The organism is Burkholderia sp. RF7-non_BP4 (assembly GCF_001521935.1).
In the GTDB taxonomy this organism is placed as follows: domain Bacteria; phylum Pseudomonadota; class Gammaproteobacteria; order Burkholderiales; family Burkholderiaceae; genus Burkholderia; species Burkholderia diffusa.
Genome location: NZ_LOTA01000010.1, coordinates 455,739 through 569,677, shown reverse-complemented (window position 1 = coordinate 569,677; position 113,939 = coordinate 455,739). Strand labels below are relative to the sequence as shown.

The 113,939-nt window shown below is 68.1% G+C and carries 98 protein-coding genes and 4 pseudogenes (2 of these 102 cut by a window edge); 53 read left to right on the top strand and 49 right to left on the bottom strand.

Translation table 11 applies throughout. The annotated features are described in order from the left end of the window. The 5 genes and pseudogenes from WS49_RS06305 to WS49_RS06285 all read left to right on the top strand — a co-directional run. A protein-coding gene (locus WS49_RS06305) for an efflux transporter outer membrane subunit (RefSeq protein WP_059525730.1) crosses the window boundary here: on the top strand, positions 1 to 1,318 show its 3' portion. The gene continues 149 nt to the left of window position 1, outside the view; 1,318 of the gene's 1,467 nt are visible here — the last part of the coding sequence; the start codon falls outside the window, past its left edge; its stop codon occupies positions 1,316 to 1,318. A 127-nt stretch (positions 1,319 to 1,445) separates the two neighbouring features. Then, on the top strand, positions 1,446 to 2,780 hold the full coding sequence (locus tag WS49_RS06300) for a paraquat-inducible protein A (RefSeq protein ID WP_059525459.1): 1,335 nt from the start codon (positions 1,446 to 1,448) through the stop codon (positions 2,778 to 2,780). Between the two features lie 39 nt (positions 2,781 to 2,819). Then, positions 2,820 to 4,414: pseudogene (locus tag WS49_RS06295) on the top strand (PqiB family protein). A gap of 26 nt (positions 4,415 to 4,440) precedes the next feature. Beyond that, positions 4,441 to 5,046, top strand: a complete 606-nt coding sequence (locus tag WS49_RS06290; protein WP_257127652.1) for a PqiC family protein — start codon at positions 4,441 to 4,443, stop codon at positions 5,044 to 5,046. Then, positions 5,015 to 5,599, top strand: a complete 585-nt coding sequence (locus tag WS49_RS06285; protein WP_257127651.1) for a TetR/AcrR family transcriptional regulator — start codon at positions 5,015 to 5,017, stop codon at positions 5,597 to 5,599. Before WS49_RS06290 ends, WS49_RS06285 begins: the two co-directional genes overlap by 32 nt. 144 nt (positions 5,600 to 5,743) lie before the next feature. Here WS49_RS06285 and WS49_RS06280 read toward each other — a convergent pair whose 3' ends face one another. Continuing rightward, a complete protein-coding gene (locus WS49_RS06280; protein ID WP_059525455.1) occupies positions 5,744 to 6,493 on the bottom strand; it encodes a TetR/AcrR family transcriptional regulator in 750 nt (249 codons plus the stop codon). Between the two features lie 136 nt (positions 6,494 to 6,629). Between WS49_RS06280 and WS49_RS33210 the strand changes: the two genes are divergently transcribed. From WS49_RS33210 to WS49_RS36340, 8 genes and pseudogenes are all read left to right on the top strand, one after another. Continuing rightward, positions 6,630 to 7,016 carry a hypothetical protein gene (locus tag WS49_RS33210; RefSeq protein ID WP_257127650.1) on the top strand — a complete coding sequence of 129 codons (387 nt, stop codon included), beginning with the start codon at positions 6,630 to 6,632 and terminating at the stop codon, positions 7,014 to 7,016. Positions 7,017 to 7,028: 12 nt separating this feature from the next. Next, a complete protein-coding gene (locus tag WS49_RS06270) occupies positions 7,029 to 8,099 on the top strand; it encodes a VOC family protein (RefSeq protein WP_059525451.1) in 1,071 nt (356 codons plus the stop codon). A gap of 37 nt (positions 8,100 to 8,136) precedes the next feature. Further along, positions 8,137 to 9,093, top strand: coding sequence for a fumarylacetoacetate hydrolase family protein (locus WS49_RS06265; RefSeq protein ID WP_059525449.1), 957 nt, complete (start codon positions 8,137 to 8,139; stop codon positions 9,091 to 9,093). Beyond that, positions 9,090 to 11,084 carry an acyl-CoA synthetase gene (locus WS49_RS06260; RefSeq protein WP_059525447.1) on the top strand — a complete coding sequence of 665 codons (1,995 nt, stop codon included), beginning with the start codon at positions 9,090 to 9,092 and terminating at the stop codon, positions 11,082 to 11,084. Before WS49_RS06265 ends, WS49_RS06260 begins: the two co-directional genes overlap by 4 nt. A 115-nt stretch (positions 11,085 to 11,199) precedes the next feature. Next, positions 11,200 to 11,937 carry an OmpW/AlkL family protein gene (locus WS49_RS06255; protein ID WP_059525727.1) on the top strand — a complete coding sequence of 246 codons (738 nt, stop codon included), beginning with the start codon at positions 11,200 to 11,202 and terminating at the stop codon, positions 11,935 to 11,937. 55 nt (positions 11,938 to 11,992) lie between these two features. Then, entirely contained in the window at positions 11,993 to 14,971 is a 2,979-nt protein-coding gene (locus WS49_RS06250) for a molybdopterin-dependent oxidoreductase (protein ID WP_059525445.1), read from the top strand. 10 nt (positions 14,972 to 14,981) lie between these two features. Further along, the gene (locus WS49_RS06245) at positions 14,982 to 15,851 is read left to right on the top strand and encodes a 4Fe-4S dicluster domain-containing protein (RefSeq protein WP_059525443.1); all 870 of its coding nucleotides are present in this window, start codon (positions 14,982 to 14,984) and stop codon (positions 15,849 to 15,851) included. Positions 15,852 to 15,927: 76 nt separating this feature from the next. Then, a pseudogene (locus WS49_RS36340) lies at positions 15,928 to 16,020 on the top strand (cation transporter); the annotation flags it as partial. A 17-nt stretch (positions 16,021 to 16,037) separates the two neighbouring features. On the opposite strand, the gene WS49_RS06240 reads toward WS49_RS36340, so the two are convergent. Continuing rightward, entirely contained in the window at positions 16,038 to 17,228 is a 1,191-nt protein-coding gene (locus tag WS49_RS06240) for a helix-turn-helix transcriptional regulator (protein WP_059525725.1), read from the bottom strand. 281 nt (positions 17,229 to 17,509) lie between these two features. Between WS49_RS06240 and WS49_RS06235 the strand changes: the two genes are divergently transcribed. The 5 genes from WS49_RS06235 (at position 17,510) to WS49_RS06215 (ending at position 22,834) form a co-directional block, all read left to right on the top strand. Continuing rightward, positions 17,510 to 18,448, top strand: a complete 939-nt coding sequence (locus WS49_RS06235) for an alpha/beta hydrolase (RefSeq protein ID WP_059525441.1) — start codon at positions 17,510 to 17,512, stop codon at positions 18,446 to 18,448. Beyond that, entirely contained in the window at positions 18,445 to 19,569 is a 1,125-nt protein-coding gene (ribBA, locus tag WS49_RS06230; protein ID WP_059525439.1) for a bifunctional 3,4-dihydroxy-2-butanone-4-phosphate synthase/GTP cyclohydrolase II, read from the top strand. Before WS49_RS06235 ends, ribBA begins: the two co-directional genes overlap by 4 nt. 165 nt (positions 19,570 to 19,734) lie before the next feature. Next, positions 19,735 to 20,157 carry a helix-turn-helix domain-containing protein gene (locus tag WS49_RS06225; protein WP_059525438.1) on the top strand — a complete coding sequence of 141 codons (423 nt, stop codon included), beginning with the start codon at positions 19,735 to 19,737 and terminating at the stop codon, positions 20,155 to 20,157. Between the two features lie 2 nt (positions 20,158 to 20,159). After that, positions 20,160 to 21,494, top strand: a complete 1,335-nt coding sequence (locus WS49_RS06220; protein WP_059525723.1) for a type II toxin-antitoxin system HipA family toxin — start codon at positions 20,160 to 20,162, stop codon at positions 21,492 to 21,494. Between the two features lie 104 nt (positions 21,495 to 21,598). Continuing rightward, positions 21,599 to 22,834, top strand: coding sequence for an NADH:flavin oxidoreductase (locus tag WS49_RS06215; protein WP_059525436.1), 1,236 nt, complete (start codon positions 21,599 to 21,601; stop codon positions 22,832 to 22,834). A 46-nt stretch (positions 22,835 to 22,880) separates the two neighbouring features. Here the strand turns inward: WS49_RS06215 and WS49_RS06210 are convergent, their stop codons facing one another. Continuing rightward, positions 22,881 to 24,008 (bottom strand): 4-hydroxyphenylpyruvate dioxygenase family protein, encoded by a 1,128-nt coding sequence (locus WS49_RS06210; RefSeq protein ID WP_059525434.1) that lies wholly within the window; start codon positions 24,006 to 24,008, stop codon positions 22,881 to 22,883. Positions 24,009 to 24,365: 357 nt separating this feature from the next. Between WS49_RS06210 and shiA the strand changes: the two genes are divergently transcribed. The 3 genes from shiA (at position 24,366) to WS49_RS06195 (ending at position 28,205) form a co-directional block, all read left to right on the top strand. Continuing rightward, positions 24,366 to 25,673, top strand: a complete 1,308-nt coding sequence (gene shiA, locus WS49_RS06205; protein ID WP_059525432.1) for a shikimate transporter — start codon at positions 24,366 to 24,368, stop codon at positions 25,671 to 25,673. 210 nt (positions 25,674 to 25,883) lie between these two features. Then, entirely contained in the window at positions 25,884 to 27,185 is a 1,302-nt protein-coding gene (locus tag WS49_RS06200) for a UDP-N-acetylglucosamine 1-carboxyvinyltransferase (RefSeq protein ID WP_059525430.1), read from the top strand. Positions 27,186 to 27,434: 249 nt separating this feature from the next. Continuing rightward, a complete protein-coding gene (locus tag WS49_RS06195; RefSeq protein ID WP_059525428.1) occupies positions 27,435 to 28,205 on the top strand; it encodes an IclR family transcriptional regulator domain-containing protein in 771 nt (256 codons plus the stop codon). 39 nt (positions 28,206 to 28,244) lie between these two features. Here WS49_RS06195 and WS49_RS06190 read toward each other — a convergent pair whose 3' ends face one another. The 5 genes from WS49_RS06190 to WS49_RS06170 all read right to left on the bottom strand — a co-directional run bounded on the left by WS49_RS06190 (position 28,245) and on the right by WS49_RS06170 (position 34,333). Next, positions 28,245 to 30,545 carry an ATP-dependent DNA helicase gene (locus tag WS49_RS06190; protein ID WP_059525425.1) on the bottom strand — a complete coding sequence of 767 codons (2,301 nt, stop codon included), beginning with the start codon at positions 30,543 to 30,545 and terminating at the stop codon, positions 28,245 to 28,247. Continuing rightward, complete coding sequence (locus WS49_RS06185; protein WP_059525423.1) at positions 30,542 to 32,236, bottom strand: VRR-NUC domain-containing protein; 1,695 nt, start codon at positions 32,234 to 32,236, stop codon at positions 30,542 to 30,544. Before WS49_RS06185 ends, WS49_RS06190 begins: the two co-directional genes overlap by 4 nt. A 100-nt stretch (positions 32,237 to 32,336) precedes the next feature. Further along, the gene (locus WS49_RS06180; RefSeq protein WP_059525721.1) at positions 32,337 to 33,215 is read right to left on the bottom strand and encodes a MipA/OmpV family protein; all 879 of its coding nucleotides are present in this window, start codon (positions 33,213 to 33,215) and stop codon (positions 32,337 to 32,339) included. Between the two features lie 206 nt (positions 33,216 to 33,421). Beyond that, a complete protein-coding gene (locus WS49_RS06175) occupies positions 33,422 to 33,733 on the bottom strand; it encodes a hypothetical protein (protein ID WP_044843100.1) in 312 nt (103 codons plus the stop codon). A gap of 300 nt (positions 33,734 to 34,033) precedes the next feature. Next, complete coding sequence (locus WS49_RS06170) at positions 34,034 to 34,333, bottom strand: hypothetical protein (protein ID WP_059525422.1); 300 nt, start codon at positions 34,331 to 34,333, stop codon at positions 34,034 to 34,036. A gap of 141 nt (positions 34,334 to 34,474) precedes the next feature. Between WS49_RS06170 and WS49_RS06165 the strand changes: the two genes are divergently transcribed. The 3 genes from WS49_RS06165 to WS49_RS06155 all read left to right on the top strand — a co-directional run bounded on the left by WS49_RS06165 (position 34,475) and on the right by WS49_RS06155 (position 36,062). Next, positions 34,475 to 34,723, top strand: a complete 249-nt coding sequence (locus WS49_RS06165; RefSeq protein ID WP_059525420.1) for a hypothetical protein — start codon at positions 34,475 to 34,477, stop codon at positions 34,721 to 34,723. A gap of 340 nt (positions 34,724 to 35,063) precedes the next feature. Further along, on the top strand, positions 35,064 to 35,495 hold the full coding sequence (locus tag WS49_RS06160; protein WP_059525418.1) for a CBS domain-containing protein: 432 nt from the start codon (positions 35,064 to 35,066) through the stop codon (positions 35,493 to 35,495). A 66-nt stretch (positions 35,496 to 35,561) separates the two neighbouring features. Beyond that, entirely contained in the window at positions 35,562 to 36,062 is a 501-nt protein-coding gene (locus WS49_RS06155) for a PRC-barrel domain-containing protein (protein WP_059525415.1), read from the top strand. Positions 36,063 to 36,069: 7 nt separating this feature from the next. Here WS49_RS06155 and WS49_RS06150 read toward each other — a convergent pair whose 3' ends face one another. Further along, on the bottom strand, positions 36,070 to 36,699 hold the full coding sequence (locus tag WS49_RS06150; RefSeq protein ID WP_059525719.1) for a DUF4142 domain-containing protein: 630 nt from the start codon (positions 36,697 to 36,699) through the stop codon (positions 36,070 to 36,072). Between the two features lie 100 nt (positions 36,700 to 36,799). Further along, positions 36,800 to 38,770 (bottom strand): hybrid sensor histidine kinase/response regulator, encoded by a 1,971-nt coding sequence (locus tag WS49_RS06145; protein ID WP_059525413.1) that lies wholly within the window; start codon positions 38,768 to 38,770, stop codon positions 36,800 to 36,802. A gap of 330 nt (positions 38,771 to 39,100) precedes the next feature. Here WS49_RS06145 and WS49_RS06140 point away from each other — a divergent pair, with 330 nt between their 5' ends. Then, positions 39,101 to 40,138, top strand: a complete 1,038-nt coding sequence (locus tag WS49_RS06140; protein ID WP_059525412.1) for a sigma-54 interaction domain-containing protein — start codon at positions 39,101 to 39,103, stop codon at positions 40,136 to 40,138. Between the two features lie 54 nt (positions 40,139 to 40,192). On the opposite strand, the gene WS49_RS06135 is transcribed toward WS49_RS06140, so the two are convergent. Both WS49_RS06135 and WS49_RS06130 read right to left on the bottom strand, forming a co-directional pair. Then, the gene (locus WS49_RS06135) at positions 40,193 to 41,992 is read right to left on the bottom strand and encodes a methyl-accepting chemotaxis protein (protein WP_059525410.1); all 1,800 of its coding nucleotides are present in this window, start codon (positions 41,990 to 41,992) and stop codon (positions 40,193 to 40,195) included. A gap of 219 nt (positions 41,993 to 42,211) precedes the next feature. Next, complete coding sequence (locus tag WS49_RS06130) at positions 42,212 to 42,466, bottom strand: DUF3562 domain-containing protein (protein ID WP_059525407.1); 255 nt, start codon at positions 42,464 to 42,466, stop codon at positions 42,212 to 42,214. 562 nt (positions 42,467 to 43,028) lie between these two features. Here WS49_RS06130 and WS49_RS06125 point away from each other — a divergent pair. Next, on the top strand, positions 43,029 to 43,439 hold the full coding sequence (locus tag WS49_RS06125) for a hypothetical protein (protein ID WP_059525405.1): 411 nt from the start codon (positions 43,029 to 43,031) through the stop codon (positions 43,437 to 43,439). 486 nt (positions 43,440 to 43,925) lie between these two features. On the opposite strand, the gene WS49_RS06120 is transcribed toward WS49_RS06125, so the two are convergent. From WS49_RS06120 to WS49_RS06100, 5 genes are all read right to left on the bottom strand, one after another. Next, positions 43,926 to 44,861: a universal stress protein gene (locus WS49_RS06120; protein ID WP_059525404.1), complete on the bottom strand. Its 936-nt coding sequence runs from the start codon at positions 44,859 to 44,861 to the stop codon at positions 43,926 to 43,928. A 230-nt stretch (positions 44,862 to 45,091) separates the two neighbouring features. Then, complete coding sequence (locus tag WS49_RS06115) at positions 45,092 to 46,474, bottom strand: amino acid permease (RefSeq protein WP_059525402.1); 1,383 nt, start codon at positions 46,472 to 46,474, stop codon at positions 45,092 to 45,094. Positions 46,475 to 46,914: 440 nt separating this feature from the next. Continuing rightward, positions 46,915 to 47,940, bottom strand: coding sequence for a DedA family protein/thiosulfate sulfurtransferase GlpE (locus WS49_RS06110; RefSeq protein WP_059525400.1), 1,026 nt, complete (start codon positions 47,938 to 47,940; stop codon positions 46,915 to 46,917). Between the two features lie 166 nt (positions 47,941 to 48,106). Then, the gene (locus WS49_RS06105; RefSeq protein ID WP_059525716.1) at positions 48,107 to 48,613 is read right to left on the bottom strand and encodes a cupin domain-containing protein; all 507 of its coding nucleotides are present in this window, start codon (positions 48,611 to 48,613) and stop codon (positions 48,107 to 48,109) included. A 356-nt stretch (positions 48,614 to 48,969) separates the two neighbouring features. Beyond that, on the bottom strand, positions 48,970 to 49,440 hold the full coding sequence (locus WS49_RS06100) for a universal stress protein (protein WP_059525714.1): 471 nt from the start codon (positions 49,438 to 49,440) through the stop codon (positions 48,970 to 48,972). Between the two features lie 319 nt (positions 49,441 to 49,759). On the opposite strand from WS49_RS06100, the gene WS49_RS06095 reads away from it, so the two are divergent. Continuing rightward, positions 49,760 to 51,871, top strand: a complete 2,112-nt coding sequence (locus WS49_RS06095) for a PAS domain S-box protein (RefSeq protein ID WP_059525398.1) — start codon at positions 49,760 to 49,762, stop codon at positions 51,869 to 51,871. Continuing rightward, positions 51,868 to 52,515: a response regulator gene (locus WS49_RS06090; protein ID WP_059467935.1), complete on the top strand. Its 648-nt coding sequence runs from the start codon at positions 51,868 to 51,870 to the stop codon at positions 52,513 to 52,515. The genes WS49_RS06095 and WS49_RS06090 overlap by 4 nt, the downstream gene beginning before the upstream one ends. A 51-nt stretch (positions 52,516 to 52,566) precedes the next feature. Here WS49_RS06090 and WS49_RS06085 read toward each other — a convergent pair whose 3' ends face one another. The 7 genes from WS49_RS06085 to WS49_RS06055 form a co-directional block, all read right to left on the bottom strand. After that, a complete protein-coding gene (locus tag WS49_RS06085) occupies positions 52,567 to 52,971 on the bottom strand; it encodes a lysozyme inhibitor LprI family protein (protein WP_059525396.1) in 405 nt (134 codons plus the stop codon). 271 nt (positions 52,972 to 53,242) lie between these two features. Then, a complete protein-coding gene (locus WS49_RS06080) occupies positions 53,243 to 53,572 on the bottom strand; it encodes a DUF4148 domain-containing protein (protein WP_059525394.1) in 330 nt (109 codons plus the stop codon). A 226-nt stretch (positions 53,573 to 53,798) separates the two neighbouring features. Beyond that, entirely contained in the window at positions 53,799 to 54,674 is an 876-nt protein-coding gene (locus WS49_RS06075; RefSeq protein ID WP_059525392.1) for a PilZ domain-containing protein, read from the bottom strand. Positions 54,675 to 54,752: 78 nt separating this feature from the next. After that, positions 54,753 to 57,317: a penicillin-binding protein 1A gene (locus WS49_RS06070; RefSeq protein ID WP_179949245.1), complete on the bottom strand. Its 2,565-nt coding sequence runs from the start codon at positions 57,315 to 57,317 to the stop codon at positions 54,753 to 54,755. 198 nt (positions 57,318 to 57,515) lie between these two features. Continuing rightward, the gene (lhpH, locus tag WS49_RS06065; protein ID WP_059525383.1) at positions 57,516 to 58,523 is read right to left on the bottom strand and encodes a trans-3-hydroxy-L-proline dehydratase; all 1,008 of its coding nucleotides are present in this window, start codon (positions 58,521 to 58,523) and stop codon (positions 57,516 to 57,518) included. A gap of 55 nt (positions 58,524 to 58,578) precedes the next feature. Further along, on the bottom strand, positions 58,579 to 59,700 hold the full coding sequence (locus tag WS49_RS06060; RefSeq protein ID WP_059525381.1) for a branched-chain amino acid ABC transporter substrate-binding protein: 1,122 nt from the start codon (positions 59,698 to 59,700) through the stop codon (positions 58,579 to 58,581). Between the two features lie 122 nt (positions 59,701 to 59,822). After that, positions 59,823 to 60,560 (bottom strand): FadR/GntR family transcriptional regulator, encoded by a 738-nt coding sequence (locus WS49_RS06055; RefSeq protein ID WP_059525379.1) that lies wholly within the window; start codon positions 60,558 to 60,560, stop codon positions 59,823 to 59,825. Positions 60,561 to 60,826: 266 nt separating this feature from the next. Between WS49_RS06055 and lhpI the strand changes: the two genes are divergently transcribed. From lhpI to WS49_RS06040, 3 genes are all read left to right on the top strand, one after another. Beyond that, a complete protein-coding gene (lhpI, locus tag WS49_RS06050; RefSeq protein ID WP_059525712.1) occupies positions 60,827 to 61,762 on the top strand; it encodes a bifunctional Delta(1)-pyrroline-2-carboxylate/Delta(1)-piperideine-2-carboxylate reductase in 936 nt (311 codons plus the stop codon). A 183-nt stretch (positions 61,763 to 61,945) separates the two neighbouring features. After that, complete coding sequence (locus WS49_RS06045) at positions 61,946 to 62,353, top strand: response regulator transcription factor (protein WP_059525377.1); 408 nt, start codon at positions 61,946 to 61,948, stop codon at positions 62,351 to 62,353. 17 nt (positions 62,354 to 62,370) lie between these two features. After that, positions 62,371 to 63,150 (top strand): helix-turn-helix domain-containing protein, encoded by a 780-nt coding sequence (locus tag WS49_RS06040; protein WP_059525375.1) that lies wholly within the window; start codon positions 62,371 to 62,373, stop codon positions 63,148 to 63,150. Positions 63,151 to 63,168: 18 nt separating this feature from the next. Here WS49_RS06040 and WS49_RS06035 read toward each other — a convergent pair whose 3' ends face one another. The 6 genes from WS49_RS06035 to WS49_RS06010 form a co-directional block, all read right to left on the bottom strand. Beyond that, positions 63,169 to 63,522, bottom strand: coding sequence for a hypothetical protein (locus tag WS49_RS06035; protein ID WP_059525373.1), 354 nt, complete (start codon positions 63,520 to 63,522; stop codon positions 63,169 to 63,171). A gap of 170 nt (positions 63,523 to 63,692) precedes the next feature. Beyond that, positions 63,693 to 63,932 carry a hypothetical protein gene (locus WS49_RS06030; RefSeq protein ID WP_059525371.1) on the bottom strand — a complete coding sequence of 80 codons (240 nt, stop codon included), beginning with the start codon at positions 63,930 to 63,932 and terminating at the stop codon, positions 63,693 to 63,695. 16 nt (positions 63,933 to 63,948) lie between these two features. Beyond that, positions 63,949 to 64,239: a DUF1488 domain-containing protein gene (locus WS49_RS06025; RefSeq protein WP_059525369.1), complete on the bottom strand. Its 291-nt coding sequence runs from the start codon at positions 64,237 to 64,239 to the stop codon at positions 63,949 to 63,951. A 115-nt stretch (positions 64,240 to 64,354) separates the two neighbouring features. Next, the gene (locus tag WS49_RS06020) at positions 64,355 to 64,753 is read right to left on the bottom strand and encodes a DUF488 domain-containing protein (protein WP_059525367.1); all 399 of its coding nucleotides are present in this window, start codon (positions 64,751 to 64,753) and stop codon (positions 64,355 to 64,357) included. Between the two features lie 130 nt (positions 64,754 to 64,883). Then, positions 64,884 to 66,086: an amino acid aminotransferase gene (locus tag WS49_RS06015; protein ID WP_059525365.1), complete on the bottom strand. Its 1,203-nt coding sequence runs from the start codon at positions 66,084 to 66,086 to the stop codon at positions 64,884 to 64,886. 43 nt (positions 66,087 to 66,129) lie between these two features. Beyond that, positions 66,130 to 67,515, bottom strand: coding sequence for an amino acid permease (locus tag WS49_RS06010; RefSeq protein WP_059525363.1), 1,386 nt, complete (start codon positions 67,513 to 67,515; stop codon positions 66,130 to 66,132). Between the two features lie 320 nt (positions 67,516 to 67,835). Here WS49_RS06010 and WS49_RS06005 point away from each other — a divergent pair, with 320 nt between their 5' ends. Next, entirely contained in the window at positions 67,836 to 68,309 is a 474-nt protein-coding gene (locus tag WS49_RS06005; protein ID WP_006479071.1) for an Lrp/AsnC family transcriptional regulator, read from the top strand. Positions 68,310 to 68,357: 48 nt separating this feature from the next. Here WS49_RS06005 and WS49_RS06000 read toward each other — a convergent pair whose 3' ends face one another. Beyond that, a complete protein-coding gene (locus WS49_RS06000) occupies positions 68,358 to 69,269 on the bottom strand; it encodes an EamA family transporter (protein WP_059525361.1) in 912 nt (303 codons plus the stop codon). A 347-nt stretch (positions 69,270 to 69,616) separates the two neighbouring features. Between WS49_RS06000 and WS49_RS05995 the strand changes: the two genes are divergently transcribed. Together WS49_RS05995 and WS49_RS05990 are read left to right on the top strand one after the other, a co-directional pair. Further along, complete coding sequence (locus tag WS49_RS05995; RefSeq protein WP_059525359.1) at positions 69,617 to 71,290, top strand: phospholipase C; 1,674 nt, start codon at positions 69,617 to 69,619, stop codon at positions 71,288 to 71,290. A 101-nt stretch (positions 71,291 to 71,391) separates the two neighbouring features. Further along, positions 71,392 to 72,810 (top strand): cytochrome-c peroxidase, encoded by a 1,419-nt coding sequence (locus tag WS49_RS05990; protein ID WP_059525357.1) that lies wholly within the window; start codon positions 71,392 to 71,394, stop codon positions 72,808 to 72,810. A gap of 24 nt (positions 72,811 to 72,834) precedes the next feature. Here the strand turns inward: WS49_RS05990 and WS49_RS05985 are convergent. The 4 genes and pseudogenes from WS49_RS05985 to WS49_RS05970 form a co-directional block, all read right to left on the bottom strand. Further along, positions 72,835 to 73,005, bottom strand: a pseudogene (locus WS49_RS05985) (SAM-dependent methyltransferase); the annotation flags it as partial. A gap of 43 nt (positions 73,006 to 73,048) precedes the next feature. After that, a complete protein-coding gene (locus WS49_RS05980; protein ID WP_059525353.1) occupies positions 73,049 to 74,383 on the bottom strand; it encodes a chloride channel protein in 1,335 nt (444 codons plus the stop codon). Between the two features lie 178 nt (positions 74,384 to 74,561). Further along, positions 74,562 to 75,803 (bottom strand): cytosine deaminase, encoded by a 1,242-nt coding sequence (gene codA / locus WS49_RS05975; protein ID WP_059525351.1) that lies wholly within the window; start codon positions 75,801 to 75,803, stop codon positions 74,562 to 74,564. Between the two features lie 73 nt (positions 75,804 to 75,876). Beyond that, positions 75,877 to 76,341 (bottom strand): VOC family protein, encoded by a 465-nt coding sequence (locus tag WS49_RS05970; RefSeq protein WP_059525349.1) that lies wholly within the window; start codon positions 76,339 to 76,341, stop codon positions 75,877 to 75,879. A gap of 309 nt (positions 76,342 to 76,650) precedes the next feature. Between WS49_RS05970 and WS49_RS05965 the strand changes: the two genes are divergently transcribed. Continuing rightward, positions 76,651 to 77,793, top strand: a complete 1,143-nt coding sequence (locus WS49_RS05965) for a porin (protein ID WP_059525347.1) — start codon at positions 76,651 to 76,653, stop codon at positions 77,791 to 77,793. A gap of 223 nt (positions 77,794 to 78,016) precedes the next feature. Continuing rightward, on the top strand, positions 78,017 to 78,319 hold the full coding sequence (locus WS49_RS05960; protein ID WP_059525344.1) for a DUF4148 domain-containing protein: 303 nt from the start codon (positions 78,017 to 78,019) through the stop codon (positions 78,317 to 78,319). 153 nt (positions 78,320 to 78,472) lie between these two features. On the opposite strand, the gene WS49_RS05955 is transcribed toward WS49_RS05960, so the two are convergent. Continuing rightward, positions 78,473 to 79,420, bottom strand: a complete 948-nt coding sequence (locus WS49_RS05955) for a LysR family transcriptional regulator (protein ID WP_059525343.1) — start codon at positions 79,418 to 79,420, stop codon at positions 78,473 to 78,475. A 191-nt stretch (positions 79,421 to 79,611) separates the two neighbouring features. On the opposite strand from WS49_RS05955, the gene WS49_RS05950 reads away from it, so the two are divergent. Further along, positions 79,612 to 81,795 carry an FUSC family protein gene (locus WS49_RS05950; RefSeq protein WP_059525341.1) on the top strand — a complete coding sequence of 728 codons (2,184 nt, stop codon included), beginning with the start codon at positions 79,612 to 79,614 and terminating at the stop codon, positions 81,793 to 81,795. Between the two features lie 157 nt (positions 81,796 to 81,952). Beyond that, positions 81,953 to 82,165, top strand: coding sequence for a hypothetical protein (locus WS49_RS05945; protein ID WP_059525339.1), 213 nt, complete (start codon positions 81,953 to 81,955; stop codon positions 82,163 to 82,165). 138 nt (positions 82,166 to 82,303) lie between these two features. On the opposite strand, the gene WS49_RS05940 is transcribed toward WS49_RS05945, so the two are convergent. Together WS49_RS05940 and WS49_RS05935 are read right to left on the bottom strand one after the other, a co-directional pair. Beyond that, positions 82,304 to 83,413: a DmpA family aminopeptidase gene (locus WS49_RS05940; RefSeq protein WP_059525336.1), complete on the bottom strand. Its 1,110-nt coding sequence runs from the start codon at positions 83,411 to 83,413 to the stop codon at positions 82,304 to 82,306. A 43-nt stretch (positions 83,414 to 83,456) separates the two neighbouring features. Next, positions 83,457 to 84,863 carry an APC family permease gene (locus WS49_RS05935; protein WP_059525334.1) on the bottom strand — a complete coding sequence of 469 codons (1,407 nt, stop codon included), beginning with the start codon at positions 84,861 to 84,863 and terminating at the stop codon, positions 83,457 to 83,459. A gap of 132 nt (positions 84,864 to 84,995) precedes the next feature. Here WS49_RS05935 and WS49_RS05930 point away from each other — a divergent pair, with 132 nt between their 5' ends. Then, positions 84,996 to 85,796, top strand: a complete 801-nt coding sequence (locus WS49_RS05930; protein ID WP_059525333.1) for a helix-turn-helix transcriptional regulator — start codon at positions 84,996 to 84,998, stop codon at positions 85,794 to 85,796. Positions 85,797 to 85,812: 16 nt separating this feature from the next. Here the strand turns inward: WS49_RS05930 and WS49_RS05925 are convergent, their stop codons facing one another. Continuing rightward, positions 85,813 to 87,252 carry a cytochrome P450 gene (locus WS49_RS05925; protein ID WP_059525710.1) on the bottom strand — a complete coding sequence of 480 codons (1,440 nt, stop codon included), beginning with the start codon at positions 87,250 to 87,252 and terminating at the stop codon, positions 85,813 to 85,815. An 87-nt stretch (positions 87,253 to 87,339) separates the two neighbouring features. Between WS49_RS05925 and WS49_RS05920 the strand changes: the two genes are divergently transcribed. After that, positions 87,340 to 88,278 (top strand): AraC family transcriptional regulator, encoded by a 939-nt coding sequence (locus WS49_RS05920; RefSeq protein WP_059525331.1) that lies wholly within the window; start codon positions 87,340 to 87,342, stop codon positions 88,276 to 88,278. Between the two features lie 21 nt (positions 88,279 to 88,299). On the opposite strand, the gene WS49_RS05915 is transcribed toward WS49_RS05920, so the two are convergent. Further along, complete coding sequence (locus WS49_RS05915) at positions 88,300 to 88,677, bottom strand: nuclear transport factor 2 family protein (protein WP_059525329.1); 378 nt, start codon at positions 88,675 to 88,677, stop codon at positions 88,300 to 88,302. 355 nt (positions 88,678 to 89,032) lie between these two features. Here WS49_RS05915 and WS49_RS05905 point away from each other — a divergent pair, with 355 nt between their 5' ends. The 3 genes from WS49_RS05905 to WS49_RS05895 all read left to right on the top strand — a co-directional run bounded on the left by WS49_RS05905 (position 89,033) and on the right by WS49_RS05895 (position 91,730). Then, the gene (locus tag WS49_RS05905) at positions 89,033 to 89,917 is read left to right on the top strand and encodes a LysR substrate-binding domain-containing protein (protein ID WP_059525325.1); all 885 of its coding nucleotides are present in this window, start codon (positions 89,033 to 89,035) and stop codon (positions 89,915 to 89,917) included. A 164-nt stretch (positions 89,918 to 90,081) separates the two neighbouring features. Next, complete coding sequence (locus WS49_RS05900; RefSeq protein WP_059525708.1) at positions 90,082 to 91,014, top strand: AEC family transporter; 933 nt, start codon at positions 90,082 to 90,084, stop codon at positions 91,012 to 91,014. 341 nt (positions 91,015 to 91,355) lie between these two features. Further along, a complete protein-coding gene (locus tag WS49_RS05895) occupies positions 91,356 to 91,730 on the top strand; it encodes a COG4315 family predicted lipoprotein (protein ID WP_059468071.1) in 375 nt (124 codons plus the stop codon). Positions 91,731 to 91,862: 132 nt separating this feature from the next. Here WS49_RS05895 and WS49_RS05890 read toward each other — a convergent pair whose 3' ends face one another. Next, positions 91,863 to 93,380 carry a CoA-acylating methylmalonate-semialdehyde dehydrogenase gene (locus tag WS49_RS05890; protein WP_059525323.1) on the bottom strand — a complete coding sequence of 506 codons (1,518 nt, stop codon included), beginning with the start codon at positions 93,378 to 93,380 and terminating at the stop codon, positions 91,863 to 91,865. Between the two features lie 50 nt (positions 93,381 to 93,430). After that, the gene (locus tag WS49_RS05885) at positions 93,431 to 94,789 is read right to left on the bottom strand and encodes an aspartate aminotransferase family protein (protein ID WP_059525321.1); all 1,359 of its coding nucleotides are present in this window, start codon (positions 94,787 to 94,789) and stop codon (positions 93,431 to 93,433) included. Positions 94,790 to 94,894: 105 nt separating this feature from the next. Here WS49_RS05885 and WS49_RS05880 point away from each other — a divergent pair, with 105 nt between their 5' ends. Both WS49_RS05880 and WS49_RS05875 read left to right on the top strand, forming a co-directional pair. Beyond that, positions 94,895 to 95,860, top strand: a complete 966-nt coding sequence (locus tag WS49_RS05880; RefSeq protein WP_059525319.1) for a LysR family transcriptional regulator — start codon at positions 94,895 to 94,897, stop codon at positions 95,858 to 95,860. Positions 95,861 to 95,959: 99 nt separating this feature from the next. Beyond that, positions 95,960 to 96,451 (top strand): 2,4'-dihydroxyacetophenone dioxygenase family protein, encoded by a 492-nt coding sequence (locus WS49_RS05875; protein ID WP_059450233.1) that lies wholly within the window; start codon positions 95,960 to 95,962, stop codon positions 96,449 to 96,451. A 138-nt stretch (positions 96,452 to 96,589) separates the two neighbouring features. Here WS49_RS05875 and WS49_RS05870 read toward each other — a convergent pair. Together WS49_RS05870 and WS49_RS05865 are read right to left on the bottom strand one after the other, a co-directional pair. Further along, positions 96,590 to 97,730, bottom strand: a pseudogene (locus WS49_RS05870) (epoxide hydrolase family protein). A 74-nt stretch (positions 97,731 to 97,804) separates the two neighbouring features. Then, the gene (locus tag WS49_RS05865; protein WP_059525317.1) at positions 97,805 to 98,764 is read right to left on the bottom strand and encodes a GlxA family transcriptional regulator; all 960 of its coding nucleotides are present in this window, start codon (positions 98,762 to 98,764) and stop codon (positions 97,805 to 97,807) included. Positions 98,765 to 98,904: 140 nt separating this feature from the next. On the opposite strand from WS49_RS05865, the gene WS49_RS05860 reads away from it, so the two are divergent. Beyond that, a complete protein-coding gene (locus WS49_RS05860) occupies positions 98,905 to 99,705 on the top strand; it encodes an SDR family NAD(P)-dependent oxidoreductase (RefSeq protein ID WP_059525315.1) in 801 nt (266 codons plus the stop codon). Here the strand turns inward: WS49_RS05860 and WS49_RS05855 are convergent. The 3 genes from WS49_RS05855 to WS49_RS05845 form a co-directional block, all read right to left on the bottom strand. Then, positions 99,702 to 100,106: a hypothetical protein gene (locus tag WS49_RS05855; protein ID WP_059525313.1), complete on the bottom strand. Its 405-nt coding sequence runs from the start codon at positions 100,104 to 100,106 to the stop codon at positions 99,702 to 99,704. The two genes, WS49_RS05860 and WS49_RS05855, sit on opposite strands and share 4 nt — an antisense overlap. Further along, complete coding sequence (locus tag WS49_RS05850; RefSeq protein WP_059525311.1) at positions 100,103 to 101,470, bottom strand: MFS transporter; 1,368 nt, start codon at positions 101,468 to 101,470, stop codon at positions 100,103 to 100,105. The genes WS49_RS05855 and WS49_RS05850 overlap by 4 nt, the downstream gene beginning before the upstream one ends. Positions 101,471 to 101,652: 182 nt before the next feature. Further along, a complete protein-coding gene (locus WS49_RS05845) occupies positions 101,653 to 102,612 on the bottom strand; it encodes an MBL fold metallo-hydrolase (protein ID WP_059525310.1) in 960 nt (319 codons plus the stop codon). 177 nt (positions 102,613 to 102,789) lie between these two features. Between WS49_RS05845 and WS49_RS05840 the strand changes: the two genes are divergently transcribed. Further along, entirely contained in the window at positions 102,790 to 104,442 is a 1,653-nt protein-coding gene (locus WS49_RS05840; protein ID WP_059525308.1) for an IclR family transcriptional regulator, read from the top strand. A gap of 645 nt (positions 104,443 to 105,087) precedes the next feature. Here the strand turns inward: WS49_RS05840 and WS49_RS05835 are convergent. Then, complete coding sequence (locus WS49_RS05835; protein ID WP_059525306.1) at positions 105,088 to 105,570, bottom strand: Lrp/AsnC family transcriptional regulator; 483 nt, start codon at positions 105,568 to 105,570, stop codon at positions 105,088 to 105,090. 285 nt (positions 105,571 to 105,855) lie between these two features. On the opposite strand from WS49_RS05835, the gene WS49_RS05830 reads away from it, so the two are divergent. The 4 genes from WS49_RS05830 to WS49_RS05815 all read left to right on the top strand — a co-directional run bounded on the left by WS49_RS05830 (position 105,856) and on the right by WS49_RS05815 (position 110,388). Then, positions 105,856 to 106,497 (top strand): LysE family translocator, encoded by a 642-nt coding sequence (locus WS49_RS05830; protein WP_059525304.1) that lies wholly within the window; start codon positions 105,856 to 105,858, stop codon positions 106,495 to 106,497. Between the two features lie 124 nt (positions 106,498 to 106,621). Then, positions 106,622 to 107,797 (top strand): voltage-gated potassium channel protein, encoded by a 1,176-nt coding sequence (gene kch / locus WS49_RS05825; RefSeq protein WP_059525302.1) that lies wholly within the window; start codon positions 106,622 to 106,624, stop codon positions 107,795 to 107,797. 37 nt (positions 107,798 to 107,834) lie between these two features. Continuing rightward, positions 107,835 to 108,266, top strand: a complete 432-nt coding sequence (locus WS49_RS05820) for a YqaA family protein (RefSeq protein ID WP_059525300.1) — start codon at positions 107,835 to 107,837, stop codon at positions 108,264 to 108,266. A gap of 139 nt (positions 108,267 to 108,405) precedes the next feature. After that, entirely contained in the window at positions 108,406 to 110,388 is a 1,983-nt protein-coding gene (locus WS49_RS05815) for a methyl-accepting chemotaxis protein (RefSeq protein ID WP_059525298.1), read from the top strand. A gap of 39 nt (positions 110,389 to 110,427) precedes the next feature. Here WS49_RS05815 and WS49_RS05810 read toward each other — a convergent pair whose 3' ends face one another. Continuing rightward, positions 110,428 to 112,080, bottom strand: coding sequence for an acyl-CoA synthetase (locus tag WS49_RS05810; protein ID WP_059525296.1), 1,653 nt, complete (start codon positions 112,078 to 112,080; stop codon positions 110,428 to 110,430). Between the two features lie 168 nt (positions 112,081 to 112,248). Between WS49_RS05810 and WS49_RS05805 the strand changes: the two genes are divergently transcribed. After that, complete coding sequence (locus tag WS49_RS05805; RefSeq protein ID WP_059525294.1) at positions 112,249 to 113,016, top strand: Crp/Fnr family transcriptional regulator; 768 nt, start codon at positions 112,249 to 112,251, stop codon at positions 113,014 to 113,016. A 228-nt stretch (positions 113,017 to 113,244) separates the two neighbouring features. After that, on the top strand, positions 113,245 to 113,939 hold the beginning of the coding sequence (locus tag WS49_RS05800) for an efflux RND transporter permease subunit (RefSeq protein ID WP_059525292.1). Its footprint extends 2,473 nt past the window's final position; only the first 695 of its 3,168 coding nucleotides appear in the window; its start codon is at positions 113,245 to 113,247; its stop codon lies beyond the right edge, outside the window.

Genomic DNA, 113,939 nt, shown 5'->3' with positions numbered 1-113,939 from the left:
GGCCGGCGTCGCGCAGCAATTCGACGTCGGCGCCGCGCCCGTCCCGCAATGGTGGCGCCTGTATCGCTCCAGCGTGCTCGACGCGCTGGTCGATGAAGGCTTGCGCGCGAACCCGACGCTGGCCGCGACGGAAAAGACGCTCGCCGCCGCGCAGGAGGAACTGCGCGCGCAGATCGGCGCGTCGACCCTGCCGTCGATCGACGCGGACGCGCAGGTAGCCCGCACGCGCACGCCGGACATCTCCGGCGCAGGCGCGCAAAGCCTGCGCTACAACGTATTCGTCGGACAACTGCAGGCGCATTACACCTTCGACCTGTTCGGCGCCACGCGATACGCGAACGAAGCGAGCGCCGCACGCGTCGACGTGCGCGGTTGCGAGCTCGAAGCGGCAAGGCGTGCGCTGGCGGCCAACATCGTCGGCACCGCCATCCGCGCCGCGACGCTCGACCGCCAGATCCTGCTGACGGAGCGCCTCGTCGCAGTCGCCGAGGCATCCGCACTCGAAGACCAGCAGCGTTACGCGTTCGGTGCGGTATCCCACGTGCAGGCGCTGGCGTCGACGCAGGGCGCGGCGTCGCTTGCCGCGACGCTGCCGCCGCTGCGCCAGCAACGCGCGAGCGCGGTTCACGCGCTGGCGATCCTGCTGGGCCGCACGCCCGACGCACCGCCGCCGGTCCCGTCCTTCACCGGGCTGACGCTGCCGGAACATGTGCCCGTGGCGGTGCCCTCCGACCTGCTGAAGGCACGTCCGGACATCCGTGCGGCCGCGGCAGCCGTGAAGGCGGCATCGGCGGACGTCGGCGAGGCGACCGCCCAGTTGTTCCCAAGCCTGTCGCTCACCGCGACGATGGGGCGCGGCGGCTTCAGTTGGCCAGCGCTGTTGTCGGGCGCGGGCGGGCTGTGGGCCGTCGGCGCCGGGCTGTCTCAGCCGATCTTCCACGGCGGCGCATTGCTGGCGCACCGGCGGGCGTCGCGCGATGCGTACGACGCCGCAGTGCTGCAGTACAAGGCGGCGGTGCTGTCCGCATTCGGTGACGTCGCGGATTCGCTCGCCGCGCTGGACAACGACGCGCAAGCGCTGGCCGCGAACGAACTCGCGGCGCGCGCCGCAGGCGAGGCGTTCCAGGAAACGACGCAACGCCGCACGCTGGGTGCCGTTCCGATGTCCGCGCAACGATCGAGCGAGCAGACCTATTTGAACGCGGAGCTCGATGCGGTGCGTGCCGCGAGCCGCCGGATGACCGATACGGCGGCGCTGCTGCAGGCAATGGGCGAACTGCCGCCCGGCGCCGGCACGACGGTCGCGGCCCGGCAGTAGCCGTTGCTTGAGTCCGCGGACCGGCCCGCGCCTTCGGGTCGCACCGGTCCGCAATCCCGAAGCCCGATGCCCGGCGCACCGTGCATCGCGCGGTGCCGGCCTTCGTTATCCGCATGATTGATTCCCGATGAAATCCGACAACCTGGTCGCCTGCCACGAATGCGACCTGCTGCTTCAGCGTCCGCCGCGCCTGCGCGCACTGACGGCACACTGCCCGAGATGCCGCGCGCGCGTGAGCGGTGCGGCGCACGGCCGCCGCACCCTCGACCGGATGTGCGCGCTGACAGTTGCCGCGCTGGCGACGTGTTGCATCGCGCAGGCCTTCCCGATCGTCGCGCTCGATGCTGCCGGCATTGCGTCGCACGCGACGCTCGCCGACGCGGTTCGCGCGCTATGGTCGAACGATCAACCGCTGGTGGCTGCGCTCGTGTTCTGCACGACGATGCTGTTTCCGATACTCGAGCTGGCGGCATGGCTGTACCTGCTCGTGCCGTTGCGTGCGGGCCGCGTACCGCGCCAGTTCGCGCCGGTGCTGCGCGCCATTCACCGATTGCGGCCGTGGAGCATGGTCGAGGTGCTGATGCTCGGCGTGCTCATCACGATCGTCAAACTGATGAGCCTCGCACACGTACTTGCCGGGCCTGCGCTATTCGCGTTCGCCGGGCTCACCGTGATGCTCTGCGTGTTGTCGACGATCGAACCGGCCCGACTGTGGGAGGCACGCGACGAACTCGACGCTCTGCAGCCGGGCGACACCGACCATACGAAGCCACCCCGCCCCGACATGACGCGGCATGCGTCGCCCCGGACAACCGAAAGCAGCGGATCGGCGGGCATGACGGCGCGCACCGCGGGATTGATCGCCTGTCACCACTGCGCGCGCGTGCAGCCGGTCCACGCGTGCGGCCAGCGCTGCACGCGCTGCGGTTCGCCGCTGCACGCACGCCGCCCGCGCAGCGCCGCCCGCACCGGCGCGCTCGTCGCCGCCGCCGCCCTGCTTTACATCCCGGCGAACCTGTTGCCGGTCATGCACGCGACCTCGCTCGGCCGAGCCGAGGACGACACGATCCTCGGCGGCGTCGCGTACTTCTGGACGTCCGGCGACTGGCTGCTCGCCGCGATCGTGTTCATCGCGAGTGTGCTCGTGCCGATGCTCAAGCTCGCGATCCTCGCATTTCAGGCGGTCGCCGCCCATCGCGGCGTGCAATGGCGGCCGCTCGAACGAGCGCGGCTGCATCGGCTGGTCGAGCGCGTGGGCCGCTGGTCGATGCTCGACGTATTCGTCGTCGCGCTCACGATCGCACTCGTGCATTTCGGCTCGTTCGCCGACATCACACCCGGCCCCGGCGCGCTCGCGTTCGGCGCCGTGGTCGTGCTGACCATGTGTGCGTCGATGCAGTTCGATCCGCGGCTCATCTGGGACGGTGCGCCGCGCGCGGCCGCCGCCCACCCCCAACCCTGAACCGGCTCAAGCACCCGCTTTCTCGCGAATTCCAACACGATGTTTCCGTTCGATTTTCCTCCCCCTGAGATCCGGCCGCGCAGCCGCTGGATTCCGTCTCTCGTCTGGATCGTGCCGCTCGTGTGCGCGCTGATCGGACTGTCGCTCGTGATCCGGACCGTTGCCGCGACCGGCCCGACGATCACGGTCACGTTCGCCAACGCCGAAGGCCTCGAAGCCGGCAAGACCAAGGTTCGCTACAAGGACGTCGATATCGGCTCCGTCCAGACCATTACGCTCACGCCCGACTTCAAGCGCGTGATCGTCAGCATTCAACTGACACGCGATGCCGCACGCTTCGCGAACCGCGACACGCGCTTCTGGGTCGTCCGACCGCGCGTCGGTGCCACCGGCATTTCCGGCCTCGGCACGCTGCTGTCCGGCGCATTCATCGGAGCGGATCTCGGCCGCTCGCCGCAGAAGCAGACAGATTTCACCGGCCTCGAAACGCCGCCTGCCGTCACCGCGGACCAGCAGGGCCGACGCTATGTGCTGCACGGCGACTCGCTGGGCTCGATCGACATTGGCTCACCGGTGTTCTATCGGCATCTGCAGGTCGGTCAGGTCGTCGGCTTCTCGCTCGACAAGGACGGTACCGGCGTCGACGTGCAGGCGTTCGTGAAGGCGCCCTACGACAAGTACGTCGGCGTCAATACGCGCTGGTGGCACGCAAGCGGCGTGGATCTGCGGCTCGATTCGAGCGGCCTGAAACTCAACACGCAGTCGCTGGCGACGGTGATCGTCGGCGGTCTCGCGTTTCAGTCTCCGCCTGGACAAGCGGACGCGCCGCAGGCCGCCGACAATGCACCGTTCCGGCTCGCCCCGACGAAGCCGACGCGATGCGCGACCCCGACGGCACGCCGCTGATGGTCGTCATGCGCTTCGACCAGTCGCTGCGCGGGCTGTCGGTCGGCGCGCCGGTCGATCTGCGGGGCATCGCGCTCGGTCAGGTCACGAACATCGGCATCGAGTACAACGAGCACTCGCGCAACTTCAGCATGAAGGTCACGATGGCACTGTATCCGTCGCGACTGAGCCGGCACAGCGATACGGCGCTTCCCGCGCCCGATACGGCCGGCGGCCACGAGCTGATCGAGCACCTGGTGGTCCAGGGGCTGCGCGGGCAGTTGCGCACGGGCAGCCTGCTGACCGGTCAGCTCTACGTAGCGCTCGACATGTTCCCGAAGGCGCCGCGCGCGACCGTTGACGCGCGCCGTACGCCGGTCGAGCTACCGACCGTGCCCAATACGCTCGACGAACTGCAGGTGCAGATCGCCGACATCGCACGCAAGCTCGATCAGGTTCCGTTCGACCGGATCGGCAACAATCTGAACGGCGCGCTGGCGCATGCAAACCAGTTGTTCGGCCACCTCGACGAGCAGGTCGTGCCGCAGGCGCGTGACACGCTCGCCGCCGCGCAACGCACATTCAACGCGGCGGAGTCGACGTTGCGGCAGGATTCGCCGATGCAGTCGGACGTGCATGAGGCGATGCAGTCGCTCACGCATACGCTGCAGTCATTGAACGCGCTCGCGGACTATCTGGAACGTCATCCCGAATCGCTGCTGTTCGGTAACAAGGGGGATCACCAATGAAAGCGCGTTCTTTTGATCGGCTTCGCATGTCGGCGCGCATCGCGACGTGCGTCGCACTCGCGGCGCTGAGTTCGTGCGGTTCGCCGCCGGTGCATTTCCATACCCTCGCGGTGGCAGACGATGCGGGTGTCGAGGCCACCGCCGCGCATCCCGCATGGCTGATCGACATTCAGGCCGTGCACGTCGCGGCGCCGGCGGACGGCAACCGGCTCGTCGTGCAGCGCGGCCCCCAGCGGGCCGACATCCTGGAGCAGGAGCGCTGGGCCGCGCCGCTCGGCGACGAGATGCGCGGCGGACTGTCGACACGCATCGCGTCCGCGCTCGGCACGATCGATGTTCACCGCGTCGCCCACCCGGACAGCACGCCCGTCTACCGGGTCGCGGTGGACATGCAGCATGTCGAGTCGTGGCCGGCGTCGCACGTGTTGCTCGATGCCGCCTGGAGCGTGAATTCCGCGGCCGGACAGCCGGCGCTGACGTGCCGCAGCATCGTTCGGGCCGATACGTCGGCGGGCTACGATGCACTCGTCGATGCGTATCGCCGCGCGCTCGATTCGCTCGCGCTCCGGATCGCCGCGGGGATCCGTGCGGAAGTCTCGCATGTTGCGCCGCCTGCCGGATGCCGCACGTGAACACTCGAATTTCCGTCAACATGGACAACGCAGGATGAAACGCACGCGCCTCACTCGCGAGCAACGCAGGCTCGACACCCGCGAACGGCTCATCGCCACCGCTCGCGCACTGTTCATCGCGAAAGGCTTTGCCGATACGAGTGTCGAACATATCGCAGAGGGCGCCGGCTACACGCGCGGCGCGTTCTATGCACACTTCGAACACAAGCGCGAACCGTTGATCGAGATCCTTCGCCGTGACCATGATCGAATGATCAAGAGGCTTCGGCTGGCGGCGCCGGAAGGCGACGGTTACTGCACCGTCGCTGCCGCCGCGGATATCGCCGCCGGCTGGGAATGCTTCCCGCTGTGGGTCGAGGTGTATCTGTACGCCCTGCGCGATGCCGGATTCCGGCAGATCATGGACAGCATGCACGCCGAACGGGTCGCGCCACCGAACGCGGCAAGCGGCGCGGCGGGCCCCTCCGACCGCATGTCATCGTCGGACGAACTGGCGGCGGTGCTCGGCGTCACGCTGTTGCATACAGGCGCCCGGCGCGACGAGCCGACGTAGTACGCCGCGATGTGCATGCCCAGCTGTCCGTCTTCGACACGCGTCGGCTGGACGGTGTCCGACTGGCTAACCGACCCGGTCAGTTGACGGGTACCGCACGCGTACTCGGGGTGGCGTGGGCACCGCCTGCGCCACCCCGTTGCGTCACTCTGCAGTTTCGGCCGCTTCCACGACCGGCAGCGGCCGGCTTGCAATCTTCTCGGCTTCCGCACGCTTGAGCCCCAGCGTATGCAGGAGCATCGCAGCCGTGCGCTCCGGGAAATGCTCTCCGCTGAAGCCGAGTTCCTTGAGAACACCGGCCGCCGGCGCGCCCGGAGCGACGAAATTAAGCTCGGCGGCAATTGCGGTCAGCACCGTACCGCCAACCGAAAGGAAGCCGATGAATGGGTCGGCGACCACGAAGCGCTTCTCGGCGATACCGCGCTCCATGTCCCGCAGCAGGCGTTGACCCAGACCAAGCGTCAGGACGCGCGCCGAAAAGCCCTCGCGTATCAGGAAGTGTCCCCATACCGGCTCACGTCGCGCACGTATCAGCGTATGCCGCACCGAGACGGAAATGATTTCCGCCGGGTCGGACAAGCCGCTGGCCAGGCGATCGAGTGAATCCGCGAACTCCTCGAATACCGATTCCACGAGGGTCGCGTAGATCGCCTCCTTCGATTCGAAGTGGTTGTAGAACGAGCCAAAGCCGACGTCGGCGGCCTCGGTGATTTCATTGATGGCGACGCCTTCCATGCCCTTCTCCGCCATCAGTCTGAGCGCGGCGTCCAACAGGCGGGCGCGGGTCTCCCGCTTGCGGCGCGCGCCACGTGGCTCACGCTCTTCGGCGACCGCTGGACTGGATGCTTCCGGAGCGGAGCGCTTTGAAGTCCGGCGACTCGGTGTATTCGTCATGACGTTTCCGATGCTTGTTCGTGCCCAAGTATAGATTCAAATGTCTACATTGACAAAATTATCATCTATGACTTTAATGTCACCAAAGGTGGCTGACAAACCCTCACGAACCGATCGAACGACGAATGGAGATACGGTGGAGACACAACTGCACACGGGCGCCCGCGCGTCCATTGACAACAACTCGCGCGCCTCAACGGAGCGTGCGCTGCCGTTGACGCTCGGCATACTGATCGCAGGATTCGAGGCAGTCGGCGCCGCAGTGGCCAATCGGCAGCCCCGTCACGAAGTCGACGTCTCGATCGTCGCCCCACGCGCGGTCGCACGCGGCGACGAAGCGCTGCGGACTCCCGGCATCTGCGACGAGGCGCCCCGCCTCCATGCGAAATCGACGATCGACTTCGCCATATTCACGGGCCGGCCAGTCACGCCGTGCCGCGATTCAGTTGCATGCCTGCCGTCGCGCGGCAGGCCCCTCGGTGCGACGGCGTGTGCCTTCGCGAGCGTCATTCGATCTGCCTGATTGTCATCCGCCATGAAACTCACCACGACACAACCGGCTCGCCACCCTCATCCGACAACGAAGGCGTCGGCGCTCGCCTATTTGATCTTCGATCGCCCCGATCTCGGCGAGGCAGAGCATTTTCTCAATGACTTCGGTCTCCGAACGGTTCTGCGGGACGACACGCAATTGCTGCTGCGCGGAACGGGCGACGCACACTTCTGTTATGTCGTTCGCCACGCGCCGAAAGCCCGCTTCGTAGGCTTCGGATTGCGGGTCGACAGTCGTGCCGACCTGGAGGCGCTCGCCAAAGTCCCTGGCGCATCGGAGATCGAGGCGTCGGATTGGCCAGGCGGCGGCCTTCGGGTGCGGCTCGTCGATCCGTCGGGGTTTCGGGTCGATGCGATTGCTGGCCAGACACGGGCCGACACGTTGCCGCATCGTGCTCCGCTCCCATTCAACTCGATCGACGCGCCCGTCCGGATCAACGAGACGCAGCGGCCACCCGCAAACGCACCCGAGATCATTTGTCTTGGGCACGTCGTACTCGAGCTGGCCGACTTCCAGGAAACCTGCGCGTGGTACACGCGACATTTCGGGTTCATCCCCAGCGACGTCCAGGTGCTGCCGGACGGCTCCCCTGCCGTTGCGTTCATGCGGCTCGACCTCGGCGACAGGCCGGCCGATCACCATACGCTCGCGCTCGCCCAAGGGTTCGCGCCGACTTATAGCCATAGCGCGTACGAACTGGTCGACGCCGATGCCGTCGGCATGGGCCAGCGCGTGCTTCGCGACAACGGGTGGGCGCACGCGTGGGGTATTGGCCGGCACATTCTCGGCAGCCAGATCTTCGACTATTGGCAAGACCCATGGGGCGACAAGCACGAACACTATTGCGACGGCGACCTTTTCACGGCCGACGAGCCGACGGGCGTGCATGCGGTCAGCCGCGAAGCGATGGCGCAGTGGGGCCCGACGATGCCGCGCAGCTTCACGAAGCCCCGGTTCACGCCGTCGAGCCTCGCGGCGCTGTTTCGCAACCTGCGCCGCAGTCCCGATCTGACGATCCGCAAGCTGCTGACCCTGGCGAAGCTGTTCGCCTGACCCACATCCGCCTGTTCGACTCACGAGAGACACATTCATGTCACTGCTTGTCCTGCACTTCCGGCATAACGGCCGCGCCCAATGGGGTGTGGTCGCCAACGGCGCCGTCACGCCGATTCCCGGCGATTTCGAAACGACCGCGAGCTTTCTCGCGGCAAATCCGGTCGAGCGACTCATCACGCTCGACGGATCGACTATTCCCGAGTCGGACGTGGAGTGGCTGCCGCCGGTGACCGCCAACCAGCAATTCGTTTGCCAGGGCGCGAACTATCGTCGGCACATGATCGAATCGGGCATGGATCCGGACGCGAAAAAATTCAACATGATCTTCACGAAGGCGACGAGTTGCATCGTCGCTGCCGATTCGCGGGTCGTGAAACCGCGGCACGTCCGGTTTCTCGACTACGAAATTGAGCTCGGCCTCATCCTCAAACGCGACATCACATCTCACCAGCAGATCACGGACGCGAATCTGCACGACTATGTCGCCGGCACCGTGATCGTCAACGACTATTCCGCGCGCGATGTCCAGATCCCGCAAATGCAGTTCTACAAGGGCAAGAGCTTCCGGACGTTTGGCCCGGTCGGCCCCTATCTGTGCCTGCTCGAACGGCGTGACTTCCCGAAGCTGAAGGCGCTCGACCTGACGCTGACCGTCAACGGCGCGGTGCGTCAGCAGGACTCGACATCGAACCTCGTCTATGGCCCGGCGGAAACGTTGACCGAGTTGTCGGGCGTGCACGATCTTCACGCCGGCGACCTGCTCGCGACCGGCACGCCGGCTGGCTGCGCGCTCAGCATCCCATCGCCGCTCAAGCAGCGCGCTGTCGCGCTTTTCCCCGAATCCGTCAAGTGGAAGATGTTCATGAAGGTGCAGGCAGGACGCGCGCAGTATCTGAAAGCCGGAGATATCGTCGAAGCCCGGATCGCGAGCCGCGACGGAACGATCGATCTGGGCGTACAACGTAACGAAATCGTGGACGAAGCAGCATGAACGGCATCGCGACCCGGGACGACGTACTGGCGATCGAAGCGCAGGGCCTTCCGCGCGACCTTCCGACCAGCACGTACGAGATGATCTGCGCCGGTGCGGCCATCGATCCGTCCGCCCCTGCCCTCTCCTTTTTCATGACCGCCGACGCGCACCGCGACGCGGAGTGCTGGACCTATCGCGAGCTGGTGCGTGACATCACGCGCACGGCCAACATGTTCGCGCGCATCGGCGTGAATTCGCAGTCGGTGATCGCCTATTTGTTGCCCAATCTGCCCGAAACGCATTTCGTGATCTGGGGCGGACAGGCGACCGGCATCGTATGCGCGATCAATCCGCTGCTTGAACGCGAAGCGATTGCCAATCTGCTCAAAGCGGCCGGTGCCAGCGTGCTCGTCACGCTCGCGCCGTTTCCCGGGATCGATCTCTGGAAAAAAGTCGCGGATATTCTTCAGGATGTCGAACCGCTGCAGCATCTCGTGCTGGTCAATCTGGCCGATCGCGTGCGGGGCACGGCGCAGTCGGCGGTACGCACGCTCCAGCATGACGCGTGTACGCAGCTATACGGCGATGGCGGTTTGCGCAGCGCCGTGCCTGCACACATCCGGATCCACGACTTCGGTACGGCAATCGCGCGGGAACCCGGCGCAGCGCTCGACAATGCGCGCCGCATTCAACCTGGCGACATGTCCTCTTACTTCTGTACCGGTGGAACCACCGGGTTGCCGAAAATCGCGATGCGCAGTCACGGCAACGAAGTGGCGAACGCATGGAGCGCCGTGCGGTTCTTCGGCGACAGTATCGGCCCCGGCAAAACGACCTTTTGCGGCTTGCCGCTCTTTCACGTCAATGCTGCGATGGTGACCGGCCTGCTGCCTTTCTCGCGCGGCGCCCATGTCGTGCTCGGCACACCGCAGGGTTACCGGGGCGACGGCGTCGTCAAACGTTTCTGGGAAATCGTCGAACATCATCACATCAATTTCTTCAGTGGCGTCCCGACACTTTATGCTTCGCTGCTCGACATTCCTGTCGACGATCATGTTGTCGACTCGCTCGAATACGGCCTGTGCGGTGCCGCGCCGATGCCGGTCGGCGTCTTCAGGGCCTTCCAGGAAAAGACGGGCATCCGGATTCTCGAAGGCTACGGCCTGACCGAAGGAACGTGCGTGAGCAGCGTCAACCCGACGAACGGCGAGCGCCGGCTGGGATCGATCGGGCTGCGCATCCCCTTCCAGGCGATGAAAGCTGTCGTCGTGGACGACGCGGGACGGTATCTGCGTGACTGCGCGGCCAACGAAGAGGGGCTGCTGGTCATCTCCGGGCCGAACGTCTTCACCGGCTACACACATCCTGACCAGAACAAGGCCCTCTGGCTCGATCTCGGCGATGGCAAGCGCTGGCTCAATACCGGCGACCTCGGCCATTGCGACGTCGACGGGTACTTTTGGCTGACCGGCCGCAAGAAGGATTTGATCATCCGCGGCGGACACAATATCGACCCTGCGACGATCGAGGAGCCGCTGCATCGGCACCCGGCGGTCCAGATCGCCGCGGCAATCGGGCGCCCCGATGCGTATGCCGGTGAATTGCCGGTCGCCTACGTTCAACTCAAGCCGGGCATGACCGCTACCGAGCACGATCTGGAGGTGTTCATGCAGCGGGAGATCGCTGAACGCGCCGCCCTGCCCAAGCATGTCCGAATCGTCGAATCGATCCCGCTCACAGGCGTTGGCAAGATATTCAAACCGGAACTCAAGCGCCGCGAGACGGGTGACGCGATACGCGCCGCATTGGACCAAGGCGGAGCCCCAGGCGCATCGGTCGACGTCACGACCAATGAGTCCGGCGGAATGTCGGTCTCGGTCGAGCTGAACGATCCGGCGCACGAGGCCCCGGCACGCTTTGTACTGGGCCGATTTCCGTTTGCGTTCTCGATTTCGATCGCCGCGCGGCCGATACGGTCGGCTGGATCGACAGCGACAGATCTGCGGTGACGCAGGAGCGCCACTAGCCGCGATAACACGAATTCATAAAGCGGCCTGTCATGATCAATCAGTTGTCCAAATTAGTTTTTATTCATGAATCGGATCGAGACAGAGGAGACACATGATGAATTTCAGGCGAATGACGAATTTCGCAGGCGTGGCGGTTTTTGTCTGCACAACTGCACTTGTCGACAATGCGGAGGCACAGACGGCCGGAAGCATCACCACATCGGTTGGATGGCTCCACATATCGCCACAGGGCAACGCAACCCCGCTGACCGTGGAAAGTGTCGGGGGCGTAACGGTGAATCAGCAAATGGCGGGTACCGGGGCGCATGCCAGCTCGACGGATACGATGGGAATCACCACCGAGTACCACGTCACCGACAACATTGGTGTCGCCATGCTGTTTGGACTGCCACTGACAGTCAATCTGGTCGGTGACGGGACGTTGCAGAAGTACGGAACCCTCGGCACGACAAGGCCGATGCCGCCCGCCATCGAACTTCGATATCACCTGTTTTCAGCTGAATCGAAATTCCGTCCGTACGTAGGACTTGGTGTCAACTACACGTGGTTCACCCAGGTTCGGGCGACCAATCGCCAGTTCGTCTCCGACAGCTTCGGGCCGGGCGGCTCAGCGCGCGCGACACTCAGTTCATCGTGGAACCCGGTGTTCGAGCTCGGGGCGAGTTACGCGATGACCAAACACTGGTCGGTCGGTGCTTCCGTCGGCTACATGCCGGTGAAGACCCACCTCACGTTATACGGACAGACCGCGACCGGGACGCAGATCGTTTCCACATCGACGCTCCGACTCAATCCCGTCAACGTGTTCCTGAACGTCGCTTACACGTTCTAGCGGGTGCGCTCCGATGCCAGCGTCCCCGCATGGAAGCAACACTTTGGATCGAACGATGAAACGACAGGCTCTCAAGACCATTCTTTTCGCATTGCCCAAGGTTCTGGACCTGACGGCGCGCCGCTTCCCCGCCTATCGCGATCGCCTCAAGGAGCGCAATCTCGTCGCGTGGATCGGGCTCATGGATCAAAGCATCGGTCGCGCCATCGAGTTCAGGAATGGCCGCATTCGGTCGCGTGCCGGCAAGCATGTGCGGCCCGATGTACGCATGTCCTTCAAGGACGTCGCGACCGCCCTGAAGTTCCTTTCCCCGAACCCGGACCAGGGCGAGATCGTCCACGCCGCCAAGAATTTCAAGGTGGTCACCGAGGGCGAGGACGAACTGCTGGTGTGGCTCATGCAAACCCTGAGCATGATGCGCACCGTCGGCCTGACGATGGGCACGCCCATGCGCGACGGCACGCGGCGCTACACCACCTGTACCAATGGCGGGCCGCTGTTCGTCTATGTCAAGGATGGCCGCATCGTCCGCGTGACCCCCATCGAGCTGGACGACACCGACGCATCAAGCTGGGTAATCGAGGCACGTGGACGACGCTTCAGCCCGCCACGGCGTGGTTTGGTCGCACCCCACGCGTTGACCCTCAAGTCGCTCGTCTACTCGGACAAGCGCATCCTTCACCCGATGAAACGCGTCGACTTCGACCCCGACGGCGAGCGCAATCCGCAGAACCGCGGCAAGTCCGGCTATGTGCGTATCAGCTGGGACGAGGCCCTGGACATCGTCGCCAAGGAAATCAACCGGCAGAAACGTGTTCACGGTCCCGGCTCCATCACGTTCCCGATGTCGTCCCACCATCAGTGGGGTAACGTCGGCTACTACCTCAGCGCGCTGACGCGCTTCGCCAATCTGATCGGCTTCACCCGGGTCGCCGCGAATCCGGACAGTTGGGAAGGCTGGTACTGGGGCGCCATGCATCATTTCGGCAACTCGATGCGCGTCGGCGTGCCCGCCGGCTATGGCGGCCTCGAGGATGGTCTCAAGGAAGCCGAAATGATCGTCTTCTGGTCCTGCGACCCCGAAAGTACCAACGGGGCCTATGCCGGATTCGAAGGAACGCCGCGCCGCCTGTGGGCCAAGGAGCTCGGCATCGAGTTCGTTCACATCGACCCGCACTGCAATCCGACCGCACAGCTGCTGGGCGGCCGCTGGATCCCGATCCGGCCGCAAACCGATGCCGCCCTGGCTACCGCCATCATGTACGTCTGGACCGTGGAGGGCCTGTACGACAAGGATTACGTCGCGACGCGCACGACCGGCTTCGACGATTGGAAAGCCTATCTTCTGGGCGAGACCGACGGTACCCCGAAGACTCCCGAGTGGCAGGAGAGCGAGACCGGCGTGCCGGCCAAGGACGTTCGTGCGCTTGCGCGCCTGTGGGGCAGGAAGAAGGTGCATCTCGCCGTCGGAATGACCGGCGCGGGATTCGGTGGCGCGGGCCGCGGGGCGACCGGGGCGCAATGGGCGCGCTGCATGATCATGATGATGTCCATGCAGGGCTGGGGCAAGCAGGGAGTGAATTTCGGCTGCCTGGAAATCGGTGTCCCGCACGACCTCCAGTTCTACTTCCCCGGCTACGCGGACGGCGGAATTTCAGGCGATCTGGCGTGGACCGCCAATGCGGTGGACAACTACCAGCGCATGCCACACATCCTGACCATGAATCCCGTCAAGCAGATGGTGCCGCGACAGCAGATGCCCGATGCGATTCTCAACGGTCACGCCACCGGTTATCTCTGGGACGGCATGTCCCAGGAAGCCCAGTTCGCGCCATTCACCTACCCGATGCCCGGTTATTCGCCGATACACATGATCTATCGCTACGGCGGATCCGCGTTCAGCACCGTGACGAATGCCGGACGATGGATGGAGGCCTACCGGCACTCGAGCATCGAGTTCGTCGTCAATCAGTCCATCTGGATGGAAGGCGAAGCCCAGTTCGCGGACATCATCCTGCCCGCGTGCACGTCGCTTGAGCGCTGGGACATCGGGGAATGGGCGAATTCGGGTGGCTACGCCCACCAGGGGTATGGCACGGTCAACCATCGCATGCTGACGCTGCAGCACAAATGCATCGAGCCCTTGGGCGAGTCCCGCTCCGACTACGACATTTTCACCGCGATCCTGACTCGGCTGGGTCTGGGTGGCATTTTCACCGAAGGGTGTGGCGATCTCGACTGGGTCAAGCGCGTCTTCGATTCGTCGGACCTGCCCGATCACATTTCGTGGCGCGCATTTTGCCGCAAGGGCTACTTCGTCGTGCCGCCCGAAAAGCCCGAGCTGCGCCATCCCGTCGACATGCGTTGGTTTGCGGAAGGCAGGAAGAAGGACCTGCCGGAACCTCATCCGCTGCCGTCGCAGTTCTCGGAACGGTTCGGCAAGGGCCTGCAGACGCCGAGCGGCAAACTCGAGTTCGTGCCCGAGTTGTTGAAGCGACACACTGCGGACAATCCGGAGCGACCACCGCTCAACCGATATATCCCCTCCTGGGAGGGGCCACGCTCGGACCTGGCCCGGCGTTACCCGCTTCAATTGATCGCCACCCACAGCCGCTACAGCTTTCATACCTATTGTGACGGAAAGAATTCCGCCGTTAATGGCATCGAGGATCATCGCGCGCTGATCGCGGGACACCGATTCTGGCTCCTGAGACTCAATCCGGCTGACGCCGCTGTTCGACGCATTGCCCATCGCGATCTCGTCAAGGTACACAACGACCGCGGCGCTGTGATCTGTGCGGCCGATGTCTCGCCCTTGGTGAACGCCGGAGTGGTGAAATCGTACGAGGCGAGCGCTGAATTTCAGCTGATCGAAATCGATGGCGAGCAAGTCGAGATCGGCGGTTGCATGAACATGCTTACCCCCGACCGGCCGCAGACCTCCGGCACCAGCAGCATGAGCCCGAATTCCTGCCTGGTGCAGGTCGAGAAATGGCGCGGTGCCGAGGCTTTCATGCTCGGTCGCGCAGCGTGAGGAATTTCAAATGAGCAAGTGGAACCTGATTATCAATGTCGGCCGTTGCGAGAACTGCCAGAACTGCGTGATCGCCGCGCGGGACGAGCACGTCGGCAATGACTTCCCCGGTTACGCTGCACCCGCTGCGGCCAGCGCCGAGAGCCCGATCCGCATCCTGCGGCGTGTCCAGGGCGCTTCGCACATGATCGAGACCACTTATCTGCCGGTCATGTGCAACCACTGCGACGACGCGCCCTGCATGCGGGTGGGCGGCAGCGCCATTCGCAAGCGCGCCGATGGCATTGTCATCATCGACCCGGACAAGGCACGAGGCCGAAAAGACATCGTGAAGGCGTGCCCCTACAAGGCGATCGTCTGGAACGAAGAACTGCAACTGCCTCAGATCTGGATCTTCGATGCGCATTTGCTCGACCAGGGGTGGTCCCGTCCGCGTTGCCAGCAGTCGTGCCCCACCGATGTTTTCGAGACGGTCAAGCTCGATGACGCGGCGATGGCCCAAAAGGCCCGGCGCGAGGGACTCAAGGTATTGCGGCCCAACCTGAGCACGAAGCCCCGCGTGTGGTATAGCGGCCTTGAGCGCTGGGAAACGTGCTTCGTCGGCGGAAGTGTCAGTGCTCAGGCAGGGGACGTGGTCGAGTGTGTCGCGGGTGCGGTCGTCGCCTTATATGGGGGCAAACGGCAGGTGGCCGAAACCGTCTCGGACGCCTTCGGCGATTTCCGGTTCGACGGCCTCGCCAAGGGTAGCGGCCTCTACCGAGTCAAGATCCGACATGCCCTCGGCATCGCTTGGCGCGAGTGCGAATTGGGCGAAAGCGCCTACCTGGGCGAGATCAGGCTCAGTCAATCGACAAACGCCGTGGCGGTCGAGTGCTCATGAGCCGAACAAGGCTGACCGCCGTCATCGTGCCGCACATGGCGCGCGAAACCGGCTCGACACGGCTCGAAGCGCGCGGCTGGCCGCGCTCGCGATCGGTGCGATCGTGATCCGGACGGGCGTCGGATGCATCCGGCGCGGTTGCGTGCAATGGCCGGCATTGCCGGCGTGGACGACGTGCCGCTCCGATCAACCGAGCGGCACCACGCTCCCGAGCAGAATCCGCACGAGCGTCGCCTGGCGCGTCACGCCCGTCTTCGAGAAGATCGCGCGCAGGTGCGTGCGTGCCGTGTTCTTGCTGATCCCCGACTCCTCCGCCGCCTCCTCGAGCGTCAGCCCGTTCGTCAGCAGCAGCGCGAGCGACGTCTCGGCCGGCGTCAGGTCGAACAGCTTGCGGATGATTTCCTGCGCGCCCTGCGGCTTGCGGTCGGGGTCGCGCAGGAACAGCGTGACGGCCGGCCGGCGCTTGTTGTCCTCCGACCAGTCGGACAGCAGCACGGTGCGCACCAGCAGCCCGAGACGCGGCTTGTCGAAACTGCGCGTGATCGGCATCGCCTCGACGGTCGCCGCCGCCGTGCCGTGATGTCCCATCACCGCGTGGCGGATCAGCCGCTTGAGCGTGCGGTTCTCCTGCGCATCGGTCGCCTCGATCGTGCCGCGCGCAATCGTCAGACCGTTGTTCTGCTTCAGGATCTCGTCGGCGACGCTGTTCATGTCGATGATCGTGCCGTTCTCGTCGAGCGTGATCGTGCCGATCTGCATCCGGTTGATGGCGTTCGCGTAGATCGACCGCTCGACCTCGGCCGTGTCGAGCCGCGAATGGAGCTCGACCGCGCGCTTCAGATGCGGCAGCAGCAGCGCGCAGATCGCCTTGTCGCGCGCGGAAAACTGCTTCGACGCATGGTTGCGGCATACGCGGAACCGGCACTCGACGCCCGACGGCGTGCGCAGGTCCGCGCCGAGGATGTAGCGCACGTCCTGCGGCTTCAGGAACTGCTTGTACAGCTCGCTCGACAGCCAGCCCGTGTCGCCGAACACGTCGTCGACCGTGACCACGCGATCGGCCGGCAGGCCGACGAACGGGTCGAGCGAATAGTAGTAGTTGTTGTACGACGCCTCGCCGTCACCCGGCACGACCGGGCCGTACTCCGACGCGTGCACGGACAGCGGCGCGCGGCGGTCGCTCGCGGCCGCGCGCAGGATCAGCGTCACGTAGTTGGCCTGCAGCAACCGGCGAACCAGCTCGAGCGCCCCCGCCCACGGCGGCGTTTCCAACGGTCCCTGGTAGATGCGCGCCATCAGCTCGCTGAAATCCGCGACGCCGATGTCGGCCTCCTCGCTTGTTGACTGGCTCTCTTGCGGAGCCCATCTCGTCTCCATCAGCACGCTCCATCCTCCATGCAACTTGTGGTCGGTGCGATTCATCCGCGCCGCCATGATTAAGACGCGTCTTAATTCCGGCGTCATCGGGACATTCACTGAATGGTGAGCTTTGGCCAATCGGACGCGCGAACCATCGTCCGATCGGATGATGTGGCGCCCTGCCCGCTGCGCTGGAATGCCCGTCAGGCCGTGCCGACAAGCGTCCGGCGCTGGCTCAGGGAAAACCGCGATGCGGGTTTACCTGATTCAGACCGCATCCGATTCAGACAGGAGTTCCAATGCCGCTCGACCCTCAGGCGCAGGCGCTGCTCGCCGCGCTCGCCCAAGCGCCCGCGATCGATTTCGATCAACTGACCGTGCCCGCGTACCGCGCAAGCCTCGCCGGCGGCAGCGCGTTCGCGCCCGGCGACGCGATTGCCGCCGAAGAGGACTGGCAGATCCCGGCGCCGGGTCGTCAGTTGTCCGCTCGGCTGTATCGGCCCGATGCCGACGGGCCGTTGCCGCTGACCGTGTTTTTCCACGGCGGCGGCTTCGTCGCGTGCGGTATCGACTCGCACGCGAACCTGTGCCGCAGTCTTGCCGGACGGGCGCGCACGCTCGTGCTGTCGGTCGATTACCGGCTCGCGCCCGAAGCGCGCTTCCCGGCGGCCGCGCAGGACGCATGCGATGCCGTGCGCTGGGCCGCCGCCAGTGCGCGCGATCTCGGTGCGCGCGCCGGTGCGATCGCCGTGGCCGGCGATAGCGCCGGCGGCAACCTGGCCGCGGTCGCCACATTGCAGTTGCGCGACTCGGGCATCGCGATCGCGCACCAGTTGCTGCTGTATCCGGTCGTCGATTGCGCGACCGAGCATCCGTCATACGAATCGCTCGGCGAAGGCTATTTCCTGACGGCGGACGCGATGCGCTGGTTCAAGCGCCAGTATTTCGACGACGGCGCCGACCGCGCATCGCCGCTCGCGAGCCCGCTCGTCGTGGCGGATCTGTCGGGCGCGGCGCCGGCCACGATCGTGAGCGCGGAATTCGATCCGTTGCGCGACGAGGCCGAAGCGTACGCATTGCGTCTCGCGCAGGCCGGCACGCCGGTCTCGCTCGTGCGCTGGCCGGGCCAACTGCACGGCTTCGCGAGCATGCTCGGCGCGGTCGACGCGGCCGATCGCGCGTTGACCTTCGGCGCCGATGCGCTGCGCCGCGCATTCGACGCGACGGAGGTGCAATGACGCTCGCCAGCACGTTGGAAATCGTCGACGAGCTGCGCGCGGGACGGATGGTCCTGCTCGTCGACGAAGAGGATCGCGAAAACGAAGGCGACCTCGTGATCGCGGCCGATCACGTGACGCCCGACGCGATCAACTTCATGGCGCGCTTCGGGCGCGGGCTGATCTGCCTGACGCTGACCGCCGAGCGCTGCGAGCAACTGCGCCTGCCGCCGATGGCCGATCGCAACGGCACGCCGTTCGGCACCGCGTTCACCGTCAGCATCGAGGCGGCCGAAGGCGTGACGACCGGGATTTCCGCGGCCGATCGCGCGCGGACGATCCGCGCGGCGGTCCGCGCAGGCGCGCGCCCCGACGATCTCGTGCAGCCCGGCCACGTGTTTCCGATCGCCGCGCGCCCAGGCGGCGTGCTGGTGCGCGCGGGGCACACCGAGGCCGGCTGCGATCTCGCGGCGCTTGCCGGGCTCACGCCCGCGTCGGTGATCTGCGAGGTGATGAACGACGACGGCACGATGGCGCGGCTGCCCGAGCTGAAGACGTTCGCCGCGCATCACGGGCTGAAGATCGGCACGATCGCGGACCTGATCCATTACCGCCGCGAGCACGAGTCGCTCGTCGAACGTGTCGGCGAACGGCCGCTGCATACGCCGTGGGGCCGATTCCGCGCGATCGAGTATCGCGACACCGTGCATGGCGCGCCGCATCTCGCGCTGGTGCGAGGCGAGCCCGATCCGTCGACGCCCGTGCTGACGCGCGTGCACGAATGCCACTCGTTGCTCGACCTGCTCGACGCGGAGCCGTCCGCGCATTCGTGGCCGCTGCACGCGGCGCTGCAGCGGATCGATGCGGCTGGCTGCGGCGTCGCGGTGCTGCTCGACTGCGACATGCGCGGCGACGCGATGCGAACGCCCGCCGGCCACGCACGCCGCGACGGCCGCGTGACGGGGATCGGATCGCAGATCCTGCGCGACCTCGGCGTACGGCGGTTGAACGTGCTGTCGAGCCCGTTCCGGCTGCCGGCGCTGTCGGGGCACGACCTGGAAATCATGGCGTTCATCCCGCTCGGCGACGACGATCCGGAAAGCGCGCGCGCCGCCCAGGCCAGCCCGCTGCGAGCGGCGTGATACCGGGCGGACGAGCGCGCTGCCCTTTCATCGACCCCGGGTTTCCGCCTGACAGGCTATCGTTTGTTTTTATTAATTACAGTCTCAAGTTTGTATTTTGACGATACATACCATAGACTGTATTTTTCGATTACAAGCGATCGCCTGTCATTTCGCGGAGAGCCCATGGCATTCCCAGTCCAGACCTTGAGCCAGTTGCGCCCGATCCTCGTCGGCTTCCGGAAGTCGGCGGGGCTCACGCAGGCGCAGCTCGCCGCCCGCCTCGACGTGACGCAACAGTCGTACGCGCAGCTCGAATCCAATCCGTCCGCGGTCAGCATCGAACGGCTTTTCAAGGTGCTGAACGTGCTCGGCGTTCGCCTGACGCTCGTGCCGGGCACCCCGGACGACACAGCGGCGCCCGACGACACCAAGCCTGCGCTCAAGCGCGCACCGGCCGCGCGCGGCCGGTCATCCGGCTCGTCTGGTTCGTCGGATGTGCCGGCCCGCCCGCCGGCCGCCGCGAAGGCTCCATCCGCCGCCGCGCGGAAACGGCCTGCCGCGGCGACACCGGGCAAGTCCCGGAACCCCACGCGGGAGGACTGGTGACGATCGCCCGCCGCCCCCGCCACGACCGCCTCGACCTCTGGATGAACGGCATCCCGGTCGGATACTGGGAAGTCCGGCGCGGCGTCGAGCGCCTCGTCTATCTGCCGGCGTGGGTCGACGATCCGCAAGGCCGTCCGCTGTCGCTGTCGTTGCCGTTCACGCCGGGCAACCAGCCGCATCAGGGCGCGATCGTCGCCGATTACTTCGACAACCTGCTGCCGGACAGCCAGCCGATCCGCCGCCGCATCGCGCAGCGCTACCGGCTCGGGTCGACGGCGCCGTTCGAACTGCTCGCGTCGATCGGCCGCGATTGCGTCGGGGCGCTGCAGTTGCTGCCACCCGACGAAACCCCGGTCGACCTCGAATCGATCGACGGCACCGCGCTCGACGACGCGGCCGTGGCCGACGTGCTGCGCCACGCGACCGCCGCGCCGCTGCCCGGCCACGCGGAGCCGGACGGCGAGCTGCGCCTCTCGATCGCCGGCGCGCAGGAAAAGACCGCGCTCTTGCGCGACGGCAAGCGCTGGCTGCTGCCGGCGGGCAGCACGCCGACCACGCATATCTTCAAGCTGCCGCTGGGGCGTGTCGGAAACATGCAGGCCGACATGCGCACGTCGGTCGAAAACGAATGGCTGTGCTCGAAGATCGTCGCCGCGTACGGCCTGCCCGTCGCCGCGTGCGACATCGGCCGGTTCGACGACCAGAAGGCGCTGATCGTCGAGCGCTTCGACCGCCGTCCGTCCCGCGACGGCACGTGGATTCTGCGGCTGCCGCAGGAGGACATGTGCCAGGCGACCGGCACGCCGTCGGGCGCCAAATACGAATCCGACGGCGGCCCGGGCATCGCGACGATCATGGGCATCCTTGCGAATTCCGCCGATGCCGCGCAGGACCGGAGGAATTTCTTCGTCACGCAGCTCGTGTTCTGGGTGCTCGCGGCCATCGACGGCCACGCGAAGAATTTCAGCATCGCGCACCTGCCGGGCAATACGTATCGCAGCACGCCGCTGTACGACGTGCTGTCCGCGCATCCGATCATCGGCACGCGACGCAACCAGCTGCCGCCGCGACGCGCACGGCTCGCGATGGCCGTGTGCGGGAAGAATCGCCATTACGTGATCGGCGACATCCAGCCGCGTCACTGGATCGCGCAAGGCGCGCGCGTCGGTCTGACCGAACACGACGTGCGCGCGGCCATGGCCGACGTGGCCGCGCGCACCGAACCGGCGATCGCCGCCGTCGCGTCGCGGATTCCGGCGGATTTCCCGGCGGACGTGGCCGATGCGATCTTCGACGGGATGCGTCGTCAGGCGCGCAAGCTGGGCACGGCCGAGTAGGCGGTGCGGGCACGGCCGCGGCGGCGGGTCGTCCACGTGGACGATGCAGCCCCGCACCGACTCAGCACAATGGTCGCCGTGCCCATTCCCGACGCCCGCCCGACATGGAACCCGTCACGCTCGATACCGCATTCAGCCCGCTGCAGATCGGCCCGCTGACGCTGCGCAACCGCCTGATCAAATCCGCGACCAACGAAGGGATGACGCCGAACGGCGTGCCGTCGCGCGCGCTCGTCGGGTTTCACGAGCGCATCGCCGCAGGCGGCGCCGCGCTGACGACCGTCGCGTACTGTGCGGTCAGCGACGACGGCCGCACGTTCGTCGACCAGGCGCGGCTCGATGCGCCGACGGTCCGGCAATTCCGCGCGCTGACCGACGCGGTGCATCGTCACGGCGCGGCGGCGTCCGCGCAGATCACGCATGGCGGCTGTTTCACGTTCCTGCCGTCGCTGTCGACGAAACGGCCGTTGAGCGCATCGGGCGGCTTCAACAAGGTCGGCGTGATGAGCGGCCGTTTCCTGAAGCAGGCGATGACGCGCGACCAGATGACCGCGATCGCCGACGAATTCGCCCGGGCGGCGCGACATGCGCGCGACGCGGGCTTCGACGCGGTCGAGATCCACATGGGGCATGGTTATCTGCTGAGCCAGTTCCTGTCGCCGCTGTACAACCGTCGTCGCGACGCGTACGGCGGCGATGCGGCGCGCCGCGCGGCGTTTCCCGTTGAGGTGCTGGGCAGCGTGCTCGACGCGGTCGGCCGCGATCTCGCCGTGGTCTGCAAGATCGGCGTGACCGAAGGCGTGCGCGGCGGCGGAACCGCCGACGACGCGTGCGAGATCGCGCGGCGGCTCGAGGCCGAGGGCGCGCATCTGCTCGTGCTGAGCGGCGGGATGAACGTCGAGTCGGTGTGGCAACTGTTCGGCAGTCCGCTGCCCGGCGATGCGCGCGCGAACGCCGACAACGCGATCGTGCGCGCCGCGATGGCGCTGCAGAAGCTCACCGAGCCGAAGATGGGCGCGTTTCGGGAGATGTATTTCCTCGAGCATTCGAAGCAGGTGCGCGCGGCCGTCCGGATGCCGCTCGCATATCTCGGCGGGGTGCGTTCCCGCGAGAACGTCGCGCTGGCGATGCGCGAAGGATTCGACGCGGTGGCGCTTGCCCGCGCGCTCGTGTTCGAGCCGGATTTCGTGAACGGCCTGCACGACGGCCGGCTCGCGCAGTCGGGCTGCACGTCATGCAACCGCTGCGTCGTGTCGATGTACACGCCCGGCGGCACCGCGTGCGTGCTCAAGGCGCCGAACGACCCGGCGCCGAACCGCGTGCCGGCCGTGGGCGCTTGAGGTTACGCGGCGGCTGATTCCGCGGTCACGATCGTGCGCCTGCCGCTCAGCCGGCGTCGCGGGCGCGGGCCAGCGCCGCGAGGTTCCCTTCCCCGAATCCGTGGTGCCCCTGCCGCTGCACGATCTCGAAGAAGATCTCGCCGGGCCGGCGCTTCACGAAGGTCTGGAAGAACAGGCGCGGCACGCCGTCGCTGCCGATCTCGCCGTCGACCAGCACCGCACGGCGGCGCAGCGCGTCGAGATCGACGCCGTGCCCCGGCAGCCGCGCATCGACTTCGTCGTAATAGCGCGCAGGCGGTTCGATGAATTCGACACCGTTCGCACGCAGCGCATCGACGCTCGCCAGGATGTCGTCGGTCGCGAGCGCAACGTGCTGGACGCCTTCGCCCGGGTGGTCGGGCAGATACGCGTGCATCAGCTCGGTGCGCCGTGTGCCTTCCTCGTAGACCGGAATCCGCACCGCGCCGCACGGCGACACCATCACGCGCGATTCTTCCGACACATGCCAGTGCGCGTCGATTTCATGAATTTCGCGGAAGTGCAGCAGGTCGTGATAGAAGTCCAGCCACTCGCGCATGCGCCCCGCGCCGACCGTCTGCGTGAAGTGGTCGACCTGCTGCAGGCCCGTGCCGACGCACTCGACATCGGTATGGGCGGTCGCGATGTCGATCGGCCGGAAATCGATGTCGAAGATCGAGATGTCGCCGACGCCGCCGCGCTGGCCGTCCCGCCCGCGCCAGCGGTCGACGAAATAAAGGTGCGAATCGCCGATCCCCTGGATCGCGGGAATCTTCAGCTCGCCGACCCCGATCCGCTCGCCCTCGAACGCCCACGCGCCGAGCTCGATCGCACGCTCGAACGCGCGGCGCGCGCTCGCCACGCGCAGCCCGATCGCGCAGACGCCCATCCCGTATTCCTCCGCATAGCGCGCGGCGAACGAATCGGGCTCTGCATTGATCAGGAACTGCATCTGTCCCTGCCGGTACAGCGTGACGTTCTTGCTCACATGGCGCGCGATCGCCTTGAACCCGAGCTGCTCGAAACGTTGCGCGAGCGCGTCCGGCACCGGCGCCGCGAACTCGACGAATTCGAGTCCGGCCATCCCGAGCGGATTGGCGGCCGGATCGGCAACGGGCGGCGTATCGCTGGACAGGGGGTGGGAATTGCCGGGCATTCCAGTCTCCGGAGGCATGCGGTCGATGGGGACGGCGCCCGGCTCGCGCGGCACGCCCGGCCGATGTGACGGCCGGACATCCACCCGATTCGGGCGAGGTTTTGATGGTCCCGATTTTAACCAGATCGTTCACGGCGGCACACCCTGGCTGAACGGGATATGGGTGTCGCGCCTAGTGCAAACCCGGAAAGCGTTCGATAATCGCACGCAATTGAACGATAATCGCGCATTTTGGCCGATCGGCCAATTGCCGCCGTGCGGCGTGCGCCCTATTCTCCGTTCACTCATCGACTTCAATGCAGCATCGGACGCGGCGCCGCCACGATTCCACGATGCGCCGTGCCAGGAGACATCGCCATGACCCCAACCTTCGACACCCTTGACGCCGCTGCCGGCGCCCGCGCGCGCAGCCAGGCGCGCAAGGCCGCGATCGGCAGCTTTGTCGGCGCCGTCGTCGACTGGTACGACTTCCTGCTGTACGGGATCGTCGCCGCACTCGTCTTCAATTCCGAATTCTTTCCGAAAGTCAGCCCGACCATGGGCACGCTCGCGGCGTTCGCGACCTTCGGCGTCGGCTTCCTGTTCCGCCCGCTCGGCGGCGTCGTGTTCGGCCATTACGGCGACCGGCTCGGCCGCAAGCGGATGCTCGTGCTGACCGTCATGCTGATGGGGCTGTCGACCGTCGCGATCGGCCTGCTGCCGAGCTTCGCGACGATCGGCTGGTGGGCGCCCGTGTTGCTGGTGCTGATGCGTGCGATCCAGGGCTTCGCCGTCGGCGGCGAATGGGGCGGCGCGGCGCTGATGGCCGTCGAGAGCGCGCCGAAGCAGAAGAAGGCGTTCTACAGCAGCGGCGTGCAGGTCGGCTACGGCGTCGGCCTCGTGCTGGCGACGGGGATCGTGTCGATCCTGAGCCATACGCTCGGCGAGGCCGCGTTCAAGTCGTGGGGCTGGCGCCTGCCGTTCGTGTTCAGCATCGTGCTGGTGCTGATCGGGCTGTGGGTCCGCAAGAGCATGGACGAGTCGCAGGAGTTCGTCGAGAAGGTCGAACACGGCAACCGCAAGCTCCGCCTGCCGGTGCTGGAAGCGCTGACGCGCCATCCGAAGGCGTTCCTGCTGATCGTCGCGCTGCGGCTCGCCGAGCTGTTCACGATGTATATCGTCACCGCGTTCGCGCTCAGCTATTCGACGTCGAACCTCGGCATGTCACGCGACCTGTTCCTGAACATTGGCCTGCTGGTCGGCGCGGTGAGCTGCGTGACGATCCCGTGCTTCGCGTGGCTCGCCGACCGCTTCGGCCTGCGCCGCATCTACCTGATCGGCGCGCTGATCGGTCTCGCGTCGGCGGTGCCGTTCTTCGTCGCGCTGGAATCGCGCTCGATCGCGTGGATCGTGGTCTTCTCGATCCTGCTGGCGAACGCCGCGCACGACATGGTCGTGAGCGTCCAGCAGCCGCTCTTCACCGAGCTGTTCGGCGCGGAATACCGCTACAGCGGCGCGGGCGTCGGCTATCAGTTCGCGAGCGTCGTCGGCGGCGGGTTCACGCCGTTCATCGCGGTGGCGCTGGTCAGCATGGCCGGCGGTTCGTGGCACCTCGTCGCCGGCTATCTCGCGGTGGGCTGCCTGATCTCGCTGGTGGTCGCCGCGCGGATGCGGGCGGCGCAGTGAGGCCATGACCGGATGGCCGGCCGCGATACGCGCCGGCCGTTTCCGCACCGGCTGCCATCCCCGGCCGAGCAAGGGGATCGCGCCTCGCCCAACGTCAAACACGGTCAATCCCGCGGGCAGAAGCCCCTTTTCCCCTCTGAACATTCCACGCCACCCGCCGACCAATGGCATCATATGGGCCTACGTCAGTCACAGATACGCCCCCATATCATGTCGAATCTCATCGTCCACGGCGGCACTCCGCTGCGCGGGGACATCAAGCCTTCCGCGAACAAGAACGCCGTCCTGCCGATTCTGTGCGCCACCCTGTTGACCGATCAGCCGCTGCGCCTCGTCGGCGTGCCTGACATCACCGACGTGCGCAAGATCCTCGACATCTTCCGCACGCTCGGCAGCGACGTGTCGGTCGACTTCGCGACAGGCATTCTCGATCTCCACCATCGCAACACGACGTTCGACCCGGCCGTGCACCGCCTGCCCGAGGCGATGCGCTCGTCGATCATGCTGATTCCGCCGCTGCTCGCGCGCTTCGGCGTCGCGCGCCTCGAGAACGACGTGAAGGGCTGCACGCTCGGCGTGCGCGAAATCGATCCGCACGTCGAAGTGTTCGAGCGCTTCGGCGCGCACATCCAGCGCACGCCCGATTCGCTGATCGTCCGTGCCGACGGCCCGCTGACCGCCAACGATCACTGGCTCGACTACGCATCGGTGACCACCACCGAAAACTTCGCGCTGTGCGCGACGGCGGCAGGCGGCACGTCCACGCTGATGAATGCGGCGTCCGAGCCGCACGTGCAGGAGTTCTGCCAGTTCCTCGCGATGATCGGCGTCGCGATCGAAGGCATCGGCACGTCGCGCCTGTGCGTGACGGGCGGCGGCAAGCTCGGCGGCGGCGAATTCCGCTTCGCGGAGGATTTCCACGAAATCGCGACGTTCCTCGCGCTCGGCGCGATCACGGGCGGCGACATCACCGTGCGCAACTCGTCGCCGGAGCATTTCCCGCTGATCGACCGCACATTCGCGAAGTTCGGCGTGACCGTCACGCACCGCGACGGCTGGTCGCGCGCGGAACGCGACGGCCCGCTGCGCGTGCGGCGGCCGTTCACGCAGAACATCCTGACCAAGGTCGAAGCCGCGCCGTGGCCGTACCTGCCGGTCGACCTGCTGCCGATCTTCATCGCGCTCGGCGTGCGCGCGGAAGGCAGCGCGATGTTCTGGAACAAGGTCTACGACGGCGCGCTCGGCTGGTCCGGCGAACTGTCGAAGTTCGGCGCGCACGTGCTGCTGTCCGACCCGCACCGGCTGATCACGTTCGGCGGGCTGCAACTGACGCCGGCGCGCGTCGAGAGCCCGTACATCATCCGCGTCGCGATCGCGCTGCTGATGGTGGCCGCGAGCATCGAAGGACGCTCCGAAATCATGAACGCGCTGCCGATCCGCCGCGCGCACCCGCATTTCGTCGAAAACCTGCGTTCGGTCGGGGCGAACGTCGAGTGGACGAGCAGCGAGTAACGTCGATCCGGATGCGGCGTGGACGATGTCCGCGCCGCGTATCCTGCCTCCCCCGCATTCACCGGACGCCCCGACAATCCAACAAGGACAGCGGCCGCCGGTTCCAACCGGCCGTACCGTCGCCGCCCGGCACATTCCCCTCTTCGTCGCCCATCGCACGTCCGTCCATTGCTTTCGCACGCTGTTGGACTGCGCGATAATCGCGCATTCCCGCGCGAACACCGCGCGCCCACCCCTGCGCCACCGACGATGAAAAAGCCCGACCTCGACCGACGCGACTGGATTGCCGGCCTCGAAAAGGGCCTGATGATCCTCGAAGCATTCGACAGCCAGCACGCGCGGATGACGCCCACCCAGGCGGCCGCCCGCACCGGTCTCACGCGCACGGCCGCGCGACGCTACCTGCTGACGCTCGAATCGCTCGGCTACGTGTACACCGACGGCAAGCTGTACGGCCTCACGCCGCGCGTGCTGCGGGTCGGCTGGTCGTACTTCGACTCGGCGCGCCTGCCGCGCACGGTCCAGCCCTATCTGCAGCAGCTGAGCGCGTCGCTGAACGAATCGGCGTACGTGAGCGTGCTCGATGGCTGGGAACTCGTGTTCATCGCCCGCAACGGCGTGTCGCGCGTGATGACGACCGGCTTCGTGCTCGGCGCGCGCGTGCCCGCCCCGCTGACGTCGCCGGGCGTCGTGCTGCTCGCGCATCATCCGGATCGCGAGGCCGTCCGCGCGTGGCTCGACGCCACCGAACTCGCGCCGTTCACGCCGCACACCATCACCAACAAGGCACGCCTGCTCGAACAGGTCGACCACGCGCGCGACGCGGGCTTCGCGGTGATCGAGCAGCAACTGCAGGTCGGCGTGCGCGGCATCGCGGTGCCGCTGAAGAACCGTCACGGCGAAGTCGTCGCCGCGCTGAGCACGAACATGCCGATCGGTGCGGAGTCGACCGACGCGGCCGTGCGGCGCGTGCTGCCGCATCTGCAGGAAGCCGCGCTCGCGATGCTGAACGTGCTTTAGGAATTCGCGCAAGCGGGCGCACGACACCCGTCCGGCAGGTCACCCGATCCGCCACCACCTCGGCAACAGATCGCGCACCTCGCGCCGCCGGTAACGATCGTCGATCAGATGCACGACGCCCTCGTCGTGTTCGGTGCGGATGACGCGCCCGGCCGCCTGCACGACCTTCTGCAAGCCCGGGTACAGATACATGTAGTCGTATCCGTTGCCGAAACGCGCCTCCATCGCGCGCCGCATCTGTTCGTTGACGTCGTTGACCTGCGGCAACCCGAGCGTCGCGATGAACGCGCCGATCAGCCGCTCGCCGACGAGATCCACGCCCTCCGAGAACGCCCCGCCCAGCACCGCGAAGCCGACCCCGCGCCCGCCCGCGTCGAAGCGCGCGAGAAACGCGTCGCGCTCGCTTTCGGCCATGCCGGGCGCCTGGGCCCATACGGGCACGTCCGGGTGGCGCGTCTGCATCAGCGCGACGACGCGCCCGAGATAGTCGAAGCTGCTGAGAAAACCGAGGTAGTTGCCGGGCCGCGTCGCATATTGCGCGGCGATCAGGTCCACGATCGGTTCGAGCGAACGGTCGCGGTCGCGCCAGCGCGTCGACACGTGGCTCGCGACGCGCACGGTCAGTTGCTCGGCACGGAACGGTCCGTCGACGTCGAGCCAGCCCGTGTCGGCCGGCAACCCCAGCGTGTCGCGATAGAAATGAAACGGACTCAGCGTGCCGGAAAACAGCACGGTCGCGCGTGCGGCTTCGTAGCGCGACGCGAGAAAGCCGGCCGGAATCACGTTGCGCACGCACAGCGTCGACTGGATACGGCGCCGCCGCGCGGCCGGCGCGACGCCGTCGAGCCCGGACTGGCGCGGCAGCGGCTCGCCGTGCAGCGTCGCGTCGAAGATCGACGCGCTGTCGAATGCGTCGGCGAGCACACCGAACTGGATCGCCTCGAAATGAAAACGCAACAGCGCATCGCCGTTCGCACGCGGCGCATCGGTCAGGTGTTCGCCGATCGCCGCGACGAGATTCTGCACGGCCGTCACGATCGGCCCCGGAATCTCCGGATACGCCGCGTAGCGCTCGGCCTGTGCGCGATTGAGCGCGCCCCACGCGCGCGCGAGCCGGTCGAACGCCTTGCGCAGTGCCGTGGGTGCGGCTTCGCGCGCGGCCGCGAACGCGAACGGGTCGAGCGATGCGCTGTACATCTTGCGGGCGCGATCGAGCAGGTTGTGCGCCTCGTCGACGAGCACGCCGACGCGCCACTGGTTCTGCTGCGCGAGCGTATGCAGCATCGCGCTGCCGTCGTAGTAGTAGTTGTAGTCGCCGATCATCATGTCCGACCAGCGCGCAAGCTCCTGTGCGAGGTAGTACGGACAGACGTCATGCGCGAGGGCCGCCTCGCGCACGGTGTCGCGATCGAGCAGCCCGGCGCCGATCGCCGCGTCGCGCGCCGCCGGCAACCGATCGTAGAAGCCTTGCGCGAGCGGGCACGATTCGCCGTGACACGCGCGATCCGGATGCTCGCACGCCTTGTCGCGCGCGACCAGCTCCAGCACGCGCAGCGGCAGCGCCGGCGTGCCGGCGCCGAGCGTGGTCGCCGCTTCGAGCGCGAGCGCCCGGCCGGGCGTCTTCGCGGTCAGGAAGAACACGTGATCGACCTCGCCCTCGCCGCATGCCTTCAGCAGCGGGAACACCGTGCCGAGCGTCTTGCCGATGCCGGTCGGCGCCTGCGCCATCAGGCAGCGTTCGTCGCGCGCCGCCCGATAGACGGACACGGCCAGCTCGCGCTGACCGCTGCGGAATTGCCCGTGCGGAAACGTCAGCGCACGCAGCGCCGTATCGCGCGCCGCGCGATGCGCGGTCTCGCGCTCGGCCCAGCCGACGAAGCACGCGCACTGCTCGGCGAAGAACGCGGCGAGCGCGCTTGCGCCGAGCGTCTCCGTCAGCACGGTCTCGCGCTCCGACACGATGTCGAAATACACGAGCGCGACGTCGATTTCCGCGAGGCCGCGCGCGTCGCACATCAGGTGCGCATAGACCTTCGCCTGCGCCCAGTGCAGCGCGCGATGATTGGCCGGCATCGCGTCGAGGCTGCCGCGATAGGTCTTGATCTCCTCGAGCCGGTTCGCGACGGGATCGTAGCCGTCCGCGCGCCCGCGCACGGTGAGCGTGCCCCACGTGCCGGTCAGCGCGATCTCGGTTTCGTAGCGTGCGCCGCGCTTCGACGTGACGGCGCCGTGACCCGCGATGCCTTCGAGCGCGGTCGGCGCGGGCGTGAAGCGCAAGTCGAGATCGCCGCGCCGCGCGGTGAACTCGCACATCGCCCGCACCGCGACGACATAGCTCATGCGGACAACCCCGCCGCCTCGTCCTGCCGGACGCCCGCGCCCGCCCATTCGACATCGACGACGCGCACCGGCATGCCGTGCGCGATGCAGTACGCGAGCCAGCGCGTCTGGTTGTCCTGCAGCCGGTCGCCGGGCCCCTTCACCTCGATCAGTTCATAGCGCCGCTCGCCGGGCCAGAAACGGACGAGGTCGGGCAGCCCCGAGCGATTGCCGCGAATATCCGCGAGCAGGCGCGTGAACCACAGCCGCAGGTGCTCGGCCGGCAGGCATGCCAGCGCCTCGTCGAGCAGTTCGTCGGTCAGCACGCCCCAGAACACGAACGGCGATTGCAGCCCCGTCTTCGTCGCGTAGTGCCGGCGGATCGTGTCGCGGTACGCACCCGAATCGAGTTGCGCGAAACACGCGGCGAATGCGGCGGTGCGGCGTACCGCGAAATCGGGTGCGTGCAGGTCGGCCGGGCCGCGCTGAAACGGGTGAAAGAACGCGCCGGGCACGGCCGCGAACACAGGCTCCCAGCACAGCAACCCGAACAACGAATTGATCAGCGTGTTCTCGACGTAGTGAACCGGCGCGTCGGGCCGTGCAAGGTGGTCGCGCACCGCGTATTCGACGCTGACGAATGCGTCGGGGCGCGCGAGCACGAGCGTCTCGCGCGGCACGTCCGGCGCGCTGCCCGCGCGTTCGACCCGCTGCCCGAGACGGCGCTGCAGGCGCGGCAGCATCCGCTCGACGCGCTGACGCTCCTCGTCGCTTTCGAAGGCGTTGCGCGCGTCGAGCGCCAGCGCGAGCGCATCGCCGTCGCGTCCGCAGCGTTCGAGCACGCGAATGCGCCGGTGCCGGCTGCCCGGCCACGCGCTGCGCGCATACGCGTCGAGCGCGGCGGTCCAGTCGGCGCGGCGCTCGCAGGTCTGCCCGAGCGCGAACAGCAGCTTCGCGCGGCGCGTCGCGAGCCACGGCTGCACGCAGCCGACCGCGTCGATCGCCTGCAGCAGCGCGTCGAACGGCAGGTCGTCGGGCCACGCATCGAGTGCTTCGCGGCAGGTCTGCAGCGCAAGATACGTCTCGATGTCGTCGCGCTGCTGGAACGCGCGCGACGACGGCGCGAACGGCACGCTTTCGTACTGGAACACGCCGAGATCGGCGAGCACGAATTCGCTCCAGTCCTGATGAAGATTGCCGAAGAACATCAACCGCAGCCGGTCGCACAGCGCGCCGACCGTCACGCGCAGCACGCGATCGTCGGCCTGCGCGCACCAAGCGTCGAGCGGCTGCGCCACGTCATGCGCGGGCCGCAGCCGCTCGAGCCAATCGGGCTTGCGCTCGCCCGCGTGCGCGGCGAGCGACGGGAACACCTTCAGGAGGTCGGCCTTGGTCGACAGCGCGAACAGTTCGTCGAGCGTAAGCGCGGGCGCCGGATCGACCCAGCCGAGCTCGACGAGCGGCGCGGCCGCGTCGAGCGTGCTGCCGATCTCGTCGTACACGAGCTTGCTCGCGCGGAAGTCGGACCCGCTGCGCATCAGCATCCGCACGAGCAACGCGCGCGACGCTTTCGGCAACTGCGCGAAATCCCGAAGGAACGCGTGCTCGCGCGCATCGAGCAGGTCGTCGTAACGCTCGCCGAGCCAGGCCAGCGCGCGTTCGAAATTGGTCAGGTAGTAAAACGCCGGGGGCGTCGGCGATGCAGGCGTCACGGGGATCGATCACTGTACGTTTGTACAGGTCGGAATCATATCAAATGTGACGAAAAATGCCGCATGCCGCGCCGCGCACGGCTGCCCCCGCCGGTCCGGTTCAGAACTGGTAATTCACCGACATGTCGAACACGCCGTTCGTCGACTGCTGCGTGACCGGGCTGCGCCGTGCGCGGCCGACGAGCTGTTCGATCGCGCCGTCCATCGTCACGAACCAGTGCTTGTCGATGAACCAGACCATCGTCACGCCCGCGCCGAACGACTTCATCCCCGCGCCCGACGAATAGGCCGGCAGCCCCGAACGGGCGGACGCCCCCGCGTTCACGCCGAACCAGCTGTTCATGTAGCGCGAATCGGCGAACGACACCGTCGGCCCGGCGAACCAGAAGAAGTGTTCGTTACTGCCCGGCATCGGCATGTACGCAGAGAAATCGCCGACCCAGCCGTTCGAGCCGCCGATGCTGCGCCGGACATCCGCGCGCAGCACGAGCGGAAATTCCTTCGAGATCACGTAATCGGCCGCGAGCTTCATCACCGGCGCCGCGTTGATGTTGTCGAGCCCGTTCAGGTGGTCGAGGTCGTCGGCCGAGCGGCGCCCGAGGTCATAGCCGACCGACAGGCTCACGCGCCAGTTGGGCCCGCGCAGCACGTTCGCGCCGAGCCCCTCGCCCGTCGACAGGAAGAACAGGTCGCGATAGCGCACGTCGACATTCGGGCCGCCCATCACGCGGTAGCGGTCGGAGCCCGCGTAGCGCGGCTGGAGCGTCATCGCCGCGCCGACGCTGACCTGCCACGTCGGGACCGTCGGACTGAACAGTTTCTGCAGCGGAACGCCCGCCGAGTATTGCCATTCGCCGAGCGGCGAAGGCGTCTGCGCCGACGCGTCGCGCGCACCCGCCGCTGCGAGCGCGGCGAAGGCCGACAGGCCGGACACGAACCGGCGAGCGCCGGGCGACAACAACGGGCGGGCAACGGTCATCAAGGCGGTCTCCGTCGGTTGCATGAAACGAACCTGAGGGAAAGCGCGTCGCATCCCGATCGGCTGCAACGGCAGGCAGCCGACGGCGCGAACGTAGCGTGCGCTGAATTGTGAACATCCTACGCGACGCGCGCGTAGCCGCAAAGCGCCCGTTGAGCACGGGCACTTTGCCGGTTTCCGGTACGAACGGGCGCAGGATTGCGGAATCAGAAACGCTCGACGTGATAGTCGCCGGCCAGCGCGGCCGGACTGCGCTTCGCCATCATGCGCGAGAAGCCGTCGGCGAGACGCCCGAGCGCGAGCTGCTTCTGGCTCGCGTCCCAGTGCGTGTAGGTGTCGTAGGCGGTGTCGTCGAACGACACGGTGACGGCGACCGGGCGCCCGCTCGCGCGAAAACCGATATGCAGCACGCCGCCCGGCAACTCCTCGATGTGATAGCGCAGCGAACGCGACTCGAAATAGCGGCCCAGCACCTGGGCGATCGCGCGCTTGTCGGGCGATTGCACGTGAATGTCCATGATGGTCCTCCTTTCAGTGATCGCGCGGCCGGCCGTGGTTGGCTGCGCCCGCCCGGCATTCGCATCGGCGGCGGCTGCGACGGCGGATCGCCTTGCGGCAGCCCCGGGGGCACGGGCGGATCGAACGGATCGTCGCGCTCGGGCAGCGCCGGGTCGGGATCGACGTCGGGCGTCGGCTCGGGTCGGTGCAGCATGGATCGCATGCTCATGTCACTCCTGCGCGGCGGCTCGCGCGTGTCGATTGGCGCGGCGAGCGCACGCAACCGATGTGCCTGCCCGGCGGCGCAACCGCGCACGCCGTCATGCGTCGTATGCCGCCATCACCAGCCACAAGGTGCGCCCTTCGGCGGCGAGCCGCACCGCGAGCGCGAACGGATCGGACGGCGCGCATCGCGCGACCAGCGCCCGCTGCGCGCTTTCCGGCCCCGCGTAGACGGTATGGTTCAGCTCGCGGACTTCGTCCTTCCCGTCGAACACGCGCCGCTCGGGCCGATGGATCCGCGATTCACGCTTCCACGTGTCGAACCGTTCGCGCACATCGCGGAAATCGCCGCCGCACACGTTCGCGTCGTAACGTATCCTTTTCCTGGGTTCAATCATCACGATGTCCTCTCGTCCACACCGGCGGCGGGCCGCCCGCATCTGCGCCCGTCCGGCCGCCCCGACGACTGCAAGCGTCATGCCGCCCCTGCCGCGCGGGCACGGCGCTTGCGGCCGTCGTACCCGTAAGGAGGTTCGATCATGACCGCATCCGCCCCCGGCAGCCGCAGCGCCGTGTCACCGGCTGCCGGCCCGCTCTCTCTGGCCGCGTCGCGCAAGCCGTCCGAAGACAAGACGGAGAAACGCATCGACGAAGGGCTCGAGGAGACATTCCCGGCCAGCGATCCGCCCGCCGTCGGCGGCGCGACCCGCATCGACCCCGGCAAGCCGTCCGGCGAACGCCACCGTCGCGCGCCCGACGCCCCGCCACCGCCCCGCGATCACGGCTGACGGCGGCACCCCGGCCCGCGATGCGCGGCAGCGTGGCGACGGGCCGGCACAACCGGAGTGAACTGATGAAACGCATTGAACGTGCATGGCACGAAGTCAGCGGCGCCGCGGGCGTCGCAGCGCTGGCCGCGATCGAGAGTGCGCTGGTCCTCGCCATCGTCGTGATGACGGGGGTCGGCCACTGAGCGCGGCAGGCGGCCCGGCCACGGCTGCCGCCGTGGAAGATGTACAACCCGGCTGGCAAATTTCTCCGTGGCACGGCCGCGCAGGTCCCGCGCCTGTCGATTGAACGCGGCACGCGTCCTGCTTCCGCATCGTCTCCCTCACGAAGGAGGCGTTCATGTATCGCGTCAATGAAATCATGTCGCGCGACGTAGTGTGCGTCGCGCCCACCGACACGATTCGCCATGCAGCCGAATTGATGCAGCGCTTCGACATCGGCGTGCTGCCGGTGTGCGACGGCAGCGGGCTCGTCGCGATCGTGACGGACCGCGACCTCGCGATACGCGCGCTGTCGCACGGGCATCCGCCCGATACCCCCGTGAAAGTGGTCGCATCGGCGCCGGTGCAGTGGTGCGTCGAGGATGACGGTGTCGGCGACGTGCAGCAGCGGATGGCCGACATACAGCTGCACCGGATGCCGGTGCTCGACGCCAACCACCAGATCGTCGGGATGGTGTCGCTCGGCGACATCGCGACGCGCGCGGGCGGCCCGGCACGCGACGAGCTGGCGAATACGCTCGAGGATGTGTCGCTGCCGCGCCGCCGCTGAGCGGCCATCCCAACCGCGCTGCCCGCGCGCCGTATGCGCCGCGCCGCTTCGACCAGGAGAAAAGCGATGACAACGGACAGACCGTCGCGCACGCAGGCGCGCATTGTCGGCGACCGCGGCCGTTCGGCCGGCGGGCCGGGGCCGGACGTAATGGCCGCCGGCACGCTGGAAAACGATCGCGTGCTGACGATCGACGGCGACGACATCGGCAAGGTCACGAACATCATGCTCGACATCCGCTCGGGCCGGATCGCGTACGCGGTCGTGTCGTCGGGCGGATTTGCCGGGATCGGCGACAAGCTGCTCGCGGTGCCGTGGAGCGTGCTGACGCTCGACGTCGAGCGCCGCTGCTTCGTGCTGCCCGTGCCGACCGAGCAGGTGCGCGACGCCCCGGGCTTCGAGAAGGACCGCTGGCCGACGATGGCCGATCCCGCGTGGGCCGAGGCGCTGCACGCGCATTACGGCGCGTCGCCGTACTGGCTGATCGAGGAAGGCGAAACGGCGCTCGACTCGCCGCCGTACGAGGCGTCGCCGGGCGGCCCCGAGAACGACACGCGGCGGCACTGATCGCGGATCAGTGCGCGGCCGCGATCGAACGCTCGAGCGCGCGCGCGGCGCCCAGATGCGTCTTCAGCGTCGGCAGCGTGTCGGCCGCGAACGCGCGAAGCTGCGGGTCGTGGCCGTTGCGCGCTTCGGCTTCGTAAAGCCTGATCGCCGCCTCGTGCGCGTTCGGTCCCGCCAGCGCGATGTACCCCTTGTCGAATGCGTCGCCATTCATGGTTCGCAGTGCCGTCAGCGCCGGATCGACCAGCATGCGCGTCTGCACGGGCAAGCCCTTTTGCGCGCCGAGCCGGCGCAATTCCGCGGCGACGCGAACGTGATCGTCGATCATCCGGCGCGCGAACGCCTTCACGTCCGGATTCGACGACCGATCGAGCGCGAGCTGGCTCGCCTGCAGTTCCGTCTTGCCGACGATGCCCGCCTTGTCGACGAATTCCGCGTCGATGCCGTTCGGCCGCCGCGTCATATCCGCCTCGTCGGCGGTCTCGCCGGGACGGACGACGCCCGGCGCGACACGAACGGACGATGCAGGCGGCGCCTGCGCATGCGCCGGCGTGCATGCCGACCCGCAGAACGCCGCGAGCACGCCCGATACCAGCAAGCAGGCGTTGCCGGCAAACGAGAGCCGCACGCTCAACGCCATGCGCCCGGCGCGCGCCGGCTTGCCGCCGGTGTCGTCGCGCCGCGTGTTGTTCGATCGCTTCATCGTGCCTCCCGGTGGGTGTTGCGGAGGCCGCCGTGCGTCAGCGGTGCCGTCCGGCGCCCGCCACGTCGACGATCACGCTGGCCAGCGTCGGCATGTCGACCGGCTTGCACAGATACGCGTCGAAGCCGGCAGCCATCACGCGGTTCCGGTCCGCCGTGCCCGCGTGCGCGGTCACCGCGACGACGGGCAGACGCCCGCTGCCGTTCTGCAAATGGCGGATGTGGTCGAGCAGCCAGAAGCCGTCGCCGTCCGGCATCGCGAGATCGGACAGCACGACGCTCGGGGGCTGCCGCGCCACCACGTCGAGCGCGTCGCGCCCCGATTGTGCGGTCGACACCTGGGCGCCGAGTGTTTCGAGCGCCGCCGCGAGACTCGCGCGCGACGTCGCGTCGTCGTCGACCACCAGCACGCGCTGGCCGTCGAGCGCGACCGCCGTCGACGCCCCGCTCGGCCGCAACGGCCGGCCGGTCAGATTGTCCGCGCCCCATTCCACCGGCAGCATGACCGTCACGGTCGTGCCGCGCCCGGCACCTTCGCTCGTGGCCGCAACCTCGCCGCCATGCAGCCGCGCGATGTTGCGCACGATCGACAGGCCGAGCCCGAGGCCGCGCTTCGGCGACGCGGACGCGCCTTCCGGCCGGTTGAACGTATCGAACAGATGCGGCAGGCGTTCCGCCGAAATGCCCTGCCCCGAATCGGCGACCGACAGCCGTACGCGCGCGCCGGCCCGGGTCAGCGACACCTTGATCTGGCCGCCCGGCGGCGTGAACTTGATCGCGTTCGACAGCAGGTTCGACAGCACCTGACGAATGCGCTCGCCGTCCGCGTAGATCACGCAGTTGGACATCGCGCACGCGGTCGACAGTTCGAGCCCGTTCGCCTCCGCGGTCGCGCCGAGCTCGCGCACCGCCTCGTTCACGACGCGCACCAGGTCGACGGGCGTGCGTTCGAGCCGCATCCGGCCCGTCGCGAGCGACGACGCGTCGAGCAGGTCGCCGACCATCCGCGACAGCGACCGCGCGCTACGATCGATCGCGTCGATCGCCTGGTGCGCGAAGCTCTGGCCCTCGGCGTTGCGCAGCACCTCGACCCAGCCGTAGATCACATTGAGCGGTGTGCGCAATTCATGCGACACGGTGGCCAGCAGTTCGTCCTTCAACCGGTTCGATTCGTCGGCCTGCACGCGCGCGTCGCGCGCACCGCGCAGCGAGCGCAGATAGCGCCGCTCGTCGCGGCGGCGTTCGCGCGCCTCGCGCAGCGTCATGGACAGGCCGGTGCAGTTGCCTTGCGCGTCGACGATCGGCGCTGCCGCGAAAGTCGCGCGAAACCGGCCGCCGTCGTGCCGCACGCACAGAACGTCGAGCGGGCCGGCGGGCACACGCGCGTTCGCGAACGAAGCGGGAACGGGATGCAGCCGCAGCCAGCGCGGCGCGATCAGCGTGGTGACGTCGTGTCCGATCACCGCCGCGACCTCCATGCCGAAGAGGCGCCGCGCCGCCGGGTTCCAGCTCGTGATCCGCCGTGCGGCGTCGACGCCGATGATCGCGTCGGGCGATGCTTCGACCACGCGGCGCAGCAGGATGTCGTCGAGTGCACGCGGCGCGGGCGCCGGTTCGCGGCTCGGCGTGCGTGCATCATCTCCTTCGGCATCGTCGTCGGCCCCGCGCAGCCGGTCGCTCGCGAGCAGCGGCTTGACGGCCAGCACGAGCATGCACTCGACGAAGCCGATCGCAACGAAGACGCCGGCCCGCATGAGCAGCGCAGGCAGCGACATGTCGCGCCACCACAACGCGCCGATCACGACCGCGCTCGCGGCGGTCGCCGCCAGACCGCCGCCGAACGAAGTCAGCCAGGCCGCAGCCGCGACACCGACGTACAAAGGCAGCGGCGCAAATGGTTCGCGCATGCCGACGACGTGAATCGCCCACGCCTGCAGCGCGGACGCCAGCCCGACGGCCAGCGCGACCCATGCGCCTTGCCGAAACAGCTCGCGGGTAAAAGTTCTCATCGTTTCCCTGCATCGCCTGCGACCGTCGCTCGAAGGCATGCCGCCGAGCGGACCCGGCGAGCCTATGAACGCCGCAATGCGCGTACCCGCCGCATCGCGCCCGGCGACTTCGCGGCAAGGTCAGGTGTGCGTGCCGTCGCGCCGCGTCGCTCAACGGCCTGCCGTGCTTGCGGGGAACGCGACGGCCGATATCTTTCAATTTCTCATTCGTCGGCTGTAAAAAAGCACCGGCGGCGGCATCGTGCCCCAGCGATCGCATATTTCTTCCGTCATCGCACCGGGCATTGGAAATTTCTAAATCGCGGCACCTTCCGTGCGGTTTCGCTGTCGATGATAGATATTGCAAAGAAGGGGATGCGCGGTGCCGATTTTCAAAACGGCCCGCTGACGCCTATGGCCGAATCCGCAAACCGTCCGAAGCAACGTGCCGACGCGCGCCGGCTGTCCGGCCGCTCCGCGGCGATGCGCACGCTGCTCGGCCGTATCGAGAAAATCGCTCCGACCCGCGCCAGCGTGATGATTGCCGGCGAAAGCGGGGTCGGCAAGGATATCGTCGCGCGGCGGCTGCACGACCTGAGCGCGCGACGCGACGGGCCGTTCGTCCCCGTCAACTGCGGCGCGATTCCGGCGGACATCGCCGAAGCGCAGTTGTTCGGCCACGAGAAAGGCAGCTTCACCGGCGCGATCGCGCAACGTGAAGGATTCTTCGAAGCCGCGTTCGGCGGCACGCTGCTGCTCGACGAGATCGCGGAGATGCCCGCGTCGCTGCAGGTGAAGCTGCTGCGGGCGCTCGAATCGAACACGATCGTGCGGGTCGGCGGCACCGAGTCGATTCCGCTCGACGTGCGCATCGTGTCGGCGACCCGCCACAATCCCGCCGAAGCCGTGCGCGACGGCCGGCTGCGCGAGGATCTGTTCTATCGTCTCGCCGCGTTCGCGCTGTACGTGCCGCCGCTGCGCCAGCGCAGCGGCGACGTCGAGGCGATCGCGCACGAGTTCGTCGATGTGCTCAACGTGCGGCACCACTCGCACAAGCGTCTGACCGACGCGGCGATCGCCGCGCTGCGCGCGTATTCGTGGCCCGGCAACGTGCGCGAATTGCACAACACGATCGAGCGCGCGTACATCCTCGCGGACGACGGCATCGACGTCGCGCTGCCGAAGCCGACGATGTTGCCCGACCATACATCGGACGATGCGATGGCGCTGCCGCTCGGCGCGACGCTGCACCACGCGCAGCAGCGTTTCATCGCGGCGACGCTGCAGCACTTCGACGGCAACAAGCCGCAAGCGGCGAAAGCGCTCGGCATCAGCCTGAAGACGCTCTACAACCGGCTGGCGCTGATGCGCGACGGCGGCAACGGCTGAGCATCGCCGAGGGCGTCGCGCGTGGCGCGCTCGACCTGCATCAACCGATGCAGGTCACGCGACCTTGAACTGCCCGACCGTCGTCGCGAGCGCGTTCGCCTGCGTCTGCAGCGCGGTCGCGGCCGCGGTCGACTGTTCGACGAGCGCCGCGTTCTGCTGCACCATTTCGTCGAGCTGCGTGACCGCGCGGTTCACTTCCTGGATGCCGCGCGTCTGCTCGTTCGCCGCGTGCGTGATCTCGGAGATGATCGTCGTCACGTTGGCGACGTTCGACACGATTTCGCGCATCGTGTCGCCGGCCTGACGCACCTGCCCCGACCCGGCCGACACGCTCGCCACCGTCGACTCGACCAGCACCTTCACCTCGCGCGCGGCCTGCGCGCTGCGTTGCGCGAGACTGCGCACTTCCTGCGCGACGACCGCGAAACCGCGCCCTTGCTCGCCGGCACGCGCGGCTTCCACGGCCGCGTTCAGCGCGAGGATGTTGGTCTGGAACGCGATCCCGTCGATCACGCCGATGATGTCGCCGATCCGGCCCGACGCTTCCTCGATCTTCCCCATCGTCGACACGACGTCCGATACGACCACGCCGCCGTGCGACGCGATCCGCGACGCCGCGGCCGCCCGTTCGTCGGCCTGGCCGGCGGCGGCCGCCGACTGGCCGACCGTCGCCGTGATCTCTTCCATCGATGCGGCCGTTTGCTCGAGGCTCGCCGCCGCCGATTCGGTCCGCGACGACAGGTCCTGGTTGCCCGCGGCGATTTCGTTCGCGGCCGTGCGCACCGATTCGCTCGCATCGCGAATCTGCCGCATCACGTCGTTCAGCTTGTCGACGAAGCTGTTGAACGAGCGCGCGATGTCGGCCACCTCGTCGCGGCCTTCGGCCGGCAGGCGCTGCGTCAGGTCGCCGGTGCCCGAGCCGATCGACGCCATCGCCTGGCGCACCTGCGACAGGCGGCGGAACGCGGTTGCCGTGATCGCGCCGACGATCAGCGACGCGACGCCGACGATCACCACCAGCGTGACCAGCGACGCGGTCAGCAGCGAGCGCATCCCTGCCGTCGCTTCCGATTTGTCGAGCAGGACCAGCGCGTACCAGTCGGTGCCGGGCACGGCCTGCGCGCGCACCAGCTTCGCATCGCCGCCCACCTGCACCTCGACCGGCGCGACGGCCGCGGCCAGCGACGCGGCGCTCACGGCGCCGAGGTCGGGCGACACGTCGGCGACCGGCTTCAGCGTGAGCTTCGCGTCCGGATGCGCGACGACGTGGCCGCTGCTGTCGATCAACATCCCGAAGCTCGCGGGCGTCGGGCGGATCGACTTCACGTTCGCGATCACGCTGTCCATCGCGACGTCGGCCGCGACGACGCCCTTCAGCGCGCCGTCGCGCAGGATCGGCACCGCGAACGTGACGACCAGGTTGCCGGTGCCGGCATCGACGTACGGCGGCGTGACGACCGGCTTGCCGGCCTGTGCGGCCTGCTTGTACCACGGGCGGCCGGTCGGGTCGTAGTCGGGCGGGATGCCGGTCGGGTCGGAGAAACGGAACACCTTGTCCGCGTAGCCCGCGTAGACGTTCGTGAAGCCGCCGGCCGCGGCCATCTGCTTGAACACCGGCAGCGGATCGGGCGACAGCGCGGCGTCCTGCAGCGACGCGATCATCCGGCTCCGGGTCGCGACCCAGTCGCCGATGCCGACCACGTGGCCGCTGGCGACGGATTTCAGGTTGCGGTCGATCGCATCGTCGTTGTACGCATGCGCGATGAAGTAATTGATCAGCGTGGTGGCGACGAGCGCGAATACGACGATGGCGACGCACGCTGCAAGAATGCGGGTGCGGATGGACGAGAACATGGCAACGACTCGGTAAGGGAGCGCGAACGCCCGGTGGACGGATTCACCGGGTAAACGGCATTCGCGCCGCTTACTTGAGCCTGTTGTGTCGATTCGATGAAACGTATGACGAAAAACGCCGACGGCCGCAGGGGCGTTGTCCGCAAGCTTGCGCGGGGTGGTTGCCTATGCGGCATGGCGCGTCGGCGGTGGTGGCGCCGGCCGCAGCCGGCCCCCCTTTCACAGACGGCGACTGGTATTCGTATCCGGCTCCCGGTTCGGCGTACTGGCTGGCGTGTCGCGCTCGAGGTCGTCCTGTCTGCGCATGCGTTCGCGCAAGTGGCGGATCGCGAACACGTGAATGTAGTCGTGCACGCGCGCATCGGACGACAACGCACGCACTTCGTCGTCGAGCATCGTGCGCAACTGGTCGTCGCCGATCGCGCGCGCTTCGGCGACGGCCTTCAAAGCATCAAGCATATTGTCCTGTGACATCGACGGGCTCCTGGCGGTCGAGGAACGAAAGGAAAAGACGACTTACCGGAAGATTAGATTAGAGACTGGATAGCCGCCCGGCGTGCGATGCGCCGAAGCGTGTTTGCGCGCGATCAACGGCACGTTGCGTGCCGCCGCGCCGATCCGTCGCTGGATCGGCCCGTGCGCAGGATTCGCGGCGCGCGTGGCCCGCGAACGACTGGAAGGATTGTCCACGCCTCCCCGAGGCGCGGCATCGCCGATCGCGCGGACGACGAACCGTCGCGCGACGGCGATGCACTCGGAAACTTAGACCGTCCGAAATCCTGCGTCAAGCGACGCTCGCCAGCTGTGATTCGTCTGTTCGAATGCACCGGATCGGGGCGCCGCACATCGCGTGCCGGCCGTTCTTGTCAGCGGATTCCGATACCTCGCACGCAATGCCTGACAGCGACTTCAGCGCGCGCCGATTGGCAGCGCGGCCTGCGCGGCGGATACTGACGTCATGAACGAAGCGTTCATACCCGGTCATCGCTCAGCCGGCCATCGAGCCGGCACGCGGGGTCGGGCGCAGGAGACCATCATGGCCCATCGCAACTTCCCGGCGCGGGACGGACAGCGGCGCACGCGCATGCTGTCCGCGCATTCCGTGCCGGTCGCAATCCGCCCGCCCGACGATCTCGACGCGTTACTCGCGCTCGCGCGCGAATCGGGCTTGCTCGTCACGCTCGACGGGCAGATCGGCCGCGAGAAATACCAGAGCGTCATGGGATCGGTGCTCGCGCTGCAGCGCTTCGCCGCCGCCCTTTGCGCGCGGGCCCGTGCCGACGCACCGGTCGTCGTCAGGCCGCGCCGCAAGGCGCGCCCCGGCTGGCCACGGCTGCGCAATCGCACGCCGGGCGGACGAGGACGGCTGCATGGCGCGCGTCGGCGCGCACGCGGATGCCGCGGCGCCCGTAGTCGGCACGACCTGCGAGCGCCTCGCATCGCGTAAAGGCCGAACGCAGCCGACGCGGCACGAGGCCGCGCGATGGTTGCGAAGGCTGCCACGCCAATCGGCGGCGACCGCCGCGCGTCGACCGCGCGACGGCACATCGCGTGCCGCCACACGCCGTTCCGCACGGCGACATCGACCCAAAAATACCTGCGAGGAAAGTAGTCTGCACGGGGCCAGGAAGCGGACGGGGTGAAAATCACCCCGTCCGTCATTCCAAGGCAGCCGTCGGCTGCCTACCCTCGCGCCAGAGAGTTCGTGATCGGCTGATGCGCCACGCGCTGCGTGGCACGGCGCCGGAAATCGGTTGAAGCGGGCGCAACCGCGTCGGATATGCGCCCGTTCGCGCGGTTCTGGACCCGACGTATCGAATCGTCGCGCCCCAAAACGGGACGACGGACGTTCTGTCACTATCTCATGCGAGGTGCACGGCGATTCTGATGCAGGTCAATGAAATGCCGCTTCACCACCGCCGCGTCGCGACGTTCACTCCGCGCCGCGCACGAGCAGCACCGGCACCTGCGCGAGATGCGCGATCCGGCGCGCCACGCTGCCGATCAGCCAGGCGGCAATGCCGCGCCGGCCATGCGTGCCGACCACCAGCAGTTCCGCATGCCAGTGCACCGCGTCGCGCATCAATGCATGGGCGACGTCGTCGCTGGTCGGACGGGTTTCGACGATGCCGCGCTTGGTCGGATTCCCCATTGCATGGAACAGCGGGCCGACCCGCGCCAGCGCATCCTCGCCCTCCGCGCGATACGCGTCCTCGAGCGCGCGCACCGGCACGAGATCCGTCAGACGAACCGCCCGATCGACGACATAGGCCGCATACAGCAGCGTCGTCGGCGCCGCGAAGCCGAGCCCGACGCGCACCGCATGCAGCGACGGCTCGCTGCCGTCCACGGCGAACATCAGGCGTTGCAGCGGTCCCTCCGACGGCCGCGTGTAGTCGGCGGGCACGATCAGCAGCGCGCAGCGTGCGCGCGAGGCCAGCGTGTCGGACACCGCGCCCTCGACGAGCCGCAACAGCCCATGGTGCGGATTGGCGCCGACCACGAGCACGTCGGCGCGCGACGCCGACGTATCGTTCGCGAGTGCATCGGCCACCGTGCCGCCCGTGACCGACGTATCGATGATCACCTGCTCGATCTCCGCGCCGCTCCCGGCGAACAGCGCCGCGATGCGCTCGAGCGTCGCCTGCGCCTCGCGCGTCATCTCCTCGCGCGCCGAGGTCAGCAGCGCGTCGACGCGCGGAATGTCGGGCAGCACGAGACGCGGATTGTCGATCGCGCAGACAATCCGTACCTGCATGCCGGGACGCAGCAGCGTGCGCAAGTAGCGCGCGGCGGCCAGCGATTCCGGCGTCAGGTCGACGGCCAGCGAAATTCGGGCGAGCGGCGGGATGGTCGGGCTGGATGGCATGGCGAAGATCTCCTGGCGGACGCGTCGTCGCGGACGACGACCGGAGCTTCGCGCGGGCGGCGGCGCGCGGCGGACGAACGGCCGACGCGGTCGCAGGGATCGGCGGACGGCCACGCGAAGCGCGGACAAGCGATTCAGACAGCATATGTCGTCCGGCCCGCACGTGCATGATCGTAATCAATGCCCGTGCGGGCCGCGATGCGCCGCGCAGCGACTTTTGCCCTGCCCGCTTACGACTTCGTCGACGCGGGCACGCCCGCGCGGTTCGCGTAGAACACCGCGTATGCGATGCCGAGCAGCACGATCCACGCCGGGCCGATCACGAGCGCGACACGCGTGTCCGGCGTGAATGCCATCAGCACGACGACCAGCGCGAGAAACCCGAGCGCGACGAACGAGCCGAGCGGATAGAACGGCACGCGGATCGGCAGGCGCGCGATCCTGTCGGCCGACAGCGTGCGGCGAAAGCGCATCTGCGCGATCAGGATCACGCACCACGTCCAGATCGCGCCGAACGTCGACACCGACGTCAGCCACGTGAACACCTGCTGCGGCGCCAGATAGTTGAGCAGCACGCCGATCAGCAGCAGCGCGACCGACACGGCGACGCCGTACACCGGCACGCCGTTGCGGTTCACGCGACCGAGGCTGGCCGGCGCCTGGCCCTGCTGCGCGAGGTTGTAGAGCATCCGCGCGGTGCTGAACAGGCCGCTGTTGCACGACGACAGCGCCGCGGTCAGCACGACGAAGTTGATGATGCCGGCGGCGGCCGGGATCCCAAGCCGCGAGAACGTCATCACGAACGGGCTGCCCTGCGTGCCGATCTGGTCCCACGGATAGAGCGACATGATCACGAACAGCGCGCCGATGTAGAAGATCAGCACGCGCCAGAATACCGAGTTCACCGCCTTCGTCAGCGACTTCTCCGGATTGCGCGCCTCGCCGGCCGTGAGGCCGAGCATCTCGACGCCGAGATACGCGAACATCACGATCGGCAGCGCGCCGATGACGCCGTCGATGCCGTTCGGCATGAAGCCGCCATGGGCCCACAGGTTCGAGATGCCCGTCGCGACGCCGCCGTTACCGATGCCGAATGCGATCATGAGGCCGCCGCCGACGATCATCAGCACGATCGTGACGATCTTGATCAGCGCGAACCAGAATTCGAATTCGCCGTACAGCTTGACCGCGATGAAGTTCACCGCGCCCATCGCCGTGAGCGCCGCGAGCGCCCAGATCCAATTCGGCACGCCCGGGAACCACATGTGCATGTAGACGCCGACTGCGGTGATCTCCGCCATGCAGGTGACGATCCACACGAACCAGTAGGTCCAGCCGGTCAGGTAGCCCGCGAGTGGGCCGAGGTAGTCGCGCGCATAGCGGCTGAACGCGCCGGCGACCGGATTGGAGATCGCCATTTCGCCGAGCGCGCGCATGATCAGGAAAATGGCGATTCCGCCCAGCAGGTAGGTCAGCAGGATGGCCGGGCCGGCTGTGCGGATCGCGGTGGCCGAGCCGAGGAACAGGCCGACGCCGATCGTCGCGCCGAGCGCCATCAGGTTGATGTGTCGCTCCTCCAGCCCGCGGTGCAGCTGGTCTTCTGGTTGTTTCAAGTCCGTCTCCTGGCAGCCGCGAACGGGCCGCCGTCATTGTGGATGTCAATGCGCGGCCGTTCATGCCGATACCGGCAAACCGAAAACGAAAAATCCCGCCAGCGTTTTCCGGATGAAAAACGTTGCGGATACTGCGTCACTCCGATTGGAATCGCCGCTGATTATCGGCATTTTCCGGAACAATCCGGAAAACGGATCGGGCCTTTCACGGAATACGCCCGTCTAGCCCGTGCGACGCGGCTGTGCGCGTGACGGGCAGCAACGGGATCAATCGCTTTCGGTGCGAACGAACGCGCGTCGAATGTGCGCAATCAAGCGCACGCAATATGCAGGCGGGATTATAAGAATAATCAGTGGTTTCTCGCCAGCCGATTTTAGCGGGAATGCGAAGCGTGAAAGCGGAGGTGAAATCGGGATGTGCGCAGAATCCCGCGCACGATTTATTTCGACAACGTCGCCCGCACCGTATATTCGCCTGCGAGCGCCGCATGTTCCGGCCGCACGAAATACCGCGATGAATCGAGATCGGCCGGCAGCGGCTCGACCGGATAGCCGTGCTTTTCCCACGCATCGAGGCCGCCCTTCAGCGCGCGGATGTTGTGGATCATCTTCTTGCGTTGCATCTTCGCGATCAGACGCTTCGCCGTGGCCTCGTTCGGGCACACGCAATACACGACGATCGGCCGCTTCAGCAGCTCAGGATCCAGCAGGTCCGGCGAATCGAGATCGACCGGCACCGCACCGGCGATCCGGTACGGCTCGCGTTCGCGAATCGCGCGCGGTCGCGCATCGAAGATCAGCGGCGGCTCGCTCGACGTCATCATTTCGACGAGCTGCGGCGGGGAGATGCGCACCTGCGCGAGGTAGCGGCGGAACTGCACGCGGCGCACCCAGCGGTACAGCAGGAACGTGATGAAGATCGCGAGGAACGCATCGAGGATCGTGCCGCCGCTCGCGCGCACCCACAGCACGAACTGCACGATCTGGTCATGCACGGCCGCGCCGCCGACGAGCCAGAACGCAGCCCACAGCGACGCGCCGGCCAGATCCCAGAACAGGAAAACGCCGATGCCGATCGCGGTCGTGCCGAGCAGCGGCGCCGACACGAGGCCGAGGCCCGGCAGGAATTTGGAGAGGACGAGCAGCGGCGCGCCGTATCTTTCGAATACGTTACGCGCGAAACGCAGCGTCGTATCGAGCGACAGCGAGAATCGCACGAGCCCGTTCAGCAAGCGCCGGCCGCGCGTGCGGCCCATGAAGAACCACAGCGAATCGGCAAGCATCGTCGCACCGATCGCCGCCGCGAACATGCTCGTCCAGGACGCCTGCCCCATCGCCGCCATCGTACCGCCGAGAATCAGCATCGGCACGGCCGGCACCGGCACGCCGAGCTGCGTGATCAGTACGCTCGCGAACACGGCCCACGGGCCGAGCGACGAGGGAATCGCAATGGGAAAGTGCCACACGGCGGCGCTCCTGGAAGACATGCTGACCGTGCGACGGAGGCGGCCGTCGATACGGCTGGCAGCGATCGCCGCGGCACGTCCGCGGCCGATCCCGCACCATCGTGCATTCTAAACGGGTTTGGCCGGGACCGCGCGCAGCGGCTACCGTTGGAGGCGGCCGCCGCGCTCACGCGTCGGGGCGCTGCGCGAGCGCCGCGACGTATTCCGCGTACTCGGGGAACGCGGCGGCCAGCGCCGTCGCGTCCGCAAGCTCGAATTCAGCGAACTCGAACCCCGGCGCGACCGTGCAGCCGACGAGCGCGACATGCTCCGGCGACGCGCAGCGCGCACCGAACCAGCGCCCGGCCGGCACGACCGCCTGGAATACGGTGCCGGGGTGCGTGAGCGGGTTGCCGAGCCGGTGGATCGTCAGGCCGTCGTGCTCGTCGAGCACCCACACTTCGAGCGGATCGCCCGCGTAGAAATGCCAGACCTCGTCGGAACGGATCCGGTGCCACGACGAATACGCGCCGTCGCACAACAGGTAGTAGATCGCGGTCGACGCCGCGCGCGGCGCGCCGTCGGCCGGACGCACGACCGTGTCGGCCGCGCGGTAGGTTTCCCGGAAATAGCCGCCCTCGGGGTGCGGTTGCAGATCGAACTGGTGAATCAGGTCGGCGGCGGAGATCGGCATGGCGGATGACGTCGGTGAAGGAATGAACCGGGCACGCGGCACACGGCCCGGCCGTTCGTGAATCCCGTCGGCCGACGTCGCGTGCCGCTGCGTCGATCGCCGCGACCATGCACGCGGCGACTGAATCGCGCGCGAATCGCGGCGCGCGACGATGAAGCGAACACCGGCCGATGCTGCCAGAAGTGCGGGCCGCGATGCAACCCGCGCCACGCGGTCACACCGCAGCGATGTCGCGACGCCAGATATCCGCCGCGCGTCGATCGATGCCGCGGACGCACCGCCGCACCCGCCATCGCACCGCCATCCGCGCGGCGGCCGCCTGCCCGCCGCTCACGGCGCGACGCCGCACCGCCCCGTCACGCGGATGCCGCCGCGGCCGGCTCGTCGTGGCGCACCAGCAGCACGGGCCGGTCGGCCGCCCGCAGCAGCGATTCCGCGACGCTGCCGAGCAGCAGCCGGCGCAGGCCGTGCCGCCCGCTCGTGCCCATCACGATCAGATCGGCGCCGGCCTCGGCCGCCGTGCGCATCAGCACCGCGGCGATGTCCTCGCCGTACGCGTCGAGCGCGCGCACGGTGCCCGGCACGTTCCGCTGCGCGAGCGCCGCCTTCGCATCGTCGAGCACGGGCGTCGCCGCATCGGTTGCCGCCGCGTCGCCGTCGTGTTCGGCCGCGAAGCCCGCATCGACGTCGACGAGCTGCGGCCGGTGCTCGACGACATACGCGCACGTGACCTCGCCGCCGGACGCCGCCGCGATCCTGATCGCTTCGTTCAGCGCGAGACGCGCACTCGGGCTGCCATCGAGCCCGACGAAAATCCGCTTGTACATGGTCCACCCTCCGACCGGGCGCGCGTCGCGCATCGTGCGCACGACGCCCCCGTCACCGCAAGCCGGCCCGATGCCGGCTCGCCTGCCGAACAGTCTGCCCCACGTGCCGACACGCCGGTTGACGCGTGTCAATCGCGGCCGGGACGCCCGCTGCACCGCCCGGCTATCTCATTTTTAGCTGACCCTATTACAAAAAACGCATAAAACGCGCACAATTTCATCTTGAAAATAAACGCCGCACGCGGCCGGTGCGATTTTTCCCGGTTATGCCGCGCCGCCCGAGTGCCACGGGCGGCCCCGACACCAGAATGGCCATCGAATGACCGCCAGTGGAACCCCGCCGCGTGACGCCCGAGGGCCCACGCGCTTCCAGATCATGTTACGCCAGCCGCTCGCGGCTGGCGTCGTTACGCTGTTCGCCGGCGCGGCGCTGTCGCTCGGCGTCGCGCTGCTCGTTCGCGAGCAGTGGCAAGGCGCCGTCCATACGCGCTTCGAGCGACGCACCACGCACGTGACGGCGATGCTGCGCCACGAGCTGCAAGCCGGCGTCGCCGTGCTCGAAAGCACGCGCGGCGCGTTCGCGCTCGCGCCGCAGATGACGCCCGAGCAATGGCGCCGCTACGCCGACACGCTCGAGCTCGACAGCGGGCGTTCGCCGATCCGGCAGTTCGGCTATGCGCCGCTGTCGCCCGCGGCGCGCAGCGCCCTCGCCGGCCACGCGCCGATGCCGGCCGGCCCGCTCGCGGTGGCGACGCTCGGCGCGCCCGTGTCGAGCTCGGCCGGCGTGCGCTTCGGCGCGCCGGATCGGGCCCCGCTCGCGCGCGCGCTGCGGACCGGCGATGTCGCACTCGGCATCCATTCGGCCGACGACGACACCTCCCGCGATGCGCGCACCCTCACGCTGTTCCTGCCCGCGACGGCGTCGCAGCGCACGACCGCCGCACCGGCCGGCGCCCATGAAACCGGCGCCGACGGCGTGCTGTTCGCGCAAGTGAGCCCGAATCGCCTGATCGAGCGCGCGCTCGACACGGAACGCGGGCTCGACCTGCGAATCAGCGCCGGCGACGATCCTCGGCCGATCGCGAGCGCCGAGACGACGACCGACGAGGCCTCCGCGTCGCCCGACCTGATGCGGCGCACCGACCAGCTGACTTTCGGCGGGACCGTGCTGACGCTCGCCTATTCCGCGGACGGCCGCCCGAGCGCAACCGGCGCGCAGCGCGCGGCGGGCACGGTGCTCGCGGCGGGGCTGATCGCATCGTTCGCGTTCGCGGCACTCGTCCATGCGCTGCTGCGCGGCCGCGCCGGCACCGCCGATACGGGCGCCAGCAGCCGCGGCATCCTGAACGAGGCGCGGATGATGGGCATCATCCGTTCGTCGATGGAAGCGATCATCACGATCGACGAGAAGCAGACGGTCGTGATCTTCAACCCGATGGCCGAGCAGGTATTCGGCGTGTCGGCGATGGAGGCGATCGGCGCGCCGCTGTCGCGCTTCATCCCCGAGCGGTTTCGTGCCGCGCATGCGAAGCACGTCGACCAGTTCGGCGTGACGGGCGTGTCCGAGCGGCAGATGGGCCGTCAGCGCGTGCTGTTCGGGCTGCGCGGCAACGGCGAGGAATTCCCGATCGAGGCGTCGATCTCGCAGATCCGAGACGCGTCGGGCAAGCTCTATACGGTGATGTTGCGCGACATCACCGAGCGGCAGCGCGCCGAGAATGCGCTGAAGCAGTCGCGCGAGGAACTGCGCGAACTGTCGGCGAACCTGCAGAACGTGCGCGAGGAGGAAAAGACCCGCATCGCGCGCGAACTGCACGACGACCTCGGGCAGCAGCTGACCGCGCTGAAGATGGATCTGTCGGTCATCGAGCAGCAACTGCGCGCGCCGACTCGTGCGCAACCCGACGACGACGTGCTGTCGCAACTGCAGGGCATGCGCCGGCTGATCGACGCGACCGTCGCGTCGGTGCGGCGCATCGCAGCCGACCTGCGCCCCGTGATGCTCGACGATCTCGGCCTCGTGCCCGCGATCGAGTGGCTGGCGAACGACTTCACGAACCGCTACGGCATCGACGTCGAACGCCGCATCGAAACGGGCGGGCTCACGTTCACCAGCACCGGGGCGACCACGCTGTTCCGGATCGTCCAGGAAGCGCTGACGAACGTCGCGCGCCATGCGGATGCGACGCGCGTCGCGCTGCGGCTCGACATCGAGGAAGGCTTCTGCGTGCTGCGCGTCGCGGACAACGGCCGCGGCGCGGCACCCGGCGGCGCCGCCCATGAGGACAAGTCGTTCGGCCTGATCGGCATTCGCGAACGCGCACACATGCTGGGCGGCAGCGTGACGATCGATACCGCGCTCGCGCGCGGCTTCTCGATCACGGTCGCGTTCCCGCTCGGCACCGTTCAACAGGAAACCACCCTCACATGATCAAGGTGCTCATCGCCGACGACCATACGCTCGTGCGCGACGGTCTGCGGCACATTCTCCAGAACGCCACCGCATTCGAAGTGGCCGGCGAAGCGTGCGACGGGCCGTCGACGATCGCGCTGATTCGTTCGACGCCCGCGCAGGTGCTGGTGCTCGACCTGTCGATGCCGGGCCGCAACGGCGTCGAGCTGATCAAGCAGATCAAGGACGAGAAGCCCGCGCTGCGCGTGCTCGTGCTGACCATGCATGCGGAGCAGCAATACGCGGTGCGCGCGTTCCGCGCCGGCGCGTCGGGCTACCTGACCAAGGAAAGCGCGAGCGCCGAACTGGTCGGCGCTGTGACCAAGGTTGCATCGGGCGGCGTCTACGTGAGTCTCGCGATGGCCGAGCAGTTCGCGCAGAGCCTGAACGAACCGGCCGAGACGCTGCCGCACCAGCGGCTGTCCGACCGCGAGTTCGACGTGTTCCGCCGGATCGCCGCCGGACAGACGCTGACCGAAATCGCACAGGCGCTGTGCGTGAGCGCGAAGACGGTCAGCACCTACAAGACCCGGATTCTCGAAAAGATGCAGATGCCGCACGAAGCGGCGCTGGTCCGCTACGCGATGCGGCACAAGCTGCTCGACGAAACGGACGACGTCTAGGCGCACCGTGCCGGCCGCGCGACGCGCGGGCCGGCTGGACGTTGCACGGCCTTACTTCCCCGGCACCGGACAGGCCAGGTCGCCTTCCTCGCAGGACAGATAACCCTTCAGCGTCTCGTTGCGCGTCCTGGTCAGATCGTCGAGGCAGGTCGACACGACCATCGGGTACACGCTGCCGCCTTCGGCGTTCGCGCTGGAGAAGCTGCATTCGGCGTCGCGGTAGGCGATCCACGCGCGCTGCGCGTTCACGAGTTTCTCCGCGAGCGGCTTCGCATCGCGCAGCCGTGCGGTGACGGCCTGGTAAGTGCGGTTCAGGTCCGCGTCGGATTTCTTGTACGCGCGATCGGCGCACGCCGTCATCGCCGCCTGATCCGTCGCGTCCGCACAATTCGCCTGCGCATGGGCAACGTTCGCCGTCAGCGCGAGCGCGCACAGCAGACCGGTCAAGACACGCATGGATGCTCCTGTTTGTTTTCGTTGAAGTCGTGGAACGTGATGCCGGGCTTGCCGCCGCGCCTCGGTGCGCGACCTCGCCGGCCGACGGGCGCGACTTCCGTCGCGGCCGCCGCAGCGTGGCAATGCCGACCGCGATGCTAGCGCACGCGCGATCGATTGTCAGCCCGCGTGACGCTTGCCGCGCACGCAAAAAAGCCTGCACTCGTCACGAGTGCAGGCTTTTCGGTACGGCTTTGCAGGCGGCCCGACGGCCGCGCGGCGAACGGCTTGCTCAGTGGCCGAAGTACACCGACGAACGATCGGCTGCTGCCGGCACGGTCACGCGCTGGCCCGACTGCGACGTCGCGACCGGGTTCGAGCCGTAGCCCGTTACGTCAGCCTGCGCACCGGTGTTCTGTGCCGCGGCGATCTTTGCCTGTGCGGCCTGGATGTTTTCCGGATAGTTCATCCAGTCGTTCGGGTTGTAGCCGGCCTTTTCGAGCTGGACCAGCTCGGCACGCACTTGCGCGCGCGTCAGCGGCTGCTGGTTCGATTGGGCGAACGAGACGATCGGTGCGGCCACCAGCGCGGCCAGTGCAACTGCCTTGATCAGCGATTTCATGATGCGTTACCTCCAGATTGTTTTGTCAGGCGCTTCGGACTCGGTAGTCGTTGCGCATGAATGGAAGTCTAGGAGGCCCGGCTATCAGGGTAAATACTTAAATCGCAAATTCACTGTTGACCGAATCCGTACAATTGCCGCGCATTCGGCTGAATCATCAGAGGATTATGGCCGGATCGGAACCCAATATGCGGCAGCATGCTGCGACGTTTGCCCGGTCAACGCATCAGCGGACCTGGTCCGCGTCCGTGGCGGCCATGGACAGGTCGAACAGCAACGCCTTGAGGCGAATCCGGTCGTCGGCAGCCGTTTCGTCGAACGCCGCGTGGTGAAGCGCCCAGCCCGGCACCGCCGGATCGGCATGCACCGCTCGCACCGTACCGTCGAGCGTGAGCAACGCGACATGGTCCCCATCCGTATACGGCAATTGCACGTGCAGCGGATCGCCGGCCGCCGCGAGCGCCCGGTCGAGCGCGATCGACAGCCCGTTCAGGCTGAGATCGCGAACGATCCCGATCCCCTCCGCCTGCACCGGCCCGCCCGCGCAGCGGGCCGCGATCCGTACCTGGACGCGCGGCTCGGCGCGCGTCCGCAGCCGGTCGACGAAGCCCGGCGGCGAAAGCACCATGAACGGCGCGGCCCCCGCTGCCTGCACCGCCTCGACCGTCGCACCGAAACGCGACACCGCCGACCGGCCGATCGCGACCGCCTCGACGTCGTCGCCGCGGGCAAAGTCGAGCACGACCGCCGGCTGCGGCTCGACGAACAGCGCACCCGATGCGCCGATCCCGATCAACCGGCAGCGCTGCAGCACGCGGGTCATGCCGACCCGTCGCCGGATGCCGATCGCGGCACCGGTCGATAGCCCCATTCGCATGGCCGCCGGCACGGTGTCGGATGCCGGCGCGGCGGGCTCGGCGTCATCGCGTCGGCGGACGGGCCGGAAATGATCGAACAGGAAAGCATGCTGCGCGGGATCGTGCAGCGTCGTGCCGGCGGGCAGCAGCGCGGCGCCGCCTGCATCGTAGAGATCGAAGCCGAGCGGGACGCCGGCGGAGACGTCGTCGCGCGCGAGCGCGACGTGATCGGTGATGAGCCGCATCGGAAAGGCGCGGAGCGACCGCGCGAGCTGTCGTGACAACGGTATTACGGCAGCATCGCGCGAAATCTGAACGTCTCGTTACTCCGAACCGCTGGTCGCGCCGGGTGAAACCGGCGCCGGGGCCGGGGCCGGCGACGGAGCCGGTACGGCCGAAGGTGCGGTCGGGGCGGAGCCGAGGCCCCCGCCGCCCGTGTTGCCCGCAGGCGTCGCGCTGCCTCCCGTCGCCGGCGGCTGCGCGGCCTGCGGTTGCGACGCGCCCGCCGACAACGCGGCGGCCGATGCCGCCACCTCGGACGCCGGAACCCACTCCTCGACGATGCCGCCGGATGCCGCCTCGGGCGCCGACGCAGCCGATGCGGCCGACGCCGCGGCGGCGTCCGCCTCCGGCTGCCGCTCGATACGCTGCGTCCTGACGGGCGCCGGCGCCTGCTTCGGCTCGGGCCCGAACCAGCCGTCGAACAGATCCGTCACGCGTTCCCGCACCGACGCGAACCAGCCTGGCGACGGCTCGGTATCGAATTTCAGCTTCGTGTCGACGATCCGGGCGCGTTGCGCGCGCTGGAAGAAATCGCCGACGATCGGCAGCGCGCTGTGCGCGCCTTGCCCCCAATAGTCGCTGCGCAGCGTCACGCGGCCGTCGTCGAAGCCGACCCACGCGCCGGCCACCAGCCCGGGCTGCATCAGGATGAACCAGCCGTCCGCGTTGTCCTGCGTGGTCCCGGTCTTGCCGGCCACGTCGCCGCGAATGCCGAAGCGCGTGCGGATGCTGCTGCCGGTGCCGCGCGTCACCACGTCGCGCATCACGCCGAGCAGCGTCTTGTCGGTCTCGGCGTCGAGCGCGCGCTCGGGCGGCGCCGGCGCGTACTCGGCGAGCACGTCGCCCTGGCGGTTCTCGATGCGCGTCACCATCTGCGGCTCGACGTACAGGCCGCCGTTCGCGATCGTCGCGTACGACGCGACCATCTCCTTCAGCGTCACCGGGCTCGTGCCGAGCGCGAGCGACGGCACGCGCTCGAGCGGGCTTTCGCGCACGCCCATGTCGCGCGCGAGCCGCGCCACCGCCGCCGGTCCGACCTTCTCCATCACCTGCGCGGTGATCCGGTTGCGCGACAGCGCGACCGCGTCGCGCAGCGTCATCGGCTTGCCCGACGGCGGCGCGTCGTCGTTCGGCCGCCAGATCTCGCCGCCCTTCAGCGGAATCTCGACCGCCTGGTCGATGAAGGTGTCGTCCGGCTTCATCCCGTTCGCGAACGCGACGCCATAGACGAACGGCTTGAAGGTCGAGCCCGGCTGACGCCGCGCCTGCGCGACGTGATCGAACGGCTCGTTCGTGAAGTCGCGGCTGCCGACCCACGCGCGAATCTGCCCGTCGCGCGGATCGATCGCGACGAAGCCGGCCTGCACGTCGGTCTTCGCCTTGCACAGCGCGCGCATGAAACCGCGGTCGGCGGCGAGTTGCTTCATCGCGACGGCATCGTTCTTGCCGGCATCCTGGGCGGCCTTGTACTCGGGCGACTCGCGCATGAAGGCGCGGAACACCTCGTTGTCGGTGCCGCAGCCGTCGCGGCCGCTCCACGCGTTGTTCGCGATGCCCTGCAACTGGTTCGCCTGCAGCGTCAGCGCCTGGGTCGCCATCTGCTGCAGCCGCGAATCGATCGTGGTGCGCACGATCAGCCCGTCCGAATAGATGTTGTAGTCGTTGCGATCGGCCCAGCCGATCAGCCATTTGCGCAGTTGCTGCGCGAAGTGCGGCGCGGGTCCCGGCGGTTCCTTCTGGCGCTCGAAATCGATGCGCAGCGGCCGCCGCTGCAACTGCGCGAACTGCGCCGGCGACAGCTTGCCGTACTTGACCATCTGGCCGAGCACCGTGTTGCGCCGCTGCAGCGCGCGCTCGGGGTTCAGCACCGGGTTGTAGTAGCTGTTGCCCTTCAGCATCCCGACGAGCGTCGCGCTGTCGAGCACGTCGAGCTCGTCGGCCGACTTGTCGAAATAGGTGCGCGCGGCCATCTCGACGCCGTACGCGTTGTACAGGAACGGCACCGTGTTCAGGTAGGTCTCGAGGATCTGGTCCTTGCTGTATACGGCCTCGATCTTCAGCGCGGTGATCGCCTCCTTCACCTTGCGCGTGAGCGTCGGCGCGCGGCCGATCTCGTCCGGATACAGGTTGCGTGCGAGCTGCTGCGTGATCGTCGAGCCGCCCTGGCGGCTGCCCGAGAACGTATGGAGCGCGGCCGACGCCGTGCGCTTCCAGTCGAGGCCGTGGTGCTCGTAGAAGCGATGATCCTCGGTCGCGATCAGCGCGTCGACCATGTGCGGCGAGATCTGCTTGAGCGACACCCATTCGCGGTTCGACGGCTTGAATTCCGCCAGCACCTTGCCGTCGGCGGACAGCACCTGCGCGGGCTGGTCGACGCGCGCCTTGCGAATGTCGCCGATGCCGGGCGTGAACGGAATCAGCGCCAGCACGTACAACACGAACAGCATCGGCACGGCGGCGGCCGCGCGCAGCACGCCGCGGCGCGTCGGATGACGGAGATGGTGCCAGGCACTGGCCAGGACACGCTTGACGGGCACGGCGGCAGCGGCCGCGACGGGTTGGGCGCGCGCGACCCATTTGGCACAGAGGTCACGCACTGACGACACGTTTCGGCGATTCACGCGGGTGGGGGATCTGCTGGAAAGGCTGCATCGTACCAAAACTCGCGCGGCCCACCGACCGGCGGCCGTCCCCGGCCCGTGCGGACAGTGCCGGATCGCGCATTTTTACAACAAAAAAGGCGCGCATCCCGCAACGGGACCGCGCGCCAAACCTGGTACAACCCGGGGGCCGTGCGCCGTCGTTCAGCGCACGAGAAAACCGTAGGTCAGCGGATCGCGCTCGTCGACGATCCAGTTCGCGAACCCGCAAATATGCGCGCTGCCCTCCACTTCCGGAATCACGGCCGGGATCTCGCCGACCGTCGTCTCGCGCAGCACGCGTCCCTTGAACACCGTGCCGACGATCGACTCGTTGACGAGCGTGTCGCCGGCCGCGAGCAGGCCGCGCTGGTACAACTGCGCGACGCGGCCGCCGGTGCCGGAGCCCGTCGGCGAGCGGTCGACCTCGCGATCCGCGAACACGCAGCAGTTCGCCTGCGTCGAATCCGGATGGCGCGGCGCGTTCGCGATGATCGTGCCGTAGATATGGTTGATTTCGGGGATCTCCGGATGCACGACCGGATATTTCGCGTTCGCGGCGGCCTTCACCTCGGCGCCGAAGCGGATCAGCTTTTCCACCGCCGCTTCGCGCACCGGCAGGTCGAACGGCGCGCCGTCGACGTAGAAATAGAACGCGCCGCCGTACGCGATGTCGCCGGTCACGGTACCGAACGACGGCGTGTCGACCGACACGTCGCGCTGCCAGATGAACGACGGCACGTTGACGAAGCGCACCGGCCCCGCGTGTTCGCCGTCCCATTTCACGAATGCCTCGATGAAGCCGCATGGCGCATCGATGCCGACGCGCGTCTCCGGCACGGTGCGCTGCACCCAGCCGAGCTCGACCGCGGCGGTCGACAGCGCGATGACGCCGTGTCCGCAATGGTCGCTGTAGCCTTCGTTGTGCACGAATATCACGCCGAAATCCGCGTTCGCCGACACCGGCTCGGTCAGGTAGCCGCCGTACATGTCGGCGTGGCCGCGCGGCTCGAACATCAGCGCCGTGCGGATCTCGTCGGCGTTCTCCTTGAGCCATGCGCGGCGCTGGACGATCGTGTCGCCGGGCAGGCGCGGCAGGCCGCTCGTGACGATGCGGAAGGCTTCGCCGCCGGTATGGACCTCGACGGTGGAAAGGGATCGGGAAATTTTCATGGAGGATCGAAGGCGTGAAGACGAAGGACGGCGCCGCGGCGCCGTCCGGTGACGGTTACTTCGCGTACGGCTCGGGCAGGCCGTTGCGGATCACGTAGACGGTGGTCGGCGCGCCTTTCAGGTCGCCGCGTTCGTCGAACGAATAGGTGCCCGCGACGCCCGCGTAGTTCGACTTCGCCAGTTGCGCGATCAGCTTCGCCTTGTCGGTGGTCGTGCCGGCCTTGACCATCGCGTCTGCGAGCAGCTTCATGCCGTCGTAGTAGTTGACGCCGTAGACCTGCGTGTCCGTGTGATAGGTGTCGTGGTATTTCTTCAGAAATTCGCGGCCGGCCGGCGTCTTCTCGAGCGCGACGCCGCCCTGCGCGCAGTAGACGATCGACGCGGCCTCGCCCGCGACCTTGCCCATGTCGGCCGAGCAGATGCCGTCGCCGCCGAGCAGCTTCGCGCGCAACCCGCGCTGCTTCATTTGCTTCGCCATCGGCGCGCCCTGCGCCGCATAACCGCCGAGGAAGATCACGTCGGGATTGCTGGCCTTGATCTTGGTGAGAATGCCGAGGAAATCGGTCGCCGACGAGTTCGTGTATTCCTGGTCGACGATCTTGATCCCGTTCGCCTTCGCGACGTTCATGAACTGCTCCGCAACGCCCTGCCCGTATGCGGTGCGATCGTCGATGACCGCGGCGGTTTTCGCGTTCAGCGTCTTCGCGGCGAAGGTCGCCATCGTGCCGCCGAGCTGTTCGTCGCTCGCGCCGATCCGGAAAATGTTCTTGAAGCCCTGCCGCGTGAGCGCCGGGTTCGACGCGACCGGCAGGATCGGCACGCCCGCGTTGCTGTACACGCGCGACGCCGGAATTGCGACGCCCGAGTTGTACGGCCCGAGCACCGCGACGACGCCCTTGTCGACCAGGTTCTGCGCGACCTGCACACCCGCCTTCGGGTCGGCCTGGTCGTCCTCGGACACCAGCTTGAACGTGACCGTCTTGCCGGCCACCTTCACGCCGGCCTTGTTGAGCTCGTCGACGGCGAGGCGCGCGCCGTTTTCATTGTCCTTGCCGTTCGCGGCCTGCGGGCCGGTCAGCGGTGCCGAATGGCCGATCATCACGACTTCCTGCGCGTACGCGGAAGTCAGCGCGCCGGCGGCAACGGCCACCGAGAGCGCGGTAACGAAGTGTCGCATGGTTGTCTCCTGATTGGTTTTGTGTGGAACCAATGTAGGACACAAGTGGTCCGCATGCAAGCAATTTCAAAATGATTTTTGCGCTTCTGGTCACTTTCAAGACCAGACTGACGTGATGCCCGTCATTTCGGCGTGATGTCGCGCCGCACACGAAGAATATGCTGTTCGACGTAGAAGGCGGCCGCATCGGCGTCGCCCGACACGATCGCCTCGTAGATCAGCCGGTGCTCGGACACGTAGAGCCGGATCCGGCCCGCGTCGTAGATGCCGTCGTCCTTCAGCCGCTTCCACAGCGGCTGGTCCATCGTCTTCGCAACTTCCTCGGCGATCTTCACGATCAGCGCGTCGCCGGTCATCAACGCGAGCTGCCGATGGAACAGCCGGTCGCTCTCGTTCCACAGCGCCCGCTGCTGCGGATCGTCGATGTCGGCGATGGTTTCCATCTGCGCGAGATAGCCTTCGGCGACGGGGTCGGCGCGCCCGTGCGCGGCGGCGAGGCGCGCGATCGCCGGCTCGAGGATGAGCCGCACGTCGAGCGTCGACGTCGGGCTGAAGTCGGCGTCGGGCACGCCGTGCACGTCGCCGCGCTGCGCGAGCACGTCGAGCGGCGCCGACACGACGTAGGTGCCCGAATTGCGCTTCGTGAACACCAGCCCTTCGTTCTGCAGCGCGCCGAGCGCCTCGCGCACGGCCGGCCTGCCGACCTGGAACAGCGCCGCGAGTTCGCGCTCCGACGGCAGCCTCGAATCGGCCGCATAGCGCCCCGCGCGGATCTCGTCGCGGATCTTCTCGGCGACCTGTTCGTAGATCTGCAACGGCCGGAAACCGGCTTCGAGCGATTCGGGACGTGCGGACATCATCTTGGGCTCCTGCCCGGTCGGGTGGTGGACGGGGAAACGGGTTCGCACTATACCGGAGCGATACCGGCGCCGGTGTGCGCGACGCCCATCTGGACGGATATTAGAACCAAAATCGACCGTCTGCTGGCTTTTCCGGCTTGCCTGTCGGCACGCAACTGGTATAGATTCGATCCAGAATGACTGCCGTCTCGATATTCGGCAGCCTCCGGGGCGAGCGCGCCATGCGCACGTCGTCCCCGCCCACCGACACAACACCGACCGACACGATGACCGCTCTCTCCCGGATTCCCGCGTTCGACGCCGCCGAAACGGCCGCGCTGCTCGACTACCCCGCGCTGCTCGCCACGCTCGCACACACCGTCGCCGAATACGCGGCGGGCGAGATCGTCAGCCCCGAACGCCTGGTCGTGCCGCTGCAGGCGGGCGGCGTGATGCTGTCGATGCCGTCGAGCGCACGCGACCTCGCGAGCCACAAGCTCGTGAACGTGTGCCCCGGCAACGGCGCGCGCGGACTGCCGACGATCCTCGGCCAGGTGAGCGCATACGACGCGACGACGGGCGCGCTGCGCTTCGTGCTCGACGGCCCAACGGTCACCGGACGCCGCACGGCAGCCATTACCGCGCTCGGCATCCAGGCGCTGCACGGCGCCGCGCCGCGCGACATCCTGCTGATCGGCACCGGCAAGCAGGCGGCCAATCACGCGGAAGCGCTCGCGGCGATCTTCCCGGACGCGCGTCTGCACGTGCGTGGCTCGCGCGCCGACAGCGCGGCCGCGTTCTGCGCCGCGCACCGCGCGCAGGCGCCGCAGCTCGTGCCGCTCGACGGCGACGCGATTCCCGATGCGATCGACGTCGTCGTCACGCTGACGACGAGCCGCACGCCCGTCTATCGCGAAGCGGCGCGCGAAGGCCGTCTCGTGGTCGGCGTCGGCGCGTTCACCGCGGATGCCGCCGAGATCGACGCCGACACCGTGCGCCACAGCCGGCTCGTCGTCGACGACCCGGCCGGCGCGCGCCACGAGGCCGGCGACCTGATCGTCGCGCAAGTCGACTGGCGGCAGGTCGCGTCGCTCGCCGACGTGCTGCGCGGCGCGTTCGAGCGCAGCGGGCCGCTGCTGTTCAAAACGGTCGGCTGCGCCGCGTGGGATCTGGCCGCGTGCCGCACGGCCCGCGACGCGCTGGACGCGCGCGCGGCCGGCTGATTCCGCGGCGGCGGCCCCCGGATTCGCCCCCCCTGAGCGAGCCCCACCCGGTGTCGCCCGCACACGGCCTCGCCACTTTCCCGTACGCGTTGTAGGAAACGCCCTACAACGCGTCGCAGCGGCCTACACAAACTTCCAATTCGGCCGATTTCATTTTCGGCGGCGCAACACGATACTGCCGGCATGAATGCCAGCCTGTCGCCCGCCGTCGCACTCCGGGTGTTTCTCGTCGATCACGCCATTGCCGTCCGGCAACGGATCGCGCTGCTCGTCGGCGCGATCCGCGGCGTCGTGGTCGTCGGCGAGGCGGAAGACGGCGAGGACGCACTGACGCACATCCGCGGCAGCCACGCGGACGTCGTGATCGTCGACCTGCGGCTCGCTGACGGCAGCGGTCTCGACCTGATCGGGATGCTGTCGAAGGCTGCGCCGCGGATCGTCACGATCGTGCTGACGAACCACTCGGCGCCGGCATTCAGGGAGGCATGCGCGGCGGCGGGCGCCGACTATTTCTTCGACAAGACCGCCGAATTCGACGCCGCATGCCACGTCATCGAATCCCTGGTGCGCGCTCGTGCGCACCGCCCCTGACCGAGCCGGAGTGACTCATGTCCACAGCCACCGCCTGCGCCGCCGACCCATCCGTCGCGCCTCGGCCAACGATTCCGCTTCCCGCGATCTCACGTAACGACGGCGCGAAACATCCCGCCGCGCGCTGCTCGGCTTGCCTGATGCGCTCGCTGTGCCTGCCGCCGCACCTGACCGCCGCCGAATACGGCCGACTGGACGCGATCATCTGTTCGACGCGCCAGGTTCGCCAGGGCGACGCGCTGTTCCGAACCGACGATCCGTTTCACAGCATCTACGCCGTGCGCGCGGGCTCGTTCAAGACGGTGATGATGCATCGCGACGGCCGCGAGCACGTGACCGGCTTCCAGATCGCCGGCGAAACGCTCGGCATGGACGGCATCGGCGGCGGCCAGCACTGCTGCGACGCGATCGCGCTCGAGGACAGCGTCGTGTGCGTCATCCCGTTCGGCGCACTCGAGGCGGCGTGCCGCGAAATGAAGCCGATGCAGCATTTCCTCTACCAGATGCTGAGCAGCGAGATCGTCCGCGAGTCGAGCCAGATGCTGCTGCTCGGCACGATGTCGGCCGAGCAGCGCGTCGCGCATTTCCTGCTGAACCTGTCGTCGCGCTTCGAGGCGCGCGGCTATTCGGCATCGGAATTCAACCTGCGGATGACGCGCGAGGAGATCGGCTGCTATCTCGGCATGAAGCTCGAGACCGTCAGCCGGATGTTCTCGCGATTCCATCGGGATTCACTCGTCGAAACGCGCGGCAAGCGCGTGCGGATCATCGACGCACAGGCGCTCGCGCAGGTGTGACGCACGGCGCGTCGCGCATCATTGCGCGGTGGCGCCTGGCGTAGCCGCGTGCAGTGCGACCGCTTCGGATTCGCCCGCCTGCCATGCGGACAGTGTCTGCTCGGCCCGCGTGAACACGCGGCCAAGCACGTCGACCAGGTCGTCGCCGGTGCTGCACGGCAGCGATACCGGCGAGCGGCCGCGCGTGGTCAGTTCGAGCCGCACGTCATAGGCCAGGCCGCCGTCCATGCGCGGGCGCGATTCGATCACCAGACGGCAATCCTCCAGCCGTGCGCGGAATCGTTCCAGCCGCACCAACTGCACCCCCGCTTCTGCTTCCAGCGCGGCGGAACCCGCGAATCCGACGCAGACGATCTGCATGCCCACGCCCATGGCGCTCCTCCTGACGGGGTCGCCGCTCGTCGGCGGCGTTGCCTGTTCCTGTGTCTCCGTGCCTCGGTGTCCCGCGCGCGGCACGATCCTGCTTCACGCCGCGCGATGATGGCCGCGGCGATTACTGCCCTGGCAGCGTTGCATTCGCGCCGCCATCGGCACGATGCGGTTCATACGTTGAATGTCTGCGACGCCTTCATTTCGATCCATGTCATCCCGGCCCGCAACCCTTCGATCGCCGCCTCGTGCTCGGTCGGGTACGCATGACTGTGCTCGAACGTGTGGTGAAAGCGCGCCGGCCCGTTGCCGTGCTCGACCGTCACGCGGCACCGGAATTCGCCGGATTCGCACTGCCGCGTCTCGATCTCGACCGACCAGTCGCGCTCATGAATCGTGCCTTGCAGTGTCATGCATCCTCCTGCGAAATCAGTCATCCATCCGGAAGTGACCGCTGTGCAGCAACACCGGCCGGCCGCCGATTTCGTCGAGCATCCGTCGTGCCATCGCCTCGATCGCCGACCGGTGCGCTTCGAACGCATGCAGCAAATCCCGTTCGAGCAGCGACGGCGCGCCGAAATGGTCTTCCAGCGCTTCAGCCGTGATCGCGCACTGCACGCAGCGGCCGTCGACCAGCGCCGAAAACGCCACGACCAGATCGCGTGCGCAATATTCGGGCGGTTCCGGTGGAAAGGCTATCTGCATCTGTCCGCCTGTCATCGTCGGGACGATTCATGACGTGAGCATAACGGCCCACGCCGCCGCACGCTTGACCCACGTCAACCGGCTCGCTGCGCCGCACGAGGCGGCTCACCGTCGCGCCGCCCGACAGGGTTCAGCCCGCATCCGTGTCGAGCGCCGCGCCGCGCTCCGCGAGCAATTCGCGCAGCACGCTGCGATGGCAGCGGCGCTCGTCCTCGCAGTAGCAGCCGATCGAAAACGCGCTCGTCGCCGACAGCGCGGCGAGCAGGTCCAGCACCTTCGACGCGTCGCCATGCGCCATCTCCGCGCGGAAGTGGCGCGTGAACGCGCGCCATTCGGCGTCGGTTTCGGCGGCCTGCGCCTGCGCGACCAGCTCAGGGCTCGGCGACAGCGTCGGCAGCCACACATCATAGTAGTCGCGCGATGCGAATTCCGCCTTCGGTACGCCGCGCGGCGGTCGCCGCACCGTGCCGATCCTCAGGCCCTCGCCGGCCGCGCGCGGCGTGCCGAGCCGTACGATTCGAATAGCCATGCCGCTCCTTGATCATGCGTTCGATCCGCCATCGTACCGCCGCGCCGCGGCCGCGCAAGAAAAAACCGGCTGTCTCCGCGACGGAAACAGCCGGTTTCGGCGATGCGATCGGGCGCCCGCGGGCGCGCCGTCAGACGCCGCTCTTCAGCACCTTGCCGATCGCGTCCGCGACGATGCCGACGTTCGAATCGTTCAGCCCCGCGACGCACATGCGCCCCGAGCGCAGGATGTACACGCCGTGCACTTCGCGCAGCGCTTCGACCTGCGATTCGGTCAGGCCCGTGTACGTGAACATCCCGCGCTGTTTCACGTAACGCGTCAGCGCTTCGCCGCCGACGTGGTCGCGCAGGCCGTCGTGGATCGACTGGCGCATCCGCGCGATGCGGCGGCACATCGCGGCGAGCTCTTCTTCCCACTGCTTGCGCAACGCGGGCGTGTTGAGCACGGTCGCCACGACCTTCGCGCCATAGGTTTGCGGATTGCTGTAGTTCGAGCGCACCGCGCCGGCCAGCTGGCCCAGCACGCGCTCGGCCGCGGCCGCATCCTCGCAGACGACGCTCAGGCCGCCGACGCGCTCGCCGTACAGCGAAAAGTTCTTCGAGAACGAGTTCGCGACGAGCGTCGGCACGCCGCGGCGCGCCAGTTCGCGCACCGCGAACGCGTCCGCGTCGAGGCCCGCGCCGAAGCCCTGATACGCCATGTCGACGAACGGCAGCAGCCCGCGCGCCTCGATCACGTCGATCAGCTTCTCCCACTGGCCTTCGTCGAGATCGACACCGGTCGGGTTATGGCAGCACGCGTGCAGCAACACGATGCTGCGCGCCGGCAGCGCGTCGATCGCCGCGAGCATCGCGTCGAACTTCAGGCCGCCCGTCGCTTCGTCGTAGTACGGGTACGTGTTCACCGTGAAGCCCGCACGCTCGAAGATGAAGCGGTGGTTTTCCCAGCTCGGATCGCTGAGCCACACCTGCGCGTCCGGGAAGTAGCGCTTCAGGAAATCGGCGCCCACCTTCAGCGCGCCCGAGCCGCCGAGCGTCTGCACGGTCGCGATGCGGCCGGCCGCACGCGCCGGGTGATCGGCGCCGAACACGAGCGCCTGCACGGCGTCGCGATACGCGGCAAGGCCGACCATCGGCAGATAAGGCTTCGGGCCGAGGTCGCGCTGCAGCGCGGTTTCGGCTTCGCGCACGGCACCCATCACGGGAATCCGGCCTTCGGCATCGAAATAAATGCCGATGCTCAGGTTGACCTTCTGATCGCGCGGATCTTTCTGGAAGTTCTCGTTGAGCGTCAGGATCGGATCGCCCGGGTACGCGTCGATGTGTTCGAACATGGCTATGTCGGTCTCGTTTGGAAGAATGGTCGTGATGCCCGTGTCAGCCGGCGGACGCGCCGTCGCGGATCGCGTAGCCCGCATTCTTCTGCCGGAAGCGATACCCGATCGCGAGCACCGCGAGCCATACGGGGATCAGGTACACCGACAGGCGGAGATCCGGCGTCAGGTACATCACGACGAGAATGCCGGCCATGAACGCCAGGCACAGGTAATTCGTGAAAGGATAGCCCAGACTGCGGAAGGAAGTCTGCTCTCCGGCGATGCGCTTGGCCTGGCGGAACTTCAGGTGGATCAGCGTGATCATCGCCCAGTTGATGATCAGCGCCGACACGACGAGGCCCATCAGCACCTCGAACGCCTTGCCCGGCATGAAGTAGTTGACCAGCACGCACGCGCCGGTCGCGAGCGCCGACGCGCCGAGCGCGGCGAGCGGGATGCCGCGCTTGTTCACCGAGCACAGCACCTTGGGCGCGTTGCCCTGCTTCGCGAGGCCGAACAGCATCCGGCTGTTGCTGTACACGCCGCTGTTGTAGACCGACAGCGCGGCCGTCAGCACGACCACGTTCAGCACGTTGGCGACCACGTTGCTGCTCAGCGCGTGGAAGATCAGCACGAACGGGCTGCCGCCGGTGACGACCTTTTCCCACGGATACAGCGACAGCAGCACCGCCAGCGCGCCGATGTAGAAAATCAGGATGCGGTAGATCACCTGGTTGGTCGCGCGCGGAATGCTGTGCTTCGGATCGTCGGCCTCGGCCGCGGTGATGCCGATCAGCTCCAGCCCGCCGAACGAGAACATGATCGCCGCCATCGACATCACGAGCCCCGACACGCCGTTCGGGAAAAAGCCGCCGTGCTGCCACAGGTTTGCGATGCTCGCTTCGGGACCCGCATGGCCGCTCGCGAGCAGCCAGCCGCCGAAGCCGATCATCCCGACGATCGCGGCGACCTTGATGATCGAGAACCAGAATTCGGTCTCGCCGTACGATTTCACGCTCGCCAGGTTCAGGAGGTTGATCGCGACGAAGAACACCAGCGCCGACACCCAGGTCGGCACGCCGGGCCACCAGTACTGCACGTAGATCCCGACGGCCGACAGCTCGGCCATGCTGACGAGGATGTACAGCACCCAGTAGTTCCAGCCGGACAGGAAGCCGGTGAAGTGGCCGACGTACTTGTCGGCGAAGTAGCTGAACGAGCCGGCGACCGGCTCGTCGACGACCATCTCGCCGAGCTGGCGCATGATGAAGAACGCGACGACGCCGGCCACCGCGTAGCCGAGCAGCACGGACGGGCCGGCCATCTTGATCGTCTGCGCGATGCCGAGGAACAGACCCGTGCCGAGCGCGCCGCCGAGCGCGATCAGCTGGATGTGCCGGTTCTTCAGCCCCCGCTTCAGGCCGTCCTTCTCGTTTCCAGAAACCATGTCTTCTCCATTCTGCCCGCCTCCGCCGGAAGCGGTGCGGCGCGCCTCGGTGTGCCGGGCGCTGTTTTGCTGTGCCGGCGGCCGTTCGTGGAGCCGCCGGGTTGGGGGACTGCAATCTTCGCGCGGCGACACCCGTTTCCGGTCGGCAGGCCCGCCAGACCGGCCGCCGACCGTCGCCCTCGCCCGCATTGCTGTGGGCGCACACGAAAATCCGGCGTCAGTTTAGCGTCGCGGCGGCGAAATCGGGTTGCGTAACCCGCTCATGCAAACCCTACATTATGAGATAAGATTGCATCCGGGAGACAGATGAGGAAACAAAAATGCCTGAACCGGTTCTCGATCGCATCGATCGCCACTTGCTGTCGGTGCTGCAGGAGAACGGCCGCGCGTCGAACCTCGACTTGGCGAAGGCCGTCGGCCTGTCGCCCGCGCAGACGCTGCGACGCCACCGGCGGCTGGAGGAAATCGGCGCGATCCGCCGTTACGAAACCCGTCTGTGCCCCGACACGCTCGGATTCGGCGTCACCGCGTTCGTGCACGTGACGATGGAGCGCGGGCATATCCGCGACCTGTCGAAGTTCCAGAAGCTCGTGTCGGATCTCGCGCAGATCCAGGAATGTTTCTCGGTGACGGGCGATATCGACTACGTGCTGAAGGTCGTCGCGCACGACCTGAAGGGGTTGTCCACGTTCCTGCTCGAAACGCTGATGCGGATTCCCGGCGTGAGCGGCGTGCATTCCAGCGTGTGCCTCGACGAGATCAAGTGCACGAGCGCGATGCCGGTGGAAAGCTGACACGGCGCCGCGCGACCGCCCGGTCGACGCAATGCCCGGCCGCCGCGCTCAGCGCACCGCCTCGAACGCGCTGATCAGCAGCGCGCCGCCCGCGATCACCATGCATCCCGTCGCGCGACGCGGCGTCAGCCGCTCGCCGAGATACACGCGGGCGATCAACGCCGCGAACACCACGCTCGTTTCGCGCAGCGCCGACACCGGGCCCATCGGCGCGCGATCCATCGCCCAGATCACGATCGCGTACGCAAGCGCCGCGAAGACACCGCCGCATGCGGCCTTCGCCGTTTCGCCGACATCCCGCGCGAGCCGCAGCGGCCCCGCGCGCAGCCGGTAGTACGCGGCCATCAGCAACCCCGTCAGCACGAACATCCACGCCGTATAGCCGACCGTACTGCCGCTTTCGCGCACGCCGATCCCGTCGACCACGCTGTACGCGGCGATCGATACGCCGGTGGCGAACGCGGTCGGCAACACCTGCGTCATCCGGTGCCGCGCGCCGCGGCCCCGCTCCAGCCCGATCGCCATGATGCCCGCGCAGATCAGCACGAGCCCGCATTGCGCGCCCGCGTTCAGGCGCTCGCCCGCGAACGCCGCCGCGCCGAGCGTGACGAGCAGCGGCGCGGTGCCGCGCGCGACCGGATACGCGACGGTCAGGTCGCCGTGCTCGTAAGCGCGCACCAGCAGCAGCGTATAGACGACGTGGATCACCGCCGACGCGACGACGCAAACCCAGCTCGCGGGCGTGATCGGCGCGGCGGCCGGCAGGAACAGCAGCGCGAACAGCCCGATCGCGATCTGCAGCACCGTGGCCGAGCGCAGCCGGTCGCCGCTGCTGCGCACGAGCGCATTCCACGCCGCATGCAGGAAGGCGGCGCACAGGACGGCAAACAGAACGGGGATCGGCACGCTGAACACTCGCTGACGGCCGGCAACGCGAAATCGTCGCCGCGAGCCAACCATCGTATGAATGCGTCACCCGCTTGTCAAAAAGGAACGCGGCCCGGCATCCCGGACGAACCGGCCCGCCGTGCGCCGTCGCCCGCCCCGCGCGACATCCGCGGCCATGGCCGTGCCGATCGCCGAATGTGTCGCCCGGGTTGCATCCGCTCCGTCCCTTTCCGCTTTCTTTCGCGCCGCGTCGCGCCGTAATGAAACCGATACCGCGGCGCAACCGGCGCGAAACCGCTCCGCCCCCATATCTTCATACCGAACTGTTCCAATGCCGGTGCTCTATCGCGAGCTCCGCGCCGAACCGACACGGCAACGAGGCCGCGCTCCACCATCGAAAACCTACCTGGAGTTTCCCGATGTTCCGTCAAGCCTTGCTCGTCACCGCGTGCGCCGGCGCGGCGCTTGCGCTGTTCGCCTGCGGCGGCAGCGACGATCCCTCGTCGACGCCCGCCGTGTCGTCGCAGGATGCGCTGCAGACCGCCACGCCGATCAAGCACGTCGTCGTGATCTACGGCGAGAACGTGTCGTTCGACCACTACTTCGGCACCTACCCGAACGCGTCGAACCCGTCCGGCGAACCGGCGTTCACCGCGAAGCCCGGCACGCCGACGGTCAACGGGCTGACGGGCACGCTGCTCACCGCGAACCCGAACTTCACGAACACGGCCAACGGCACCGATGCCGCGAACCCGTTCCGCCTCGACCGCACGCAAGCCGCGACCGCCGACCAGAACCACGCGTACACGGCCGAGCAGCAGGCCGAGGACAACGGCCTCGCCGACCTGTTCCCGAAATACACGGGCAAGGGCTCGTCCGGCGGCGCCGGCGCGTTCGGCACGAAGGGCCAGGTGATGGGCTACTTCGACGGCAACACCGTGACCGCGCTGTGGAACTACGCGCAGCGCTTCGCGATGAGCGACAACGCGTATACGACGGTCTACGGCCCGTCGACGCCGGGCGCGCTGAACGTCGTGTCGGGCCAAACCAACGGGATGCAGATCGTCAAGACGTCGAAGCAGCCGTCGACGCTCGCCGCCACGTCGTACTACATCAACGACGGCCAGGGCGGCTTCACGATGATCAACGACGTCGACCCCGGCTACGACGTGTGCTCGAGCACGACCGACCAGGCGATGATGAGCGGCAAGAACATCGGCGACCTGCTGAACGCCGCGAAGATCACGTGGGGCGGCTTCATGGGCGGCTTCAACCTGTCGACGACCAACAGCAACGGCACGACCGGCTGTAGCCGCAGCACCGTCGCCACCGCCGTGAACGCCGCGACGGCCGACTACATCCCGCACCACAACTGGTTCCAGTACTACGCGTCGACCGCCAACCCGCAGCACACGCGGCCGAGCGCGGTCGCGGCGATCGGTTCGAGCTTCGAAGCCGACGGCAAGACGGCCGAACCGGCGAACCACCAGTACGACAGCGACGACTTCTTCGCGGCCGTGAAGGCCGGCAACTTCCCGTCGGTCAGCTTCCTGAAGGCACCGGCCGCGCAGGACGCGCACGCGGGCTATTCGGATCCACTCGACGAGCAGGCGTTCGTGACGAAGGTCGTCAACTTCCTGCAACAGCAGCCGGACTGGCAGAACACGGCCGTGATCGTCACCTACGACGACTCGGACGGCTGGTACGACCACGCATACACGGCGCCGACGCATTCGTCGTCCGACGCGATCGACCAGTTGAACGGCAACGGCGTGTGCGGCTCGGGCGGCACCACCGGCGTGAACGGCGGCACGGTGAACGGCCGATGCGGTCCGGGTGTGCGCATCCCGCTCGTCGTGATCTCGCCGTACGCGAAGCAGAACTACGTCGACCACACGATGCTCGACCAGGCATCCGTCGTGCGCTTCATCGAGGACAACTGGCTCGGCGGCCAGCGCATCGGCGGCGGTTCGTTCGATGCGACGGCAGGCGACCTGCGCGGGCTGTTCGACTTCTCGTCGAAGCCGAATACGGCGCCGCTGTATCTCGATCCGACGCAAGGCACCGTGCTGAGCGCGGCGCCGTCGATCTGACCGGCCTCGCGTAACGGGCAGCAGCAGGCCGGCGCATCGTGCGCCGGCCGTTTCCGTTTGACGCGCCGCTGTGACGCGGCGCCCGACTTTCGACCGACAGCATGACCGCTCGTCCCGCGTTCCCGTCTCCCGACGCATCCGGCGCCGCCGCGCCGCGCTCCCCTGCCCGCGCGGTGCGCCGCGCGGCGTTCGCGCTCGGCGCGGCCGTACTCGGCTACGGCGCATTCGCGATCGCGTTTCCGGCCCGCACGCCGGCGGCGATCGGCGACGTCGTCGCCGACTGGACGGGCGCGAATCCGCATCCGGTCGTGTTGCAGCGCCCGGCCGCGCAGCCGCTCTCTGCCGTCGCGCAGCTCGGGCGTGCGCTGTTCGCCGATCCGTCGCTGTCGGCATCCGGCAAGCAGTCGTGCGCGTCGTGCCACAGCCCCGACCATGCGTACGGGCCGCCGAACGGGCTCGACGTGCAGCCGGGCGGCCTCGCGATGACACAGCAGGGCTACCGCCCGCCGCCGTCGCTGATGTATCTGTATCGCCAGCCGAACTTCAGCATCGGCCCCGATGCGGGCGAAAACGACGCCGCGCCGAGCGTCGCGCAGCAGGCTGCATCGGCGGCCGGGGTCGTCAAGGCGCAAAAGGTGGCCGGCGCGTCGGCCGCGCCGCAGCTCGTGCCGCAGGGCGGGATGTTCTGGGACGGCCGCGCCGATACGCTGCAGCAGCAGGCGTTCGGGCCGCTGCTGAACCCGGTCGAGATGGCGAATGCGGGCATCGACGATGTCGCGCGCAAACTCGCGCAGTCGTCGCATCGCGCGCAGTTCGAGCAGCTGTTCGGCGCGCGCGTGTTCTCCAGCCCGCGGCTTCTGGTGTCGGAGGCGATGTTCGCGATCGCGCGCTATCAGGTCGAGGATCCGTCGTTTCATCCGTACGACAGCAAGTACGACCGCTGGCTCGAAGGCCGTGCGCGCTTGACTCAGGCCGAATTGCGCGGGCTGCGGCTCTTCAACGATCCGGACAAGGCGAATTGCGCGGGCTGCCACTTGTCGAAGCCCGGCAAGGACGGCTTGCCGCCGATGTTTACCGACTACCAGTACGAAGCGCTCGGCGCGCCGCGCAACATGGCGCTCGCGCAGAACCGCAACCCGGCGTTCCACGATCTCGGTGTGTGCGGGCCGTTCCGCGAGGATCTCAAGGACCAGACGCAGTACTGCGCGATGTTCCTGACGCCGACGCTGCGCAACGCGGCGACGCGCCACGTGTTCTTCCACAACGGCGTGTTCCACACGCTCGACCAGGTGATGGCGTTCTACAACGAGCGCAGCATCTCGCCGCAAAAGTTCTATTCGCGCGGCGCGGACGGCAAGGTCGACGAATACGACGACATTCCGCCGAAGTACCGCGCGAACGTCGACGTGACCGATGCGCCGTTCGACCGCAAACCCGGTGACAAGCCCGCGATGACCGCGCAGGACATCAAGGATATCGAAGCGTTTCTCGGCACGCTGACCGACGCGCCGGCACGCTGAGCATCGGCGGGCCGCCGCGCGTCGTCAGCGGCGCGCGCGGATGCAGAGGAACGCCGGAGCCAGCGACAGCTCCGCATGGAGCCGCTCCGACACGGCCTTCATCGCCGGCAGCGGCTTCGGTTCGACGAACCGGTCGAGCCGCCAGTCGGCGTCGGCGAGCGCGTTCAGGATGTCGGCAAGCGGCCGGCGCCGGGCGCCTGCGCGGAAGCCGGGAAACGGCAAGGACGGCGTGCGCCGGCTACCGCGCCGCCGTCGCCGGCGTGCCGATGGTTGCGGCGGCATCCATCCGCCGCTCCGCCAGTTGCTGCGCGAATCGATACGCAACGAGCGAGCCGGCCACGGCGAGCAGCATCGGCACCAGGCTGTCGTGATTCACACGCGTGAACTCGAGCAGCAGCACGACGGCCGTGATCGGCATCTGCATCGACGCGGCAAGGAACGCGGTCGCGCCGATCAGCGCGCATCCGCCGATCGACGCGCCCGGCCACGCGAGACTCCACACCCCGCCGAGCACGACGCCCAGCAGCGCACCGTTCGCGAGTCCCGGCGTCAGGAGCCCGCCCTCCGCCCCCGCGCGCAGGCTGCCCGCCTCGATCAGCACCTTCAGCACGAGCAGCGTCGCCGCGACGCCGATCGTCAGCGTGCCGTCGAAGCCCAGCGAAGCCGGCCCCTTGCCATTGCCGAGCAGCTGCGGAAACCACATCGCGAGCACGCCGATGACCGCGAAGTTGACCAGCGCGATCACGGGGAGCAGGCGACCCTTCGGCGCATCCGCCCGCGCGCGAGTCGTGAGCCGCACGAAGCCGTAGGCGGCAAAACCGAACAGCGGCCCGCAGACGATCGACCACGCGACCAGCGGCGCGCTCAGCGCGAACGCAGGCACCGTGTACTGATGTTCGTTGCCGAGCCCGATCCATGCGACGGCCGCCGCGATCGCCGACGTGACGACGGCCACCGCCAGCGCGCGCAGTTCGAACGTGCCGAGCAGCACTTCGAGCACGAACACGGCACCGCCGAGCGGCACGTTGTAGACGGCCGCGAGGCCGGCGCCCGCGCCGCACGCGACCATCAGCCGGCAATCGGCGGGCGTGAGCCCCGCGCGATGCGCGAGCCGCCCGGCCAGCAGCGAGCCGATCTCGCGCGGTGCGACTTCGCGGCCGAGCGGCGAACCGAGCGCGACGGTGACGATCTGGAGCAGCGCATGCACCGTCGTGCTGACGAACGGCATCCGCGGATCGGCGGCGCGAACGGCCCGGCGGATGCTGACGAGCGGTTGGCCGAACCGGTAAAGCGCCCACCAGCCGCCGCCCGCGACGAGCCCGCAGACGACGAGCACCGCGAGCCGGCGCAGCGGCTCGACGCCGGTCACGCCCGTGAGGAAGCTCTCGGTCCCGACGACGTGCGCCAGGCTGTAGCCGTAGGCCACATGCTGGATCGCGTGCAGCAGCAGCGCGAGCAGCATAGCGCCGACACCCGCGCCGACGCCGGTCAGGACCGTGACGGCAGCCATCCGCGCGAACGGGCTGGCCGACGGCGAAGACGAAGCGGGAGCGGACGGGAGATCGAGGCGCATGAGGTCGGCGAACGAGAATCGACAAAACGGCGCGCACCATGCACGCCGCCGTCAGGACGGAATCGTAGGCTTCGGCCTCTCATGAGACAAACGTATTTTTCTGATCAACTCATGCATTTTCCGAATGCCCGAGCGGCGGCGACCCATGGCGGTGCGCGCCGCCGCCACCCCGATCGCACTACTCCGGATACGTGATGCGCTCCGGCTCCCGCCGCATGATCACTTTCCCGTGGCGCACCGACAGCGTGGCCTTCGCCTGCCGGCGCACGGCTTCGTAGTCGCTGTCCGCGTCGAGCACGACCAGATTCGCCGGCCGTCCGACCGCGATGCCGTAGCCGTCGCCGAGATGCATCGTCGTCGCGCCGTGATCGGTCACGAAGTCGAGGCAGCGCTGCAGGTCCTGGTAGCCCATCATGTGGCAGATGTGCAGCCCGGCGTCGAGCACGCGCAGGATGTTGCCGTTGCCGAGCGGATACCACGGATCCTTGATCGAATCCTGTCCGAAACACACGTTCAGGCCCGCGCGGTCGAGTTCCGCGACGCGCGTGACGCCCCGCCGCTTCGGAAACGTGTCGAAGCGCCCCTGCAAATGGATGCTCTCGGTCGGGCACGACACGAAGTTCAGGCCCGCGCGCTTGAGCAGCCGGAACAGCTTCGAGCAATACGCGTTGTCGTACGAACCCATCGCGGTCGTGTGGCTCGCCGTCACGCGCGTGCCCATCCCGCGCACGCGCGCTTCTTCCGCGAGCACTTCCAGAAAGCGCGACTGCGGATCGTCGGTCTCGTCGCAGTGCACGTCGACGAGGCAGCCGGTGCGCTCGGCCAGTTCCATCAGGAAGCGGATCGAGCTGACGCCCTGCTCGCGCGTGTTCTCGAAATGCGGAATGCCGCCGACGACGTCCGCGCCCAGCTCGATCGCCTGCTCCATCAGCGCGCGGCCGCCGTCGAACGACTCGATGCCTTCCTGCGGAAACGCGACGATCTGCAGGTCGATCAGCCCGCGCGCCTCGTCCTTCACTTCGAGCATCGCCTTCAGCGCGGCCAGCGTCGGATCGGTGACGTCGACATGGGTGCGCACGTGCTGGATGCCGTGATCGCGCAGCATGCCGATCGCCGCATGCGCGCGCGTCTTCGTGTCCGCATGCGTGATCGTCGCCTTGCGCTCGGACCAGCGCTCGATTCCCTCGAACAGCGTGCCGCTCATGTTCCAGGCCGGCTCGCCGGCCGTGAGCACCGCGTCGAGATGGATGTGCGGTTCGACGAGCGGAGCAATCGCGAGCCGGCCGCCCGCATCGACATCGCCGGCGCCGACGGCGGCCACCGGCGCGGCTTGCGCGTCGAGCCGCGCGATCCTGTCGCCGTCGATGCCGATCGTGAACAGCCCGTCGCGACCGCGCAGGCGTGCATTGAAGAGGTTCATGTGGGTCCAGGCGTCATGCGGCGCCAGCGCGCCGCGTGGTGGGGAAAACCGGCTCCGGCGATGCGTGCCGCGCTTAGTTGAAATCCTCGATCGTCAGGCCGGTGGCCGCGCGCATCTCGTCGTTCGTCACGTCGCGCACGTGCTTGCCGAACGTCCACACATGCCGGCCGGGATCGCGCGCGCGATACATGCGATCGCCGTAGAACTGGTCGGCCGGCGCCTGCAGGATCTCCGCGCCGGCCGCACGCGCGCGCTCGCAGTGCGCGTCGATGTCCGCGTCGTCGGGAAGGTGCACGTGGACGTGCTGCGTGTTGCGATCGCCGATGTCTTCCGGCGACGCGATGAAGTCGGCCCATGCGCCGCCGATCATGACGAGACCGTCGCCGAACTTCATTTCGGCATGCGCGATGTCGCCTTCCGGCGTGGTGACGACGATCGAGCGCTCGAAGCCGAATGCGCGTTCGAGCCATGCCAGCGCGGCTTTCGGGTTGCGGTAGCACAGCGCGGAACTGAACGACGGACGGCGAGGCGTGGTCATCGGATGTCTCCGGATCTCGGCATGGGTCCGCCCATTCTCCACGCGCGCGGCGCGGCAATCAACTCCCGGACCGATGACGCACGTGTTGTCAATGCGCGACACGGCGAACGCCGCTGGCCCGCATCTCGCGTCGCGGCGTCGACGAAAACTCACGCCATCCGGCCTCCGCATCGATTTGTGAACGCCGTGTGACGCACTCTTGCGCAACTCGCAACGGTGCGCTCGCGCGCCGGCGGCCGCAATCGCGCGACCCCGCCCCTACACTGGCGCCGAACTTTGGTCACTCGTCCCACACGCAGGAGCAGTTACATGAACAAAACCCTGATTGCCGCCGCAGCCGCCACCGCGCTGTTCGCCCCGCTCGCGCATGCACAGAGCTCGGTCACGCTGTATGGCCTGATCGATGCCGGCATCGCGTACACGAACAACGCGGGCGGCGCATCTCTGTGGCGCATGACCAGCGGCACCGTCAACGGCAGCCGCTTCGGCCTGCGCGGCACGGAAGATCTCGGCGGCGGCGTGAAGGCGCTGTTCGTCCTCGAGAACGGCTTCAACGTCAACAACGGCGCGCTCGGCCAGGACGGCAAGCTGTTCGGCCGCCACGCGTACGTCGGCCTGACCAGCAGCGGCTACGGCACGCTGACGCTCGGCCGCCAGTACGACACGATGGTCGACTTCGTCGCGCCGCTGTCCGCGACGTCCGGCGACTTCGGCGATGCCGGCTTCGCGCACCCGTTCGACAACGACAACCTGAACCACTCGGTGCGCATCAACAACGCGGTGAAGTACACGAGCGACACGATCGCGGGCTTCAAGGTCGGCGCGCTGTACGGCTTCTCGAACTCGACGAACTTCGCCGGCAACCGTGCGTACAGCGTCGCGGCGAGCTACACGAACGGCCCGCTGAAGCTGGCCGGCGCTTACCTGCAGATGAACGGCACGAAGGGCTCGACGAGCGCGAGCCCGGGCGCGACGGACGTGGCCGAAGCGAAGAGCGTGAGCCAGGGCGGCTGGTCGGTGGGCGCGGACCGCATGCGCAGCTACGGCGGCGGCGTCAGCTACGTGTTCGGTCCGGCGACGGTCGGCTTCGTCTATACGCGTTCGCAGTACGACAACTCGGGCTCGTTCGGTTCCACCGGCCAGGTCGCGTTCAACAACTACGACGTGAACGTGCGCTACGCGGTGACGCCGGCCATCAGCCTCGGCGCCGCATACGTGTACACGGACGCCAGCGTGTCGAACCCGGACAGCAAGCACGGCACCGATCCGAAGTGGCACCAGGTCGACCTGCAGGCGGTGTACAAGCTGTCGCGCCGCACCGATCTGTACGCGGAAGCGATGTATCAGCACGCGTCGGGCCGCGGCTACCAGGCGTTCATCAACACGTCGGGCGGCGCATCGAGCACCGCGAACCAGATCGTCGGCACGATCGGCATGCGCACGCGCTTCTGAGTTCGGCGCCGCAGGACCGCACGTCGCCCGCCTGCCGCGAACCTGTCTTGACGGACGGGTTCGTGCAACGCGGGCGACATGCGTCAATGTTGTTCCATCTGGAAATCTGCTTGCCTGGAATCGGGGTTTTTGCGCCCGCGTGCGCTGCATAGACTGGCATCGATGGTTCGGATCACACATCGATCGCCGGACCGGCCTCACACCCCGCCTACAGGAGAACATCGTGAAATCGCTCGTCGTTACCGCCGCCGCTGCCGTCCTGCTTGCCGCACCGGCCCTGTCGTTCGCTCAGTCCGCCAAGTCGCCCGTCACGCGCGCGCAGGTGCTGCAGGAGCTCTACGACCTCGAATCGGTCGGCTACAACCCGTCGCTCGGCGACGCCGGCAACTATCCGGACGACATCATGGCCGCGCAGGAACGCCTGGCGGCAAAACGGCTCGCCGAACACAAGGCCGCGCATGCCGCATATGGCCCGGCCGGTGCGGGCGCAACCGAATCGGGCGTGGCCGTCAAGCCCGCGCTCTGAATGCATGACGCCACGTCGCGCCCACATGACACGTGTCCTGCGGGCGCGGCGGAGTTCGCGTGAACCGGTCCGTGACGACGGATGCGGCCGGACCGCGTGCCGTCGGGCACGCGGTCATCTCTTTACGTAGTCGCGTATTCGGCGTATTCGCCCTCAGGCGGCCTGCGGTTCCCGCTCGATCGCGTTCAGCATCTCGACGTCGTGCGCGATCATTCCCGGCACCTGCGCACGCAGCATCTCGACCCAGGTGCGCACCTTCGCGTCGACGAAGCGGCGCGACGGATACAGCGCATACACGTTCATTTTCTGCAGGATGTGACCGGGCAGCACACGCACGAGCGTGCCCTCCTGCAACGCGTCGATCGCCGCGTACAGCGGCAGCATGCCGATCCCGATGCCGTCGCGAATCGCGAGCGCGAGCGATTCCGCCGTGTTGGTCTGCACCGGCCCCGCGACATGGATCTGCTCGACGCCCTCGGCGCCTTCGAGCACCCATTCGTGGGTCGGAAACGCCGGCGTGCAGAGCGTCAGGCACGCATGCGCGCCGAGATCCTGCGGCCGCGCCGGCGTGCCATGACGCTTCACATACTCCGGCGACGCGCACAGGATGCTGAAGGTCGAACCGAGCAGATGCGATACGAGCTCCGAATCGGGCAGCGACGACGCGGTCACGACCGCCATGTCGCTCGTGCCGTCGAACAGGTCGGGCATGCGCTGCGACAGCGACAGCTCGATCGATACGTCCGGATATTGCGTGTGATAGCGCGTGAGCGCGGGCATCACGTAGTGATGGCCGACGCTCGCGAAGCTGTGCATGCGCAGCACGCCGGCCGGCCGCTCGTGCGCGCAGCTCGCCTCTTCCTCGGCGCGATCGACGTCGGCGAGGATCTGGCGGCAGCGCCGCAGATAACTTTCGCCGGCCGACGTCAGCGCGAGGCGGCGCGTCGAGCGATTCATCAGACGGGTGCGCAGGCGCGCCTCGAGTTCCGACACCGCGCGCGACATCGCGCCCGTCGTCGAATTCAGCGATTGCGCGGCCGCGGTGAAACTGCCCGTCTCGACGACGCGCGTAAACACCCGCATGTTTTGTAGGGTATCCATTCCTGTGAGCCACCTGTAGCGGAGCCGCTATTTTCCTCCAGCGGATGCGACAGATTGTTACGCGCCCTGCAACTATCGTTTCCCTGCAGCTGCGTTAATGCCCGCGCGCCGCACTCCTACAATCGGCGCCTCATCAGTCGAATGGACCCGTCCGGACGCGCCGCGACACCGCACGCGCCCCCTCTTTCTTCATGAAGCCACAACCTGCGATCGAGCGACCTTCCATCGAACCGGCACGATGGAGAACCTGGCTCGATCCGCTCGGCGGCGCCGCGCGCGACTGGGCCGCGAGCGACGGCCTGATCTGGCTGCATCTCGCCAAAACGGTGCTCGCCGCGCTGCTCGCGATGGGGATCGCGATGCGGCTCGAGATGTCGCAGCCGCGCACGGCGATGACGACCGTGTTCGTGCTGATGCAGCCGCTGTCGGGGATGGTGTTCGCGAAGAGTTTCTACCGCGTGCTCGGCACCGCGGCCGGCCTCGTCGGCGCGCTCGCGCTCGGCGGGCTGTTCGCGCAGCAGCCGGAGCTGTACATGGCCGGCATCACGCTGTGGATCGGCGGCTGCATCGCGCTCGCGGTCCGCAACCGCCATTTCCGCTGGTACGGGTTCGTGCTCGCCGGCTACACGGCCGCGCTGATCGGCCTGCCCGCGGTGATGACGCCGCAGACGCTGTTCCAGTCCGCGCTCACGCGCGCCGCGGAAGTCGCGCTCGGCATCGCGTGCTCCGGCGCGGTCAGCGCGTTGATTCTTCCCCTCAGCTCCGCGAAGGCGCTGATGCGCTCGCTGACCGCCCGTCATGTGAAGTTCGCGGCATTCGCGGCCGGCGCGCTGTCGGGCGATCTCGCACGCGGCGATTTCGAGCGGCGCTTCGCCGATTTCGTCGACGAGATCGTCGGCTTCGAGGCCAACCGCGCGTTCGCGTCGTTCGAGGATCCGCACATACGCGCGCGCAGCCGCCGGCTCGCGCGCCTGAACAGCGAGTTCATGAATGCATGCACGCGCCTGCATGCGCTGCACCAGCTCGTCAAACGCTTGCGCGCGAACCGGTCCGACGCGGTGCTCGACGCGCTCGCGCCGCACATCGATGCGCTCGCGCAGCGGGTGACCGCGTTGCGCGACGAGCGGCGGCGCGGGATCGCGTCGACCACCGGCGCGCTGCTCGAACTGCGCCGCTTTCACGGCGCGCTGCCGAAGGCCGCGCGCGCGTCGCGCCGCGAGATCGAGGATCACGCGGCCGGCGGCCTGCTCGACTTCGACACCGCGATCGAGCTGATGTATCGCTTCATCGGCGAGTATCTCGGCTATGCCGACACCAACGCGTCGCTCGATCGCGACGATCACGCGTTCGAACGCTCGGTCACGCACTACGCGGTGAAAACCAATGCGTTCTTCGTCGGCTTCACGTTCCTGCGCACGCTCGTCGCCGTCGGCGCGATGAGCGCGTTCTGGATCGCGTCCGAATGGCCGAGCGGCTCGCTCGCCGTCATCGCCACCGCGATCGCGTGCGCGCTGAGCTCGACGTCGCCGCGTGCGCCGAAGTTCGTCGCGCAGATGGGCGTCGGCGCGGCGTTCGCGACGGCCGTCGGCTATGTGTTCCTGTGCTACGTCTATCCGAACATCGACGGCTTTCCGCTGCTGTGCGCGGCGCTCGCGCCGGTGCTCGGCCTCGGCGCGTTTCTCGCGATGCGTCCGGGCCTGTCCGGCTACGGGATCGGCTTCGCGGTGTTCTTCTGCCTGCTCGCCGGCCCCGACAACGCGATCGCGTATACGCCCGAGGTGCTGATCAACAACGGTTTCGCCATCGTCGTCGCGATGCTCGCGTGCTCGATCGTGTTCGCCGTGGTGTTTCCGACCCACATGCCGTGGCTCACGTCGCGCATCGCGCACGACCTGCGCCGCCAGGTCACGCTCGCATGCGACGGCACGCGCGACGGCCTCGCCGCACGCTTCCAGTCGAGCACGCACGACCTGATGGCGCAGTTGCGCACGCTGCTCGTCAAGCGCACGCGGCAGCATCGCGACGCGCTGCGCTGGATGCTGTCGACGCTCGAGGTCGGCCATGCGGTGATCGACCTGCGCGACGAGCTGCACGGATTCTGCGAATCGAAACCGCCGCAGACGCTGCACTGGACCGCATCGATCGATGCGGTGCTGCGCGAGCTGCCGCGCTTCTTCGACGATCCGACGACGGGCCACCATGCGCGCACGCTGAAATCGGTGAATCTGGCGATCCGCGCCGCCCAGCACACGCTGCACGCGTGGTACGCGGTGGCCGACGAACGCCGCCGCATGCAGCGCATCGTCGGCTGCCTGCACTTCATCCGCAGCGCGCTGCTGGACAAGGACGCACCGTTCAATCGCCATCGTCACTGACCGTCGACGGCGATCGGCGGCGATCGATGCGCGCGCAACGTCATCCTTGTTCCGATTGGAAATAAGCTCTGCACCTGCGGTGATTAATCTCTAAGCAGTGCGAGCCTATAGTTTCCTCACTGCCAGCGAGACTGGCACTGACCCAGGAGAAACCCAAATGAAGCCGCTGCACCTCGCCCTCGTTGCCCTGTCGCTCACCGCCGCCGTCGCGCATGCCCAGCCCGCGCCGGTCGACGCCGCGCAGCAACCGGCGAATCGCGCCGAAGCCGTCCAGGCCGCGGGCCGCGTCGATCGTGCGCAATCGAAGCAGGAAGACCCGAACGCATGCGTCGGCCCCGTCAGCTTCTGCAACGTCTACTTCGGCAGCTGAGCATGACGCCGCGTCGCCACGGCCAGGCCCGCCGCGCACGCATCGCACGCATCGCATGCGCGCGCGCACGACGCGCCGGCCGATCGCCGCAACGACACTGTCCGCCACGCCGCTTCGATTGAAGCGGCGCATGCCGTTTCAGGCGCCGCGCCCCGGCCGCCACCCCACTTCGCGCAACGCATCCAGCAAACGCGCCTGCCCCAGCCCTTCGACCCGCGCGCCGCGCGATTCGACGTCGTTCCCCGCGACGAGCGCATTCACGATCGCTTCCTCCACCGCTTCCGCCGCCGCGACGAACAGCGCGGAGATGTGGTCGTTGTTCACCATCTTCACGGCCGTCGTCGGCACGCCCTTGCTGCCGTAGTTCGCGGCCGGCAGCCCGTCGTTGCCCGTCGCGAACGCCAGGAAGATGTCGCCGCTCGAATCCTCGGTGCCGCCGCCGACGCGGGCCAGCCCGACGCTCGCCCGCTGCGCGAGGCGCGTGCACTGATGCGGCAGCAGCGGCGCGTCGGTCGCGATCGTGACGACGATCGAACCCATCCCGGCCTCGCCTTGTGCATCGGGCGCGCGAAAAGGCGAATGCACGTGCCGCAACACCTCGCCGACCGGATAACCGGCCACGCGCAGCATCTCGCGCACGCCGTAGTTCGCCTGCACGAGCGCGCCGACGGTCCAGCCGCCCGCGTCGGCCGCGACCACGCGCGACGCGGTGCCGATGCCGCCCTTGAACTCGTGGCAGATCATCCCGGTGCCGCCGCCCACGCCGCCTTCGGCGACCGGCCCCGACCGCGCGGCGGCCAGCGCGCGCTGCACGTGCGCGGCGCTCACGTGCTGCCCCCAGATGTCGTTGAGCAGGCCGTCGTAGGTTTCCATTACGACCGGCATGCACCAGTACACGCGGCCGGCCGCCGCTTCGCGCTCGTTCGCGACCAGCGCATCGCGCACCGCGCCGACGCTGTGCGTGTTCGTATAGGCGATCGGGGTCGTCAGCAGGCCGGCTTCGCGGATCCATTCGAGCCCGGTCGCGTCGCCGTTGCCGTTCAGCACATGGACGCCCGCGAAGCACGGCGAATCGTGCGCGGCGCCCGCGCGCGGCTCGATGACTGTGACGCCGGTGCGGATCGACGCAGCGCCGTTCTCCACGTTCAGCGTGCAATGTCCGACCCGCACGCCCGGTACGTCCGTGATCGCGTTGAAGCGGCCCGGCGTGCCGAGTCCGATGCGGATGCCGAGATCCCTCGTGCGCATGATGCAATTCCTCCGTCTTTCGATGGTTCGGTGTTCGATATGGTCAGAGCGAGCGGAACGCATCGCTGTGGCGCGCCCAGACCGCATACATGACGAGCGCGGCCACCAGCAGCCCGCCGATGATGATCAGGTCGGTCGGCTTGGTCGCCGTCGCCAGTGTCGTGTAGAGCGTGTACGCGGCGCCCGCGACCGCGACGAGCGGCGTCACGGGCCACAGCGGCATCCGGTAGTGATGCTCGACGTCGCGCCGCACGAGGCGGCTCGCCAGCGCGGCCAGCCCGACGACGAGGTAGATCAGCAGCAGCAGGTCGACCGTGAACGCGGTCAGCTCGTCGAGGCTCGACACGAACACCAGCCCCGACGACGGCACCGCCAGCGCGAGCGTCGCGAGCCACGGCGACTCGAAGCGCGGATGGATCGTCGAGAACGCGCGGTTGCAGGTGCGCGACCAGAGCGCATGCCGCCCGCTGCTGTAAAGCAGGCGCCCCATCGTGATCACGATCGCGATGATCGCGTTGAACACCGACAGGAAGATCCCGCCGCTGACCACGCGCGACACCGCCGGGTTGCTCAGCGACCGCACGACATAGCCGATCGGGTCGGCGCTCTTCGTCAGCTCCGTCAGCGACGGCGCGCCGAGCACGATCGCGGTGAGCGGAATCAGCTCGACGACGAGGATCACCAGCAGCGAATAAATCACCGCCTTCGCGACGTTGCGGTTGCCGCCGCGCAGGTCTTCCGCGAGGTACGCGGCGGAGCCGAAGCCGTTGTAGCAGAAGATCGCCGTGCCGATCGCGGGCACGATCGCCGCGAGCGTGGCCGGCACCAGCGCATTGCCGCTCGCGACGACCGGCGCGATCAGCGCGTCGGCGCCGCGATGCGGGGAGCCGAAGCCCAACGCCGCGATCAGCATCAGCACGCCGATCTCGACGACGAGGAACGCGCCCGTGATCCACGCATTCGTCTTGATGTTCAGCATCCCGAGCACGTAACTGAGCAGGACGATCGTGAGCGCGACCGACTGGTTGCCGAAGTGCGTGCCGAGCGCGTTGTTCAGGTACGGCGCGGCGCCGCTCGCGAGCACGGCCGGGATGAACACGCTGACGGACAGCACCGTGATGAACGTCAGGTAGCCGGGCAGCGTGCCGAACACGCGCTTGGCCATCACGTATTCGCCGCCTGCGCTGCGATGCGCGGCACTGAGCTCCGCGTAGCAGAGCGCGAACGCGAGCGCGAGCACGCCGCCGAGCAGGAACGACAGCACCGCGCCGCTGCCGGCCTGCTGGATCGCGAACGGCGCGATCACGAAGATCGAGCTTGCGGGCGTCACGCCCGACACGGTGATCATCACCGCGTCGCGCACGCTGAGCGTCTGCGACAGCGCGCGCGGCGCGTCTTCCGTGGCAGGCGTCGCTTGCAGCGTGCCCGTCGATTCCGACATCATCGCCATTTCGTTCTCCTGTTGCTCCTACCCTGCACTTTTTTGAACACCCATACTCGGGCCCGATTGATTGCGTGGCAGTCTAGGAAGCCAAATTCAGGACCGCTATTCCCCCTTCGTGTTACACCCTTCGGTGGTGGTATGGATCGACTCTTCTCCGAAATCGCGATGCACCAGGCGCTTGGCCGCGCGATCGATCATCTGGGCCAGCCGCGCTTCTGGCGCTTCCTGGTGCTGCTGCTCAACGAAATGGTGCCGTTCGACAACGCGCTCGCGACCGCGATCGGCCGCGACGGCGTGCCGCTCGTGCTCGACGAATACGACACGGGCGGCTCCGACAGCGCGTCGCCGGTGCCGCTTTACCTCAATGGGTTATATCTGCTCGACCCGTTCCTGCAGGCCGCGCACGACGGGCTCGCCGACGGCTGCTACCGGCTCGAGGAAGTCGCGCCCGACCTGTTCCGGCAAAGCGAGTATTTCCTGAGCTACTTCCGCGATGCGGTCGGCGACGACGAAATCCAGATCCTGCTGCGACCGACCCCCGACTTGCTGCTGTCGTTGTCGCTCGGCGCGTCGGCGCGCTTCGACGTCGAGCCGCTCGGCAAGCTGACGGCCGCGATGCCGTGGGTGCTCGCGACGATCCGGCAGCACTGGCGGCTGGTGGGCGATGCCGCGCGCGCGACGCCCGACGACGATCTCGGCGCGCGCGTCGAGCAGGCGCTCGCGCGCTTCGGCGCGGGCGTGCTGACCGATCGCGAGATGTCGATCGCAAGAATGGTGCTGCGCGGCAATTCGTCGAAGGCGATCGCGGAACGGCTGGCGATTTCACCCGAGACGGTGAAGGTGCATCGGCGCCATCTTTACGCGAAGCTCGGGATTTCGTCGCAGCCGGAGCTGTTTTCGCGGTTCATTCAGGCGTTGGGGGAGGATGCGGCGGGCTGAGCGCAACGCCGCCGCGTCACGACGGGCCGACCGCCGCCGCCCGCCGTGTCGGCGCGATCGCCAGGTGCAGCGCGCGCCCGGGCCGCAGCGTCACGTTCAGCGTCGCGCGCGGCGCCGTCATGCCGGGCGGCACGGACAATTCATGGCGCTGCAGGATCATGGCCGCCACCACCGTCATTTCCGTCATCGCCAGATGCTGCCCGAGGCATACGCGCGGCCCCGTGCCGAACGGCATGTACGCGCCGCGCGGAATCGCCGGCGCGTCGTCGGCGAAGCGCTCGGGCCGGAATGCCTGCGGTTCCGGAAACCACCGCGCGTCGTGATGCATCAGCTGAATCGGCAGCATGAACAGCGTTCGCGCCGGAAACTGCCATGCGCCCAGCGCGACCGGCCGCGATGCGCGACGGCTGATCAGGATCGGTGCCGCCGGATACAGGCGCATCGTTTCCTCGAGCGTCTGCGTCAGATAGCGCAATGCTGCGCGCGTGTCGGCGGTCGGCGCGCGGCCGCCCAGCACGCGCACGACTTCGTCGCGCGCGGCGGCCTGCGCGGCCGGATTCGCGGCCATGTTCCACGCCCACCAGGTCAGCGTGGCCGCGGCCGTCTCGTGACCGGCCAGGAAGGTCGTCATGCACTCGTCGTGCACGGCTTGCAGCGGCCAGGCGCGCACGTCGGCGCGGTGCAGCCGCAACAGGCGCGACAGCAGATCGTCCGGCCAGCCGTGCTCCGGCATGTCGAGACGCGCATGCAGTTGGCGGTCGATCAATCCGTTCAGCACCGCCAGCGCCCTCGCCTTGCCGCGCTTCCACGGCATCCAGTCCGGCGCGCTGGCCGGCTGGTAGAACTCGGCGTTCGCGGCCGCGCTGACCGTGCGCACGGCGGCCTCGGCCACGCGCGCGTCCGCGCCGATCGCATTCGAGAACATCGTGCGCATGATCACGTCCATCGCAAGCGACGTCAGTGCACTTTCGATCGGCCAGTGCGCGTCGTGCGCGGGCCACTGCGCGAGCGCATGACCGGCCGTCGCGGCGATCGACGGCACGAAGGCCTGCACCGGTTTCGGCATGAAGTTCGGCTGCAGCGCGTGGCGCTTGTCGCGCCATGCGTCGCCCTCGGCAATCAGCACGCTGTGCCCGTGAACCTGCGAGAACACGCGGATGCCGCGCTCCCAGCGCACGAACGCATCGTGATGCGTGACCAGCAACGCGCGCACGAGCGCCGGATCGGTCACGACCACCGCATGTTCGGGCCACATGCGCAGGTGCACGACGTCGCCATGCGCGCGCTGCCAGCCCGCGAGCGCGCCGGGCAGGTCGCGCGACATCGCGCGCAGCAACCGCCACCCCGTCAGGCCGGCACGCGGCCCCGGCGGCCATACGCCGGGCGGGTGAAGCGCGGGCGCCGCATCGGCGGCGTCCGCATGAAACGGGCATCGGGAAGAGGATCGTGTGTTCATGCGCCGGATTGTCCGGATCGATGCGCCGCCGGTCTTGAACGCAAACGACATCGACACGTGCGGCGCCGGTCCCTATACTCCGGCGTCATGCCCTTCGGTCCGTCTCCGACATTGCCGCCGTGTCCCGATCCGCTCGCGCGTGCGCCGCGCGTGCTGTTCGACGGCCGGTCGCCGCCCACCCGGCTGTATCAGCCGCCGGCTGCGCTGCAAGGCGCGGTCGTCGCGATCATCACGCGCGACACGCGCGGCTTCACGTTGAGCGACGCGCAGCGGCTCACGCATTTCCCCGCGTCGCCGCTCGTCTGCCTGTCGTGGTATCGCGGCCTCGACGTCGGGCTCGTCCGGCGCACCGGCGACGGGCCCGTATGGCGGCCGTTCGGCGCATCGGCGACGCTGTCGGGCAGCCAGTCGATGCCGGTCGCGAGCTGGGCGCCGACGAGCGGACAAGGCGGCATCGTCTGCCTGCATGCCGATGCGGCACGCGCGCTGTTCGGCGTCGCGTTGCCGGCGATCCACGACACGTTCGTCGACGCGCATGCATGTCTCGACGACAGCTGGCGGCCGCTGCTCGATGCGCTCGCCGATGCCGAACACGACGACGACGCGCTGGCCGCGCTCGACCACCACCTCGCGCCGCGCTGGCATGCGCTGCGCGGCAGCGTGTCGCCGCTGTCGTCGCTGCGCGATGCGGGGCGCAGCTGGGTCGGGCGTCTCGCGTCGAAAGCGCGCGAATGGCGGTACACCCACAGCCCGCGTCAAGTCGAACGGCGCATCAAGTCGTACAGCGGTCGCTCGTTGCGCGACTGGCAAACGCTGGTGCGCACCGAAGGCGTGTTCTTCGCCGCGCGCGACCGGCAGGACGCCGGGCAGCCGGTCGACTGGGCCGCGCTCGCGCTGGACGAGGGATTCGCCGACCAGGCACACCTGAGCCGCGCGACGCGGCGCATCACGGGCTTCTCGCCGACCGAGTTCGTACGACGCTTCGCCGAGGACGAATCGTTCTGGATGTACCGCCTCTGGGTGTGACGGGGCGCGGCCCATCACGCGTCAGCCGCCCGATTCGATGAACCCGCCCTCGGGCGCCTGGTGCGGCACGTACCAGCCGAAATACACCTCGGCCTCGACGATCCGGCCATCGCGGACACGCAACCGCTCCGCATTCCGGAACCGCCTGCCGGCGGTCGTGTCGGCCTCGTACACCACGAACACGTATTCGCCGTGCACGGCGACGTCGACGAACTCGAAACCGGCGAGCATCGCGCTGTTCGGCCAGCAGCGCGCCAGATACGCGTCGCGGTCGAGCCGGTTGTCGAGCGGGCTCGTGAAATGGAAGTCCGGTGCGATCAGCGCTTCGATCGCGTCGCGGTCCTTGTCGACGTACGCGCGATAGCTGGCGCGCGCAACGTCACCGGGGTCGTCTGTCATCGTCGTTACCTCCGCGAAGGGCTGGGCCGACGCGACAGCCCGCGTCGCCCCGAGGCATCGATCAAACGCTTGCGGGCGGCACGGCCACGACCGCCCCCGCAGTCAGCGTTGCGCGCACGCCCGGCTCGATGCCATTCGCGAAAATCCGCACCGGGCGATCGGCGCGAGCGCCTGCGCGCGCCGATGCCGCGGTTGCCCGTTTCCGCACGCACGGGCATGATGTCCGCCAGCGTGCCGGCCGCGGCCGCCGGCTTCGGCGGTCGTCGGCGCCGCGATCGGCTTGCCGCCCATGCGCCGCCTCCGGCATCACCGAGCAATCCGCGTGCCGGCCCCGGCCGCCCACCTCACCGAGTCCATGTCACTACGCGCATTCCGAACGCTGGTCGCGATCGCCCGATACCGCACCTTCGCGCGCGCCGGCGAAGCGATCGGGCTCACGCAATCGGCCGTGAGCCTGCAGATCAAGACGCTCGAAAGCGAATACAACGTCCGGTTGTTCGACCGTTCGCGCCGCCAGCCGGTACTCACCGAAGCCGGCAACATTCTCGTCGCGCAGGCCGAGCAGGTGCTCGCGATGGTCGACCGGATTCCCGATGCACTCAGCGACGAAAAAAAGCTCGTCGGCCGCCTGCGGATCGGCGCGATCCAGACCGCGCTGTCCGGCCCGCTGCCCGACGCGCTGCTCGCGCTGCGCGCCGCGCACCCGTCGTTGCGCGTGCACGTATCGGCCGGCATGTCGGCCGAACTGGCGAACCGCGTCGCGGCCGGCGAACTCGACGCCGCGATCACGACGCGCCCCGTGCGCCCGCATCCGGCGGAGCTGACGTGGACCACGCTGTACGAAGACCGCTTCTGGCTGCTCGCGCCGCCGCAGTATGCGGAGCGCGACGCGGGCACGCTGCTCGAGGCGTTGCCGTTCATCCGCTTCGACGCGCAGGCGTGGGCCGGCCGGATGATCGCCGCCGAGTTGCGCCGCATCGGCGTGCGCGTACGCGAGGAGATGGTGCTCGACAGCGCGGAGACGATCGCGCGGATGGTCGCGCGCGGGCTTGGCGCGGCGATCGTCGCGCTCCCCGACTCGACGCTCGCGCGGCTGCCGCCCGTCACGCGCTTGCCGTTCGGCCAGCCGCAGATGGGCCGCGAGGTCGTGCTGCTCGAACATCAGTCACGGCCGGCCGAGCGTTTCGCGCGTGCGCTGGCCGCCGAAGTCACCGCGTCATCGATGAGAATTTCTCATTGAACGCCCGATAATTAACCATTATTCCTGCTGCATCCGCGTGTTAACTTGGGGGCATCGTCACTCTTTCGATTGCGTGCCGCCATGTTGCCCGCCGGATGGATTCCCGCTTCGTTCCGCCGCTCCTCGCGCCTGCCGTCCGGCCCGTGTCGCCTGAAGGCGCGTCGATGATCGGCCCGATCCTGCTCGCGCTCGCGCCGGTCGCGCTGCTGGTCGCGCTCGGCCATGGCCTCCGGCGCACGGGCTTCATCGGCGATGCGTTCTGGCCGCACGCCGAGCGGCTCTGCTACTACGTGCTGCTGCCCGCGCTGTTCGCGAACGGCCTCGCGAACGCGCGGCTGCAGGCACTGCCCGTCTTGCCGCTCGCGGCGGCGCTGGTCGGTTCGACCGTGCTCGTCGCGGCGCTTCTGCTGCTGGTCCGCCGCTTCGTTTCGGTCGACGGCGCCGGGTTCACATCGGTGTTCCAGGGCGCGGTGCGCTTCAACAACTATGTCGGCACCGCACTCGCCGCCGGACTCTTCGGCGCGCACGGAATCGCGCTCGCGGCCGTGTGCGTCGCGGCGATCGTGCCGACCGTGAACCTGATGTGCGTGCTGGTGTTCGCGCGCTACGGGGACACGCGGCTCGGCGCGTGGGCGCTCGTGCGCCAGATCCTGTCGAATCCGCTGGTCGTCGGGTGCGCGCTGGGGATCGCGATGCAGGTCGCCGGCATCGCGTTTCCGGCCGCCGTCGAACCGGCCGTGCGCGCGCTCGGCGCCGCCTCGATGCCGCTCGGCCTGCTGTGCGTGGGCGCGGCGCTGAAGTTCGACGCGGCGCGCGAGTGGATGCAGCCGATGTGCATCGCGTCGGCGTTCAAGTTCATGGCGATGCCGCTCGCCACGCTCGCGGCCGGCCGCCTGTTCGGGCTTGGCGATGCCGCGCTGACCATCGCGCTGCTGTTCCAGGCGCTGCCGACGTCGTCCTCGTCGTACATCATGGCCCGCCAGCTCGGCGGCGACGCGCCGCTGATGGCCGGCATCACCGCGTTCCAGACGATCGCCGCCGCGCTTGCGATGCCGGCCGTGCTGACGGCGCTCGCGTCGGCGCCGGTGTTTCGCTGACGGCCCGGCATCGCGGCGCGTCGCTATCCGTCGTGAAAGCGCGCCGCCGGGGCCCGTTCGACCCGCAAAGGTTCGGGGACGGATGCCGAATCCCGCCGCATGCGCGCAACCGCCGCGTCGTTGCGCGAGACACACGCATCGCCGATGCGCCCCCCGTTCTTCTCGCAGCCCCGCCAAAAACCGCCTATGGTGAATGAAGCGGGTCCGTGCCTCCGCCATTCGACTTCACGTCGCTCGCACCGGCGGCCACGGCGCCGCGTTCCGGCACCATTCCCCGCAGTCGCGCGCACGCCCGGCCATGCGTGCGGCTGCGCCGCCCACCGGACCACAAGGAGGTAATCATGAAAGCCGTGCTGCTCGTCAGCTCCGCCGTGCTCGCCATGGCGTCCGTTTCGGCCTCGGCTCAAGGCTCGATCACCAAGGTCGAAAACGGCGCGCTCGTCGCGGCGAACGGCATGACCGTTTACGCATTCGACAAGGACAAGCCCAACGCCGGCACCAGCGCCTGCACGGGCCAATGCGAATCGATCTGGCCGCCTTACAAGGCCAGCGCGACCGACGTCCCGGTCGGCCCCTACACGATCGTCAAGCGCGACGACGGCAGCCCGCAATGGGCCTACAAGGGCAAGCCGCTGTATTTCTTCGCGAAGGACATGAAACAGGGCGACCGCAACGGCGACAACTTCAAGAACATGTGGCACGTCGTCGCGCCGTAAGCGTGCCTTCCCCGTCTTCAGTGTCGGCACGGCCGCCGCAAGTGTGAAAAGGCCCGCCCCGGTCGTCGACCGGGGCGGGCCTGTGCGTCTTTACGCCGGCCGCATGGCGTCACGTCGCGGCCGGATCGCGCGTCAGCGGTTCGACGGGAAGCTGAACACCGTCCCTTCGCGCACGCCGGCCGACGGCCAGCGCTGCGTGATCGTCTTGCGCTTCGTGTAGAAGCGCACCGCATCGGGGCCGTACGCGTGCAGGTCGCCGAACAGCGAGCGCTTCCAGCCGCCGAACGAGTGGTACGCGACGGGCACCGGCAGCGGCACGTTGATGCCGACCATGCCGATCTGGATGTTGTCGCTGAAGTAGCGCGCCGCTTCGCCGTCGCGCGTGAACAGGCACGTGCCGTTGCCGTATTCGTGCGCGTCGATCAGCGCCATCGCCTCGTCGAGCGACTTCAGCCGGATCACGCCGAGCACCGGCCCGAAGATCTCGTGCTGATAGACCGGCATGCCGGGCTTCACGTTGTCGAACAGGCACGGGCCGAGGTAGTAGCCGCCGTCGTGGCCGTCGACCTTCACGCCGCGGCCGTCGACGACGAGCGTCGCGCCCGCTTCCACGCCCGCGTCAACGAAGCCCGTCACCTTCTCGAAATGCTGCTTCGTGACGAGCGGGCCCATGTCGACGCCCGCACCGTTGCCCGGGCCGACCTTCATCTTCGCGATCTCGGCCTTCAGGCCGTCGATCACCTTGTCGCCCGTTTCGTCGCCGATCGCGACGACCAGCGGAATCGCCATGCAGCGCTCGCCGCACGAGCCGTACGCGGCGCCCATCAGCGCGTTCACCGCGTTGCCGATGTCGGCGTCGGGCATCACGACCGCGAAGTTCTTCGCGCCGCCGAGCGCCTGCACGCGCTTGCCGTGCGCGCAGCCGGTCGCGTAGATGTATTCGGCGATCGGCGTCGAGCCGACGAAGCTCACCGCCTTCACGCGCGGGTCGGTCAGGATCGTGTCGACCGCTTCCTTGTCGCCGTTCACGACGTTCAGCACGCCCGGCGGCAGGCCGGCCTCGAGCGCCAGCTCGGCCATGCGCAGCGTCGACGACGGCGTGCGCTCCGACGGCTTCAGCACGAACGTGTTGCCGCACGCGACGGCCATCGGCCACATCCACAGCGGCACCATCACCGGGAAGTTGAACGGCGTGATGCCGGCCGCGACGCCGAGCGCCTGGAATTCGCTCCACGAATCGATCGCGGGGCCGACGTTCTTGCTGTGCTCGCCCTTCAGCAACTCGGGCACGTAGGTCGCGTATTCGACGTTCTCGATGCCGCGCTGCAATTCGCCCATCGCGTCGGCGAGCACCTTGCCGTGCTCGGCGGTGATCAGCGCGCACAGCTCGTCCGCATGCTCCTCGAGCAGCGTCTTGAAGCGGCTCATCACGCGCGCGCGCTTCAGCGGCGGCGTGCTGCGCCACGCCGGGAACGCGGCCTGCGCGGACGCGATCGCGGCTTCGACGGTCAGCTTGTCGGCGAGCGCGACGCTCTTGTGCGATTCGCCGGTGGCCGGGTCGAACACCGGCTGGACGCGGCTGCCGCCGTCGACGCGCTTGCCGTCGATCAGATGGCCGACGGTGGAGGTCACATTGCTGTCGTGTTTCATGTTTCTGGCTCTGTCTCGTGAATTCGGTTGTCGCGCGGCACGGGCCGCGCTCAGTTCACTTCGTTCAGCGCGTCGGACAGCGCGTTCACGAGGTTGTCGATCTCGCGCTTCTCCGAGATGAACGGCGGCGCGAGCTGGATCGTGTCGCCGCCGTAGCGCACGTAGAAACCCTTCGCCCAGCAGCGCATCGCGATCTCGTACGGGCGCCGCGCCGGCTCGCCCGGCAGCGCCGCGATCGTCAAGCCCGCCGCCAGCCCATAGTTGCGGATGTCCGTGATATGGCGCTGGCCCTTCAGCCCGTGCACCGCCGCCTCGAAATGCGGCGCGAGATCGCGCACGCGGGCCACCGCGTCTTCCTTCACCAGCAGGTCGAGCGCCGCGACGCCGGCCGCGCACGCGACCGGGTGCGCCGAATACGTGTAGCCGTGCGGGAACTCGAGCATGTATTCGGGGCCGCCCGCGGCCATGAACGTGTCGTAGATTTCCTTCGTCGCGATCACGCCGCCGAGCGGCTGCACGCCGTTGGTCACCTGTTTCGCGAAGTTCATGATGTCCGGCACCACGCCGAACGCATCGGCGCCCGTCATCGCGCCGGCACGGCCGAAGCCCGTGATGACTTCGTCGAAGATCAGCAGGATGTCGTGCGCGGTGCAGATGTCGCGCAGGCGCTTCAGATAGCCCTTCGGCGGCACGACCACGCCCGCCGAACCCGAGAACGGCTCGACGATCACGGCCGCGATGTTCGATGCGTCGTGCAGCGCGATCAGGTCGAGCAGGCGGTCGGCCAGATCGGCGCCGTACTCGGGCATGCCGCGCGAGAACCGGTTTTCGGCGAGCTGCGTGTGCGGCAGGAAGTCGGCGTCGATCCCCTGGCCGAACAGCTTGCGGTTCGGCCCGATCCCGCCGACCGAGATGCCGCCGAAGTTCACGCCGTGATAGCCCTTTTCGCGGCCGATCAGGCGCGTCTTCGTGCCCTTGCCCTTGGCGCGCCAGTACGCGCGGGCCATCTTCAGCGACGTGTCGGCCGCTTCCGAGCCCGACCCCGTGAAGAATACGTAGTCGAGGCCGGCCGGCGTCAGGTCCTTGATCTTGTTCGCGAGCTCGAACGACTTCGGATGACCGAACTGGAACGCCGGCGCGTAGTCGAGCTGCGCGACCTGGCGGCTCACGGCTTCCGTGATTTCCGTGCGGCCGTGACCGAGGCCCGTGCACCACAGGCCCGACAGGCCGTCGAAGATCTTGCGGCCTTCGCCATCCGTGAAATACGCGTCCTTGGCCGACACGATCATGCGCGGATCGGACTTGAACTGGCGGTTCGCCGTGAACGGCATCCAGTGGGCGTCGAGCCAGGCGGCGTCGGTTCGGAGGTTCGTCTCGTCCTGCTGGCTGGCGGTGATCGTGTCGGTCATGTCGGTCGGCGCGGCGCGCCCCTCCTTCTTGTGATGATGTTGCGCATTGTCGGGAGGCCAATTAGTCTCTTCAATATCGCAATATCAATGTTCACTTGCGCAACTATGCAAGCAAAGAAACCGAAGAGCCGCGCGCTGCTCGGGCAGCTCAGCGACATGGATCTGCGGCTGCTGCGGGTCTTCAAGGGCGTCGTGCAGTGCGGCGGGATGGCGGCGGCCGAACTCGAGCTGAATATCGGCATCTCGACGATCAGTCGGCACGTGAAGGATCTGGAAACGCGCCTCGGCCTCGTGCTGTGCCGGCGCGGCCGAGCGGGCTTCACGCTGACCGCAGAGGGGCAGACGGTATACGAGGAAACCTTGCGACTGCTCGCGTCGATGGAGGCATTTCGCAGCAGGATCGACGGCATTCACGACAAGATGGGCGGAGAACTGCACGTCGCCGTATTCGACAAGACCGCCACCAACCCGGACGCGCGGCTCGGCGACGCGATCCGCCAGTTCACGGACGAAGCGCCCGACGTCGCGCTGAACCTGCATGTCGCGTCGATCAACGAGGTCGAGCGCGGGATCATCGACGGCAGCTATCAGGTCGGGATCATCCCCGCGCACCGCAGCTCGGGCAGCCTCGTGTATTCGGAACTGTTCGACGAACGGATGCTGCTGTACTGCGGCCGCCAGCATCCGCTCTTTGACGCGCCGCACGGCAAGCTCACGTGGACAACGATCCGCAACCACGCGTTCGCCGGGCTCGGCTTCCATTCGCCGAACATGGAGCTGAGCCATCGAGCGAAGCTCACGCGCAGCGCGACGGCATCGGACCAGGAATCGATCGCGACGCTGATCCTGTCCGGCCGCTATCTCGGCTTCCTGCCCGACCATTACGCGGAGAGCTTCGAAAACAAGGGGCTGATGCAGCCGATCGCGCCGCACCGCTTCAACTATCGGTGCCGGTTCGTGAGCCTGCTGCGGCGCTCGCCGCGACCGACTCGGGCAGCGCTGCTGTTCCAGTCGTGCCTCGAAGCGGCACATGCGGTGGCATGGCCGGGCGACGACGGCAGCGACGCGTAGCCGCGTTCAGGTTTCGCGGGCGGCGCCGTCCGACCAGAGGTCGCGGCCCGATCCGGCTCTGCGATAATGCGCACTTCCCGTTTCCGCTCGCCTCCCGCCATGACGCAGCCGTCCGCCCCGCTCCCGACCGACCTGCCGCCGATTTCGTGCCTGCCCGGCGACGCGCTGCCATGGCTGCCGATGAGCGCCGACCTGCCGGGGCTCGCGATCAAGTATCTGCATATCAATGCGGCGGAAGACACGCTGACCGCGCTGCTGAAGATGCCGGCCGGCGGCACGCTGCCGCGCCATCGCCACGACGGCGAGGTCTTCGTCCATACGCTGCAGGGTGCGTGGCGCTACCGCGAATACGAGTGGATCGCGCAGGCCGGCTCGACGGTGCTCGAACCGGCCGGGTCGGTGCATACGCCGGAAACGCTCGGCGCGCCCGGCGACGACGTGATCACGCTCAACGTGATGCGCGGCGATCTGGTGCTGCTCGACGACGACGGCCGCGAGACCGCGCGCGAGAATTGCCGCGTCGCGCTGCTGCGCCAGCGCAAGCATGCGCGCACCGCGCCGCACGATGCGGCGCCGTTCGTCACGCGGTAATCACGCGGTAATCGCGCGGTAATCGCGCGGCAAGACGGGCGACATCGTCGCGTCACGATCCGCACGGCGCATGCACTCGCCAACACGCGCATGAATGACCGCCGGCGCACTTCGTCACCCAAGCCGCCCCCGGTGGCATTAGCGAAAACGCCGGAAAAATCGGCGAATATCGTCGGCCAGCAGTTCCGGCTCCTCCATCGCGGCGAAATGGCCGCCGCTCGGCATGTCGGTCCACTGCACGACGTCGAACACCCGTTCGACCCAACTGCGCGGCGGACAACTGATTTCCTTCGGAAAGCGCGCAAACGCGACGGGCGCCGCCACGCGCTGCCCGGCCGCGAAGCGCATCGGCTGCAGCCGGTTTTCCCAATACATCTGCATCGACGAGCCGATGCAGCCGGTAAACCAGTAGAGCGAGATACCGGTCAGCAGCGTGTCGTGCGAAAACCGTTTTGCGACGTCGCCATCGCAATCGCTCCACGTGCGGAATTTCTCGGCGATCCATGCGGCCAGCCCGGCCGGCGAATCGTTGAGCGCGACGGCCAGCGTCTGCGGCTTCGTCATGTGCACGTGCGCGTATCCGCCCTCCAGCGCGACCCACTCTCCGCGCTGCGTCACGAAGGCGCGTTCGTCTTCGGTCAGCGGGGAAGCCGCGTCGGTCGGCGGCTCGTAGTTGCCGGGCAGATAGTTCAGATGGATGCCGCTCACCACGTCGGCATGTCGCGCGCCGAGCGCAATCGACACGCCCGCGCCGAGATCGCCGCCTTGCGCGCCGAAGCGACGATATCCGAGCCCGGACATCAACGTCGCCCAGCGGTCGGCGACCTGAAATGCCGACATGCCGGGTGCCGCGGGCGAGAACGCGAAGCCGGGAAGCGACGGCGCGACCATCGAACGCGTCGTGCGGATCGCCGCCGAACGCGGCCGGATCGCACAGGCGATCGATCAGCGCGTCGAATTCGAGTACGGAGCCCGGCCAGCCGTGCGTGATGACGAGCGGATACGGCTTCGGCCCCGCCCCACGCCGATGGATGAAATGCACACGCTGCCCGCCTGCGTCCGCGACGAACTGCGGCTGCCGATTCAGCGCACGCTCCGCCGCCCGCCAGTCGAAGCGCTCGCGCCAGTACGCAACCAGTTCGTGCAGCCACGCGCCATCCACACCCTGCTGCCACGGCGCGGCCGGTGTCAGCACCGGTGCGCGCGTGTCGCGCAGGCGCCGACGCAGGTCATCGAGCGCGTGATCGGGAATCGCAATGCTGAACGGGGCGGCGTGCATGGTGTCTCCTCGCGAGGAATGCCGGAGATTCTGCGCGATTTTTCCGACCCGCGCTGGCGGCGCGCCCGCGCGCGTCAGCCCGATTCGCGCGTGTCCGCCCGCGCGTCGCGCCGCACGGCCTGCGGCGGCACGCCGAAGCCGCGCACGAACGCATCGCGCAGGTGGCGCCGGTCGCGGAAACCGTTCTCCTTCGCGATCACATCGAGCGAATGCCGGCTCTGCTCGATCATCAGCCGCGCGGCTTCCAGCCGCAGCCGCTCGATCGCCTTCGCCGGCGACTGCCCGGTTTCGAGCGTAAACACGCGGCTGAACTGGCGCGGACTCAGGTGGACGGCCTCGGCCAGTTCCTCGACGGTCAGCGCGCGGCCGAGATTCCGCCGCGCATAGTTGAGCGCGTTCTGGATCCGGTCCGATTTCGGCGCGAGGTCCAGCATTTCCGAATGCTGCGACTGCCCGCCCGCACGGCGCTGGTGCATCACGAGCTTGTGCGCGACCGAGCGCGCGGTGTCCGCGCCGAGATCCTTCTCCACCATCGCGAGCGCCAGGTCGAGGCCGGCCGTCATCCCGGCGGACGTCCAGATCGGGCCGTCGACGATGTAGATCCGGTCCTCCTCGACACGAATGTCCGGAAACTGCTGCTGCATGCCGCGTCCGTACGCCCAGTGCGTCGTCGCGCGGCGCTGCGCGAGCAGCCCGGCCTCGGCGAGCACGAACGCGCCCGTGCAGATGCCGGCGATCCGCCGCGCGCGCGCGTTCGCGCGCCGCAGGAACGCGACGACGCCGGCCGGCGCCGGCGACGCGAGCGGATCGTTGACGCCCGCGACGATCCACGTATCGACGTCGATCCGCCCGCGCAGCGCGCGCGTCGCGACCGGCAATCCGAGCGACGAACGCACGTCGCCGCCGTCGACCGAATAGTTGTCCATCACGTAGAACGGCTCGCCCGCGACCATGTTCGCGTACTCGAACACCGATTGCGCGGCGAGCGCCATGATCTGGAAGCCGTCGCTGATCAGAAAACCGATGCGGTGCATGCGTATCTCCAGTAGCGGGGCATGATCGTCACGACCAACCCGATGGCCGAAATCATACCCATCTACGTCATTTGTGTCGCCGCGATTCGAGGCCAGAATGCCTTCACGCACTCCCCCTTTCCTCGACATGGAGCGACATCATGACTGAAGCACATCGCGGTACCGCCGTCATTACCGGCGCATCGTCCGGCATCGGCGCGATCTATGCGGACCGCCTCGCGCGCCGCGGCTACGACCTGATCCTAGTCGCGCGCAACCGCGACCGGCTGGCCACGCTCGCCGAGCGCATCACGAACGACACGCAGCGCAGCGTCGAGATCGTCGGCGCGGACCTCAACGACCGCGCGGCGCTCGCCGCCGTCGAGGCGAAGCTGAAGCAGGACGCGAGCATCACGCTGCTCGTCAACAACGCGGGCGTCGGCACGCACGCGCCGCTGCTCGACAGCGACGTCGACGCGATGACGCGGATGATCGACCTGAACGTGACCGCGCTCACGCGCCTGACCTATGCCGCCGTGCCCGGCTTCGTCGCACGCGGCCGCGGCGCCGTGATCAACATCTCGTCGATCGTCGCGCTGTCGCCGGAAACGCTCAACGGCGTCTACGGCGGCAGCAAGGCATTCGTGCTCGCGTTCAGCCAGTCGCTGCACCACGAACTCGCGGAACAAGGCGTGCAGGTGCAGGCCGTGCTGCCCGGCGCGACGGCGACCGAGTTCTGGCAAACCGGCGGCCTGCCGCTCGAACACCTGCCGAAGGAGATCGTGATGTCGGCGTCCGACCTCGTCGACGCGGCGCTGGTCGGCTTCGATCGCGGCGAACTCGTGACGATTCCGTCGCTGCACGCGGCCGGCGAATGGGATGCGTACGAGGCCGCGCGCCGCACGATGGCGCCGCACCTGTCGACGGATTCGCCGGCGCCGCGCTATGCGGTTGCGCGCTAGTCGCGCAGTACCCGCGTCGCGCCCGTGCTGTCCGGGCGCGACGCTTCCGAATCGAAGCGCGTCGACGGCGCTTGCGTCACCGCAGCCGTCGACGCCGCGACGCATTCCGGACCCTCGGCACGGCCGGCGCGTTCGTCACTTTCGCCTAAGCCGGCACGCAGCGCGTGGCGGCGTCCGACGGAACGCTGCCCGCCACGCTGCTTGCCGTGCACTTCCCGCCGCGTGTCGAGCGCGCCTCGGCGCCCGACCGCCGATTCATCACACCCGATGCGGGTGGGCTCCCGCTCGCCGCGCCGCACGTCGTCGCGGCCTGCGAACTGATTGCGGCCGACGGCAGTGACGCTCGCGCTTGCGGTCCGGGCGCCGCCGCGATCACGATCAGCGCCCGGCCGCGGTTTCAAGCCCGCTGCGCGGGTTCGCCCTTCACGCCGAGCATCAGCGCGGCGCCGCTCAGCGCGAGCAGCGCGGCCAGCAGATACACGGCGAGATCCATGCTGCCGGTGCGCGTGCGGATCAGCCCGATCACCCACGGGCTGACGATGCCACTCGTGATCCCGATGCTGCTGATCAGCGCGATCCCGGCCGCGGCCGCGTTGCCCGACAGATAGCGGGTCGGCACGGCCCAGAAGATCGGCAGCGCGGCGAAGATCAGCGTCGCCGCGATCGACAGACACGCGAGCATCGCCGCGAAGCTGTGCAGGTGCAGCGTCAGCGCCGCGAGTGCGAGCCCGCCGCCGATCGTGCAGCACGCGAAGTGCTTGCGGCGCTCGCCGGTGCGGTCCGAGCGGCGCGCGATCAGGATCAGCCCCACCGCGCCGACCGCGTTCGGCACGACCGTGTAGAGGCTCACGGCCACGACGTCGGTCACGCCGAAATCGCGGATCATCAGCGGCATCCAGAAATTGAGCGTCAGCGACGCGCAGGTCAGCGAGAAGTAGATGAACGCGAACAGATAGACGCGCGGGTTCGCGAGCGCGGCCATCAGGCTGCGTGTGTCGTGCGCGCCATGCGCACGGCCGTCGCCGCACAGCGCGGCGACGCGCGCCTTTTCGTCGGACGTGAGCCACGCGGCGTCCTGCGGCCGGTCGACCAGATACGCGAACGCGAAGCACGCGAGCACGATCGCCGGCGCACCTTCGATCGCGAACATCCATTGCCAGCCGTGCAGCCCGAGCACGCCGCTCATGTCGCGCATGATCCAGCCCGACATCAGGCCGCCGAGCACGCCGGCCACCGCGACGCCCGCGAAGAACACCGAGATCGCCGCCGCACGGCGGTTCGCCGGAAACCAGTAGGTCAGGTACAGCACGATGCCGGGAAAGAAGCCGGCCTCGAACACGCCGAGCAGAAAGCGCAGCACGTAGAAATGCGACGGCTGCGACACGAACATCATCCCGGTCGACGCGACGCCCCACAACAGCATGATCCGCGTGAACGTGCGGCGCGCGCCGAAGCGCGCGAGCAGCAGGTTGCTCGGCACCTCGCAGAACACGTAGCCGACGTAGAACACCGCGGCGCCGAGGCCGTACATCGCATCGCTGAAGCCGAGGTCGTGCTTCATCTGCAACTGCGCGAAGCCGATGTTGATGCGGTCGAGAAACGACACGACGTAGCAGAGGAACAGGAACGGCACGATCCGCCATGCGATCTTGCGGAACAGCAGCGCGTCGCCGGCGTCCGACGCCGGTGTGGATTCATATGCGGAAGCCGACGCCGCAACACTCGCGTGCGCGATCGTCGCTTCGGCGGGAAGCGATTGGGGCATGTCTCTCTCCAAACGGGCCGCGCGATTCGAGCGCGCAGCAGTCTCCGAGGGCGTACGTGCGCCCTGCTTTCTTGTGAGACCGGAAGCCGGCGCCCCGACCCGCGGCCCAATGCCGCCGTCGTTCAGGCGCCGTCAGAAAAACGGCGGGACGCCCGCCTGGACGCCGCGCCGCGGTGAGCCGCTCAGTCCTGCAGCGCGTCCCACATTTCCTTGTCGCGCTGCGCGGTCCAGATGCGCGGATGCGTGATGCCGCTCGCCTCGTCGAAGGCGCGCGACACGTCGAACGGCAGACAGTGCTCGTAGATGAACACGTGGCCGAACTTCGGATCCATCGCTTCGCGCGTGAGCGCCATCGACGCCTTCAGGTCGAGCTTGCGTTCGACGGCCTTGCGGCCCTGCGCGAGCAGCGTCGTCACGAAATCCTTCGTGTAGTCGAGGCCCTTGTCGACCTCGGCCGGATTCAGCAACGCGGGGCCGCGGCCCGGCACGAGCTTTTCCGCGCCGAGCGCGCGCAGCGCCTCGAGCGTGGCCGGCCATTGTTCGAGCTGCGCGTCGCCGCAATAGCAGGCCGCGTCGTATTCGACCAGGTCGCCGGAGAACAGCACCTTCTGCGACGGCAGCCAGACGATCGTGTCGCCCTTCGTGTGGCCCGAGCCGACGTGCATGATCTTCACTTCGAGCTTGCCGAGGAACAGCGTGATCTCGCGCTCGAACACGAGCGTCGGCCAGGTCAGCCCCGGCACCGTCTCGACGCCCGCGAACAGGCGCGGGAAGCGCTCGATCTCCGACTTCATGTCGGCCTCGCCGCGCTCGACGATCATCTCGTACGTGCCGCGGCTCGCGATCACGTGCTGCGCGCCTTCGGCGAAATACGCGGACGCGCCGAGCACGCGCACCGCGTGGTAATGCGACAGCACGACGTGCTTGATCGGCTTGTCGGTCACGCTGCGGATCTTCGCGATCAGGTCCTGCGCCATCGCGGGCGTCGCGGTCGTGTCGACGATCAGCACGCTGTCGTCGCCGATGATCACGCCCGAGTTCGGGTCGCCTTCGGCGGTGTACGCGTACGCGTTCTCGGACAGCTGCGTCCAGGTGACTTTCTTCTCTTCCAGATCGGCTTGGGAGGCGAATGCTTTGGCCATGTTGCGTTCCGTGGCTGCGAGCCATGTGTTGAGGGGAGTGAGCGGATCATCTGCCTGCGTCGATTATTTGTCAATGACAAATACGCTTGCTATTGTCTAATTCGGGTAAACCTGCGGGCTGGCGCGTCAAATGGCGTCGGATACCATGCGAGGTTTCGTCAACGGAAGAATCATCGCGTGCAGAACCACGAAGTCAGCGCGGACGACGCGCCGCCCAAGGCGCAGCGCGGAATCCAGAGCGTCGAGGTCGGCGGCCGGCTGCTCGACGCGCTCGCGCGCCGGCGCAAGCCGCTCGGGCTGTCGGAGCTGGCGGCCGCGGCCGAGCTGTCGACCGCGCAGGCGCACACCTATCTCGTCAGCCTGACGCGGCTCGCGCTCGTGAAACGCGACGCGCTCACGGGCAACTACGAGCCGGGGCCGCTGTCGCTGCGGCTCGGGCTGATGTCGATCGAACGCCAGCCGGCCTATCGCGCGGCGCTGCCGCACGCGGCGCGGCTCGCGGAAGCGGTCGGCCTGAGCGTGGCGCTGTCGGTGCCGGGCGTGCTCGGGCCCACGATCGTGCGCATCGAGCACGGCGGCTATCCGCTGCACGTGAACCTGCACGTCGGATCGGTGATGTCGCTCGACACGACGGCGACCGGCCGCGTGTTCCGCGCATTCGGCGACCCCGCGCAGCTCGACGCGATGGCGGCCAGCCAGGCCGGCGCCGGCGACACGCTCGCCGGCGCGGAAGGCGTGCAGCCCACGTCCGACGCCGGCGCGTGGCAGGCCGAACTCGACGCGATCCGCGCGCGCGGGATCGAGCGCGGCGTGGACCGGCCGAGTCCCGGCGTCAGCGCGATGTGCGTGCCGGTGCTGGACGCGGACGGACACCTGCAACTCGCGTTGACGGTGATCGGCTCGACCGGATCGATCGATGTCGGCTGGGACGGTCCGATCGCCGCGGCGCTGCGCGATGCGGCGCGGCAAGCCACCGCGTCGCTCGGCGCGAGACGCGATGCCCCGCCGGTCGCGCCGGGCATGCCCCCGGCCACGCAGCGCATGCCGCCCGCGCTCGCCGACGATACGAAAGCGCAGCGCGGCATCAACGCGCTCGACAGCACGGGCGAACTGCTGCTGGCGCTCGTGTCGGCGGGCCGTGCGCTGCCGCTGCGCGATCTCGCGGCGGCGGCCGGCATGCCGGCCGCGAAGGCGTTTCCGCATCTGGTGAGCCTGCAGAAGATCGGCCTGCTGAGCCGCGACGACGCCGGCTGCTTCGGCGGCGGGCCGCTCGCCCAGGCGCTCGGCCTGATCGCGATGCAGCGCGTGTCGCCGACGCGCGATGCGGAAACCGAGATCGTCGCGCTGGCGGCCGCGACCGACATGAGCGTGGCCGCCGCGACGCTCGGGCCGCTCGGGCCAACCGTGATCCGCCTCGAGGAATCCGCGCGGCCGCAGCACGTGAGCCTGCAGGTCGGCACCGTGATGTCGCTCGTGAATACCGCGATCGGAAGGATCTTCGCGGCGGGCATGTCCGACGACGTGCTGACCGGCCTGCTGGCCGACGAGCCGGTGCGCCTCGCCGGCCGCGCGACGCAGGTCGACGACGCGTTCCGCGCGCGGCTCGCGACGATCCGCGCGGACGCGCTCGATTTCGCGTTCGATGCGCCGGTGCCGGGCATCGGGACGATCGCCGCGCCCGTGTTCGATCACACCGGCAGCATCCGGCTCGTGATCGCGATCATCGGCTCGTCGCGCGGCTTCCCGCGCGGGCCGGACAGCGAACTCGCGCATGCGCTGCGCGCCGCGACGCGCCGCCTGTCGTGGCGCTTCGGATGGATCGGCGGGTAAGCGCCGCCCCGCCGCCGCGCCCTTTCTCCGCGCCTGATTTCCCCTTCCGTCCGTCAATGCAAGGCCGTGCTCGCCACGGCCTCGTCACGCCCGTCCGCCACGCGGAAAGCAAGTGCAATTCATGTTGTGCAGCAGCAACAGAAATTGTCAGTAATTCTCATATAACGAAATCGCATTTCACAAGGCGGTGACGTTCCTCTATGATTAGGGTTATCCCTAACTCGCCACCTACATGGGGCTTCGTCATGCAAACGTCTAATGTCTCCGATCGTTCCACCCAATCCGCTGGCTGGCTCGCACGTGTTGGCGAGCTGCTTGCAGAAGCATGGGCACTGCACCTCGAGAACTGCGAAGTCATCGCTGAAGCGCACGCACGCCTGCCGCGCTGAGCGCAGCGTCACATCATCCGTCTGACCCGCCTGCCGGGACGCGCGCCGTAAGGCCGCCGCGCCCGGCATCGGCGTGGCAGATGAACGCCGCAAAAGCCGACGGAAGATTCATCCGTTTTCCCGCCCCGCAGGCATTTCCCGCCTGTTTCCGGCTCCGGGCCGCGCCCGTTCGACGCGACAGCCCGATTGCCGCTCCTCTTCGGCACACCCGCGAATCTCGTCGTCACGACGATCCGCGTGCCGTCTCCCCCTGTCGTCACACCTGAATCGACGGCACGTCTTTCATGCACCGCAGCGCGAACATCGAGCGGCTGTGGCGGATGCTCGAAATCCTGTACAGCTTCTCGCGCAAGAAGCGCTCGTAGCCGGCCGTGCCGTCCACCGCGACCTTGATCCAGTAGTCGTATTCGCCCGACACGAGGTAGGCCTCGAGCACTTCGGGCAGCGCCGCGAGTTCGGCGCCGAAACGCGCAAGCGCGTCGTCCTCGTGGCGATCGAGCGTGACTTCGAGGATCACGATGTCCGCGTAGCCGAGCATGCGCTGGTTGACCAGGGCGACGTAGCCGTCGATGTAACCGTCGAGCTCGAGTTGCCGCGTGCGGTTCCAGCATGCGGTGGTCGACATGCCGATCTGCTCGGCCAGTTCGGCATTCGACAGACGCGCATTTTTTTGCAGTGCACCGAGGATCTTGCGGTCCTGGTTGTCGAGGATTTTGGGCGTGCGTTCGCGGGTAGCCATGATGGGAAGAATCTTCTACTGAAAATCGGCATTCTATCTGAACAGGATTCCGGTTTCGGGTGCGTTTTGCTGGAAAACAGGAAGCATTTTAACCGGCCCGCTTGATACATTTTCTCCATGCCTGTTGTCCGGCACGCTCCCCGCGACAACCCCCTCGCGCCGGGACGCCCGGCCGCAATCACGAGTTGCGGCGCCGGACACGCAGGCATGCAGTGTCCCGCCTCCCGCGCGCCTATCCGGCTGCACGGGCCGGCGCCTGATCCATCGTTTTTCGCACATCCCGTCATGTCGTTCAGGCTTTATCTGTCGTTCCTCGCTGCGTCCGCCGTCCTCATCTACGCCCCCGGCCCCGTCAACCTCCTCACGATGAACCAGGCATTGCGCACCGGCTGGCGCCGTGCGCTGCCGTGCGTATGGGGCGGCACGCTCGCCGTGCTGCTGCAGCTCGCGCTGACCGCGCTGTGCCTGAATTCGCTGGTCCGTCTCGACGAGCACGCGCTGAACGTGCTGCGCTGGGCCGGCGCCGCCTACCTCGTGTGGCTCGGCTGCAAGCAATGGCTCGGCCGCGCGCCGATCGCCGCGCCCACCGCGTCGGCCCAGCCCGGCAGCACCACACCCGACGACAGCGAACGCGCGCTGTTCTGGCGCGGCGTCGCCACCTCCGGCCTGAATCCGAAGACCCTGCTGTTCTTTCCGTCGTTCTTTCCGCAGTTCATCGTTCCGAGCGCGGACTGGAGCCTGAACGCGCAGTTCCTGCTGCTCGCGACGTCCTTCGCGCTGCTGTTCGCCGGCGGCGTCGCGTCGATGGCGCTCTTCTCGCACCGGCTGAGCCGTGCGCTGCAGCGTCCGGCGCGGATGCGCGCGATGAATCGCGTGACGGGCGGGCTGCTGGTCGGCATGGGCGCGATCATGGCCGGCTGGAACTGAGACCGGGCGGCCTCACGCGCGGGTGCCGGGGCCCCCTCGTGCCCCGCGAAAAAGCAGCCGATCGCCGAATGCTTTAGGGTAGCGGCTGGTTCGTTGGACATGCCCGGCTCGCCCGGGCGATTGCATGAAGCACGTCACTACCCGCCTGCGGCGCCTGTTCGCGCCGATCGGCCTGCACTGGTATCTCGCTCTCCTCCTCGCGCTCGATGCACTGATGGTGCTGCGCCCCGTCGTCGCCCATGCGAAGCTCGGCGCGCATCATGCGTGGCTCACCGATGCGCTGAACCTCGTCGACAATGCCGGCCTCGTCGTGCTGCCGCAGGTCGTCGTCGCGGCCGGCCTCGCGACGATGGCCATCGGCATCGTGCTGCGTGCCCGCGTCGCGTGGGTGCTGTCGATCCTGCTGCTGGTCGCGGCCGCCGCGATCAGCATCCTCGGCGGCTACCGCAGCAACGCGGTATTCGTGTACACGGCCGTCCTCGCCGTCACGCTGGTCTACTACTGGCGCCATTTCGACCGCGCGAGCGTCGCCGCGAGCAGCCTGTTCGCGCTGCTCAGCATCGTGTCGCTGCTGATCTACGCAACCTTCGGCGTGCTGTATCTCGGCGACGAATTCACGCCGCCGGTCCACGACCTCGCCACGGCCGTCTACTTCTCGATCGTGTCGATGTCGACGGTCGGCTACGGCGACATCGTGCCGCACGCACCCACCGCGCGCCTGTTCACCGCGTCGGTGATCGTGCTCGGCATCACGGTGTTCGCGACGTCGATCAGCGCGGTCATCGGGCCGGTGATCGGCGGCAGCCTGAAACGGATCGTCAAGGGAGGCATTTCGAACGTGATCCGCAAGCATCATTTCCTGATCGTCGGCGCGACGCCCGTCGCGCATGCAGTGCACGACGGGCTGCGCAAGCGCGGCTACGCCGTGACCGTCATCGTGCCGGCCGGCGTCGAGCACAACTATGCGGGCGCGACCGACCTGATCGTCGGCGACGCCACCGACCACGCGGTGCTGGAAAGCGCCGGCGCGGCCACGGCCCGCGCGGTGCTCGCGCTGCGCTCCGACGATGCCGAGAACGCGTTCATCATCCTCGCGATCCGCGAGATCGCGTCGACGGTGCGTACCGTCGCGCTCGTGAACCAGCAACGCAACCTCGAGCGGCTGCGCCTGCTGAAGCCGGACATGGTGTTCTCGCCGCAGCAGCTCGCGGGCGAACTGCTCGCCAGCACGCTCAACGACGAACCGATCGACAAGTCGGTGATCTCGCACCTGCTGTTCGGCACCGACGCCGCCGCGTGACCGGTGCCGGCCGGCGTGCGGCCGGTACAATCGCGCGATGTCCGAATTGCTCACTTACGGCGGCCTGTTCGCCGTGTCGATGGTCGCCGCGACCCTGCTGCCGCTCCAGTCCGAAGCCGTGCTCGCCGGCCTGCTGCTCGCCGGGCGCGAGCCCGTGTGGGCGCTGGTGCTGGTCGCGAGCGTCGGCAACGTCGCGGGCTCGGCGGTCAACTGGGCGCTCGGCCGCGGCATCGAGCACTTCCGCGACCGCCGCTGGTTCCCGGTCAAGCCGGCCGCGCTCGCGCGCGCCGAGCGCTGGTATGCGCGGTACGGCCGCTGGTCGCTGCTGCTGAGCTGGGCGCCGGTGGTCGGCGATCCGCTGACGATGATCGCCGGCGTGCTGCGCGAGCCGCTGCCGACCTTCCTCGCGATCGTCACGATCGCGAAGGTCGGGCGGTATCTGGCCGTCGCATGGCTCGTGATGCACTGACGCCGCCCGCCCGGGTGGGGCCAACCTGCTCGCCCCTTGCGGCTTCGCACCGCTAAAGAATTCGCCGAACCTGCCGTATTCCTTACGGTATGCGGTGGCGCGTGCGTTCCGCCTCTCTCCCTCTCCACTCAGGATTCGTATGAGATTGACCCAACTGGGCCGGGCGAGCGTCGGCGCGCGCCTGGCCGCGCTGGCATGCGTGCTGGTCGCGCTGCTGTTTACCGCCTTCGCATGGGCGCTCGCCCATTTCGCCGGCCAGCAACTCGCCGACGAGGCCCATGCGCGCATCGCGGACAAGGAGCAGTCGATCCGCGCGATGGTCGAGATGTTCGACAAGGCGCTGTCCGCCGAAGCCACCCGCTCGATGGCGCTGTTCGCCAGTTTCCTGCCGGCCGATTTCGCGCTCGACCCGGCCCGCACCGTCGACATCGGCGGCGTCGCCGCGCCGACTTTGTCCGCGGGCGGCCAGCCGCTCGACCTCGATTACGCAATTCCCGACCAGTTCCTGAAGAAAAGCGGCGCGATCGCGACGATCTTCGCGCGCGACGGCGACGATTTCGTCCGCATCACGACGTCGCTGAAGAAGCAGGACGGCACGCGCGCGGTCGGCACGCGCCTCGATCGCGCGGGCCCCGCCTACGCGCCGCTCGTCGCCGGACGCAGCTATACGGGCCTCGCGAAACTGTTCGGCCGGCCGTACATCACGCAATACAAGCCGGTCACCGACGCGACGGGCCGCGTGATCGGCGCGCTGTTCGTCGGCCTCGACGTCGGTGCCGAGCTGCAAGTCGTGCAGGACGGCATCCGGGCGCTGAAGATCGGTGAAAACGGCTATTACTTCGTGCTCGACGCGTCGCCGGGTGCATCGCGCGGCACCTTCGTCGTTCATCCCGACGCGGCCGGCCAGCGCGCGGACGACGCGCGCGCGCCGTACACGCAGATGCTCGCCGCCGGCCAGGGCCGGCTCGCTTACACGTCGGCCGATCCGGCCGCGCACGACACCGGGCCCACCGCCAAATTCGTGTCGTTCACGACGATTCCGCAGTGGCAATGGCTGGTCGGCGGCATCGCGCTCGACGACGAACTGCTCGCGAGCATGCGCACCGTCCGCAACCGTTTCCTGATGATCGGGGCCGTGCTCGTCGCGGCGTTCGCGGCGTTGTTCCTCGTCGTCGTGCGACGCGTGGTGAGCCGGCCGCTCGATGCGGCGGCGCGTGCGTCGGAACGCTTCGCGGCCGGCGACCTCAGCATCCGCATCCGCGACGGCGCCGCCGCGCGCGGCGCGGCGGGCAACGACGAGATCGGCCGGCTCGTGCAGGCGGTCGACGGAATCGGCGATGGTCTCGCGCGGATCGTCGCGCAGGTGCGCAGCGGCTCGTCCGACATCGCGCGCGGCACGGTCGGCATCGCGACCGGCAGCGGGGACATCGCCGCGCGGATCGCGACGCAGGCGAGCAGCGTCGAACAAACGGCAGCCAGCATGGAGCAGATCACGGCCGCCGTGCAGCAGAACGCCGAACATGCGGCGCAGGCGAACGCGCTGGTCGCCGACGCATCGGCCGCCGCGACCGACGGCGACACGGCGGTGCAACGCGTGGTCGCGACGATGGACGACATCGGCCGTGCGACGCGCCGGATCGCCGAAATCACCGGCACGATCGAAGGCATCGCATTCCAGACCAATATCCTGGCGCTGAACGCTGCCGTCGAGGCCGCGCGCGCGGGCGAGCACGGCAGGGGCTTCGCGGTGGTCGCGGCCGAAGTGCGCGCGCTCGCGCAGCGCAGCGCGGCCGCGGTCAAGGAAATCGACGCGCTGAGCGCCGAATCGTCGACGACCGTCGAACAAGGCTATCGGATCGCGGACGCCGCGCGCGGCACGATGCGCGACATCGTCCAGCGCGTCGACCAGGTCAGCACGCTGATCGGCGAGATCAGCGCCGCGTCGCGCGAGCAATCGACCGGCATCGAGCAGGTGAACCAGGCCATCACGCAGATCGGCGAGGCGACGCAGCAGAACGCGACGCTGATCTCGGATGCCGAACGCGCGGCCGTCGCGTTGCGCGACCAGGCCGCGCAATTGTCGGAAGCCGTCAGCGTGTTCCGGCTGGCCCGCGACGCGTGACGCACGACGAACGACCGGGCAACCGCCCGGTCGCGTCGATTACTTCTTGTCCCCCGCCAGGTCGATCGCCTTGTCCGACCCGACCGCGTTGCGCAGCTGGAATTTCTGGATCTTGCCGGTCGACGTCTTCGGCAGCTCGCCGAAGCGCACGACCTTCGGCACCTTGAAACCCGCGAGCAACTGCCGGCAGTGCGCGATGATTTCCTCCTCGGTCGCGCTCATGCCGTTGCGCAGCTCGACGAACGCGCACGGCACCTCGCCCCATTTCGGGTCGGGCATCGCGACCACCGCGGCGACCTCGACGGCCGGATGCCGGTACAGCGCATCCTCGACCTCGATGCTCGAGATGTTCTCGCCGCCGGAAATGATGATGTCCTTGCGGCGATCCTTGATGCGGATATAGCCGTCCGGCGTCAGCACGCCGAGATCGCCCGTATGGAACCAGCCGCCGTGGAATGCCTCGTCCGTCGCGTGCGGATTCTTCAGGTAGCCCTTCATGCAGATGTTGCCGCGGAACATGATCTCGCCGAGCGTCTCGCCGTCGGCCGGCACCGGCGCCATCGTGTCCGGGTCGAGCACCGTCGCGCCCGCTTCCAGGTGATAGCGCACGCCCTGCCGCGCATTGAGCCGCGCGCGCTCGTCGTCGGGCAGTTCGTCCCAGTGCGCCTGCTTCGCGCATACGGTCGCCGGGCCGTAGACCTCGGTCAGTCCGTACACGTGCAGCAGGTCGAAGCCGATCTCCTTCATCTTCGCGATCACGGCCGGCGCGGGCGCGGCACCGGCGACCATCGCGTGCACCGTATGATCGATGCCCGCGCGGAACTCGGCCGGCGCATTCGCGATCGCGCTCTGCACGATCGGCGCGCCGCAGTAATGCGTGATGCGTTCGCGGCGGATCAGGTCGAACACCGTCTTCGCGTCGAACTTGCGCAGGCAGACGTTCACGCCCGCGCGCGCCGCGACGGCCCACGGGAAGCACCAGCCGTTGCAGTGGAACATCGGCAGCGTCCACAGATACACGGCGTGCTTCGGCATGTCCCATTCGAGGATGTTGCTGATCGCCGCGAGATACGCGCCGCGATGGTGATAGACGACGCCCTTCGGGTCGCCGGTCGTGCCGGACGTGTAGTTCAGCGCGATCGCCTCCCACTCGTCGGCGGGCAGTGTCCACGCGTAGTCCGGGTCGCCGCCCGCGACGAACGCCTCGTAGTCGGTCGCGCCCGCGAAGCGCGCGGGGTCGGCCGGCATCGCGTCGGCGACGCTGACGATCTTCAGGCCCGGCACTTCGAGCGCCGCGCGATGCGCGAGCTCCGCGTATTCGGTATCGACGATCAGCACCTTCGCTTCGCCGTGACGCAGCATGAACAGCACCGACGAAATGTCGAGCCGCGTATTGATCGTGTTGAGCACGGCGCCGGCCATGGGCACGCCGAAGTGCGCCTCGACCATCGCGGGGATGTTCGGCAGCAGCGCCGCGACCGTCTCGCCGCGCGCGACGCCGGCCCGCGCGAGCGCGCTCGCGAGCTGCTTCGCGCGCTTGTAGGTCTCGCCCCAAGTGCGCCGCACGTCGCCGTGCACGATCGCGAGGCGCTCGCCGTAGACTTCGGCCGCGCGGACCAGAAAGTCGATCGGCGTGAGCGGCACGTAGTTGGCGTCGCGGCGGCCGAGTCCGGCCTCGAACATCTGCGTCATGATCCTGTCTCCCGTTTTCTGCCGGCCGGCGTGCAGGCACCCCGATCGGTTTTGATGTGGTTCAATTGCCGATAGCCTAACGGGCGCTATTGTGAGCCGTCTGTCATCGAAACGACAGAGTGCCCGATGAACGCTGCGCGTTATCCCTATCCTCGCAAACCCGCACCCATGCACGACCACTCCGTTGCGCCGCCCGACGCGGCCGCTACGCCGGATCACTCGCCGGCCAACCCGCCGCCCGAACCGGGCCCGTTGCCCGCCCTGTCCGCGCTGTTCGGCCAGTGCGCGTGGTTCCGCGCGCTGGCGCCGGAACACCAGGCGCTCGTGCTCGCGCAGTCCCATGCGGAACGGCACGAAGCCGGCGACGTGATCGCGCAGCGGCTCGCGCCGTCCGAATACTGGATCGGCGTGCATCGCGGATTGCTGAAGCTGGCGATCTTCAACGCGTCGGGCCGCGGCTGCACGTTTTCCGGCGTGCCGTCGGGCGGCTGGTTCGGCGAAGGCAGCGTGATCAAGCGCGAGCTGCGCAAGTACGAAGTCGTCGCCGTCCAGCGCTCGATCGTGCTGTTCGTCCCGGTCGACACGTTCCATGCGCTGCTCGACACGAGCTTGCCGTTCACGCGCTTCGTGATCCATCAGTTGAACAACCGGATGGGCGAATTCATCGCGTCGATCCAGAACAGCCGGCTGCTCGATGTCGACGCGCGCGTCGCGCAGGCGCTCGCGCAGCTGTTCAACCCCGCGCTGTACCCGGACACCGGCCCGTCGCTCGCGATCTCGCAGGAGGAACTGGGGATGCTCGTCGGCGTGTCGCGGCAGCGGATCAACCAGGCGTTGCAGCAGCTCGAGAAACTCGGTGTGCTGCGGCTCGCGTACAACCAGATCGAGGTCGTCGATCTGGCCGCGCTCGCGCGGGTCGGGATGGAACAGATCTGAGCGACATCCGATGCGCGGAACCGCCACCGATGCGGCGTGCGCGTGCGGTCCGGCGGCGGTCTCCGCGCGCCTGCGTCCGCGCACGTTTCATCCGATGAATCGACCTTGCGCCGCCCCGCCCCAACCTGACAATTCCGCCAGTTTCGCGCCAGTGACCCGTTCCGCCCCGACGCCTATCATTCGGGTTCCCTTCACCGACGCCTGATCACCGCCTGTCCCGCTGCCTCCATGTGGATCGTCAATCTCGCGCTCAGGCGCCCCTACACGTTCATCGTGATGGCCATCATGATCGTGCTGGCCACCCCGCTTGCGCTGATGCGCACGCCTGTCGACGTCCTGCCGGCGGTCAACATTCCCGTCATCAGCGTGATCTGGAATTACACCGGCTTCTCCGCGAAGGAGATGACCAACCGGATCACGGCCGTCCATGAACGGATCCTGACGACGACCGTCAACAACATCCAGCACATCGAGTCGACCTCGCTGCCCGGCATCGCGGTCGTGAAGGTGTTCCTGCAGCCCGGCGCGAACGTGCAGACCGCGATCGCGCAGACGGTGTCGTCCGCGCAGGCGATCGTGCGGCAGATGCCGCAGGGCGCGACGCCGCCGCTCGTGATCACCTATTCCGCGTCGAGCATCCCGGTGATCCAGCTGGGGCTGTCCAGCAAGACGCTCAGCGAACAGTCGCTCGCCGACATCGCGCTCAACTTCCTGCGCCCGCAACTGATCACGATCCCGGGCGCGCAGATCCCGTTTCCGTACGGCGGCCGCACGCGCGTGGTCGCGATCGACCTCGACCCGCAGGCGCTGCTCGCGAAGGGCCTCACGCCCGCCGACATCGTCAACGCGGTCAACGCGCAGAACCTCGTGCTGCCGACCGGCACCGCGAAGATGGGTCAGACCGAATACCGGATCGACACGAA

Excerpts from the sequence above, each read along its gene's own strand:
- lhpI (WP_059525712.1), top strand. The coding sequence starts at position 60,827 with ATGACCGCTCTCTCCCGGATTCCCGCGTTCGACGCCGCCGAAACGGCC.
- WS49_RS05850 (WP_059525311.1), bottom strand. The coding sequence starts at position 101,470 with ATGCCCCAATCGCTTCCCGCCGAAGCGACGATCGCGCACGCGAGTGTT.
- WS49_RS06245 (WP_059525443.1), top strand. The coding sequence starts at position 14,982 with ATGAGCAAGTGGAACCTGATTATCAATGTCGGCCGTTGCGAGAACTGC.
- WS49_RS05875 (WP_059450233.1), top strand. The coding sequence starts at position 95,960 with ATGACGCAGCCGTCCGCCCCGCTCCCGACCGACCTGCCGCCGATTTCG.
- WS49_RS05860 (WP_059525315.1), top strand. The coding sequence starts at position 98,905 with ATGACTGAAGCACATCGCGGTACCGCCGTCATTACCGGCGCATCGTCC.
- WS49_RS06040 (WP_059525375.1), top strand. The coding sequence starts at position 62,371 with ATGTCCACAGCCACCGCCTGCGCCGCCGACCCATCCGTCGCGCCTCGG.
- WS49_RS05935 (WP_059525334.1), bottom strand. The coding sequence starts at position 84,863 with ATGGCGATGATGTCGGAATCGACGGGCACGCTGCAAGCGACGCCTGCC.
- ribBA (WP_059525439.1), top strand. The coding sequence starts at position 18,445 with ATGACGCTCGCCAGCACGTTGGAAATCGTCGACGAGCTGCGCGCGGGA.
- WS49_RS06045 (WP_059525377.1), top strand. The coding sequence starts at position 61,946 with ATGAATGCCAGCCTGTCGCCCGCCGTCGCACTCCGGGTGTTTCTCGTC.
- WS49_RS06165 (WP_059525420.1), top strand. The coding sequence starts at position 34,475 with ATGACCGCATCCGCCCCCGGCAGCCGCAGCGCCGTGTCACCGGCTGCC.
- WS49_RS06140 (WP_059525412.1), top strand. The coding sequence starts at position 39,101 with ATGATAGATATTGCAAAGAAGGGGATGCGCGGTGCCGATTTTCAAAAC.
- WS49_RS05970 (WP_059525349.1), bottom strand. The coding sequence starts at position 76,341 with ATGACCACGCCTCGCCGTCCGTCGTTCAGTTCCGCGCTGTGCTACCGC.
- WS49_RS05820 (WP_059525300.1), top strand. The coding sequence starts at position 107,835 with ATGTCCGAATTGCTCACTTACGGCGGCCTGTTCGCCGTGTCGATGGTC.
- lhpH (WP_059525383.1), bottom strand. The coding sequence starts at position 58,523 with ATGAAAATTTCCCGATCCCTTTCCACCGTCGAGGTCCATACCGGCGGC.
- WS49_RS06030 (WP_059525371.1), bottom strand. The coding sequence starts at position 63,932 with ATGACACTGCAAGGCACGATTCATGAGCGCGACTGGTCGGTCGAGATC.
- WS49_RS06225 (WP_059525438.1), top strand. The coding sequence starts at position 19,735 with ATGGCATTCCCAGTCCAGACCTTGAGCCAGTTGCGCCCGATCCTCGTC.
- WS49_RS05885 (WP_059525321.1), bottom strand. The coding sequence starts at position 94,789 with ATGACCGACACGATCACCGCCAGCCAGCAGGACGAGACGAACCTCCGA.
- WS49_RS06135 (WP_059525410.1), bottom strand. The coding sequence starts at position 41,992 with ATGTTCTCGTCCATCCGCACCCGCATTCTTGCAGCGTGCGTCGCCATC.
- WS49_RS06290 (WP_257127652.1), top strand. The coding sequence starts at position 4,441 with ATGTCGGCGCGCATCGCGACGTGCGTCGCACTCGCGGCGCTGAGTTCG.
- WS49_RS06085 (WP_059525396.1), bottom strand. The coding sequence starts at position 52,971 with ATGCGTGTCTTGACCGGTCTGCTGTGCGCGCTCGCGCTGACGGCGAAC.
- shiA (WP_059525432.1), top strand. The coding sequence starts at position 24,366 with ATGACCCCAACCTTCGACACCCTTGACGCCGCTGCCGGCGCCCGCGCG.
- codA (WP_059525351.1), bottom strand. The coding sequence starts at position 75,803 with ATGAACCTCTTCAATGCACGCCTGCGCGGTCGCGACGGGCTGTTCACG.
- WS49_RS06145 (WP_059525413.1), bottom strand. The coding sequence starts at position 38,770 with ATGAGAACTTTTACCCGCGAGCTGTTTCGGCAAGGCGCATGGGTCGCG.
- WS49_RS06080 (WP_059525394.1), bottom strand. The coding sequence starts at position 53,572 with ATGAAATCGCTGATCAAGGCAGTTGCACTGGCCGCGCTGGTGGCCGCA.
- WS49_RS05900 (WP_059525708.1), top strand. The coding sequence starts at position 90,082 with ATGATCGGCCCGATCCTGCTCGCGCTCGCGCCGGTCGCGCTGCTGGTC.
- WS49_RS06285 (WP_257127651.1), top strand. The coding sequence starts at position 5,015 with ATGTTGCGCCGCCTGCCGGATGCCGCACGTGAACACTCGAATTTCCGT.
- WS49_RS06000 (WP_059525361.1), bottom strand. The coding sequence starts at position 69,269 with ATGGTTGGCTCGCGGCGACGATTTCGCGTTGCCGGCCGTCAGCGAGTG.
- WS49_RS06200 (WP_059525430.1), top strand. The coding sequence starts at position 25,884 with ATGTCGAATCTCATCGTCCACGGCGGCACTCCGCTGCGCGGGGACATC.
- WS49_RS05920 (WP_059525331.1), top strand. The coding sequence starts at position 87,340 with ATGCCCTTCGGTCCGTCTCCGACATTGCCGCCGTGTCCCGATCCGCTC.
- WS49_RS06130 (WP_059525407.1), bottom strand. The coding sequence starts at position 42,466 with ATGTCACAGGACAATATGCTTGATGCTTTGAAGGCCGTCGCCGAAGCG.
- WS49_RS05955 (WP_059525343.1), bottom strand. The coding sequence starts at position 79,420 with ATGGATACCCTACAAAACATGCGGGTGTTTACGCGCGTCGTCGAGACG.
- WS49_RS06170 (WP_059525422.1), bottom strand. The coding sequence starts at position 34,333 with ATGATTGAACCCAGGAAAAGGATACGTTACGACGCGAACGTGTGCGGC.
- WS49_RS06150 (WP_059525719.1), bottom strand. The coding sequence starts at position 36,699 with ATGGCGTTGAGCGTGCGGCTCTCGTTTGCCGGCAACGCCTGCTTGCTG.
- WS49_RS06005 (WP_006479071.1), top strand. The coding sequence starts at position 67,836 with ATGCCTGAACCGGTTCTCGATCGCATCGATCGCCACTTGCTGTCGGTG.
- WS49_RS05810 (WP_059525296.1), bottom strand. The coding sequence starts at position 112,080 with ATGACGCAGATGTTCGAGGCCGGACTCGGCCGCCGCGACGCCAACTAC.
- WS49_RS06190 (WP_059525425.1), bottom strand. The coding sequence starts at position 30,545 with ATGAGCTATGTCGTCGCGGTGCGGGCGATGTGCGAGTTCACCGCGCGG.
- WS49_RS05950 (WP_059525341.1), top strand. The coding sequence starts at position 79,612 with ATGAAGCCACAACCTGCGATCGAGCGACCTTCCATCGAACCGGCACGA.
- WS49_RS05905 (WP_059525325.1), top strand. The coding sequence starts at position 89,033 with ATGTCACTACGCGCATTCCGAACGCTGGTCGCGATCGCCCGATACCGC.
- WS49_RS05940 (WP_059525336.1), bottom strand. The coding sequence starts at position 83,413 with ATGCGCACGAGGGATCTCGGCATCCGCATCGGACTCGGCACGCCGGGC.
- WS49_RS06300 (WP_059525459.1), top strand. The coding sequence starts at position 1,446 with ATGAAATCCGACAACCTGGTCGCCTGCCACGAATGCGACCTGCTGCTT.
- WS49_RS05925 (WP_059525710.1), bottom strand. The coding sequence starts at position 87,252 with ATGAACACACGATCCTCTTCCCGATGCCCGTTTCATGCGGACGCCGCC.
- WS49_RS06105 (WP_059525716.1), bottom strand. The coding sequence starts at position 48,613 with ATGCCGATCTCCGCCGCCGACCTGATTCACCAGTTCGATCTGCAACCG.
- WS49_RS06075 (WP_059525392.1), bottom strand. The coding sequence starts at position 54,674 with ATGCGGCTCATCACCGATCACGTCGCGCTCGCGCGCGACGACGTCTCC.
- WS49_RS05835 (WP_059525306.1), bottom strand. The coding sequence starts at position 105,570 with ATGGCTACCCGCGAACGCACGCCCAAAATCCTCGACAACCAGGACCGC.
- WS49_RS05915 (WP_059525329.1), bottom strand. The coding sequence starts at position 88,677 with ATGACAGACGACCCCGGTGACGTTGCGCGCGCCAGCTATCGCGCGTAC.
- WS49_RS06160 (WP_059525418.1), top strand. The coding sequence starts at position 35,064 with ATGTATCGCGTCAATGAAATCATGTCGCGCGACGTAGTGTGCGTCGCG.
- WS49_RS06060 (WP_059525381.1), bottom strand. The coding sequence starts at position 59,700 with ATGCGACACTTCGTTACCGCGCTCTCGGTGGCCGTTGCCGCCGGCGCG.
- WS49_RS06125 (WP_059525405.1), top strand. The coding sequence starts at position 43,029 with ATGGCCCATCGCAACTTCCCGGCGCGGGACGGACAGCGGCGCACGCGC.
- WS49_RS06175 (WP_044843100.1), bottom strand. The coding sequence starts at position 33,733 with ATGGACATTCACGTGCAATCGCCCGACAAGCGCGCGATCGCCCAGGTG.
- WS49_RS05815 (WP_059525298.1), top strand. The coding sequence starts at position 108,406 with ATGAGATTGACCCAACTGGGCCGGGCGAGCGTCGGCGCGCGCCTGGCC.
- WS49_RS06100 (WP_059525714.1), bottom strand. The coding sequence starts at position 49,440 with ATGTACAAGCGGATTTTCGTCGGGCTCGATGGCAGCCCGAGTGCGCGT.
- WS49_RS06250 (WP_059525445.1), top strand. The coding sequence starts at position 11,993 with ATGAAACGACAGGCTCTCAAGACCATTCTTTTCGCATTGCCCAAGGTT.
- WS49_RS06095 (WP_059525398.1), top strand. The coding sequence starts at position 49,760 with ATGACCGCCAGTGGAACCCCGCCGCGTGACGCCCGAGGGCCCACGCGC.
- WS49_RS06055 (WP_059525379.1), bottom strand. The coding sequence starts at position 60,560 with ATGATGTCCGCACGTCCCGAATCGCTCGAAGCCGGTTTCCGGCCGTTG.
- WS49_RS05895 (WP_059468071.1), top strand. The coding sequence starts at position 91,356 with ATGAAAGCCGTGCTGCTCGTCAGCTCCGCCGTGCTCGCCATGGCGTCC.
- WS49_RS06090 (WP_059467935.1), top strand. The coding sequence starts at position 51,868 with ATGATCAAGGTGCTCATCGCCGACGACCATACGCTCGTGCGCGACGGT.
- WS49_RS06270 (WP_059525451.1), top strand. The coding sequence starts at position 7,029 with ATGAAACTCACCACGACACAACCGGCTCGCCACCCTCATCCGACAACG.
- WS49_RS06195 (WP_059525428.1), top strand. The coding sequence starts at position 27,435 with ATGAAAAAGCCCGACCTCGACCGACGCGACTGGATTGCCGGCCTCGAA.
- WS49_RS05930 (WP_059525333.1), top strand. The coding sequence starts at position 84,996 with ATGGATCGACTCTTCTCCGAAATCGCGATGCACCAGGCGCTTGGCCGC.
- WS49_RS06155 (WP_059525415.1), top strand. The coding sequence starts at position 35,562 with ATGACAACGGACAGACCGTCGCGCACGCAGGCGCGCATTGTCGGCGAC.
- WS49_RS05980 (WP_059525353.1), bottom strand. The coding sequence starts at position 74,383 with ATGCGCCTCGATCTCCCGTCCGCTCCCGCTTCGTCTTCGCCGTCGGCC.
- WS49_RS06010 (WP_059525363.1), bottom strand. The coding sequence starts at position 67,515 with ATGGTTTCTGGAAACGAGAAGGACGGCCTGAAGCGGGGGCTGAAGAAC.
- WS49_RS06235 (WP_059525441.1), top strand. The coding sequence starts at position 17,510 with ATGCCGCTCGACCCTCAGGCGCAGGCGCTGCTCGCCGCGCTCGCCCAA.
- WS49_RS06215 (WP_059525436.1), top strand. The coding sequence starts at position 21,599 with ATGGAACCCGTCACGCTCGATACCGCATTCAGCCCGCTGCAGATCGGC.
- WS49_RS06255 (WP_059525727.1), top strand. The coding sequence starts at position 11,200 with ATGAATTTCAGGCGAATGACGAATTTCGCAGGCGTGGCGGTTTTTGTC.
- WS49_RS05965 (WP_059525347.1), top strand. The coding sequence starts at position 76,651 with ATGAACAAAACCCTGATTGCCGCCGCAGCCGCCACCGCGCTGTTCGCC.
- WS49_RS05845 (WP_059525310.1), bottom strand. The coding sequence starts at position 102,612 with ATGGCCAAAGCATTCGCCTCCCAAGCCGATCTGGAAGAGAAGAAAGTC.
- WS49_RS06015 (WP_059525365.1), bottom strand. The coding sequence starts at position 66,086 with ATGTTCGAACACATCGACGCGTACCCGGGCGATCCGATCCTGACGCTC.
- WS49_RS05945 (WP_059525339.1), top strand. The coding sequence starts at position 81,953 with ATGAAGCCGCTGCACCTCGCCCTCGTTGCCCTGTCGCTCACCGCCGCC.
- kch (WP_059525302.1), top strand. The coding sequence starts at position 106,622 with ATGAAGCACGTCACTACCCGCCTGCGGCGCCTGTTCGCGCCGATCGGC.
- WS49_RS05830 (WP_059525304.1), top strand. The coding sequence starts at position 105,856 with ATGTCGTTCAGGCTTTATCTGTCGTTCCTCGCTGCGTCCGCCGTCCTC.
- WS49_RS06025 (WP_059525369.1), bottom strand. The coding sequence starts at position 64,239 with ATGACAGGCGGACAGATGCAGATAGCCTTTCCACCGGAACCGCCCGAA.
- WS49_RS05995 (WP_059525359.1), top strand. The coding sequence starts at position 69,617 with ATGTTCCGTCAAGCCTTGCTCGTCACCGCGTGCGCCGGCGCGGCGCTT.
- WS49_RS05865 (WP_059525317.1), bottom strand. The coding sequence starts at position 98,764 with ATGCACCGCATCGGTTTTCTGATCAGCGACGGCTTCCAGATCATGGCG.
- WS49_RS06120 (WP_059525404.1), bottom strand. The coding sequence starts at position 44,861 with ATGCCATCCAGCCCGACCATCCCGCCGCTCGCCCGAATTTCGCTGGCC.
- WS49_RS06020 (WP_059525367.1), bottom strand. The coding sequence starts at position 64,753 with ATGGCTATTCGAATCGTACGGCTCGGCACGCCGCGCGCGGCCGGCGAG.
- WS49_RS06035 (WP_059525373.1), bottom strand. The coding sequence starts at position 63,522 with ATGGGCGTGGGCATGCAGATCGTCTGCGTCGGATTCGCGGGTTCCGCC.
- WS49_RS06260 (WP_059525447.1), top strand. The coding sequence starts at position 9,090 with ATGAACGGCATCGCGACCCGGGACGACGTACTGGCGATCGAAGCGCAG.
- WS49_RS06265 (WP_059525449.1), top strand. The coding sequence starts at position 8,137 with ATGTCACTGCTTGTCCTGCACTTCCGGCATAACGGCCGCGCCCAATGG.
- WS49_RS05890 (WP_059525323.1), bottom strand. The coding sequence starts at position 93,380 with ATGAAACACGACAGCAATGTGACCTCCACCGTCGGCCATCTGATCGAC.
- WS49_RS06280 (WP_059525455.1), bottom strand. The coding sequence starts at position 6,493 with ATGACGAATACACCGAGTCGCCGGACTTCAAAGCGCTCCGCTCCGGAA.
- WS49_RS06240 (WP_059525725.1), bottom strand. The coding sequence starts at position 17,228 with ATGGAGACGAGATGGGCTCCGCAAGAGAGCCAGTCAACAAGCGAGGAG.
- WS49_RS06180 (WP_059525721.1), bottom strand. The coding sequence starts at position 33,215 with ATGACCGTTGCCCGCCCGTTGTTGTCGCCCGGCGCTCGCCGGTTCGTG.
- WS49_RS05880 (WP_059525319.1), top strand. The coding sequence starts at position 94,895 with ATGCAAGCAAAGAAACCGAAGAGCCGCGCGCTGCTCGGGCAGCTCAGC.
- WS49_RS06210 (WP_059525434.1), bottom strand. The coding sequence starts at position 24,008 with ATGCCCGGCAATTCCCACCCCCTGTCCAGCGATACGCCGCCCGTTGCC.
- WS49_RS05990 (WP_059525357.1), top strand. The coding sequence starts at position 71,392 with ATGACCGCTCGTCCCGCGTTCCCGTCTCCCGACGCATCCGGCGCCGCC.
- WS49_RS05805 (WP_059525294.1), top strand. The coding sequence starts at position 112,249 with ATGCACGACCACTCCGTTGCGCCGCCCGACGCGGCCGCTACGCCGGAT.